The organism is Algoriphagus sp. TR-M9, assembly GCF_027594545.1.
In the GTDB taxonomy this organism is placed as follows: Bacteria; Bacteroidota; Bacteroidia; order Cytophagales; family Cyclobacteriaceae; genus Algoriphagus; species Algoriphagus halophytocola.
Genome location: NZ_CP115160.1, coordinates 1,622,402 through 1,737,744, shown reverse-complemented (window position 1 = coordinate 1,737,744; position 115,343 = coordinate 1,622,402). Strand labels below are relative to the sequence as shown.

Genomic DNA, 115,343 nt, shown 5'->3' with positions numbered 1-115,343 from the left:
TGGCTTCAACGCCTAGTGCATTGGCCAATCTTTCCACCACTCCAGCTTGGTTCTCCTCAGCAGTCCTTCTCAGCAGGGAGTTATAAATATTTCCTTTGATAGTAGGCACTGCATCTGGTTTGAGAAATAGGGCTTGAACCGGTGGGACATCTTCAAATTGCTGGAGCAAATCCAACTCAGCCGTAGGTTCTTTGTACAGCATAAACTGCATATTCTTACCAAACCTGCTATCCTGGTCTTCCACATCATCTATGATGCCAAAATAACTTTCAGGGGCTTCCTGACTTTCAGCCACAGCTCGAAGGGAAATCCTTATATGTCTACCGCTTGGCAGCACCAAACCTTCCATGCCGTTGATATCATCAATCAATAAGTCATCCCTCAAAAAAGGATTGGCCGGCTCGCCTAAATTCAACACAGGAACATCAATAAACTCCATAGGGATAGTCAGTGTTCCCTCAAATTGCTCTGGAAATGCCCGCGCTGTTTCGTATAAAGTTATATAACTATCATCTCCTTTTTGGCTGAGCTGGGTATCCATACGGAGAGACTTCACTTCGACACGCACCTTAACCTTGGTCACATCTGGATCCGGAAGTGCCGGCTTTAGCCCATCTGGCTGAAAATCTAAGGCCTTCAACATTGCGATAGGATCCTGACCCAGTGCCTGATACTTATTGGTGAAAACTACCGCAGGGTATTCCAATAGGGGTCTTTGGATCACGAAACTAGGATTTGAATCAAATTCAGTTTCATCATTATCCACAGCATTGAAATAGGTTCTTTGGTTACTTCTGATCTCCTCTGGCTTCTCCACCCTCAGCATGGCTGGGTTGACAAATCTCTTGAATGAAACGCTGGTTTCCGGGCTTGGAGCGTCATTGAGTGGATTATCCGTAAGGCTGGGCCCGCCTCCGGATATATCAGTCATTCTAATCCTAAATTCATAGGTATTTCCATAGCGAAGTTCAGTTTCCAAAGGTACCGGAATTAGCGCCTTATTTTGTACCACTTTCTTATCCTGAACCTCGTCCTGAATCCCTCCATTATCCTGATCATTTCTATAGATTTCTAAGGCATCTTTATCTTCTGTCACCAGATTTTTACCAATCCAATGTGCATAGTACATTGGCAACCAATAATGATCACTGTTAGGCCCAGAGATTTTATTGGGATAAACTTGGTAAGGCAATTCGGTGGTACTTGCTTCCAACTGTCCTTTGAACATGTTAGCAGACTCATTGATAGCAATATTATTGAGGCTTTCCCAGACAGCCCCTGGTTTTGCTGCACGCACATCGATATGATACCCCATCACTCCCAAAGGTGCATCAATGCGTTCCTTAGATCCTGGGTTAGATGGATTTTCTATCATCTGGCGGAGGTACCAAACCAGTATTTGCTCATCATCCCAGCCCAGTCTAATTCCTGCGTCAGATTGAGGAGGTAATTCATCCGGAGTTTCCTCCAATAAATTTCCACTTACGGGCTGATTGGCGTGTACTATTTTGGCAAAGCCATCATTGTAAGTTTGAGCCTCTATGAATAATTCATCCCAAGGCCCAAGTGGTAGAGGTTCGCTGGGGTCAGTGGCTTTTTTATAAAGTACAGGGAATAGTACCGGGGCGAAAACCGGTCTACTCTCTCCCTCCACTAACTCGGGGATTTTGGCAGCATATCGCTTAATCAGAGGACCATCTGCATGCTCTAAGAGCCCTGTCTGCGCTGTAGCATAAGGATCATTGACTATATCGGCATACAAATACCAACCATTTTCAAACCATTCTGCTTTCACCTCAAGCTTCACTTCATAGATCATCCCACATGCTTTTGCCAGCAATGGCTGACGCAATATATTTGCAAACACCTTACCCCAGCTCAGTTTGGTTCTAGGCTTATAGTTTACCGTTGGCACCTTATCTCTCACAGCACAAGAATACCCATCATCAGTAATGGCATTGGGGTGTCTAGGCTGCGTGAAGTTAAAGCTGTTGCGGTAGGTTTTAGGTAGATATTTCTTGATACTTTTTTCCACCGGAACTGGGTCTGGCAGCTTATCTGAATTATCGGTAATCGGCAGAGGCATGGCATCTGCTACCTTCTTGATGATCTCTGCCTTGTTCGTAGCAGCTGTGATTTTAACTGGTTCTACTATCGGTATCCTACTTGGAGCCGTAGCATTACTCAGCGGAAAATCATCTGTACCACGCACTATGGACAAAGTAAATTCCGGCTGAAAATCGGCAAAGCCCGGGACATTTGCGGGGTTTGGCAAACCCGTTGCCCAGTTCGAAAATGGATTAGTATTCCGTGGGACCACCACAATATTTACAGTCAGCGTATTTCCATCATAACGCTGCGGAAAAGTCATTAAGGACAATAATCTTTTAGGTTCCATAACTTGAGTTTTTGTGTTAAAAAATTAGGCGATTTGACGGCTTTCCTGCCAGGTCTCTTCGAAACTTATATTGATAATAAAGCATATGCTGATGTCCAGCCCGAAGGTGACAGAGGCAGTACAATCGGTTCGCTCAGGACTAGAGATTCGCTTCACGGTGCCACTGGCTTCTATGTAAATTGTCACACTTACTATTCCGCCGAGGATATTTGCATGCCCTTTGAAAAGCATAAATGCGGTCACCTCTATAACATTGGCATCGGCATACATTTCACAACCTACCATGTAGGTCACACTCACATTTCCGACCACTGGAAGACCCACCGAAATATTGGCTCCAAAGCCAAATTTCATCATCAGACTTGGCCCTATTTTAGTGTCGCATGCAATCTTCACTTCTACCGAACCCACTGCGTAAATGGTGGCTGCCCCCACTGTGACGCACATGACCTCCAATCCTCCATTGAACTGCACAAAACCTCCAGCTGTAGGTAGTAGTTGTTTTGGATCATTGGTGACTTTAAGTGCGGCATTAAAATATACTCCCAAAGCTAGCCCAGCTTCTAACCTAAGCGGACATTGTGGGGAATTATAAACCGAATCCTCCGGCGGGAATCGAATCAGGGGTATCTCTTTGGTTGCCTCAAACTTATATTCCCAGATTTCTCCGGCATTACTCATTGCAATCTGTAGACCTTTGCGCATGACCGCTCCATAATCTCCGGTACTGAGTGCAGCGAGCATCTGTAAAAGCTCAATTACAGGCTCTAGCGCAGGGCTAAATTCCACCTCAGGTAATGGTATTCCATCCAGTGGCCCCGGATTATCTTTATCGCCTGCATAGCCGGATTCTTTGCCCTTAGCCGCATCAAAATTTCCCTTGATGGTCATCAAGCGCTCAAATGACCCCAGGTCAACTACCATCCCTACATTGTTAACCTTACTCTTCCAAGTATCAGCGAGATCATTGGCAAATGAATCCACATCAAAATTCAACTTAGAGTCCACATATTGTTTATTTCCGGGAGCTCCTTGAGTTGCTTTGTATTCAATGTAAATTTTCAGCGCATCCATGTCCACCAGGTACAATGGATCGAAGTTTGGCACATCAAACGCCAAGGCTTTATTCAGTGTAGCGTTTGCCTCACCTGAGAGCAGCTTAAAGCCCTTGTCCACCACTTTTCCCGCTTCTTCCTTCGCAGTAATCTCCATGAGTTCAAGTACTTTTCTACCTCCATCCTGTGCAGCATTTTCGATAAAAGCTTTCACTTTATTTCCCTGCTCATCCACCCCATCCAAGAGCGCCATAGCCTTTCCATAATTGGAATAGGCATCTCCTACATTCGGGAAAATACTGCTTCCATTCATCAACTTGTAAGCATCCGAAAAAATAGGAGGCGTTTTACTCATCAATTTGGAAATGCCTTTTTTATAGCTAGGAGTCAGGAAAAGTGCCTTTTGCGTGGCTGTACTCTGAAGAAAACCATAATTTATAGTGGCCTCCACAGGATTTCTGAGAATCTCAGTTGGGTGAGCCAAGCGTAATAATTTATTGGCAACGTCTGTATTTTTCACTACAGTCTGCTTATCCCACTCTCCAACCCGTATGAGTGGAATAGGAATATGCGGTGGCAGGGGCGTCACCTCTCCAGAACCGGTCTCATGCTGCACCATACTCCAGCTGCCGTCTTTTGGCAATAAAACTGATCCGCGGGTAGCCGCCACAAAAATCGGTTGGTCACTAGGATTCCCAGGTTTTTCAGAATGAGAAATATCAAATCTATTGATTTGCATCAATTGCCCGGAGTTATTGACATCCATTACGCAGTTGATATCTCCGCCCATTTGACCACCCTGAAGGGTAAGCAATCCCCTAAGTTGATTTGGTGTTAAAGGAATACCAGGAGGAGACAACTGTACATAACCTAAAATCTTTTTGGCTGGGGTGCGTCCATTCTTATGGCCTTTCACCAGATTTTCTACAGCTATATCTGCATCAAAATACACTGCCACACATTTCACTTCCTGATCAAATGCAGGCCCGTTATTATTGACCTTCTCGCCAAAGACATTGATGTAGTTCTGGTTTTGGACAATGTTGTTTTTTGCTACATAATCCGCTACTGTCCCGTCTTCTTGAATGTTTGAAATATTAAACAACCCTCTCAAAGTGCCGGGGTGTAGCTCATAAGGTGCCTCTTCCACTTCCGGATTTCCGGCAACTGTTTTGTCAATGTATTTATATCTAAAATCAAATACTCCATCGGATTCTGGCTGCCATCCGCTGTCCGTCCGGTAAACAAATCCTGAGCTTGTCCTGAATAATGTAATGGTTCGGACCACTCGTATACCCCAGGGGTAAACTATACTCTTCACCTGGATCACCTCATGGCCTGTCCTGCCCATCATTATATCAAATCTCGCCTGACTGGTCTGGGCGATCGCAGCAGATGGACTCAGCCAGTTACTGAAAGCAGAAGCTCCATAGCCTGAAAAGTCTATTTTGCTTACAGGAACTCCCCTTCCGGTCACTTGCGAAGGATTTGCCTGATCCACAAAAAACTCTCCGTTGAATATTTCAGTGACACTTTGACCTAATGTACTGGCACCGGTAGCATTGCCCCCCAGTCCAAGTACATTTGCAAGCTGCACGGTAAACCCTGCAAACATGGGGAGATCATTTTTCTTCGGCTCATTATTGAATTTCTTACCATAATCCCCAGCTGTGGCCCGAATCTGTATCCCTCCCTGCATATCGTTCGGGAAATTTGGCCTGACATTGTCAAGTGTAGGTTTGATGCTTTCCCGTTCATTGGTGTGCGAGAGCTCAGCCATTGCTTTCAGCCCAAATGGTAAAGTAAACAAGGTGTTTACCGGAGTTTCCTGCTTCTGATATTTATCTAAAATAAAATCCACCAAGGGTTTAGGAGAAACTGCTATCCTCTCGGCATGGCTGTTTATAAATCGAGTTGGTCCACCGTCATTTGGATAATAGTTAAAAAGCATTGGAGGATCCCCCGGCTTTCCTGGGGCTGGTGGAGTCAGGTTGAAAACCGGTTCCCAAGCCACTTGAGGCATCATGAAAAGTCTGGTCATCGCACCTGGTGCGATCACCTGCATCCCTTCCACGGAAATCATTTGACTATTCGTCTGTGAGATGCTCGCCTGTCCATCACCCACTGAATGAGCCACACCGGTCACTACTCGTTGGCGATTGGGCAGCCCCATACTCACGCCTATCTGGTTTGCATTGGAGCTGACATCCAGTAGGGCGAAATAATCCTGCTCAAAAATTCTAGTAAATGCCCCTAATTGCTCCTCATAGGGTGGAAGCGAATTGTCACTAGCGGCAGATTTGGGAGCAGAACTGGACTTCAAAGTTCCCACCACAGGCTGCGGTTGGGTCACACTTTTCACTAAATCACTATTAACCTCTCCTGCCACGCCTGTTGGTTTTGACGCAGAAGTATTGTTCGGACCAAAATGGAACTTGGTCTCCACCTTATCTACTTTTTCATCTAAGGGTTCTTGGCTGATTTGACATACCAGCCAACTCCTAATACCATCTATTACTTTTCTTTTGTCTCCAAACTGTCTGGCGAAAACACCAAGATTGGCAGCATAGGGATCAGGAAGGGTAGGCAAATAGCTGAGCATTCCAAAAACCAAGAAAGTCTGGCTTTTAACTATCCTGGTCCAATCCTCTGTACACTCCCCAAAAACCAAGGCTCCATTTACGGGAGAAATGGTAAATAGAGCATTTTCCAGCGCTATGGCTATACTTTTAAAATCGGGGACTTTATCAAATGGCAACTTGTTGTCCCACAAAATATTGTCATCAAACAGGTAAATCAATTTCTTGGCATCTGTCCCAGCCAATACCAATGCTGAATTTTTGGTTTTAACAGCCACAGGTAGCCCGCTTACCTGCAAAGGTCTGTCCACCTTGATCTGGGCATTGGCGAGCCCTACCAGCATCTCGGCACCTTCAGCTAAAGAATTATAGAGAAAGGTGGCACTTTTGTTTAAAGCAAGTGAAATGGAGGTCCCATGATCATTTTGTTCGTCTTTCCAGTGGTCGATAGTCTGGAAAGCTCCCTCTCCATCTGAAACCAAATCCGTGATTGCGATCCTTCCGTTTTCAACGAGAAGCTGCGGTTTCACCAGTTTAAGACTCTTGCCTTCCAGTCCTTTCCATTTAAACTTCAACCCTGACTTTAACACTTGTAAAATGCCTCCACAACCTGCCACTTCCAAGGGTGCTGCTAGATCTAGTTCTGCCGCAGGGATAGCCCAAAAGGAATTGCTCACTGGAGCCGACTCCTGAAGCTTCACCATTGGACTACTTTGTTTTTTGGGTTCAAAAAGATTTTCTGAACAAGAATAAGGGATCAATAGCCTGGAAAGCTGTGCATCGTAGGTAGGCGCTTTTTTGATTTTGGCAAAGGAGGCTACCTGCCCATAGACAGCCCATTGGGCATTTGCGCTATCATGAATTTGTGCTTTGGAAGCGCCTGAAAAGGAAATAGCAATGGTAGCCGGTGTCTGAACTTTTGCCTCAAAAGCATCTCTTCCATGCTTGGATTTTGCTTTGGAAGCTGCCGTTGTCTGTTCTAATTCCAAGGAGACTTGCACAGTGGTATTAGCTGCCAAAACTAGTTTTTCACCTTGAAGGACTGGATTTGCACTGAGCTGTATTTTTCCGTCACTTACCTTCAAGCCTACATACCTGGTATTCGGAGCATTGCTAGCTAACATGTCAGCTCGTATGTAAAAACTACCAGGAGCTACATCATAAGTCTTGCTGACTTGTATGGCCGGGGCATTGATAGGTTTGGCGATTGCCTCTTGGAAAGTAGCTTTAAACAAAATCACCGGCAGATTACTGTTTTGCTGATAAATGCCGATCAACTTGGTGACCTTATAAAAATCTATGGTGATCACCCTTCCGTCCAGACGCGTGAGTGGCCCTATGGACTTTTCTACCTTGGCCCCAGCAGCCCATTTAGGAACACTGGTTTTGATCTGTGTGGTACGAATAGGTACGTCGCGTACAAAAGCCTTGAGCCTTGGTTCCTTTTCCGAAACTTTGGCTTTCTGAACCTCCTTTTGGATCAATTCAATTTTTTTCTTCGGTACCCTATCCTGAAAGAACAACTCTGTATTTTCAAAACTAAAGGACTCCGGCTTGACCTCTTCACTGTTTTGGATCAATAAGGACTTTGCCAATAAGGGAACACCTTCCTCCCACTGTTTTTTCTCAGAACCTTTTTCTGCATTCAAATGCCCAAACACATTGGACAAAAGCATTTCCAGCTGGTCTTTTTCCATGATAAAAAGGATTAAAAGTAAGACTTCATGTATTATTCACAGGAGGAAAATTAACTATTTTAAAAAAACGAAAAATAGCGTTAACACCCTGAAAAATAGAACATTAATGTAATGATTTACTTTAGCAATATCCAGTAAACCAACCACAAAAACCGTAATATTTTTATTGCATATCAATAAAAGTAAATTTCGCTTAAGTGATAAATATCACAATTTCCTTTGGGCAGATGCTATACATTGGGTTAAATAACACTTCTAGCCATGAGTCACTTTCAAGTAGTAATCATAGGAGGTGGTACAGCAGGTATCACTGTGGCCGCCCAACTTAAAAGACAAGATGCCAAACTACCCATTGCCATCATAGAACCTTCAGAAAAGCATTTTTATCAACCTGCCTGGACTTTGGTGGGGGCCGGTACCTATCACTTCAAAGACACCATACGAGAGGAGGCAGATTATATTCCAAAGGGCGTGAAATGGATCAAAGACTACGCGACTCAAGTACTTCCAAAGAAGAACACCGTTGCAACCAAAAACTCTGGGCACATCACCTATGATTTTTTGATCGTCGCTCCTGGTCTGGTAATGGCGCCAGAGCTTTTGGAGGGACTACCCGAAGCGATGGAAAAAGGGATAGCTTGCAGTAACTATACAAACCCAGAACATACCTGGGAGATGCTACAAAAATTTAAAGGTGGAAATGCAGTTTTCACCCAGCCTTCAACTCCTATCAAGTGCGGGGGCGCTCCGCAAAAAATCATGTACATGGCTGAGGAATATTTCCGAAAATCCGGAGTTAGGGAGAAAACCAATGTGATTTTTGCAACGCCGGGTACGGTTATTTTTGGAGTGCCGGATTTTGCTAAAACCCTGAATCAAATCATCGAAGATCGAGCTATTGTTTTTAAGCCCTTCTATTCCCCTGTACGAATAGATCCTGACAAGAAAGAAATCACATTTCGATACATCAAACCCGGTATAAAAACCACAGACATAGAATTGAACGAAAAACTGGGAGAGCAGACAGATGGTGAATCAGAAATACGCATGCCCTTTGATTTTTTGCACCTTGCTCCACCTCAGATGGCACCAAAATTCATCCAGGACTCTGAGGTTTCCATGCAAGATGGACCTAATAAAGGCTGGGTAGATGTGGATAAGCATACACTACAACACCTGCGTTTTCCGAATATATTCTCCCTAGGAGATGTAGCAGCACTGCCAACAGCCAAAACCGGTGCTGCCATCCGTAAGCAAGCACCGGTATTAGTGGAAAACCTCATGGGAATGATCCAAACCAACAGCTTGGGTGCTGCCTCTTACAATGGCTATTCATCCTGCCCTCTGGTCACTGGCTATTCCAAAATGGTACTAGCTGAATTCAAGTATGACAATGTGCGGGATTCAGATCCTTTGATTTCCAAATTTGTGGACACCACGAAAGAACAGTACTCCATGTGGCTGCTCAAAAAATACGGATTGCCTTTTATGTATTGGAATCTGATGCTAAGAGGAAAAGCTTAGCCAAAAAAACTAGAATATTGACATACGAAACTGGCTTTTCGGTAAAGGAAGAGGCAGAAGGACTGGATTTTCTAATAAAAGATGAAAACATGACAAAAATCTTATCTATTTTTCTTTAGATTCATTCCAAATAATTCTATTTTTGCATTCGGTCAAAAGACCTATGCAACTATATGTTTATTACTGCTGATACAATCCCCATTTTCTCTTCTGCCATTATACGTGAGGTCACCAATTCCCCACTGAAAATCAACCTGATGGAACTGGGTTTTCTGCCGGGTAAAGTGATCACCTTACAGCATTCGGCGCCCATGGGAGGTCCTATGGCCTTCAAATTGGAGGAGACCATTCTTGCCCTTCGTAAAACAGAAGCCTCACTCATTCAAGTCGAAATACTCTAATTCATGTCAGAGTCCACTACTATCCCACACCCTACCAAGTATCCCAAAATCGCGATCATTGGAAACCCAAACGTAGGGAAGTCTACAATTTTCAATCAGCTCACAGGCTTGAAGCAAAAAATAGGAAACTATCCAGGTGTCACTGTGGACAAGAAAGTCGGTTGGATGGATTTCTCTGGTCATAAATATGAGATTATTGACCTGCCGGGGACTTACAGCCTATATCCAAACTCTGAGGATGAAATCATAGCCCATAGAGTGTTGAATAATCTGAGCCAACACGGACAGCCGGATTTTGTACTGATGGTAATAGATTCCTGCCAGCTGTCAAGAGGTTTGTTTTTGGCTACACAGCTGATCGATATGGGTTTAAATCTGGCGCTAGTTCTGAACATGGCGGATATTGCGAAGCGCAAAAACCTCTCGATCAAAACCTTTGAGATCTTCAAAACCCTGAACGTCCCCATTCTGAGTACAGATGCACGTGGAGAAAAGGGAATAGATCAGATTCGCGACCTGATCCATCAGCAGAATTTCAGCAAGCAAAATACTTTCCTGGACATTGAAGAAGTGGTGCCAGCTGACATTCTAAATCAAGTCAAGGAGAAATTCAACTTGAAAAGCACCTATCAGGCCTATCAGCTTTTGCGCTTTGGCACCAAGGATAAAGCTATCCCAGCAGCTGACAGTGCTTGGCTGAGCCAACTTGTAGCCAGCCATAATTTCGACATGGAGGCCGCCCAACTGGAAGAGACCTCCCTTCGATACCAAAAGATCAATGAGATCGTAGAAAAGACTGTAGTCAAATCCCCCACCCAAAAGCAGGAAGCCGGTATAGATAAGATTTTGCTCCATCCCGTTTTTGGGTATTTCATATTTGGAGCAATCCTGCTACTCATTTTTCAAGCCATTTTTGCATGGGCATCAGTTCCTATGGACTTAATCGACGGCTTCTTTGCAGACCTTGCCGGATGGGTATCCAATGCTTTGCTAGAGGGCCCTCTAAGCAGCTTAATTACAGAAGGAATTATTCCCGGAATAGGCGGGGTGGTGATATTTATCCCTCAAATAGCCATGTTATTTGGCTTTCTGGCTATTCTGGAAGACACCGGTTACATGTCCAGGGTAGTATTTCTGATGGACAGATGGATGCGTCCTTTTGGTCTGCATGGCAAAAGTATAGTTCCTTTGGTTTCTGGTGTGGCATGCGCCATCCCGGGTGTGATGGCTGCTAGGAATATTGGCAACTGGAAGGAAAAAATCATCACTATAATGGTAACTCCGCTGATGAGTTGCTCTGCTCGCTTACCGGTATACGTGATCTTGATAGGGCTAGTAGTACCCAGCGAAACCGTACTTGGTTTTATCAATTTGCAGGCGGTAGCATTATTAGGCCTATACATATTGGGAGTAGTGGGAGTTTTGTTTACTGCCATTATATTGAAGAAGATCCTGAAGTCAGATGAAAAAAGCTTCCTCATGGTGGAGCTCCCTACTTACCGAGCTCCGAGATGGCTGGATGTTCTGCTGACCATGTATAACAAGTCCAAGACCTTTGTATTGGAAGCAGGGAAGGTAATCTTGGCGATTTCAGTTATCCTGTGGGTATTGGCTTCCTACGGACCACCAGAGCGGATGGACCAAATCCGTGCAGAAAGCGTAGTGAAATTAGAACAAGCTAGTCCTGAGCAAATAGCTGAGGTGGAAAATGAAACCGCATCTCTCCTATTGGAAAACTCCTTTATAGGAATCATGGGAAGAGCGATAGAGCCAGTGATCAAACCTCTCGGATATGACTGGAAAATAGGAATTGCCTTAATCACCTCCTTTGCTGCCAGAGAAGTTTTCGTATCCACCATTGCTACTATTTACAGTATAGGTTCGGACACTGAAGACGAGCTGACCATTAGGGAAAAGCTGAATCAGCAAGTTAACCCAGAAACAGGTGAAAAAGTCTATACCACTGCCACAGCATTTTCGCTGATGGTGTTTTATGCCTTTGCCATGCAATGTATGAGCACTTTGGCCGTAGTATATAGAGAGACAAAAGGCTGGAAATGGCCTTTGATACAAACCGCCTACATGACCGTACTGGCCTATGTATCCGCATTTATAGTTTATCAAATTCTTTCTTAAACATGTGGCAAGAAATTCTAGTTGGAGTAATTGTTTTAGTAGCCTTAGGTTTTTTGGTGAAGAAGTATTTCTTCAAATCCAAATCCAATGCTGGATGTGACAAGTGCGCCAAACCTTGAATGCAGCCCAATTTGATTTCTTATTCCTGATTTTTTGATACTTTTAAGCTCATGGGTAAAGTAGCCAAGCAAAGTATTCAAACTACCATTTTTTCTTATTTGGGTGTAGTGATAGGCTACGTGAATGTGCTTTGGCTGTATCCTTATGCCCTGGATGCTTCCGAACTGGGAACCTTCAGGACCATACAGGACTTAGGCTTACTTTTCGTTCCATTTGCACAGCTGGGAGTAGGACATGGGATCACACGCTTTTTCCCCCAGCTCAAAACCAATCAATCTGCTTTTCTAAGCTATGGACTGCTTTTTTCCATGCTGGGTTTTGCCCTAGTCAGTACCATTTTCTTAGGTTTCAAAGCGCAAATCATTTCCTTATTTGCCGTCAACTCACCCGCTGTTATTGACTTTTTGGGAGTGGTTTTGCTGATTACGCTATTTGCGCTACTAAGCAGTATTTTAGATGCCTATAGCCGCTCCTATGTCAAGGTAGCTGTTCCCACCTTGGTGAGGGAAGTATTCCTGAGATTACTCACGGGAATACTGGTTGGGTTATACCTGTTGAAGTGGCTCAGCTTTCCTCAGGTCATGCAGGCACTAGTGCTGGTGTATGGTTTGGCATTCCTAGCTATGCTGGTGTATTTACTTTGGCTGGGAGTTTTGAAGCTGGATTTCAGCTGGAATACCTTCCCAAAAGGATTTCGCAGTTCCTTTGTGCAATTCAGCCTCATCACATTCTTAGCCACCGCGGCCTCTACCTTGATCATGAAAATAGACAGCATCATGGTAAGTTCCATGATTAGCCTGGAAGCCAACGCTATCTACACCATAGCTTTTAGTATGGCACTGGTCATTGAACTTCCGCGAAGGGCGATTTCCCAAGTGGTCATGCCGGTCATTTCTGATCATTTCTCCACTGGCAACCTAAGGGAAATAAATAAACTTTATCAGCAGGTGTCTAATAGGCAACTCTACATTTGCCTGCTCCTTTTCATTGGAATATGTGCAAACCTTGATGCTTTGTATTACTTTATCCCCAATCGGGCGATCTATGAGCAAGGCAAATATGTGGTCATATTGATAGGCTTGGGAAAGCTATGTGATGTAGTATTTTCGGTCAATAGTGAAATCCTGGTTTTCTCCAAACATTATCACTTCAACCTATTTGCCACCATAATCATGAGCATGATGATAATAGCACTGAATTATCTTCTTATTCCGGAATTTGGGATAGAAGGAGCTGCTTTGGCATCTGTAGTAGTCATGTTTCTGTTTAATCTGGTGAAATATCTGTTTCTTAAAATCAAGCTAGGTTTTGATCCTTTTTCCAGCGAAACATTAAAAATCTCCCTTGTGGGAATAATTGCCTTAATCCCTGCGGTTTTTGATATTTTTTCCGGTCATCCTATTTTGAGTATAATCCTTACGAGCAGTCTGGTCCTGGGCTTGTATTTGATCAGCTCTAGATTAATAGGAGTAGGATCAGCTGAATGGGAATGGGTAAAAAGTAGAATAAAAAAGTCCGGATCTTAGAGTGTTACAAACCTCCTATAAGACAAGATTTGAGCTGCCTGAAAACCGCAAACTTCCACTGTTATCCTGACTCTTTCGAGCCGAGGTCCCGCAGGTGCAGGATGAGGCCTGTTTTTGGGAAGGGCTTCACTCGGTAATTTTGATAATTGTGAAGTTTGAACATGTCAGCGACCCGGACAGTGCAAATATACGATTTATTACATGGCAGGTTGGCAAATCATCCAGATGATTACGATAATGTATGCTATTGGGACTGATTCATAAGTGTTTATTGCTGAAATTTCAGAATTAAATTTCACTCAAATCATTTTCACCTAGCTAGGAATCTGAAAATGACTGAACCAACTCTTAATCTCGAAACAATATTTTCTGCTTTCTTCATACATTTTCTTATTTTAAACTTAAATTTGTAATTCTAAATCTCCTGACACTTTATGTATTTGATTAAAAAACTGATTGTTTGTCTGGATCAGACCTCTTTGGACCAGACCTTATTACAGCACGCTGCCTTCATCGCTAAAGTCAATCAAACAAAAAAAATCTACTTCGTAAATGTGATTAAAAACTTAAGTATCCCCAAGGAGGTACTTCAGGAGTTTCCCAATCTGGTGGAGAACATGGTAAACGAAAGGCAAGAAGCCATGGAGTCAGCCGTGAAGCAATTTTTCCCAGACCCCAAAGGAGTTTCTCTAAACTACATAGTCAAAGAAGGCTCACTTTCGAAAAAAATCCTCAAACTAGCCGAGGAAAAGTCAGCAGACATGATCCTGATCGGAAGAAAAATCAAACTACCAGGGTCAGGTGTAGCCTCACTTCGACTGGCCAGACGGGCTAGTTGCTCGCTTTTGATTGTTCCGGAATTTGCTCCAGTTATTTTAAATAAACTATTGGTTCCCAGTGATTTTTCAGAATATTCTAAAGATGCACTTGAAGAGGGCATCATGATCGCCTCAAAGCATGGCGGTGTAGAAATCATCTGCCAAAATGTATTTTCTGTACCTTCCGGGTATCACTTCACCGGCAAAAGTTATGAGGAGTTTACGGAGATCATGCGCATGCATGCGGAAATCAATTACAAGAAATTCATTCGGAAAATAGATACCAAAGGAATATCAATCACTCCTATCTATACCCAGGACAGTAACGATGATGTGGCCAAGGAAATAGTATCCAAAGCAAAAGAAGTGGGCGCAAACGGAATCATTATTGGAGCTAAAGGACGTACTGCAGCCACAGCTTTATTTATAGGTAGCATAGCCGAACGCTTGATCCGATCCAATGATGAAATCCCCCTACTAGTCACGCGACCAAAAGGAAAAAATGCTGGGATTCTAGATTATATTCTAGAAATCTAAAGAAGTGACTTTATACTACCCCATGTGGATAGGCCGGGCAATTGTAGATTTTTCTTCTTGAAAATCAAGGGTATAAGCAAAAACCCCCATACCAGTCTAAACCCTTTTCTCTAACTTGGGTCTAAAACAAGAATGAAGCACGATGGTGACCAAGAAATTATCCAACTCATACATAATCCCCAATCCCGGGATCTGGGTTTTAGGAAGTTAATCCTGGCTTACCAAAAACGTGTCTACCATGTGGTGCGCCGCATGGTGCTGATTCATGAAGATGCAGATGATGTCACCCAAAATGTCTTCATCAAAGCACACAAGCATATTGGTAATTTCCAGGGACAGTCCAGTTTATTTACTTGGTTATACAGAATTGCCACCAACGAATCCCTGAATTTTCTGGAGAAAAAAAAGAAGCGTAACTTCTTCTCCATAGAAGATCATCAGGAAAAACTCCTTAACTACCTGGACCATTCCGACAGCATGGACGGAGACAGTATTCAATTGCTACTTCAGAAAATACTTCTCACACTTCCAGACAAGCAGAGATTGGTCTTTCATCTGAAATACCAGGAAGAGCTCACTTACGAGCAAATAGCTGAAATAACGGGTACATCTGTAGGTGCACTGAAGGCCAGTTACCACCATGCAGTAAAAAAAATTGAACAATCCTTAAGAGATGAATAAACTATTGGACAAAATCAAGGTCTAAATATTACTATGAAACGATCCATTCCAAAAATCAAAGATTTCAAGGCACCAGCAGGTTACTTTGATCAGCTTCCAGATCAGATCTTGGAGAAGACCAAACCTACCCGGTCAATACAATGGATGAATTATGCAGCAGCGGTTGCTATTTTCCTAGTGAGCTTTGCTGTATGGCAGCTCAATGACTCCAATCCAAGACTCGAAGAAGTATCCATGGATGAGGAGGTAAGCCTCTACATAGAAAGCCAATATTGGTCGGCAGAGGATGTACTCGGTATGGTAGACAATCCTGAGCAGATATTGGACGAAATCATCGCTGAAGAAATGGTATTTGAAGTGGATGCAGAATTAGAAGAGGAAATGATCTGGTACTAAAATCTATAAAGTCTTGAAAAAACAACCTCTACACCCGGGTATGTTTACCCTTCACCATGCAGGAGCGAGACTTTAGAAAAACAATTATAATCACATGAAATCGAGCATGTCGAAAACGACACACATAGGGATGATTATCAACCATGCGAGATTCCATCTGACCTTTAAATATCAAATTTTAAACAGATGAAAAAACACCTATTACTACTCGGCTTTTTCTTGATACTTGCTGGATCTAGCCAAGCCCAAAGAGATGATGACAGATATGATAGAGAAAAGCTGGAATCCGCCAGAGTAGCCTTCATCACCACCCGGCTGGATCTCACGCCTGAGCAAGCGGAAAAGTTCTGGCCCATCTACAATGCTTTCAATGAATCAAGGGGCAAACAACTACACGAAATGTCCAAACTGGGTAGAACAAAGGACCTTAACTTAAGTGAAGCTGAAGCTAAATCTAGGATTTCTAAAAAATTTGGGATACAAAGACAGTTGATTCTGGATGAAGAAAAATTGGTCAAGGATTTATCAGATATACTAAGTTACAATCAAATCATACAACTCAATGAAGTCTCCAGAGACTTTGCAAGGCACATTTGGAAAAGACGAAGAGAAGATAATAAGGAATAAAAAAAGCGGCTTGAGGCCGCTTTTTTTATGCTTGGTCTTTTTTCAAAAGATCCCTGATTTCTTCTAGCAAGACTTCCGATTTTGGTGGTGCCGGTGGAGGAGCAGGTTTGGCTTCCTCCTTTTTCTTCATACTGTTTACCCCTTTGATCGCAATAAAAATCACGAAAGCAACAATAATAAAATCCACTACATTCTGAATAAAAATACCGTAGGTCAGGAGCACGGGACCTTGTTCCTCTCCTGCAGGTCCTACACTACTCTCTTTTAGCACAATGGCCAGATCTGTAAAACTCATCCCTCCCAGCATCACTCCTATAGGTGGCATGACAATGTCCTTAACAAAGGAAGCCACAATTTTGCCAAAGGCACCACCTATAATTACCGCGACTGCCAGGTCGATTACATTGCCTTTTACAGCAAATTCCTTAAACTCTTTTAAGAATCCCATAAGTATCCAGTTAAATGATTGAATTATTTATGGAAAATCCAGAAAAAAATCTTTTCTCGCAAGCACCCTATTAATTTAACCTAAGAATATTCACAATAAAATGTCATCCTTAACCATTTTTACAGGATTTAGAAGAACTCTAAGCCCATATTTTTGATTAACATTGCAGCGAAAAAAAATAAAACATGAATATACGGAATGATGCCAGCAACCCATATTTCTCTGCTCATCCGGCCAGAATACCGATACTACGCCTTCGCTCAGTACAAGTGACCGAAGATTCCCGCAGGAGCGGGACAGGCTGAAGTGGCCTCAATTCTTAAGTTTAACATACCCTATACTGCTTTTGCCTCTTTACTGGCAGAAAAGCAGATATACATAAAATAAAAATATATGCAGGCACCCAAAGCCAAAAAAATACCCCAACTTTTAGAAACCCATGGACATCAGCGCATAGACAATTATTACTGGATGCGTGAAAGAGAAAATCCGGATGTAATAGCATACCTAAATGCAGAAAACAGCTATCTCAAAGAGACACTCAAATCCACGGAAGAATTTCAGGAGCAGCTTTTTCAGGAAATAAAAGGAAGAATCAAAGAAGACGACCAAAGTGTACCTTATCTAAAATCCGGCTATTACTGGTATGTCAAATATGAAACAGGCGCTGAATACCCATTGTATTGCAGAAAAAAAGGTAGTCTAGACGCTCCGGAAGAAGTATTTCTGAATGTAAACCAACTGGCAGAAGGAAAGGCTTTTTACCAAGTGGGCGGTACTGCGGGTACTTCTGACCTCAGCACACTGGCATTTGCCGCAGATGAAGTGGGAAGAAGAATCTTCACCATACACTTCAAAAATCTTATAACCGGAGAAATCCTGGAAGATCAAATACCTGAAATCACAGGAAACTTTGCCTGGGCGGCAGATCATCAAACACTTTTTTATTCCAAGCAACATCCTGAGACCCTCCGCTCCTATCAGATTTATGCCCACAGATTGGGCACCGATGTAGCCGAGGACCTTTTGGTTTATGAGGAAAAAGATGAGGAGTTTAGCTGTATCATTCACAAAACAAAATCAGAGAGATTCCTGCTTATTCACTCTGAAAGCTCCATTTCTTCGGAAATCAGGTTTCTGGAAGCTGACCAGCCCAAAGGTGATTTTCAATTACTTCAAGAGCGAATCCCCCACCTAGAATATGCTGTGGATCATTTTGAGGATCATTTCTGGATCAGAACCAACCATCTGGCTCAGAATTTCAAACTGGTGAAAGCTCCAGTCCACTCGCCCAACCTAGATAACTGGGAAGATGTGATCCCTCATCGCGAGCATGTGTTGCTGGAGGATTTTGATATTTTCGCTAATTTTCTGGTGACTCAAGAGAGAAGCAATGGATTGTGCAAGATCAACGTCACCCCATGGGATGGTACGGCTGCTCATACCATCGAATTTGATGACGAGACCTATACCGCCTGGATCAGCACTAACCCTGAATTTGATACCGACTTCCTCAGATTTGGCTATAATTCCCTGGTAACTCCATCTAGCACCTATGATTACCATATGGTCACGCAGGAGAAGGTATTGCTGAAGCAGCAGGAAATCATTGGGGGGTACGACTCTGGTGCTTATACTTCTGCCAGAATCTGGGCTAAAGCAAGCGACGGAACCATGGTTCCTATTTCTCTGGTTTACAAAATCGACCTTTTCAAAGCCGATGGACAAAATCCCCTATTGCTCTATTCATACGGCTCTTATGGTTTTAGCACAGAAGCATACTTCTCTAGTAGCAGGTTGAGCTTACTGGACCGTGGATTTGTCTTTGCGATCGCTCATATTCGAGGTGGAGAGGATCTGGGGAGGAATTGGTATGAGAGTGGCAAGATGCTCAACAAAAGAAACACCTTCACAGACTACATCAGCTGCGCGGAGCATTTAATAGCCGAAAAGTACACCTCAGCTCCGCACCTCTATGGCATGGGAGGCAGTGCAGGTGGCCTGCTGATGGGAGCTGTCATGAACATGCGTCCTGAGATCTTTAATGGGTTGATTGCTGCGGTACCTTTTGTAGATGTGGTGACTACTATGCTTGATGAAAGCATTCCTTTGACTACAGGAGAATTTCAGGAATGGGGGAACCCTAAAGACAAAGTGTACTACGAATACATGCTGTCCTACTCTCCTTATGACAATGTAGAGCCCAAAGATTACCCGCATTTGCTCATCACTTCCGGACTTCACGATAGCCAGGTGCAATACTGGGAACCCACTAAATGGGTCGCCAAACTCCGGGAAATGAAAACCGATGCCAACCTGCTTTTCCTGCACACCAACATGGAAGCTGGCCATGGTGGAGCCTCCGGTAGATTTAACTCCCTGAAGGAGCTCGCTTTGGAATACACCTTCCTGCTGTATTTGGAAAAAATGATTTAACGGAAAATTAAGAAGTCTTTAAATGTACCCTTTAAGAGTTATCAGGGAAAGATTTTTTCCTAACTTTGACTCAAACCTATTAGACCTCAATCAATGAAAATAGCACTGATCGCCCATGATGGTAAAAAAGCCGACATGGTCCATTTTTTAAGTGGATTCAAAGAAAGACTCCATCAGGCAGATGTACAACTAGTAGCCACAGGCACTACGGGTTCGCATATAGAAAAGTCAGGATTTAATGTCCAGAAACTTTTATCCGGCCCCTATGGCGGTGATGCACAGATAGCCGCACTGGCTGCTGAGAAAGAATTGGCCATGGTGGTGTTTTTCAGAGACCCGCTAGATAAGCACCCTCACGAGCCGGATGTGCAAATGCTAATGAGAATATGTGATGTTCACAATATTCCTTTGGCCACTAACCCAGCCTCAGCTGATCTCATGTTTAAAGCCCTAACTCAAACCTTATAATGGAACCTAAAACCATCAAAAAAATAGGTGTACTTACCTCTGGGGGAGACTCCCCAGGAATGAATGCAGCAATTCGTGCCGTCATACGAACTGGAATATACTATGACCTGGAAATGTACGGGATCTACAGAGGATATGAAGGTATGATCCAGAATGACATCAAAAGACTGGATTCCAAGCATATCACTCATGTGCTCGAAAGAGGAGGTACTTTTCTAAAATCTGCCCGAAGTGCTGAGTTCCGTACTCCGGAAGGTCGAAAAACTGCTTATGAAAACTTAAAAAGTCATGGCATAGATGCACTTGTGGTAATCGGTGGTGACGGTTCACTCACGGGAGCACATCTTTTTTACAAGGAATTTGGGATTCCGGCCATAGGACTCCCCGGCACTATAGATAATGATCTTTCGGGTACAGATTCTACGATTGGATTTGATACGGCCTGTAATACAGCGATAGAAGCCATAGACAAAATCCGTGATACAGCTACCTCCCATGATAGACTATTCTTTGTAGAAGTAATGGGTAGAGATGCTGGTTTTATCGCGATTAATGCTGGAATTGGAAGTGCCGCAGCAGCCATTTTGATACCGGAAAAGAAAATGCCTATAGAGCACCTGGTAGACAAATTAAGAATCAGAACCAAGGCCAAAAAAGCCTCCAACATTGTGATCGTAGCCGAAGGCGGAAAAAGTGGTGGAGCTACAGAAATAGCCTCTTTGGTAGAAAAACACCTCCCATACTACGACATAAAGGTCACCATCCTGGGGCATTTACAGCGAGGCGGATCTCCGAGCTCCTATGACCGATTGCTGGCTTCTAAACTGGGTGTAGCAGCGGTAGAAGGCTTGCTTCAAGGGAAATACGACGTTATGGCCGGATTGATTAATAATAAAGTGGTCTATACTCCTATCAAAAAAGCCATTGTGGATGATAAATCAGTGGATGAGGACGACTTCCGAGTAGCGAAGATCTTGTCCACCTGATATACACTACGGAAGAAAAACAATACTCTCCAACAAAAAAAGTCACCTTTTCAGGTGACTTTTTTTAATGTCTAGTGAACGGAGACTAGTTTCTGTTTACTGCATTTAGCATATCAAATGCAAGCTCTAGACGCTTCACAAAGTTCTCTTCACCCTTACGCAACCAGTTTCTTGGATCGTAATACTTCTTGTTCGGGTTTTCAGGACCGTCAGGATTCCCCAACTGCGTCTGAAGGTATCCTTCATGCTGCTTATAGTTATTCAATACTCCTTCCCAGAATGCCCACTGCATATCGGTATCAATATTCATTTTGATGGAGCCATAGCTATTTGCTTCTCTGATTTCCTCCACTGAGGATCCTGAGCCACCATGGAACACAAAGTTCAAAGGCTTACCAGTCGTGCCATATTTCTCATTGATATAATCTTGAGAATTTTTCAGAATAATTGGCTTCAAACTTACGTTTCCAGGCTTGTAAACTCCGTGAACATTACCGAAAGCCGCAGCTATAGTGAACAAATCATCAATTTTCTTCAAATGCTCATAAGCATAAGCCACTTCTTCTGGCTGCGTGTAAAGCTTGGATGAATCAATATCGGTGTTATCCACTCCGTCTTCTTCACCCCCGGTTACCCCAAGTTCGATTTCGATAGCCATATCCAGCTTCGCAAATTCCTTGAAGTAATTGCAAGAGATTTCCACGTTTTCCTCCAAAGGCTCCTCTGATAGATCCAGCATATGAGAGCTATACAAAGGTCTCTTATGCGTGGCATAATATGCCTTGCCTGCATCTAAAAGACCATCTATCCAAGGCAACAATTTCTTTGCAGCGTGATCGGTATGCAAAATAACCGGTACACCATAAGCTTCCGCCATCAGGTGCACGTGATGTGCTCCAGAGATTCCACCTGCGATACTTGCCTGTTGTTTATCATTAGGAAGAGACTTTCCTGCGAAAAATTGAGCCCCACCATTGGAAAACTGAATAATCACAGGAGAATTCAATTTCTTGGCAGTTTCCATTACCGCATTTACCGAATTGGTATTGATCACATTTACTGCTGGCATTGCAAACTCATTCTCTTTAGCATAAGCATAAAGATCCTTAAGCTCTTCACCGTATTTTACTCCAGGTTTAAATTTCATGTTTATAAGGTTTGTTTATTTCTGGTTTCATGACCGCTAATCGGCCTTGTTTCACTCCTTTGTTCCAAAGATATAAATCCCTAAGATAAAATAGCCCACTTCCATTTCTAAAATCTCATCTCCAAGGGCAAATATCTGCATGCAATCGATTTCAACTTTAGACTCTTCCTTATTTTCTGAAGAATCTTCTAAATCCTTAATCAATCTATGCGGAATAATCTAAATTTGAGGTCTACATAGCCTCTAGACATGAAGACATTAAGAATAACCGGAGTTCCTGAGCATTTTAATTTTCCTTGGAAAAAAGTAATAGCAGAACAGCCTTTCGAAAAGGAAGGCATTCACCTGGAATGGAGGGATGAATCCCGTGGGTCAGGTCAGATGAACAAGGATTTGAGGGAAGACCGGACCGATTTGGCGATAGTGCTTACGGAAAGTTTTCTTAAAGATTTTGAATCAGGAAATCCATCCAAAATGATCGGGCTGCATGTGAAGTCTCCACTGACTTGGGGCATTCACCTTCATGGAGGTTCTGCGGTAGAATCACTACATGAAATCAAAAGCCCATCATTTCTGATCAGCAGAATGGGTTCAGGCTCTCAACTCATGGCCTTTGTTCTTGCCAAAAGAGAAGGCTGGGATGCTGAGCAATTGGATTTTAAAATAGTCAACAATCTGCCCGGAGCTTTGGAAGCCATGCGCGCAGCACATCCAGAGATGTTTCTCTGGGAAAAATTCACCACCAACCCCTGGGTAGATTCAAAAGAGATGAAACGAATCGGGGAGATACCTAGCCCTTGGCCTTGCTTTGCAATGGTTGCTTCGGAAAAGGCCCTGGAAGAATTCGGCCAGCTCATCTTTAAACTCCGAAACAAAGTTTACCAAGCAGCAAGCAGGATTCAGGATAGCGGCGCATCGGTGCTGGAAATTGCCGAAAAGTACAAGCTGGAGCCGGAAGATGTCAATGAGTGGATCGCCCAGACCTCCTGGGAAACACAATCTCAAGTGTCCAGAAAACAACTAAATGACGCTATGGAAGTAATGGTGGAACTTGGCATAATCCAACAAATTATCCCGCTAGAGAACTTCCTAACTTCAGACTATCTGTCAATTATTGACTAAAAAAGCAGCTGGAAGCTTAATGCATATCTTGGTTCCCTTGCCCAGTTCACTGTCTATGCTCAATTCTCCCCCATTCAAGCGGGTGAACTCCTTGCATACCTGCAGTCCCAGACCAGAGCCTTTTTCTTGCTTGGTTCCCAGTTGAGAGCCTGAAAACACATACTCGTCTGACAATAGCTTATCCAGTTGCTCCTTGCTCATGCCCACGCCCTGATCATTGATGCACAGCACACATGAGTCTGAATCATAGTCAGCACTCAGCAGTATTTCATCACCCAAGTTAGAATATTTGATAGCGTTGCTTAAAATATTTCTAATTACCACCTCTATCAAATCCCTGTCAGCAAAAATCTCCTCATCCCCTTGAAGCTGGTTGTTCACATGAATTCCTTTTTCCTTAATCATGGAATCCAGCAGTTTAATAGAAGACTTTACCACAGCATTCAACTTTACTATAGTTCTATTGATTTTGAAGCCTTCCATCTGAGCCATAGACCACTTCAGCGTATTATCCAACGTAAAGTACACCGAATCTACGTCCTTATTCAGGTTTTTCAATAACTCTTCAAACTCCTCTTGATCCAGCTCCCCTTTGATCAACAAATCCACAATAGTTTTCACCTGCCCCACAGGGCCTCTTAGGTCATGACCTATCACTGAAAACAACTTATTCTTGGTTTGATTGATCTCTTCCAGTTCCATGGATTTGGAAGCGAGATCTGCATTTTGATCCTGGATTTTATTCTGATGGTCCAAAAGCTTGGTATTCGTTCTTTTCACATTTCTATGCAGAAAATACAGCCAGATCATCAAAGCCAATACTACAATGGCAGCCACACTGATGATAATGATAATCCTTCGATTGAATGCCAGCTTTGCTGCTTGATTTTCATTTTGAGCCAACAGTAAATCTAACTCACTTTGATTCAAATCATCCTGAAACATCCCCTGCATCAGTGCAAGTCTGTCTCTTGTGGACTGGTCTGTCAACGAATCATAAAGCTGTAGGTAGAGCTTTTGATGCCTGAATGCCTCATTGATATCCCCCACTTTTTCATGGTAAATGGCCAGATACTTATGGCTTTTAGACTGCTCATCCAAGTACTGATTTTCAACTGAAATCTCTAACCCCCTATCTAAAGCAGCTTTAGCTTTGTCAATTTTCCCATTTGTAAGATATACATTCCCCAGTCGGTGCAAAATACTGGCCTGAAAAGAGGTAATCCCTTGTTCTACTGCCATTTCCCACGCCAATTCAAAAACGTATTCAGCAGAATCTAACTGGGCTTTTTTCAGGTAAATATCACCGATGACACGATGTGAAAAAGCTGTCAAATAGGGTGATCCCGCTGCTTCATTTGCTTCAATAGCTTTAATGGCATAGAAGCGAGCAGAGTCCAATTCATCAATTAACGTGAAATTGTAAGCCACATTATTCAGACTGCGGATAGTGGTGTACAAATCCTCCGCCTCCTCACTGAGCCGATAAGCATTTTTGAATTGTGCTATGGCCTGAGGGTAATTTTTTTGCTCATAATAGAGCGCACCCATGTTATTGAGTACCCGTGCAGCTTCTTGGAGGTCTTCGACTTCCATAGCCAGCTCATAGGATTCTTTAGAGTAGTCGAATGATTTTTGCCACTGTCCTTGACGGTAATATATCCAACCGATATTTTCCTTGGCTTTGGCCTCTTCGGATTTATCTCCTTGAGCTTTGGCTAGTTTTTCAGCTTCCAGAGCATAGTCTAAAGCTTGTTCTTGCTTGGTTTCCCGGAGAAAAGTGGCCAATTCATTCAGCAAAACCAATCGGGTATTGCCTTCAGTATTGGGTAGTACTCTTTCCAAACTGTCGGTATCAGGGACTTGGCCAGAAACTTCTAAAATGCCAAGCAAGGGCAAGAGAAATCCGAAAAAGAATATCCGTTTCAAAAAGGAAGTTGGGTTATGAGGGTGTAAATTAACCAAATTCAATCAATTGAAACAGGAAATACGAAAGGAATCGCGTTCTGGATTACTTTAACTCATCCCAATTCCAATTTTTATTCATCTGACTAATAGCATGATGGGCAGTGAGGTCATATTGGCAAGGAACGATAGCAATGTAATTATTGGCAATGGCCCATTCGTCATTATCCTCACCCTTATCGAAATTCACAAAGTTTCCCGCAAGCCAAAAATACCTTCTGCCATTTGGGTCCACTCGCTCATCAAATTCTTCCTGCCATTTTGCTTCGGCTTGACGGCAGACTTTGATTCCTTTAATATTCTCTTTTTGCTTAGGAGGAAAATTCACATTGAGCGCTATGCCTTTGGGAATGCCATTTTGCAATACTTGGTTGGCTATTTTCTCTACCCATTCCTCCACATGTGAAAACTCAGCATCAGAGGAATAATCACACAAGCTGAATCCAATGGATGGATATCCCTCCAATGCCCCTTCTATCGCAGCAGACATGGTACCGGAATAGAGAACCGAAATAGAAGTATTTGACCCATGGTTAATCCCGCTTACAATCAGGTCCGGGCTGCGGTCTTTAAGTATATAATGTTTCGCCAGTTTTACACAATCTGCCGGAGTTCCGCTGGATTTATAGGCTTTGATGCCTTGAAAAGTTTCTTCTTCTGTAAGTCTGAGCGTTTCGCCTATGGTAATCGCATGTCCCATGCCTGATTGAGGACTGTCTGGTGCTACGACTACCACCTCTCCTAGTTTTTGCATGGCAGATACCAATACGCGAATGCCTTTAGAGGTTATTCCATCGTCATTGGAGACGAGAATTAAAGGTTTTGACATTAGATTTAATTCAGTTCATTGTAATAAGCGGTGATCCTGAGTAGATCGCCGCGCTTGTCATGCTCTAGTCTGTTTTTTCGCATGAAAATATCAAGCTCATCATCGTGACCCGGAAGCATTTCAAAAAGGTCTTTTTTCTTCAAACTGTATTTTTCTATTCTTCCTTCAGTCACAAAATAATAGTTAAAAGCCAGTTTATAACCTACCATATTTTGCGGACCATAGAATGGATTCATCCCATAAGCCCCCATCATACCGTACCCTCCCATATTTCTGGAGTCACTGGCTATGTATTCTCTGCAAAGCAAAGCGATCTCATCCCCTTCTGTCAATACTTCGAAGAAAACCGGAACTTCGTAATCATTATTCAAAGAATAGGGAAGGCTGAAAAACTTCCTAATTCCCCCGTACACTTCGTCAAACAGTTCAAAGTAGGTGACATTCGAGGCAGTAAATGTGGAAATGGTCTGTCCTTTCAGTTGAACGAGGTTATTCTCCAGGTCATATTTTATTTCCCCACCATATACCGCTCCGTCTGTTCCGTAGATATTTCCTTTGTGCCAAAGATGGGAAGGAAATTTATCCTGGGCTAGTAAGAACCCTATACCTATCATGAGAAAGCTAAGGGTGAATATTGCCTTTTTCATAGTTATAGTCATGCTTTAATTAACGAGGATTGGGAATTTGGGTTGAAGTTCAGATGCAAATCCACTGCTATATTACAGCATGTTAACAGATTTTCACTTCAAAATATTGTGTCCCATCTTGTCACGTTTGGTCGTGAGGTAGCGTTCGTTATGTTTATTGGGCGCTATTTCTATAGGCACCTGCTCCACGATCTCCAAACCATACCCCAAAAGACCAACTCGCTTTTGCGGATTATTTGAAATCAACCTGATTTTGCTGACCCCAAGATCCCTGAGAATCTGAGCCCCAACGCCATAATCTCTGCTATCCATGGGTAGGCCAAGTGCCAAATTGGCCTGTACAGTATCCATTCCTTCTTCCTGGAGTTTGTAAGCCTTCAGCTTATTGATCAATCCTATACCTCTACCCTCCTGATTCATGTAAATGACCATTCCCTTGCCTTCCTTCTCCACCATCTGCATGGCAGCGTGCAGCTGAGGTCCACAGTCACATCTACATGACCCGAAAATGTCACCCGTAATACAAGATGAATGAACCCTTACCAAAACCGGCTCATCTTCTTCCCAACTTCCCTTGATCAGCGCCAAGTGTAATTCCTGAGTGTTGGTCTGACGAAATGCTATCATTTCAAAATCCCCAAATTCGGTAGGAAGATCCACTCCAATCTCTCTTTTGATCAAAGACTCATGTTTTAATCTATAAGCGATCAAATCTTTGATGGAAATCAACTTCAAATTGAATTTCTTGGCTACCTCCACCAGATCAGGAAGACGGGCCATGGTGCCATCCTCATTCATGATTTCTACCAAAACTCCCGCGGGCGAAAGCCCTGCCAATCTAGATAGATCAATGGCTGCTTCGGTGTGCCCCGCTCTCCTCAGTACTCCACCTCGTTTAGCCTTTAAAGGGAAAATATGTCCTGGTTTTCCAAGTTCATTGGGGTCAATGGCATCATCCACCAAGGCCTTGATGGTCTTCGCCCTATCAGAAGCAGAAATACCGGTAGTGCAGCCATGCCCGATCAGATCCACAGATACGGTAAATGGAGTTTCAAAAGCAGCCGTGTTGTGTCCCACCATCAGTTCCAATCCCAACTTTTCACACCTATCTTCAATAAGTGGGGCACAGATCAGTCCGCGTCCATGAGTGGCCATGAAATTGATGATCTCTGGTGTGACAGTATCTGCCGCACAGACAAAATCCCCCTCATTTTCTCTATCCTCGTCATCTACCACTATGATTACTTCGCCGTTTTTAATGGCTTCTATTGCATCCTCTATCGGATCTAGAATATATTTTTCCACAAAATTTGGGTTTGAATACACATATAGGAAAAGCAAATTTACAAGCTTTCCCATCTTTAACAGGGTGTTGCCAAATAAAGTTTGGTTTTATCCTATCACTATTCCAAGTTCCTTGTCGATTTCCAGCTGTACTTTTTTCAGTTCAAAATAAAGCACCTGATATTCATTTACCTTCTCTTCGTTATCCTGCTCGCCCTCAGCATCTCTGAGTTTGACTTTGGCTTCCTCCATGAGCTTCTGCACCATTTTGCGTTTTAGTCGCAAGATAGATTTATACCCTGTGAGCGTGAGGTCATCGTTTTCTTTATTGATGATGATTTGATGCGTGCCTTCCCAGTGACTAGAAACTTCATGACGCATGGTAATTAAATCGATCACCTCCATCTGTACTTCCCGATCTCCCAAACCAATAAAATAGGCTGAAGTAGGTAACTCCCCTTTCACCAACGCCTCTCTGTACAGTTGCAGAATTTTAGCATAAATAGGAGTAGTAAATTCCAGCTCTTCGGTTTCAGAAAGCAGGTATTGGCAAAGGTGCATTTCTTCATCTGCCAGTTTCTGAGTACCATAATTCACCAGAATCCGGACCATTTCCCGTTCCTGAATCTTCAGTAACTCCCCAAATGAGGTAGCTGAAGACTGCTCAGTAGCCATCAAATCCTCAAAAGCTGTTTCAGACTCCGCTTCTTTTACCTGTTTGTTGTATTGCTCTTTTTGGGTTTTGAGCAGGGATTTGTTCAGCTCAGCATGGATGATTTCCTCTTCTATCTCCAGTAATCCAGAGGCCTCCTTGACGTACACAGAGCGGATAATCGGGTCTGGAATCTTGCCTATGCTTTGGACTACTTCACGGATCACCTCTGCTTTTCGAATAGGATCACGCTTGAACTCATCCTTGAACAGATTAATCTTAAACCCTATGAAATCCCGACTATTAGAGTCCAGGTATTCCTGAAAAGCCTGAGATCCGACCTTCCTAGAGTAACTATCTGGGTCTTCTCCTTCCGGGAAAACTACTGCTTTCACATTCAGCCCTCCCTCCAGCAGTAAGTCTATGCCGCGCAAGGATGCTTTGATCCCTGCTGCGTCTCCATCATACAAGACCGTCACCTGATTCGTGAACCGCTTGATCAGCTTGATCTGCCCGTCAGTCAGGGAAGTACCTGAGGAGGCTACCACATTTTCAATTCCGGAGAGGTGCAGACTGATCACATCGGTATACCCTTCTACCAGAAAGCAATTATCCTTTTCCCGAATAGATTTTTTGGCTTGATACATCCCATAGAGCACATCACTTTTGTGATATACAGGTGTTTCTGGGGAATTGATGTATTTGGGTTGATTTTTATCCTTAGTGAGAATCCTAGCCCCAAAACCAAGGGGTTTGCCACTGATATTGTGAATGGTAAATATGACCCGGTTTCTGAATCGGTCATATACACGGCTAGCATCGCCTTCTTTTTGGAGTATCAGTCCCGCTTTGAGTAGCACTTCCTCCTGAAAGCCGGCAGATTTGGCTGACTTAAGTAAATTATCCCATCCATCAAGCGCATACCCTAAATCGAATTTTTCAATAATGCCTGGAGAAAATCCTCTTTCTTTGAAATAGCTCAGGCCTATTGACTTGCCTTCCTCAGTCTGTAAATTTTTGACAAAAAAGTCACGGGCATAGCCCAAAGCTATCAGTAGACTTTCCCGTTCATTCTGAGCTTGGTTTTGCTCTGGAGTTCTGGCTTCATCTTCCTCCACCTCGATCCCATATCGACCGGCGATATGCTTCACCGCTTCTTGAAACCCCACTCCCTCTATGTCCATGATGAATTGAATGGGATCTCCGGCCTTGCCACATCCAAAGCACTTGTAGATTTGCTTGGCAGGAGAAATAGAAAATGAGGGTGTCTTCTCCCCGTGAAAAGGACAATTGGCCCAGAGGTTCTGCCCTTTCCGCTTTAGAGGAAGATAGTCACCTATCACCTCCTCGATATCCATTCTTTCCTTAACTTTATCTGTGGTGTCTTTGCTGATACTCATGGTCCGGTCAAAGGAACAAAGTTAATCGCTCGGTTGATAAAAACTTTAGATCTTTAAATGATTATGCGAAACTTAGTCTTGCCTCTATTTCTTTGCTCAGTAGGCAGGAAATCCGGATTACCTATTTGATTTGCAGATTCCTTTTGCGTTTTGGCAGTTACCACGGCACAAAAGCATAAAATCGCAGAACTTAAAATTCTTAATCAAAGTTAAGCTGGCAAAGACATTTGCTCAGTCATTTTATTTAGAAGCGCAGAAGGTCTAAATTGCGCAAAATTTCAAAAAACACCCCATGCAGTTATCGAAGGAGAATATCCTCAAATCCCTATCCAAAGTACAAGACCCCGACCTTAAAAAGGATTTGGTGACTTTGGGAATGATACAGAAAATCGAAATCAACGGAAATAAGGTAAGCTTCCATGTAGTATTGACAACCCCGGCCTGCCCATTGAAAGAGGTGATCAAAAATAATTGTCTTGAAGAATTGGAAAGTGACTTTGGAACAGAGGTGGAATGGGACATTTTTATGACCTCTCAGGTCACGACAGTTCGGGAGGCAGCACCAGTTTTACCGCAGGTGAAAAATATCATTGCAGTGGCATCCGGCAAAGGTGGTGTAGGCAAATCCACCACAGCTGTCAATCTAGCCGTGGCTCTTTCTAAACTTGGGGCCAAAGTAGGTCTGATCGATGCAGATATCTCAGGCCCTTCTATCCCTACCATGTTCAACGTTGAGGGGGAACAACCTGCCGTCAAGAAAGTAGGCGACAAAAATATCATTATCCCGGTAGAACAATATGGAGTAAAAATGATGTCTATAGGATTTCTTACTCCTACAGACAGTGCTGTGGTCTGGCGCGGGCCTATGGCCAGTTCTGCACTGAAACAGTTTATTTCGGATGTGGATTGGGGAGAACTTGATTACTTACTGATAGATTTACCTCCAGGGACTTCAGATATCCACCTGACCATGGTTCAGACAGTGCCTGTGACCGGAGCTGTGATCGTCACTACTCCTCAGAAAGTAGCGCTCGCAGACGCAAACAAGGGGATTTCCATGTTTCTACAGCCACAAATTAACGTACCTGTTTTAGGTGTTATTGAAAATATGGCTTATTTTACACCCGAAGAGCTACCAGACAATAAATATTACCTGTTTGGGAAAGAAGGCGGTAGAAAGCTCGCCGCAAAATATGAAATCCCGTTTTTAGGAGAAATACCAATCGTACAAAGCATCAGAGAAAGCGGGGACACTGGATATCCAGCAGTGATGAAGGAAGGATTGACTGAGGAAGCCTACATGAATCTGGCCGAGGAAGTAGCCAGGCAAATTGCCATAAGAAATGCATCACAGGATAAGACTTCGGTGGTAGAAATTAAAGCTTAAAAAAAATGAAACCTGAACTGAAAGATCAAATAGAGACTGCCCTTGACACCATAAGACCTTATCTGGAAGCAGACGGAGGCAATGTAAGGATAGTGGAATTAACAGAAGATAATGTCTTGAAAATAGAAATGCTTGGCTCCTGTGGATCTTGCCCTATGTCCTCCATGACATTAAAGGCAGGAGTAGAAGAAGCCATTAAGAAAGCTATTCCAGAGATCACCCGGGTAGAGGCAGTGAATCTAACAGTTGCATAAGCGGAATCTTAATGAAAAAAAGTTTACGCTTTTTTGGAAAGGTTAATATGCTCCTCCTGGGAGCTATTTTTACTTTTTCCCAATCCTTTGCCCAGCAGTTTCAATTCAGCACAAGTGCCAATCAAGCGCAGCACAATCATGATGAAAAGTGTGCCCATGTGATTTTGGAGAAAAAGCTGGAGCAGGAAATGGGCTATTTTGGTTCCAAACCATTTTTTGAAAGCTGGATAGACGATAAAATAGAAGCTAGAAAAAGCAAACCTGCCATACTAGCCCGAACCAACGAAGACCCCATGCTCATTCCCGTTGTAGTGCATGTCATACACTCCGGGGAAGCTGAAGGACAGGGGACCAACATTCCTACCGCGCAGATTTTGGAGCAAATCCGGATTTTAAATGAGGACTTTCAGCGCTTGAATGCCGATGCTGCCAATACACCTTCCGAATTTCTGCCTGTGGCCGGTAGCACAAACATAGAATTTATATTAGCCAAGCAGGATCCTTCTGGACTTCCTACTAACGGGATTACCAGAACACAGGGGCCAAAAGCTTCTTACAATCCCAATACGGACGTGACAGTCATCGCTCAGGTAGAGCATTGGAATTCAGAGGAGTATATGAATATGTACGTCGTGCCACTGACTACCCCATTTATAGGCTACTCCTCTTTTCCCATTTCAGATTTACCGGGTTTAAATTTCCCGGCAAGTTCTGCACTTACAGACGGGGTGGTTATAGATTACCGGTATTTTGGTACCGGAGGCAATGCCACTTCTGCTTCCCTAGGTAGAACTGCCACTCATGAAGTAGGGCACTTTTTTGGTTTACGCCATATCTGGGGAGATGGTGGTTGTGAAGCTGATGATTTTGTGGAGGACACTCCGCTTCAGGACAACTCAAACAACAGTTGCTCCCCTACAGTAACTAGGTTTAGCTGTGATTCTAATGATATGATCCAAAACTTTATGGATTATACCCCAGATGCCTGCATGAACCTATTCACAGCTGGACAAGTCGAGCGATTTGAGGTAGTACTGGCCAATAGCCCAAGAAGGGTTACACTTATCAATAATCGGGCAACCCAGGACCCAATCCTTTCTGATAATGATCTGGCGATCTCAAAAATCCTGGAACCTGGGGATTATACCTGTGATCCCTTGATCCAGCCTTCCATAGTATTACTAAATGCCGGTAACAACCGATTGACATCCGGAAGAGTGGAAATGCGGAGAAATGGAACCTTGCTAGAGAGCAAAAGATTTTCTTTCAATCTACTCACCGGACAAACAGCGACCGTAGGATTCAACAGCTTCAGCATCTCTGGAGACACCAATGAAATCGAATTCCGAATCACTGAAACCAATGATGGTGCTGATGCTAATCCATTGAATAACTCCCTTACAGCAAGTCCGGAACTGCAGCGACCTATAGCATTGCCTTATGAGGCAGACCTATCCAGCTTCCCAGAACCCTGGACCATAGAAAATCCAGATGGTGCGATCACTTGGGAAATCGTCAATCAAACCGTTTCAGGAACTGCACAGCAGCTGATTTATATTAACAATTATGAGTATGAAGCCCCAGGTCAACTGGATTATTTCATATCACCTATTATCGATTTAGGAGTATATCCAAATGCCCAACTGGTGTTTGAAGTAGCGCATGCTCCTTATGACCAGAGTGGCTTCCAGGATGAATTAACAGTTGCTATTTCAGCAGATTGCGGCAATACATTTGACCTGGCCAATGCACCTTACGACAAAAGTGGACAAAGCCTACAGACCTCAGCGTCTACCCTGGATGAGTTCTTTCCTACGCAGGATAGCCAGTTCAGAACAGAGCTCGTGAACTTAAGTGACTTTGCAGATTTGGGAAGCGTCAGAGTAGCCTTGATCGCAGGAAACAATTATGGCAACAATGTCTTTATTCGGAATATCAGAATTCTTCCTAATGAAGAATTTAACTACAACCTTCAACTCAATAGCTTACTCAGTCCCAGCCCGATTTCAGATGGAACACATGAATCTGAGAACGTGCAAATCACCAACACAGGCAATTTGCCGATCTCTACTTTCCTATTTTCGAAAAGCACCAATGATTCCAATCCACTAACCCTGGTAGCCAGTGGAGCTAATTTTGAACCAAATGAGTCATTCACCCTGCAAAGTGAGGTTTCTACAGAAAATGGAAAAAATGAGATTTTTGTAAAAATCAGCAGGCCGAATTTTGACCAAAATGGAAATAATGCCGACAGTCTGAACCGATATGCTCTTGTGGATTCTTCGGTAGTAACTGTTCCCTGGAGAGAAAACTTTGAAGGCGAAAACGGCATCTCCCCTTGGCTTGCTATCAATCCAGAATCAGACGCTGAAGGTTGGGAGATGATTTCAAACACAGGCACGGCCATAAACTCCAGCTATACTCTCCCCTCTGGAGCTGCAGGACAAAGTTACTGGCTTGGCACGCCTATTTTCGACCTTTCCAGCAGTCCTCAGGCCAGTATTTTCTTTGATGCAGGCACTTTGGGAGCTAATGAAAATGCACGATTGAGACTATTAGCCAGTGTAGATGGGGGACTGACTTATTCGGAAGTTTGGTCAGCGAGAGGTGCCGAATTGGTAAATCAAAACCTTGATCCTACCAATCCAAACTCCCTGGGTACTGGAACTCGAAAATATGTAGACCTCTCTGAGTTTGCTGGAACAGGAAGCACTAAAGTGAGGTTAGCTTTTGTGGCAGATGGAATTTCTCCAACAGATAACCCGCTCTATCTGGACAATATAGAACTGTTTCTCAGAGCGAATCCTAATCCGGTAATTCCTGCGGAAGGCCGAATGGTTTTGTTCCCTAACCCTGCAACAGAGGTATTCAACCTAGCCTTTAATCTACCAGCGTACGAAGAAGTGAATATTCAGGTGATTTCTGTCACCGGGGCAGTGCTTCAGGACATCAACTACCCGAACACCTTGAACCAAACGTATACTTTCAGTACAGACTTATTTTCCAAAGGCGTATATATCGTGAAAGTCACCAGCAATTCGATCAGGGAAACCCGGCGACTGCTGATAAATTGATAAAAATAAGCCGAAGCTATACTCTTCGGCTTATTTTTTGCCATGAGAAATCAGCGAATCAGATTCCTTGCTACTTTGTGAGGATTGATTTTCCAGCTTATCTTTAGCGTATTATATTTTCCTAGTACCCATTAATTCACACTCTTGAAAAAGATATTCATTCACCTCGTCATCATTATTGGACTTTCTTTCTTACTGGGTTTTCTGTTTCTGAAAATGTACCTGCCTATGTACACCAATCATGGTGAAACTGTCTCAGTTCCGGATCTCTCTGGCTACACATATGATGAGGCGGCGAATATTTTGGACCGGGCAGATTTACAGTACGAAGTATCTATAGACTCGGGATTCAATGCTGATATGAAGCCCATGGCGATCCTCAAGCAGATCCCAGATCCCAATGCTCAGGTAAAAAGCGGAAAGACCATTTACCTGACTCTAAATGCCAGAAATGCTCCCATGCTAAAAATGCCTAACTTGGTCAATTCTCAGCTGAAAAACGTGCAGGAGATTTTATCAAATATGGGTCTGGAAAGAGGAGATATCGTGTATGTTCCGGACATTGGGATCAATGTGGTGCTGGAGCAAAAATACCGTGGAGTAAATGTACCTGAAGGTTTTGAAGTGCCGAAGGGCGCTAGAATTGACCTGGTGGTAGGCGATGGACTGGGAAATCAGATCCTATCTGTTCCCGATCTTACGGGAATGGACGAAGTGGAAGCAGAGTTTTTAATCCTAGGATCCAGCCTAAGAGTAGGCGAAAAATACTACGTTGACACAGACTCCGTAGAAGTAGGCCAGGTATTGCGTCAGTCTCCAGAAGCAGCACTTCAGGTAAAAACCGGTGAGCTGATTGATCTGTGGATTGCCAAAGAAAATTTTTGAGTTGAATGATCACTAAATGTTCCATATTTAAAACCGCTGTTTTTACAGCAGCCTTTTTAAGCGCTTTTTGGGCTCAGGCCCAGCTAGTGGAACTTGGAGCAGTTCAACATCAAAAAATTGCAAGTTCAAGCATACCTAAGGCAGGCTTGCGCCTCCATACCACCAACAGTCTACCCTTTTGGGATGATTTTTCTCAAGGTCTGGATACATTGAAATGGACTATAGCAGGAGCATCCTACACAGAAACTATTGGGCTATCTGCTCCTTCTGTAGGCATGGTGCTCTTAGACGGTGTAGATCAAAATGGAACGCCCTATTCCCTTACACAGATAGACCAGGGAGAGACGGACTCGCTGACCTCAGCTCCTTTTGACCTTTCGGGACTCTCAGACCAAGAAAGTGAGACCCTTTACCTTAGTTTCTTTTGGCAGGCAGGAGGAAGAGCAGAACTTCCGGATGAAAATGATCAGCTGACCTTGCAGGTCAAAGACCCGGAAGGCAATTGGATCAGTATCTGGACACAATTTGGAGGAGTAGCATTAGATCGGGAAAATTTCAAACAGGAGATCGTACGGATTTTACCGATTTGGCAAAGCGAGGATTTTCAGTTTCGGTTTTTTGCCAATGGAAGACAAAGCGGCCCCTTTGACTCTTGGTTGATAGACTATGTGTACCTGAACTCCAACCGATCTGAAGCTGACCTGTTTTATTTGGACAGGTCACTTACGCAGCCAAATCGCTTACGGTTAGGCGATTTCGCTGCCTATCCCCTGGCTCTATTGGAAAACAATCAAGAGGAAATGTGGGGCAGCATATCCAATGAATTCAACAATCTGGAGAACAGATTTCGGTCTATGGAATATTCTATGTCCATCACAGATCCTTCCAGCCAGACCTTCACTCCTATCAATTCCAATACTCCATTTAACCCGGTGCCAAATGCGCTAGAAAGGAGATCCTTTGAAAGTCTGGAGTTCACCGAAATCCCAGTTCCAGCCAAAGCAACCAGCCTGCAGATCCGTACATTTTTGACTTCGGGTGATGGTCCGCTTTTTAGCGTTGAGGAGCAGGATACCAGCTTTTACGCAGGTGTTAATTTCGCACAAAACGACACCGTGGTCAGTGAGTTTAAACTGATGGATTTCTTTGCCTATGACCGGGGACAGGCGGATTACGCCGCTGGGATTAATCAAAGATCTGGGCAGCTAGCTATAAAATACGAGACGCCAGAAGAAGTGTATATCAAAGGGATTTCTATAGAATTTACAAATCCTAGACAAGCCAATCAAGCTGTAGATATTCAGGTCTGGAAAGAACTGGATCAGGATCCGATTTTTATAAGAGAAGAACTGATCCCTGAATTTGATCCGGATCAGTCTTATGCCTATTATTCACTTGACACCAATCTTAGCGTAAATGGTGCTTTTTATATTGGTTTCACACAGTATTCTAACGACTTTATACACGTAGGGCTGGACAAAACCAATGAGCAAGGAGACAAGCTCTATTACAACGTGGTGGGTGAATGGGTGCAAAACGAGGAAGTCAATGGAGCCTTGATGATACGTCCTCATGTCTCCCTACAGCCTGAATTTGAAGAAACAGAGAACCCTGAGGAGCCCCTATCCATCTATCCAAACCCAGTGGAATCATACTTGAATATAGAAGGTGTTTTCAGTGAGATCAGAGTATTTGATTCTTTCGGAAGGGAGATATTTCTGGAGCATCAACTTTCTGACAAAGGAGAAATTGTTAATTTTAACGGTCAGCGCCCAGGGATCTATGTCTTGAACCTGACCACAGAGAAGGGCATGAAATCATACAGAATATTAGTTCAATAAATATATGGAAGATATCACAGTAGAACAGTTAAAGTCCAGACTGGACAACAATGAGAAATTCGTTTTTATAGACGTAAGAGAAGAGTGGGAATACGAAGATGACAATCTCGGTGCAAAGAATATCCCACTAGCTGATTTGCCTACCCGTTTGGACGAACTGGAGGAATACAAAGACGCTGAAATCATCGTACACTGCAGATCAGGTGCAAGAAGCGGAAATGCCAAAAAATTCCTTGAATCCAAAGGATTTACCAGCGTACGAAATACGCTAGGAGGCATCTTAGCTTACAGAAACCTTTAATTACTGACTCCCTTCGGGGAGTTTTTTTATGTGATGATAAAAGGCCTGGGAGAAAAACAAAGTGCAAAAATCAAAATTGCAATCCACCCAACTAGTTTACGTCCTTTATCCAATTGATAACTGCCCGTCACCTCAGGGTGCTTCACTCCCATCACTCTTCCCAGTAAAAAGGCATAAAAAAGCCAACCCTGATAGCCTTGAACTTCTGGCTTGAAGAAAACAAAAGCATATTGAAAGGCAGCCAAACAAAGAGCAAGGGTAATTCGATTTTGAAGATTTAGACCGGTTTTGCTCAAGCAAATAAAAAGAAACCCTAAATACAGAGGAATCCATAACATCAGATCTTCAACGGCTGCATAAGGGCTTAAAACCCCTATCCCTGCATAAGCAATAAACATAACATAAGCACCAAGGGATATCCAGCGATGGTGGTTGGGACTAAGGCCAAAAACCACATGTCCTCCATCGAGCTGACCTATGGGCAGTAAATTTAAAGCCGTAAAAAACAAAGCCAGATAACCTGCAAATAAATAGGGATAGTGAATCACTTCTGACATTTCGGGAACTCTTTCCGAGGCAGCAAAGGCTTCAGACAATGCCCAAAAGAGCAGGTTATTTCCCAGCTCAATATTTAGCACACCATCTTCATAGCCTTGAAAATCAGGATCCTGATATTCAGGATGAAATGTGTAAATATAATCTGCCTCAGGAAGTGTACTAAAACCATAGATCAACACAACCAGCGCCAAAACAAATCCCGCCAAAGGTCCAGCCACTCCAATGTCGAAGAATTTCTTACGGCTATTCACAAATCCTTTCATTTGGATCACAGCCCCAAAAGTCCCTATGGAAGGCATCCCGATAAACCCAAGCCAGCCTGGAATAAAGTAAGGCATGCTACACTTTACCTGATGATAGATCGATGCAAAGAAATGCCCCAACTCATGTATCAGCAGAATCCCTATAAATGGAACCGAAAAGGCCGTAGACTTCCAAAAATACTCCCAGGTAAGTAGGCTTTCCCCTTCTCCGAGCACCGACTTACTGTAAATCCACTCTGCACCAGCTAAAGTAGTGGTGACCAAAGTGAGCAAAAACAAAAGACCGTGGCGAAGGTATTCTTTATAGCTATACATGCTGGAAGTAATCGAAAATCACCTGAGGTCCGGTAACCTGGACAGCCTGTATCCCTATGGCATTAGCCCCGGCCACATTGGCTTCCAAATCATCAAAAAATATAACGCGATCGGCTGAGGTCCCTAAGTCAAGTAGCATTTTCTCATAAATTTCCGGAGAGGGTTTTGCCAGGCCCATTTCATGACTGAGGAACACCCAGTCAAAAATAAGGTCGAAATTGTCCAGACCATGGTCTTGCTTCAAAATCTTATGCACTGCCTGAATATGGATGTCATTGGTGTTGCTGAGAAGCCCTACCTGATATTTTTTTCTAAGTTTTGAAATTAATTTCAATCTTTCTGCAGGAATTTTTAGCAGTAATTTATTCCAAAGTTCGTCCACTTTTTCGTCGTTCCAGTCTTGATGAAAGTATGCTCTAACCTCATCTCTGAAAGCGGCTGAATTAATCAAACCCTTTTCATAATCCTTGTGGAAATCAGTGAGATAAAAGCCATCTACTTTAGGATGGTCATCAGTAGAAATTTCATTTTTGATATGCTGAAGGGCTAGTTGATAATCTATATCAATGATCACATTGCCTAAATCAAAAATCAAAAAGTCTGCATCATGTGCATTTTTCATGCGAAATATGGGTTGTGTATTTGCATTCAAATATGTAACATTGCACTCCCAAAACCAAGGTTTACGGCCTTATAGAAGCCAAAAACCAGCGTTTTTCCCTTTAGGGCCTATAGCTCAGTTGGTTAGAGCACCTGACTCATAATCAGGTGGTCCCTGGTTCGAGCCCAGGTGGGCCCACATTCATTAAGGCTGGATATATTTCCAGCCTTTTTGTTGTTCAGGGGCATAGGTGTGGATTTGATGGATCAGTCCTTCACTCTGGTCTCTATGCATTTTTACAGCCATATGGGATTTCCATAGCCAGCTTCCTTCTTTCATTCCCCAGTTCCTGATTAGAAAGGTAAAAGACAAGCACCATCTTAAGCTATTTTATTGGTGGTGGTATTGGAGGACCGGAGTTCTTATTAGGTTTCCTTGGCGGCAAATTAGACACATCATTTTCCTCAAACATGGATAGGGGTCTTGCTCTCTTTTCTATTATTTCCCCCTCTTTGGCAAAAAGGAAATAGTGGGGGAATTCCCCTTCCCAGTCAAACAACAAAGTGAATTGCTTCCGTAATATGTTGCCGGATTCACCCACCACCAAAAAGCAGTTTTCCTTTTTTAAATTGTATCTCTCTACAACATTGAGCCATTTTGTTTTATCATTTTCGAAAAACAGCCAAATAGGTCGTACTTTTTTCGAGTTGTCCAAATGTCTTGTTTCTGCATAGACAGACATCTCTTCCAGGCAGGGCTTGCACCAGGATCCTGAAAAATCAAGTAATAGATAAGGTTGGTCCGTAGTCTTAAACAGCTCATCAAAAGCAAGCTCTTTGTCATTCACATCAAACAACCTGGCGCCTCTAATTTCATTGTTTATATAGCCCGATTTTAGAATTGCCCGATTGGGATCCTGATCCAGCTGAAGTGCATATTCCTTATAAGGAGGATAGGTTAGTTTGTCAATAAGCCTTAGTTTTTGTTCTTCATTTAGCATTCCGTCATTAAAAAGACTGAGCTGTACATACTGCTTAAGAGTATCATTACTGCTATTGAATCTTTCAAGTATAGCTTGCGCATCGAGCCCCATTTCTTTGAAAAAGTAATAGACAGATCCGTAGGAGCCCAAAGTAACGGGGTCATCATAATGCCCTTCTTGTAAACTGGCATATTCAAGCATATTTCTCTCACTAGTTTCAATGGCACTTTTTATTGATTCGTCTCTGGTGTTGGCATAAAGAAGTGCAAACCTGTACGCTAATCGTCCGAGAACTTCGTGAACACTATGTTTTTTTACCGTTTCAAAAGTAGAACTGTCATGTTTCAGAATGGGGTGATCTTTGTAAATCAGTGCCGTACAACTGTCAGCCATGCTCTTGAGGCTTTCTCTAGAGGTGAGTTCAGCTATTTGGTCGGCCGTTTCCAGATCTTTGAGAGAATAGGTAATACTGTTTAAATATTTATGGAACAAAAGACTAGAGCCTCCCTTCCATATAAAAAAGACATTTCCATGATTAATTGTGATGGTATCCTTAAGTGCAGTCTTTGTTTTCAGTAGAATTTCAAAGTCCATGTTTAAGCTGTCTCCCGGCTCAATATGAAATATATCATACTTTAAGGTCAAATAAGTCGGCTTTGCGATAGTGGTTTTTATTACGGTTTTTAGATTTGTTGAAGTATCAATAGAATATGGAGGAGGTGGGAGATGAAGCGGATCAAAAGCTAACGGGTTACGCAGGCCAAGAGATGAATAATACTTCCTGTCCGCATTATTTTTGAAATTTAGTACAATTGTGGTGTTATAGTTTTCCGGCTTTTCATCCGAAAGCACTGTTCCATTCTGAGAGTAACATGAAACACACCAAATAAACAGGTATGAAAGAAGGGGAATCGTCTTATAAAAATCAGGTAGCATATTTTTTGGGTTAAAGTGATTGAATATTGAATTGAACATTTCGCTATTCAGAGTTTTCAACTAACTCCAATAAGAAATACCGACAGTATCATAACAGAAGTTATTACACGATGGACCGCCATTTCAGGTGGGCACGGGCCGGTTTCTGATCTGGACAGGGATTACCATTGTCACCTCCTACTGAGCCACTTCCCCCATGACTCTTTTCAACTGCTATCTGGTTAGCACATGATACCAGCATTATTCCTGATAGCGGAAATTCATCCTACCGATCCGAACCAAAGCTGAATGCTATTACATTCCGCTCCATACTCCTGTAAGTTGTCTGACATCCCTAGTAAGATGGGAGAATGAGGATTGGAAATGATTTTTTTAAGGTATGTGCCAGTGTAAGACACTTTAAGTATTGATAGTATTCTCTTACAAATGACAAAACAGATTCCCATTGAATAGAAATAATAACCTCAACTAAATTTCTGATATTTAATACTATTCAATAATGTAAATATTAAGTACATAAAATACAACATCGTACTTCCGTATTTTAGCAATATTTAACTAAAAAAATCAATCTTACAGCCAATGAAAATATGTCATAGACTTAAAAAACCATATAATATAAAAGATTAACCTAGCATGAGGGAATCGTGCTGTCAGGCAATTCTCATAAAACACTTTCTAGGATAGAAAGCAACTAATCTCAGCATACTATTGCCCAACTTACCTTGATGGGAGAGATTTATGAATTGGATATCCTGAAAGTATTATCCGAGAATGGGATACATTTATCTCCCCCCCTCTGGAAAACTCTCTGAAACTACGGAAATTGAAGAATGAACTTGGTAGAATTATGAGAAAATAGATTCTGAGGAGTTTAAAAAGTTTTATATAGCTCAGGTAAATTTACTTCCCCCCAAATTTAATCTCTTATTGGATTTTGAAATGCTTACCCACACACACCAATTTTTTTTGCAAAAGGGTTCGAACATTAAGAAGAGATTATTTTCCAGCCTTTTCTATTTAGATGCCAGACTAAAGCTTTATTGCTAAAGGATGGTAAGGTAGAAGGCCTGAGTGCTTATTCCTCAGAAATATTCCCCTGAATAAAATTCGTTGCTATCCCCAGCTCTCTAAATACCAGCCGGCTTTTTAGCTTTAGGCTTCGGCTCCTTTTAGCTATCTCCCTAAGGGTTTTCAAAACTTTTAGTGTATGATCTCCTTTATTAATCATAATACATTCAGCCATGGATGCCCGTCCTGCATCTGTAATTTCTGCCCTGGAAGCTATACCTGATTTATGGAGGTTCTCCAAAACTTGCGTAGCCCAGATCACAGGAGTATGGGCAGCTTCGCAAAGCCAGGAAATTTCCTCCTGAATTTCCACCAATCTTTCGAAACCAATCTCCACAGCCAAATCACCCCTAGCGATCATCACCCCAAAATGGGGATGTTTCATTCCCTCTAAAAGCAATTGTGGCAGATTATCCACAGCTTCTTTAGTTTCAATTTTTAAAATGACCGGGGGAATCTCATTTGAAAAAACTTCAAGTTCTTCACGTAATTTATGTAAGTCAGATGCCTTTCGAACAAATGAAAAACCTACCGTATCCGCGTGACTCATTACAAAGGGCAGACAGGCGATGTCGAAGGATGTCAGTGATGAAATGGGAAGATCAGAGTCAGGGAAATTAATTCCTTTCTCAGCTTTTATTTTGGACTTTTTGGAAGAGTTTCGTTCTATTTTCAAACGTGCTCTTTTATCCTGTAACTTTTCTACTTTGGCCATAATTAAGCCATCGTCTATAAACACCCGCTCACCAATCTTTAGCGCCGAAATCACTCCCTTTTCACCTGGGCTGATCACTACATCGTCCTCTGTAAAACCAGCTTTCGATTCCGCCAACCAAATAGTCTGTCCTTCCTTGATTTTTACTTTCCCGGCTTCTTTTCCTTTTTGGAGAAGCTCCACACGTAGCTTGGGTCCCGCTAGGTCAAGGTGGATTTTGCATTCAATCTTTTCCTTGGCACTCTCCTCACGGATTTTTGAAATCATTTTCTCCCACACGGCTTCATCGTCACGGGCACAATTGATTCTGGCCACCGCCATACCGTTTCTAAGCAGATTACGGATTAGGTTTTTCTTTTCTAAAAAGGAAGAATCCATGGTAACCATTATAGAAGAAGGCCACTCTTGATGTGTATGACCAAAAAGAACCTCACTTGTGTGACAAATTCTATCACTGCCATATTTGGATGTGCTTTGGTCCTTTTCTTCAAATTCCTGACCCAGGCGCTCCAGTGTAGATTGTAGTTGAAAATGTGTATGACTTTCACAACTTGCCAAGGAAGAAAGTCCCATGTGATGCAAGTCATTTTGTAATTCTTGAATATCAGTCTTCCTTAGTACCAAGTATTTGATCAGATTTTGAGCTGACACTATTCTATCCGGGTGAATTTGTGATAAGGCCGTCGCAAACTCACTTGGAACCCTTGCCATTTCTGTTTCCAGCTTAGTGAGCTTCGAGGTGATTTCTATTAAAATATTTTCCATAAAAGTCAATTTCAGCCTTTTAATTAGCCACAATGATGCCATTACTGGAATTAACCCGACCACCTTTCATCCAACACAAGACTGAAGGTAAGCCTCAGGTTTTTCCATTTTTGGGTATAAAAGCTCTATCTGTACCCTATGTCAATCATAAAAAAGCTTTAGGCCTCTATCAACTGTATGCTTTCGCCTGCCTCCATTCTCTGATTAGCTTAAGGGAAATCCGGATTGATCTTTCCTTTTAAGCTAAAGCATTGAGAAAAGTGCTCAGGTAAAAAGCGGCAGTAGATCCTGAGAATGAAATGTTAAATTGATCGGCCTCATTAATTTATAATTAACTAAATATCAATGGGCTAAACTCACCTACCTAATGAATAAACCGGAGATAGCCCCAAAGGAGCTCTATCGAAATCCATAGAAGTTAGTACTTATTTGGACTAAAAACTGGGGTTCTTGTTACATTTATTTGGCATTACAGCTTAGTCAGTCCTCACTTCCTTTTGCGGTGAATTTCAGGGCTTTTGAATAATCAACCAGACGATTATCCTCATCCCATATCCGTACTTTCCAATAATAGGTTTTTCCTTCCTCCAATGGATTTCCGGCATAATTCACCTGAGTAGAAGCTGCTGACCTTACCTGTCCACTATTCCATAAATCGCCGGTATTAGTAGCGCTCAGTTCCTCGCTGGAGCTGACTACTATCTGATAGGCAGACTGCTTTTTGGTAAACTCGGATAGCTGCCAGCTAAATTCCAGTTGAGTTTCTAAGACCTCTGCTTCATTTTTTGGCATATTTATTAAATCAACGCTCAGTTGGGACGGTGCATCTCGGTACTTATTACTGTATCTGGCGATCAGCTCATCGGTTTTATCTCGAAGCACGCTTGCTGTCCTTTGGTACTCGGGGTTATTGATCAGGTTATGGGTTTCCTTTGGATCCTCCTTGAGGTGATAAAGCTCCTCCACTCTTTTGTCATTGACATAACGGAAGTATTTCCAGTCTGCTGTTCGCACGCCTTCGCTCGGAGCTATGTGGTCAAATTCCCAAATATGCTCGATCAATACCGTATCCCTGTCAAAATGCCTATTCTTCCCCGCTATGAACGGCACCAGACTTTTGCCATGCCAGGAGTTTGGCAATTCCAGCCCCGCCAGATCTAAGATGGTGGATGGCACGTCCACATTCAGCACCATATCTTTCACATCGCTGTGCTGCTGCACTCGTGGATCATATATAATCAGCGGAACCCGGATACTGTTATCATACATCAGCCATTTCCCTGCTAGCTGCCGTTCACCTAGAAAATAACCATTATCCCCCATCACGATGATCACCGTATTTTTATCCAGTCCTTTTTCCTCCAGCTTCGCACGCAGCTTTGCGATTTCCATGTCAATACCGGAAATCATGCGATAATACCCTTTTAAGCTGTGCTGGTATTTCTCCTCGGTATCATATCTCCAAGTCCATCGCAGACGATTGAAACCGTCACGTACAAATTGGGGTTGTGCTTGAAAATAGGCTTCTTCTCCAAGCTCAGGACCTGGAATGGTGGTATTCTGCAGCAATTGATCTGTGCTGCTTTGCCAAAAATATTGCTCAGGAGCACCATCGTGGGCATGCGGTGCACAAAAACTAAGAGACAAACAAAACGGTTGATCGGAAGGAGTGCTTTCGATAAAATCCAGTCCCTGTTGCCCCGTATATCGAGTCAGATGTACCGTATCTCCTTGGATGGTTTTGTAGAAGTACCCCCTTCTATCAGGATATTGATTGTTTCTATCGTAGGATTCGTACACATCAAACTGCTTTTCCAGCTCATCATATTTGACTCCATATTTCCCAAAAAAACCGGTGTAATATCCATTTTTCTTCAGGAGTGTCGGATATGATTCTTCCATGTACTCAGCGCGTATATTACCTGTTTGAAAATTGAAATTATGCGAACGCTCATATAAACCTGTGAATAAACTAGCTCTACTGGCTGCGCAAATAGGGGTGGTCACCATAGCCGTTTCAAAATAGGTCCCAGTCTGGGCAAGTCTATCCATCTCGGGTGTGTGTGCATAAGGATTTCCGGCATATCCTAGCGCATCAAATCGCTGATCATCAGTGAGTATAAAAATGATATTTGGCCTTTCGGACGAAGGATCAGGTTCCTGCGCCCTGGCAACAAAAGAAAGTAAAATGTAAAAAAGGCACCATGGAAAACTACATTTGTTCATATTTTTTGATGGAATAAGAAGTGGATATGCATTTTATGAAAACCTGAAAACCAAAGCCCTCAAGACAAATTAAGAACTTCATAAAATACAACTATCCTGTACTGATTTTTGATGGATTAAGCCCAGTACACATGGCAATGGGTAACTTAAGTTTTTTCTAAGTACTTAGGTTTATCTTAGTATTTGCAGCCATTGGTTCATTATTCGATAATCAAAGGTCGGACTCGCTTTCGGCAACTACCCCTCTGTAAATTCTAGCCACGTTCAAGTTCTATTAGCCTACAATTTCAAAGCATTGTCTTCACGGTGACTATGGATCTGGCAGGTATGCTGAGACTTCCCGAGTCCAGTGTAGACTCCGGCTCTAAACTCCTATCCTCCGATGTATAGTAGAGTGCCTGGATGGAAACACCAGCTCCACTCGCATTCAAATCCACAGAAATATCATCAAGCCCTGAGTTAACCAACACAAACACCAGCTCATTTGCAGCCGGGGACTCATACGCAGAAACTAAAAACCCCTTGTTCTGTCCTATAACGCCATTAATTTCCACCCCTACCCTTTGGTAGCCAGGACGTATAAATCTGCTGAAATTACCCAATGCCCATAGCATTTTGCTTTCGTAAAAATCCCCATCATTTTTCTGCTTATCGATGTAAATGAGGCCATCCTTGTAATCATATGGAGAAATGGCAAGCCACCAGTGCCAGGCGCTGGCATTGGAAATGGTCAGGTCATTATGGATCACACGCGCCAGGTAAAGCGCGGACTCCATCCCCAGGTCTCTGCCGTAGCCATTGATTTCCCCAGCATTATCTCCCAGGATACAGTACTCACTCATCCAGAACCGTAAGCCTGGAACGCTAGTTAGGGCAGAGTCCAGCTGCCTTCGCTGCTGCGCAGACAGCTCAAAAGGAGATGTGGTAAAATAACTATGCCCAGAAATACTGGAACTGACATGGGTAAGGTCCCCTAGGTAATTTTTGGATTCTGGATGGAAAAATTCTTTGATCTGCGCTCCTCTTCCTTCCCTATCGGCCTGCTCATAGAGGTAGTTAATTTTGCCGGCTTCAGCCACATCAATTTTGGTCTTCAGGTTTCTCCTGCTAAGGGCTGCATCCAAAGCCCTTACTATACCAGCGATCTCATGATTCCAAAAAGGCGTACCCTCTTGGCCGCTTTCTGACCAGTCCCACTGGGGCTCATTCACTGGACTTACATAGTCCACATCTAGCCCTTTCCGCTGCAAGCCTTCAATCACTTCTGCCAGGTATTCCGCAAATTCTGGAAAATCATCCTCGGCCAAATTTGACTTACCGTCACTTGCATGAGCTTTACCGTTTTTAGTCATAGATACCGGAGGACTATTGGGGAATACCAACAGCCTTTCCACACCCAATTCCTGTGCAGCTTTTGCAAACCAAAGCTGCCCTGCCTGCTTATCCCAATTATAGGTTCCATCAGCTTCCAAAAAGGTCTCTGCCCGTCTCCATTCGTCTCTGATACCACTGAACCCGCCCTGCTGAGCACTTCCTGCACCTATATTGAATCGCCAAAGTGACAATCCTATACCCTTTGGAATTCCTTCGGTATCATTTTCCTGACTAAAAAGCAGCTCAGCTATGGCATTTTTCTTCTCCTCAGGCCAGCCACCCACAAACTGTGCTGACCAGGCATCCGAAGCCCCAAAGTGCTCTATTACCTGAAACTTTTCTGTTCTGATGGCATCGATCTTCAGGGGTACCGATGTAGTGTACAGCCCCTGTCTTTCCTGACCTGAACTATGGCCCGCCATGAGCAGCGCTAGTAGAGAAAGCAAAATAAACCTGGGAAAACTCGAATGACTCATCGCATTTTTTTATGATTTGCTGGAAATTACCTCAAAGGAAACCTAAAGAATTTTTCCTTACTGCACTGCTAAAATCTGATAAAAGGCATGCAAAACAACCTTGGAAATCCAGATCACAATGGATGATTGATAATGCCTTTATCAAAGTCTTAGCTTCAAACTTAACCCGGATTACACACCCGTTTGATTAGGAGGACAATAATTGCAATAAAATCAGGTTGCCTGAGGAAAAACCAATGCTTTGAGCATTAGAAATTGTACCGAGCTGTCAGTAAAATAATACGTGTTTCACGCTTTGCCCTGAAATCCTGGGAGAATGTGCTGGTTCGGGTTTCCCCAGCAAACCGGTCTGTGTTGAAGATATCTCTCACGCTGAGTAGAATGCTAGCTTTTTCACCTAAGAAGGATTTCTGGATACTCCCGTCCATGGAGTATCTGGCCAGATCTTTACCCTGGGCTTCTATTTCAGGAGACTCATAATTGCCCACCAGCTGGAAGTTAAATCCATAAGGAAGCTTAAAATCCTGGGTAAGCTTGGCATTCCACGAAAATCCGGAGTTCGTAAAGTCCTCTCCAATATTAGACCCATCCACGGAAATCCCAAATAACGTAACACCACCATTTAAGGAATACCAATCGTTTATCTCGGAAACTCCTATAAACTCAACCCCATAAGACTGGGAGGAAAGCAAGTTGGCCGGCTGGGAATAGGAAATGCCATCCTCCACTATGGTGATAAAATCCAGCTGCCCATTCACTTGCCTATAGAAAAAATTGGTGGTAAAGCTCGATTTATCAAAGTTTGCGAGGTGCCCTACCTCAAAGGAATTGATCATCTCTGGTTCCAGATCTGGATTTCCTCTTCGAATATTCAGTGAATCTGTGATGTCCGGAAAGGGATTCAATCTCCATGCCGTGGGCCGATCAATTCTTCTGGAATAGGTGAATTTCAAGGAATGATTATCATCCAGATTATACATTCCTTGCACACTTGGGAAAAGATTGAAATAACGTTGCTCATTCTCTTCATCGGTGTTTTTCAGGTAAGTGTCCACTCTGGTGTACTCCCCGCGAAGCCCAAGTCCATACTCAAACTTCTCCTTTTTTGAGGCAAAAATTGCATACCCCGCATGAATCTGATCCTGATAGATAAACTGGTTACTCACGGCCGGGTCTTCTACAAAAGTACCTGAGGTTTCCTCGAATCTGAGATACTGGTAATCATTGTCAAATTTCCTAATGTTGGATTTCAGCCCAGCTTCGAATTGTCCGGACTCCAATGGCTTGATATAATCTGCCTGAAGTACAGTGATGTTTCTTACCTCATCCGTAAAGGCTTTTTCTTGTCCGGTAAGGTTGTCAGGATTGGGATCCAACGTGTTGCCGAAAATATCTATTCTCTGGGTTTTGTACTGATTTCTATAGGAATGGCTAGCCGTGATCCGGAGCAAATTCCCTTCATCATCAAAGCTGTGTTCAAAGATCAGCGCATTGTCCAAACCTTCATCTATTTCATCCTCATTGTTTCTTCGCACGTAATCATAATCATCCTCGGGATCACTGGAATCTAAAGTACTCAGCTCGGAATAAAGCGTATTGGTCTGGAAATTATGTCCATGCTGATACACTCCTTCATAGCTCAAAACATTATCCCCAAAGTAATAATCTGCTCCCAGGTTAAGGTTATGCCCCTTGTCCCGATCCGAACCAATGGTAGTTTGCTCGAGTCTTTCATTGTCCTCAAAAATCTCTCTAACCGAACTTCGCTCGCTCACACCTTTCCAGTTTCGGAAGTTATATCCTGCAAACACATTGATGGCTCCTGTGCGATGATTAATTCTACCTCCTACATTTGACCTTCCCCGGGTGCCATAGGTGGCCTCTACCCCTCCGTGCGTTCCCAGGTCTTGACCTTTTTTCAATATTATATCTATCACTCCTCCTTCTGCAGCCGCGTCATATCGGGCATTGGGATTATTAATAACTTTGATTTCTTCCACTGCACTGGCAGGCAGCTGATCCAGGTTTTGGGTCAAAGAGGAATTACGCCCGTTGATCAGAATATTGGTTCCGCTACTTCCTCTCAGCGATATAGATCCATCCTCAGACACAGAAATCGAGGGGGTATTTCTCAGTACATCCAAAAGTGTACCTCCGGCATTTGCCAGGTTATTTTCCGGAGTAATGGTGATTCCTTCCAAACTGGCCCGTACTGGCATTTTGCTGGTCTGCACCACTACTTCCTCCAGATTTTCTGCTTCGTTCACCATCTCCATTTCTCCCAGCGAGACCTTCCCTTCTACTTTAACTCCCTCTACTACCAAATCCTCATAACCTAGAAAAAAGGCTTTGAGCACATAAGTGCCCCTATCAGCCTGCAGTGAAAACCGTCCTTGATCATCAGTGTCTGTAAAGGCTATGGGATCTACAGATTCTGGGGATTCAAACAAAGCCACCTGCACAAATGCCAGTGCCTCGTTTCTTTCCCCGTCTTTCAGACTACCTGTCACCTGATAAGACTGAGCCAGCCCCATCAGCGGAAGGCATAAAAATAGGATCAAAAAGAAAACTTTAAATTGTGGATTCATGGGATTAATAGTTGGTTTTGATATAAGAATAGGCAAACATTCTATACCAATTTTGAAGTGCTTACCTAAATTGCACCTGAATGCTGTGAAAAGGCTTGTCAAATGTATAGCGCAAAGTGAACCCGTAATTCTTACAAATCTGATTCACTATGGCCAGACCAAGCCCTACGGAATCCTGGTGCTCCCCATCCTTTTTGAAGCGCCCTAGCATTTCCTTAGGGTCAAAAGACGGAGATTTACCGGAGTTTCTGATCTGCAGCATACTCTCATCCATGAGAATATCTATTTCCCCGCCATCCACATTGTGCTTGATGGCATTGGTCAGCAGATTATGGATGAGAATCTCTGCCACATATGGGTGGATTTGCAAAATCACACCTGGTTGGATGTCCTTTTTGAGATGAAGGTCATGCATGTGAATGACCTCTTCCAATCGACTGAGCATTTGCTGCATCCCCTCGCTGAAATCCATGGGTTCTGGTGATTCAAACTCTTCATTCTCGAGCTTGGCTAAAATCGCCAATGACTTAACGATCCTCCGAATACGCTCATTGCTATCAAATGCAGCTTGGATCAAAGCAGCCTGCTGCTCATTGATGGATTCGTTCATCAGCAGTTCCAGCTTACCCCTTACTACCGCAGAAGGTGTCTGGATTTCATGAGAAAGATTCTCAGAAAACTCCTTGATCTTACGGTAGTCCTTGAGCAGTTTGGTGGACATTTTTTCCAAAAAGGTATTCAGTAAGTCAAACTCGTAAACCCCGCTTTTTGTTAATTTCAAAGGTGTATTTTTCTGAAAGGAAAACTGCTGCAGCTGTTCCAAACTGGTATGAAAAGGGCGAAAAATCTTTTTGGAAATGGCCCAAAGAAAAAAACCAATAAATAACAACTGAGCCAAAAATACGGTAAGCATGGTCAGTACTATAGTTTCCGTGATATCGTCTGCTTCTACTACCAGATTGTAATAGGAAATCCGGTAATGTTTCCCGTCTATTTTGAAAGAACGACTGGCTTTCAGCTGGGTCTCGTTCCGGTTCATCGGGTCATGGTAAGCCAGTGTGTCCCTAAGCCAAAGCTCCTCTGTAGGCCAATCCATGGGTAACTCCTGAATTTGAAGTTTATCATATTGTAATTTCTCCACAGGAGCTCCCTGCTCTATTCGCTGGGCATAAGATTCAATCTGCCTGTCCAGCTCCATACCCAGTTCAAAATCAATCTCGGAACCCAGTTTTTCATAGATCACTATAGTTCCGATGAGCAGCGCGGCCAGGGTAATCCCTAGAAACCAAAGACTGATGATATTTATAAGTTTCATAATGCTGCAGAATCAAATTTGTAGCCCAGACCATAGACTGTACGGATGTAGTCTCTGCCCCCGGCGGCGGAGATTTTTTTTCTTAGATTTTTCACATGCTGGTACACAAAATCAAAGTTTGACAGGTCGTCGGTATAATCTCCCCAGAGATGATGTGCTATGGCGTTTTTGCCAACCACCCTGTCCTTATTGGTGAGAAAAAAAAGCAGCAGATCATATTCTTTCTTGGTCAGATCCAGGATTTGCTCATTCACCAAAACCTGTAACTGCGAGTTCACCACGGTGATTTCATTGAAAACCAACTCATCAAATCCCTGCATTTTGGTTCGCCTGTAAATCGCCTTTAACCTCGCCAACAATTCAGCTAAATGAAAAGGCTTGGCCAAATAATCATCAGCCCCAAGATCCAGTCCTGACAGCTTATCGTCCAAAGAACCCTTGGCAGAAATAATCAAAACATTCACCTCCATTTTCTTCGACTTAATCAGTTCCAGCAAGGTAAGCCCGTTTCCATCTGGCAGCATGAGGTCCAAAATGATACAGTCATAGCTATAGCTGAGGAGTTTATCCTGCGCATCAAATAAATTAACCGCACTTTCACATCGCATACCCTGGTCCTGCAGGTAATTGCTGATGTTTTGGGTGAGCTCCGGGTTGTCTTCTACTAATAGTATTTTCATGAATTGACGCTTCTTACATACCGCATTAAACCACTCTACTACAACACTTTAAGACAGCACAAGTATCTGTACTAGCTTAAAGCACAAGCAATACCATGCAATATATCATGAAAAAGATAGGGCTCCCTCTTGAAGCAAATCTGAAGTTGGGTTTGGAAACTGGGAATTTCAGCTTGCTATCAGCAAAAACTAAATACAACTGAACTTGTGCAGCAGCAGTATAATAATTAAAAATACGTGCATTAGACTAAAGTTTATTACCATAATCATCGTCAACACCCCAAACCTTCTTATTGGGGACAGTGGTCACTGCCATGAAAGAGTTTTTTTAAGAATCCCCAGGTTGCAAAAACCACAAAAAAAACTGCCCAGATTACCAGGCAGCCTTTGTCATTTAACCATCAACCAAATTATAATTTCATTAGTAGCGAATCTTCATCTGATCTACTTTAGAAGTATTTTTCATTCCAGTTTCATTCGCATTTTTCATGCTTTGCATTGAAGTCATGCCAAAAACTAAGTAACTGAACGGAAGGGCTTTAATACTAATACACATATTTATCAGCGCGGATCACCTATCCTCATGAAAGCCCACTCTTATGATAGTTCCTACAGGACTATCTAGTGGCATAGTATGAACCAAATTCAAATCTTCTAAATCGTACACTTTGATGTTAGTTCTTGAGCCTTCTAGCGCATATAGATAGTTTTGGGAAGCTGTCAAAACAGGAGATGGCTCATCAAGAAGCCTATATTTTTCATATTCATCACGGACTACTCTTGCTGTAGGGTTTAGATTTGTGGCAACAGACATGGATTTAGAAAGCAATTCACTTCCTGATTTAGCATCCAATACCATTATATGATCACTCTCATTTTGGATGATAAATTTTGAACCATCTTCATTGAAAAAGTAGCTCACTACATCATCGCCACTATATACATTAGTAATACTTTTAGCGACTGGGTCAATTTTGAAAACTCCTTTATTCCCAGAGCTTCCATAGAACACCTCTGATTTATCATGTGCCTTGAGGCTACCTAGCCAGTTACCTGATTCCGGATTCAATCCATCGCTGTTCGGGATCAAAAAGAGCTCCTTCTCTTTCGATGCTACCAAAACCCCTTCCATACCTCCGAATAGCGCATATTTTCCATTGGATGCATCGCCGTGAATTCCACTTACCACAGCCGTTTCAGACTCCGCGACTAGAGCACCTTGCTCATCGATTAATTTTATGGTTTCCGGCAAAGGACCCGGAATAGCTGGATTCTTGAAAGTAACCGCAAAGTAATCGCCTGCTAACCAGGTCGCAGCTCCATGGTGCACCCCATTCCCCATGTCCTTGATGATCTTAGGTTCAAAAGATGGAAGTCCGATTTCCTGCTCGTGTGCCCAAGTAATAGATCCATCGCCGTCGTTAAATATGACAATATTTTCATGTGAGGTAGAAAAGTGTGTGGGAAGCGGTGCCATGGCTGCAGTTGCTACCCACTTTGGCTCATATTCATGTCCATGATCAATATGGAACTCGATACCAGAATCGAAAAACCGAACTTCTCCTTCATTTCTCATGACGGAGGTAATATATCTTCCAGAAGAACTTAAATAAGGACGACTTCCTGCTGCGAATGGTGCAACGCTAAGAGCCCGAGCCGAACCAGCCACTGGATTCATTAATCCGATGTTTCCGGATTCATTAATTGTGACTAGCCTGACCCACTCGCTTTCTGTGGCGTCAAAAGTTTCCTCCTGGTCAATAATTGGATCTTCATTTTCCTGACAGGCAAATGCTGCCAATAGCACTAGGCCATAAAATTTTGTAAATCTGTTCATGCTGTGTTTTTATTAGGTGCAGCAAAGTAAAATCAAAGCGCTATTAAATGCAACATAATTGCATTTAATTTGCAACAGTATTGCACATACTTCCTTCTATAAAAACAATGAACGCTAGTAGCTGGCAAAACTATAGACTTAAAGGATTTTAATACTAATCCCCTGTAGCGTCTGCCAGCCTTCTTTGTCTGTCACCCGGATCAAAAAATGATAATCTCCCGGATCTATATCAGAGGGGATATCGATTTCTGCCTCCGCTTCGTATTCATTCAGACCAGTAGGTATGGTGTATGTCTGAATAAACAGCATAGGATTAACTGCCGCCTTGACAGGATCCGACTCGCAGTCATTGACCTCTGTGCTATGGGTGTGGTGGTCAAAATTGTGGTGGATGTCGAGACTGTAGCTTCCCAGTTCCACATTATCGGAAAACAACGCTTTAAATTCCAGCGTACTTCCCCTTTCTACTACACTGCATTGTATAGGAAAAGAATCCGCTGTAGCGATAATCTCAGGATATTCCAGGTCTATCGCCGGCTTTTCATCTTCACCACAGGCAAAGAGTATCATACTTAAAACCAAACCCAATGCGTACTTTTTCATTTTCAATTCGTTTATTTCGATTTCTTTAAAGATTAGTCTTTGATTGAAGGCTTATGCTAAAATTGGTAACTCAAGGATAGCGTGATATTCCGCCCTGCCTCCGGCAAATTGATGAGCCTATAGAAGCTGGTATGGTTCAGGTACCGGGTATTGAAGAGATTCTGCACCTGGGCATCTACCTGGATTTCTTGACCCAAGAGAGAAATGCCAGAACCTGCGCGCAGATTGACCAACTGATAGCCTGGGGTAACTTTCTCCGGAGGAACGATATTGGCCTGTTCAGCGGTCATGCGAAAGTCCACTGCGAAGTAGGGATTGCTAAAAAGCCCTTTGCTTAGAGGCTTGTAGGTAGCGTTGATAATCCCAGATGGTGGCGGGGAAAAAGGAAGGGTGAATCCTTGCTTGTCACCAGACATTTGCTCGCTATAAACGAACTCGCCTAGGAATTCAAAACTTAGCTGCTTTGTCAATTGATGCAGCACGCTTAGTTCTGCTCCATATCGCAGGACTTCAGCTTCAGTATAATTAAACACCTGGTTTCCGGCACCATACAGCACATCCATTTCGGCAGTGGGATTTAAGTAGATGTAATTCGAGAAATAATTGATAAAAGGACTGAAGGACAGCAACCATTTCTCCTTTTTCAGCTCAGCACCCAGATCCAGTTGTAGGGATTGCTCCGGATTTAGGTCAGCATTGCCCCGCTCGTAGCGGAAATAGTGATAATTGACCCCATTGGCCGCCAGCTCCTTTGCAATAGGCATGCGGAAACTGGTTCCCAAGTTTCCCTTTAAGATCAGATCTCCCGGTGTATAATTCACCCCTACCGACCAGACCAGGCTGTTGAACTCTCTCTGAAAATCCACTGCTCTATACAGGTAGTCTTCTTCAGTAGCCTGGGAAGCATCATCTACACTGGGGAACCAATCTTGGTATTCCTCTACGTGAATCTGGCTGTGATCATAGCGCAGGGCAGCACTAAGCTGCCAAAGTGGAGTCAGCTTAAATTTATCAAGGACGTAGAGACCATAACTGTATTGCTGAAAAGCCGGGATCAAAAATCCCCAGCCTCCTATATCATTGTGCTGGTATTCCCCACTGGCACCAAACGCCAATTCGTGTCTATCCAAAAAGAGTTCATCTTTCAGGTTTAGCGAAAATACTTCTTTATCAAATGCACGCTCCAGATCCGAGGGATAAAGCATCTCGGAAGGATAGATTGCCGGCATATAGCCATGATTGACATATTGGCTCCATTCCTTACGGTCATTCCGCTGATAGCCCAGGTCCAATTGAAGAAAGTTATTTCCGGCAGCATAGCTGGATTTATTGATCACTTTGGTATGCCTCACCTCCTGAAAAGGCAGGAGAATATCCCGGCTAGAGCGATCATGAAGTTCCGAGTCCACCTGTCTTGGCTCCAACCCATGGGCATTGGCAAAAAAACCGGCTTTGGTGCTGACTCTACTCACTCCAAGTGTATTTCGGAAATTCTTACCCAGGTACCCTACCCTACTCGAGAAATCAAGTTCATTCCCGGCAGAATTTCTGACTTGGCCCTCGTGAAGTGCCACACCAAAATCATAGACAAACACGGAGTCTGTAGGGACTTTAAAATCCCCATAATCAGCCACGGTCAGTCTTCCTACGGCAAACCAGTTATTTCTCTTGTAAAACAGATTAGCGGAACCCCCAAACCAGGCATTGTTTGACCGGGTTCCCAGCTCTATCGAACCGCCGAAGCCATCTTCTGCAGGAGGGAGCCTTTCCCGGATATCAATCACTCCGCCTATTGCATCGGAGCCATACTTAAATGAGGCAGGACCTTTGATGATCATGATCTGATCTGCCGCAAACTGATCCACCTCAAGCCCATGATCAGCCCCCCATTGCTGTCCTTCGTGCTTGATACCATTCTCTACGACCATCACCTGGTTAAATCCAAGGCCCCGGATCAGAGGTTTGGAAGCTCCCGAGCCGATCCCAATCATGCTGATGCCGGGAATTCTCTCCAGGGATTTCATCAGGCTACCGCTCCTGTTTTCGCGGATAAAATCCTGCCTGATCAGTTGAATAGCGTTGGCTTCTTCTCGGCGGATCATCTCAGCCTGATCCATAACCACCACCTCTTCCAGTTCCTGGATTTCAGGAGTAGTGTCCGATACATATTGTCCAAGGGAGTCAAAACTCGAAAATTGGAAAGTTGTAGAAATTCGGTTTGCAGAAGCTCCCATTAGGGAAATAGCTTCACTTGCTCCCGGCAAAAACAAGACAGAAATAAAGAGGGTAAGACGGATCACTGACATTTAAATGCAATTATATTGCAAATATAGGAAGAGAGTTTCCTGAAACAATGTTGCAGATAAGAAAGTGTAGAAAATTACAGAATACTCCTAATTCCTCATTTAAACGGCTTTTTAAAGTTTCTGCTCAGGAAAGAATTTCATAAACTCAAGTGCAACATATTTGCATTAGTAATCTTTTATCAGATATTTGCAATAAAGTTGCAAACCATTGAGACATGGGAAACACAATTGCCAGAACAAAAATCCTAAGAATAATAAGCCAGGCTACACATCCAATCAATTACACTGAAATCAAAAACCAAGTGGACAAATCCTGTAGCAGGGTGACGATTTACCGCATGCTGCTCAGGCTGGAAAAAGAAAATTTAATCTATAGATTTCCTGATTTCAATGGGGATTTCAGATACTCATTATGTACGGAAAAGGATCATTCCTCTACCCACAATTATTTTCAATGCCTAGCGTGCGACACAGTTTATAGCCTAGAGGCAGAACACATAGAAACTCCAATTCCTGAGGACTACTTAGTCCAGACAGTACATATTATGACAGCAGGTATATGTCCTCATTGTCAAATTTTTAAAGAAAACTAAATCAAATCTATAACCCACAAAAAGTAAAAAACAATGAACAAACTTAGACACGCATTGCTTATCCCGATTTTGGGACTTGCACTTTTCTCCTGCCAGGATGACGAGGATGTAAACTTTGATGCCCCTGTAATCTCCGGGTTCGAATTTGGTGAAGGAGGCACACATGCTACCGACGGTACCGCATATAGAGGTTCGGATCTTCATCTGGAAGCTGAAATTTTGGCGGAAGCCACAGTAGCTTCTATCACCCTCACCATTCATGGACATGACTTGGTGGTAGGTGAAGGCGAAGAGGAATGGGACTTTTCAGAAACTTATACAGATGAGAAGTATATGGTCAAAAACCCTACTTTCCATGAGCATGTAGATATCCCTGCTACTGCTCCTGCCGGAGAATACCACATCACACTGGAAGTTACCGACCTAGCTGGAAACACCTCAGAGGTAGAAGGACACCTAGAAGTATTATCAGCAGTGACGATCAGTGAATTTGCTATGGACGAAACAGTGGCTAGAGGTACTGATTTTCATGTGGAATTTATGATCAATGCTGTACATGGAATCCATTAGATTTCAGTTGATATCCATGCCCATGGAGTTACTCCTGGGGCAGGTGAAGTGGAATGGGATTTTGAAGAAATCTATGAAGAAGGATATCATGGTTTGACCGAGGCTGAATTCCATGAGCACATCGATGTACCTGCAAACGCACCTGCTGGTGAGTATCATATCACCTTCTCCATTGAGGATGAGGAAGGAAATATCCAGGAATTTGAATCACACATTGATGTAACTGCCTAAGGTATTCAAACTACAAAGAAGCTGTCTCAAAAGCATGGGGTATTCTATTAGGCGAAGTCGAAACCTAGCCTAATTTACAGGAAGCGCTCTTCAGTCCCGCCACCAATGGGGAGTTGGGTAAAAGCCAAAGAATTAAGTTCAGTGCGAGGACTTGAAAGACGGAGTTTCGAAATTGAGAACCTTCGGACTCCGCTCAAGGTGACCAAGATCCTTGTTTAAACCCTAATTTAAGTCATTTCACTTCTGTCTGATTGAAGAATTCTTAAAACTCAGGCAGACGCCGATAAGCCTTTTGAGACAGCCTCTTTTTATATTTTTTACAATACTGCCGCCAGTTTAACCTGAATTTTGCACTAGATTTCATACTGAGCGCAGTAATAGCATTTCTATAGCCAATTATTGAGAGGTTAATAGACATGACGGCTAGCTGCGTGAGCCTATAACTTACAATCTTATCTGGCTTCGCCCTGAACCATAATGCCCGTTTTTCAAATCTCCATCGCAGGCTTCCAAAAGTTTGCTTTTCAGCTCCTCGAGTTTCTCCGGGAATTTGGCTGACAAATCATTTTCCTCTCTGAAATCATCAGGCAAGTAGAACAACTCGAATACGCCTTTAGGCAAATGAGTTCGGATTTTCCAGCCCTCATTGGTAATCAGTGAAGGGCCGATAAATGAGGAATAAACCACAAACTCATGGGCATTCTCCTCAGATTTTCCTAGCAACTCAGGATAGAAAGAAATCCCGTCAGTCTTAAAATCCTTGGAATAGCCCACCAAGGCTGCGATTGTAGGTAAGATATCGTAATTGGCCACCAGACGCTCACTGATCCGGCCTGCTTGAATCTTTCCAGGCCACCTGATCAGAAGCGGCACATTGATTCCTCCTTGTAGGTTACTTCTTTTTAAGCCAGCTCTGCCCCCATTGCCATCGAATACATCGCCTGCCAACTCACTATAATATTTCCTTTCATAGTCATCAAAGCGCTCCCCCGTTTCCATATTGGTATAGGGCTTCAGGGTTCGTCCTGCTTGACTGTAATAGATTTCATGTCCATTATCGGAGGTGAAAATGACTAGGGTATTTTCATCAATTCCCAATTCCTCCAGTTTTTGCAGAATCTTCCCCACATTATCGTCCAGAAGTTTGACCATGGATGCATATTCCTTCTCAATTTGAGTTAGGCGTTCATCATTTTCAAAATCCGGATGAACAGCCGGGATCGAGACAGGTCCATGCGGCAATTGCGTAGGAAAATACAGAAAGAAAGGTTGATCTTTAGTTGTGGTGATAAAACTCAGAACCTTGTCCATAAAAAGGGTTTGGGAATACTGCTTCTTGCCTTCCATATCCCAGCGTTCCTTATAAGTCTCGGCTGTCTCCGGCTCTCCTGATTTCCCGCTATTTAGCAGGGTATTACCGTCTATTTCTACCAAAGCTCCATTTTCAAACAAATACGGAGGATAAAACCCATGAGCCCGCTGGTGATCTAAGTAGCCAAAGTAATAATCCCATCCATGTCGCTTCATCTGCTGATCCGTGGCAGAAAAGCCCCATTCCAATTTACCCACCTGCGCAGTCACATATCCAGTACTTTTCGCCACTTCGCCTAAAAAGACCTGATCATAAGTAATCGGAGATAGCTTATCGTTTACAGTCTTCTGAACTTCCGCTGAGCTCATCTGTTCACTTCCGATTTTATTATAAATCCCACCATTGGTGATTTCAAAGCTATTCGCATGGGTATCTGTAAGACCTGTAAGTAATGAGGCTCTTGCAGGTGCGCAAAGCATATTGGAATAAGCCCGCTGGAATCTCAAACCTTCAGCCGCTAATCGATCAATATTTGGAGTTTTAATGATTTCTTGTCCCTCATGCCCCAGTAAACCAATCCCCAGATCATCCGCGTAAATCAAAATGATATTGGGTTTGGGGGCAGATTTACCCGTTTGGCCAAACGCGGAAAAAAAAATCAAAAAGAAAAGTGGTACTAGCAGAAAGGTGCTTTTCATAATTCTCATTTATCGTCTAGGGTCTTGCGAAAATAAGGAATCTGCGGGGACTTGGAGAAGGGATTAGAGATTTTAGGTTTTTAGGGCTGACAACTAGATATGGTATGTGCAAAAATCAAAGCCTGAGATTCAATGAACCGCCGTATACAGCCTTTCCCGAGAATCGGGAAGACCCGTATCCCACACGTGCGGGAGTGGTGTGAGAGGCGCACCGTGGGCTTATAGCTCACGGCCGTCTACTCGATTGGGGTTAGTTTTCTTTCTTTTTATTCAATTCATCAAGCCAATTAGGGCCATTCTTTGCTCCGATTTTAGAAGACATAATCTAGTAATATTGATTCATTCCTTTCGAATAGAATAAGTCACAATCCACGTGTCTTACTTTAAATCCCATTTCTTTTGATCGAGAATTCAGCTCTTTTAGTTTCTCGCCCTTAAATTCACATTGTGTGTATACTAAACCAGTTGTGTAAATGTCGAAATAGGCAGTAACAAAATTGTGTCGAGAAAATAGGTCAAAGAATATCAACAGGATTATCATCCCTATAGATAATACGATAACGCTCAGTTTCTTCAATTTTCTCCTTTTAATTAACCCCAACGCCCGCTGTAAGGTGCGTATCCCGAAGGGTATGCACTTTACAGAATGTTGTACACCGTCTTTATTCTTTTTTTTTCATTACATGAGCCACGTAGTTCCTATGATTCTCATATCCGTTATTCTCTGGTTTTTCCAAATCAATCATACTTCCTAGTCCAGTATCGAAAATTTGCCAACCATGTTGCTTTGCTAGTTCGATTAATTCGAATAATCCGTTTTCTCCGTACAAACTCAACATTTTATTACTTACCATTTCATCATCAGTAAAGAAGTCAATCGAAAAGTCTTTTCCTTTTATTTCTCGGTGATTGTCGTCCTCATTAACTTCATTAAATGAATTTTCCAGGATTCCAGTGAAGTCTATTGGTTCGAGCTTGTCTTCGTCCAATTCTTCAATTGATTTAATTGTCTGCTTCGAATTAAAAAGCACTATGTCCCAGCTCATATTTTTAAGAGTTTTCTGTGTTTGATATTCAGGCGATCAGAATAATCGGAGTCTATTTCACCGATAAGTTCTTCTTGAATTTTAAACAGTTGAATTCTGAAATCTTCATTTTCATTTCTGTTCTGTAATTCTAACCGAGTTGCCATCTCAAAAGTCACTGCGTCAAATACCCAAAAAAGAAACTCTTTTTCATCAGTCGTTTGGCGTCTTGCTAACTCTTGCCCTCTTTCAATAATTACCCAATGCAGTTTTTTGCCATTAACTTCAATATGTGGTCCGGCAAAATCTTCAGTAAATCCATAGGTTGGTAAATACTCTTTGGGAGCATTGATTCTATTAGCAAGTTTCTCGATTTTTGATTTTATCTGTTCCATTTAATGGTGTACAACATTTGTATTTACTCAACTCCCACTACTCTATTGCGTCTATATCGACATTGTCCACAAGTAGTAGGAGTTCTATTGTCACCAAATTAAGAATTTCGTAGATACTACCAATTAGCGATTGACAGTTTTAAAAGAAATTGAAACATAAATACAAGATTTCTCCTTACTCCACGTCGAAATGATCCCGAGCAATTAATCTTCTACTCAGAATCCCCTATTTTTGCAGCCCATGCTCGAAAATTTTGATCCTTCTTCCTTTGACCTCCCAGTAGCGGAGATTATACCTCAAGTCAAGTCACAGCTTTTCAAGGCTAATTCCCTGATCATCCAAGCTCCCCCAGGTGCGGGAAAGAGTACACTCCTACCCTTGACTTTACTGGATGAACCTTGGCTTGCCGGCAAGAAGATCATGATGCTGGAGCCTAGGCGCTTGGCTACTAAGACCATTGCGCAGCGAATGGCATCCATGACGGATACTAAGTTGGGTGATCTGATCGGATATAGAATTCGTTTTGAATCTGCGATCTCAGCCAATACCAGACTGGAAGTGATCACAGAGGGAATATTGACCCGTATGCTTCATGCTGATAATGCGCTGGAAGATGTTGGCTTGGTGATCTTTGATGAGTTTCACGAGCGGAATCTTCACTCAGAAGTAGCTTTGGCACTGATTCGGGAAGTACAGCAGGTGTTGAGACCTGATCTGCGGATTTTGCTGATGTCTGCGACCATTGATGCAAAGGTGCTTTCGGGGATGCTCAAGTCCACGGTCATCGAGAGCAAAGGCCGGCAGTATCCGGTGGAAGTGAATTACATGAATGAGTTGGACGAGTATGCGATCGGAGAAGATGCTGCGAGACAGATTATTCCACTGACAAAAGTTCACGAGGGAGATTTCTTGGTTTTTCTACCTGGACAGGGGGAAATCCGGAAGGCACAGGAAATCTTACGAAAAGCACTTCCAGACGATCTGGTATTACCGCTTTATGGTCAGCTTTCACCGGGAGATCAGAACCGGGCCATTTTGCCTCATCCTTCCGGGAAGCGAAAGATTGTGCTTTCCACAGATATCGCAGAGACATCCCTTACCATTGAAGGAGTCAAAGTCGTGGTGGATTCTGGCTTTGCCAAATCATCCAGATTTGATCCAAGGTCCGGGTTGTCTCGTTTGGTATTGCATAGAATCAGTAAGGATTCTGCAGATCAACGCTCTGGTCGGGCTGGTAGATTGACCGCGGGTCATAGCTATAGACTTTGGACGAAAGCAATTCAAAACCAACTGAATGAATACCGAACTCCAGAATTGATGGAAGCTGACTTGACTGGTTTGGTGCTGGATATGAAGGCCTGGGGGAAACAGGATATTCGCTCCATGACTTGGCTGACACCTCCTCCCGCTGGCACCTTGGCTTTAGCAGAAAAGACACTGGAATCCATAGAAGCTATTGTGGATGGAGAACTCACACCGCATGGCAAGGAAGTTCACAAACTGCCAACTCACCCAAGAATTGCCCACATGCTGATCAATGCAGCCGAGATCGACCAATTGGGTTTAGCGACTGACATCGCTGCGATTTTGGATGAACGTGATCCGCTGGGACCAGATGCAGGTGTAGATTTGAATCTGAGAATTGAAGCCCTGAGAAGATTCAGACAGCATAATGTGAGTATTCCCCGAATCAAAAAAATAGAAAAAATGGCTGCCTCTTACCGCAGGATGTTTTCTATTCAGCCGGATAATGGACCAGTTGACCCATGGCAAACGGGTTTGCTTCTCGCCTACGCTTATCCTGAGCGAATCGCCGCTGCACGTCCGGGAAACAATGCCCAGTTCCAGTTGGCGAATGGAAAAATAGCCCAGATAGGCCATAAAGACGACCTGGCGCATGAATCCTGGCTTGCCGTAGCGCACGTGGATGCGCGGGATGGAATGGGCAAAATCTGGATGGCCGCCCCTATCAATCCTAAGGATTTGGCTCCCATGCTGAAAACCAAGGAAGTGCTAAAATGGGATAGAAAGAAAGGCGGTTTGCAAGCACATGCTGAGATTCGGATCGGATCAATTATCCTAGGCACAAGACCATTGGCAAAGTATTCCGATGGAGACGTAACTGAAGCAATACTGGAAGCAATCAGAGAGGAAGGCGAGTATTTGCTGGACTTCAATGAAGAAGTGGAGCAATTGATTTTCCGGGTGCAAAGTTTGAAAAGCTGGAATCCTGATCACAACTGGCCCAATTGGTCAGTGGCCGAATTATGCGAGAAACCCGAAATTTGGCTAGCCCCTTACCTTCAGGGAATTCAAAAGAACGATGATTTCAAAAAGTTAAACCTAAGTCAGATTCTCTTGCATTCCCTTGATTTTGAGCAACAAAAGGAATTGGACAAGTTTGCTCCGGCAACAATAGAAGTTCCTTCTGGAAGTAAAATCAGGTTGGAATATAGAAAAGACGAAATCCCACTTTTGGCTGTAAGACTTCAGGAATTGTTTGGTTTGCTGGAAACTCCAAAGGTGAACAATGGAAAAGTAAATGTACTAATTCAGTTGCTTTCCCCAGGTTACAAACCGGTGCAGCTCACGCAGGATCTGAAAAGCTTTTGGCAGAATGGATATTTTGAGGTGAAGAAAGAACTGAAAAGACGGTATCCCAAGCACGAATGGCCTGAGGATCCCATTAGTGCAGAGGCAGTTAGGGGTGTGAAAAGGAAGTTTTGAAAGGATTTTTTTACTTTAGTAGATCCATACCATTTACTTATTACAAAATTCATTTCCTGATGCATTTCCTAGAAAAATTCGCTGCTCTCCTTCTCCTCGCTGCAATCCTGAGCGCATCATATAGTTGCTCGCTTTTTGAAGAAGAAGATCCTGATTTCGAAGAGCTTCTAGAATGCCAGGTTCAAGATCCTATCGCGGAATTAGTTTGGCTACAAGAAATCATTGCCAAAGAAGAGGCTTATGAGCGAAGATCTTCTATGCGGATTTGGGTCGGGGATTATGAAGGTACCGGTGTGATTATTTATGAAAATCTAGTGTTCTCCTGCTACCTCTGTTATGTGTATGATTGTGCCGGAAATGTAGCTTTTGAAACCAACCTGGAAGGGGTAGATAAATTGGATTTTAGCGCTAAGGTGCGGGAAGTAAAAGTACTTTACGAATATAACTGGGTAGAATAGCAAATTACGAAACTGAACTAGGCTACTTCCAGATGGTCTAAATAATCGATAAACTGAAGAAAAGCGGCGATAGTAAAGGGAGTCATTTGCTGGGAATTCATCTGGGCCAAAAAGCCTTGACGAAGCAGGGAATAGTCATTTGGACTATACAATTTACTCAGCGCTGTAGAACGAAAAGCAGTGTAAACCAAATTTTCATAAGCTAGGGCATTTGATTTTTCCATCAAAAACTCCTTCTCTAGTTCTTCGGGTTTGATCATTCGTTCTAGCCAGGCAAACCCTTCCTCTTCAAAATATTTTTCAACTTTAGCAATCGTAGTATTTAGATCTTCATCTTTCTGTATCCTGAATTTTTCTGGGCAATTATTCCACAATTTGTGTAACTGTTGAACCAGCGTAAGGGAGTCCGTTGCGTAATTTCTGGGAGTTGGCAGATAAGTATGTATCATTTCCTCCACCTCATTGATCCGAATTCCTAGAGCATATTGCAAAAAATCAGCTTCTTCAGCTTCCGAAAAATGGATAAAGATTACCTGTTTCCCATGGGGAAAAACCTTTTCAAACAGTGATTTAGAGGCATTAAATACAAATCCTTGTTTTAAAAAGAACTCCTTATGCAGAGTGACAACATCCAGAATTTTCATGACTATCTACGTTTTGCTATATATATAACAAACACAATAATCAGACGAATGTTATCTACTCCTCAGAAAATAATTCGCGGATTTCTTCCAGAAGCGCAGTCGCATAGTCCTTTTTCACCTGAACCGTACCTTCATCTTCTGGATTGTGCAGGTAGTGTTTCCAATGTTTCTCGGCTTTTCTTAAGGTGCGAGGAGTTAGTTCAAACTCCACCGAATCCAAATAAACTTCTGCGAGTGTGGATGACTTATAATTACCAAAAAGGTACACCTTGAAAATATCCACAAAGCGCTCACTCAAATCAAACTCCTCTAGAATCTGCACAAAAGCACCCTGATGGGCTTTGTTCTTTTTGTCATGAATAGCTGCAAAAATCGCATCCAGTGACTCCTCGTTGTACGGAGATTTGGAAAGCGCCCGGCAAGCCAGGTAAGCATGCTCCCAATTATCATCTCCCACTAGCCTAATCACCAGGTCTTTATTGGAATCATCCAGTTTGGATCCCAGTTTATCAGCAAAAAAATAGGCCTCCTTTTCTTCAGGATTGCACATTTTATTCAGTAGGCTTTGAATTTCCTCCTCCATGATTTTTCGGTTTATTTGCACAAATATAACTGAATTGCCTGCCCAAAGATGATTTCTGCCAACCCAAAGCCAATCTCTATTGAAAAGTATGAAATGCTGCTACAGCAAGCGGGGGATTCTGGGTACGAAATCGAGTTTCAGAAATCCAATCATCGGCTACTGATCAAGTCTGGAGAAGACTGGCTGGCTCAGGTTTTCCTGCCTTGGGACTGCAAACCGGATGCATCCGGTCTCCTATCGAAAATTGATGATTTTCACCTGGGACTGGTGATGATCCGAGCTGGAATAGCCTGCACCGGGCATTTTCATGAGGGGCTAATGCAGGACCACAAAGTATTCAGAGCTTATATGGTACGCCAAAAACAAGGAAAAAGTCAGCTCAAATATCTAAAAACCAAGGGGAAATCACGTGCAGGATCCCGTCTTCGACTGGGGGAATCTGAGCGGTTTTTCGAGGAAATCAATCAGAGACTCCAACAATACGAAGAAAATTATGCGATTACGACTTGGGGTATCAGTTGTGGTAAAACGCTCTGGCCATACTTTTTTGGTGGAGAAACCCCTCCACCTTTCGACAAAAAGGATCCAAGAATTTTGAGCGTTCCTTTTCATGTGCAGCAACCTGATTTTCAAACATTGCAGGAAATCCACCAGAAGGTAAGTGGGGTACATTTGATTTTTTCCGGAAAAGGAGAAAAAGTTTTTGACCTCAACATCATTAAGCCTTCAATAGACCAGACAGAGGATGATTGGTAAGCTCACAGTTTTTACAATTTCTTATGATAACCGGATGAGCAAGTTACCAGTTTTTTGACCTGTCAGGGCAAATTCATAAGCTTTGGCAATATCCTCAAGCTGATATTCTGTATCAATGATAGGCTTAAAGATCCCTTTTTCCAGCAATTCTGAAATATAAGGAACTGTGGTTTTTATAGGATAGGGAACAGGAAATATAACCTTATTTTTGCCGATAAATGGGGTAAATAGTGCATAAAAAATATTTTGGGAATAAGGCCCCAATTCGGATGAGATGTAAGTTCCATTTCCTTTCAAAATAGCTTTGCACTTGCCCAAAGTGCTTTTCCCTACTGCGTCAAAAACATAATCGTATTGCACTTGGTCCTGGGTGAAATCTGTCTGGGTATAGTCCACGACTTTATCAGCGCCTAAGGAGCGGATCAGACCTAGATTTTTGGTGTTACAAGTAGCGGTGATTTTCACCTCAAAGGGCTTCAGCATTTGCAAGAGTGCTGACCCAATGGCTCCAGAAGCTCCGTTGATCAAAACGTGTTGCCCTGGCGTAAATTTCACCTTATGGATAAAAGTATAAGCATAGTGAGCCCCTTCCAGACCGGCTGCTGCTGTGGTATAGGAGATATTTTCTGGTATTGGAAAAACATTCCCATCCTCCGGCACAGTCAAAAATTCGCTTTGGGATTCATATCCCATGTCATTGAATCCGAACACGCGATCTCCTGTAGTAAAAGAGCTCACTTTCTCACCCACAGAAACCACCTCCCCTGCAAAATCAGTCCCTATTCTAATCTTTTTAGGAGAAAACAACCCCAATAGAAACCTCATAATAAATGGTTTGGCGGTAAGATTGGCACAATCAGTTCTGTTGACGGTGGTGGCATGTACTTTTATAAGTAACTGGTTTGCTTTAGGTGTAGGGACTGGCATCTCCCTGATCTCAATTACATCTGGGGTTCCGTATTGGGTTCGTATAGCTGCTTTCATGTATTGATTTTAACCTCAAAACTGCGCTTCAAAATAGTGAAAGTAAGCCTATTTTCGGTGCTTGAGCTGAATTTCCAGGGAAGTCTCTCTCCTTTTGTGGCTGGAGATACTTGTACCCACTTGCTTTCTGACTTAACTTTAGCCTTTCATAATCACCTTTTTCTATAGATATATTTATTCAAAAACATGTTCAATAAATTTTCTTGGCTAGTGGCAGTTGCACTTTCGGTTTCCCTGTCATCCCAAGCCCAAAACACCCTTCATCCCACATCCGCATCATACGAGTACCCTACAGATCCCAAAGTCGCCGAAAAGTTAGAACATTGGAGAGATCAGAAATTTGGAATCTTGATCCACTGGGGAATTTATGCTGTACCGGGAATAGTGGAATCCTGGAGTATTGTGAATGAGGATTGGATCAACAGGAAAGATACCACTCAAAGCTATGAGGAGTATAAAAAGTGGTATTGGGGACTAAAGGATGAGTTTAATCCCAAAAATTTTGACCCTGGTCAGTGGGCAGATGCAGCTGAAAAAGCCGGTATGAAATACCTGGTCTTCACCACCAAACATCATGATGGCTTTAACATGTTTGACACCCAATATACAGATTACAAAATCACAGATGGCCCCTTCAAGGACCATCCAAAAGCAAATGTAGCCAAGCACGTTTTCGAGGCCTTCCGGGAGAAAAACATGATGATAGGTGCTTATTATTCTAAACCCGATTGGCATTCCCAGTATTATTGGTGGGATTACAGAGCTACACCTGACCGAAATGTAAATTACGATATCAGGAAGCATCCTTGGAGATGGAATCAGTACGTGCAGTTCACCCACAACCAGCTCGATGAAATCACTTCAAACTATGGAGAAATAGACATACTTTGGCTTGATGGAGGCTGGGTGCGGCCGCTTTCCACAGTGAATGAGGAAGTCTTAAGCTGGGGGGCTCCTATTCCAGAATTCAGTCAGGAAATCAACATGCCCAAGGTGGCTGAAATGGTTCGCAACAATCAAGAAGGGATGCTAATAGTAGATAGAACGGTTCACGGGCCATTTGAAAACTACCGTACCCCGGAGCAGGGCATTCCTGCTGAGATGTCATCTGACCCTTGGGAAAGCTGTATCACGCTGGGCGGAGCTTGGGGCTACGTGCCCAATGATAAATTCAAACCTTCGCGGAAGGTCATTCATCTGCTAATTGAAATTGTTGCTAAAGGTGGGAATTTGTTATTAGGAGTTGGACCTACGGCAGATGGACTGTTCCTACCTGAGCAGGTATCCCGACTGGAGGAGATCGGAGCTTGGTTGGAGAAAAATGGAGCTGGGATCTATAATACCCGTGCAGTAGAATCTTTTCAGGATGGGAACATCTATTTCACCAAAGGAAAAAACCAAGAAATGTATGCACTCTTGCCCTTGGAAGAAGGAGAAGAACTAGAAGAATCTATCTCCTGGACACTAAATCCTCCGAAAAATGGCAGCAAAATCACCCTTTTGGGTGAGAAAAAGTCTCTGAAGTGGACGTCCGAAAATGGAAAAATCCATGTGAGTATTCCTAAGTCTCTCAGAGATAAGCTATCGAATGCTCCTGCTATTGTATTTAGCTACGAAGCAGAATAACTAGGTCTTATAATAAAGTAAAAGCCAGTCAATCTGAGATTGACTGGCTTTCTTTTTGGTGATCACGACTTAGAATTAAACTGTGGTAGTAGAAGGATTGTCATTCTCACCAGGGTAGCTTGCATTTAGCATATTGATGGTTTCGTGAGCCACTTTGATGTTATATTCATAAGCTAGGCTCTTATAATTGACCAAATCGACTATTGTTCCTATGAAACAAAGTCCCAAAGTCAAGATATACAAGATCCCCAAGCCTACTTGGCCTAGAATAAATCGATGCAATCCTGCAAATCCAAAAAAGCCAAGCAAAGTTAAAATCAAAATCATCTGCGCGTCCTTTCTCCTTGCTCTATATACCTGAGCAAAAAGTGAAGCCTGATCTTCATCCATTCCTTTCATCAATCCCTGGATGTAGCCCAGTTCCATTCCTTCCAGTTCAGGAAGGTGTCTTAATACATTAGCCATAATTGTGTGTTGTTTTTAGGTTTTTAATAAGTTGTACTATCCGAGCGATAATCACTACATAAGCCAGTCCAGCCAGCGGGTGCAAGGCCCAGGAAGCCTGAAATTCTCCTTTCGCCAGGAGACTCATAGCCCTTCCCAGTCCACATCCTGGACACCAATCGAATCCCAATTGACTCAGAGGACACAAACTGAAATGTGTACTCGAATGCGGATCCAAAAGGAAGATTGCCAGCAGGCTTCCGATCCAAAAGATCAGCTCCAAAGGCATTCTGGAAACCCAGTTGGTGATTAACTTCATGCTTGGTAGATGTACGAAAAAGATGCCATTACCCAAACATAGCCCAAATGCCCGATAAACGCACATACCCCTTGCAGATTGCAAGATAAACGAACAAAATACTGTTCGAAAACGAACAATATCTTCGGTTTTAGACAAAAATCTGGCCTAAAACAAATATCCATTTAAGGCATTTCCATTCATTTAGGCAATTTCTAAATCCTCACAATAGTATCCCCGGTACCCCCTTTATCACCAGAAAAAGCCAAAATTGATTATTGCTAGGAAAAAGGCTCCTTGAGTCTTGGGCTTTGGTTCTTCTGACTCAGTGAGCATAAGAATTTAGGTGACTGGCAAGATTGCGGATAATCAGATTTTTGTATTTTGCCGATTCAATCAAAAGCCCACAATGAAGATTAAAATTGCAATTCTTTATTTTTTCACCCTCTTAGCTTCCCAAAACATCAGTGCCCAGTCCGGAACAGATCTATGGATCATTCAGACCACCGGTAAGGGAAATAACTTTAAGCTTCTCCCCGAAACTGCAAAAGCACTGACCGATAGGCCAGCATACGATAATCAACCAGATTTCATCAATGAATATCAATTAGTCTTTTCCGCTGCTGATGAAGAAGGCAATCATGATATTATCGTGTACAATTTCGACTCCGATAAATTCACCAATCTTTCCAAAACATCCGATAGAAGTGAGTTTTCTCCCCGGATAACTGACTGCGGCATGTATATCTCTGCTGTGGTGATGGAGGAAGATAAAAAGCAGCGCATTTGGCTGTACCCAACCAACTTTGAACCAGCGGAGTTGCTTTATGATGACATAAATCCCGTAGGCTACTATGATTGGTATGACAATAAGGCTGCGATGTTTGTACTCGGGGAGCCTAACAAATTGATTTATGCAAATGGTAGAGATGACTTAATCGACATTGATTCCCAAATCGGGAGGTCTATTCAAAGAAGACCCAAGACTTCTGAAATCACTTATTTAAGTACTGAACCTGCAGGAAATCAAGCCATCATCAAAAGCTATGATATCGAATCCGGAGAGCGTGAGGCATACTTCGAAGGTCTAGAAGGGGCTCAGGACTTTATCTGGATAGGCAAAAAGCACTTGCTCATGGCCTCTGCCAATGAGATTTTTATCAGAAAATACAATACCCCAGACTGGAAATCCCTGGGAAAAATAGAACTTACTACTCATCAAAATATCACCAGAATGGCCTATAGCGAAGACCTGGATGTCTTGGTAGTCGCTATGGACAGAAACTAATCAAACACTATGAACCCTATCAAATCAAACGTTTTAATGGCCGCTCTCCTGTGCAGCACTAGTCTTTTTGCCCAGGAAATAGAGGACAAAAAAGGCATAGTTGCCAAAAATGCAGAACTGGTCAAAGTTCAGGATGGATTTTCCTTTACAGAAGGCCCTGCTGTAAACCGCTTTGGCGATGTGTACTTCACAGATCAACCTAATAATAGAATCCACAAGTGGAATGCAATTTCCAATGAAGTCAGCGTTTGGAGAGAGGATGCAGGCCGGTCTAACGGCATGTACTTTAAATTAGATGGAACCCTAGTGGCCGCAGCTGACAATAAAAACGAGCTTTGGGCTTTTGACACAGATGGAAATCATGAAGTCTGGATCACAGCATTCAAAGGCAAAAAACTTAATGGCCCCAATGACCTCTGGGTACGACCGCGAGGGGGATTGTACTTTACAGATCCGCTCTACCCACGTCCATACTGGGAGAGAAGTAAGGAATCTGAGCAGGATGGGCAGAATGTATATTACCTCTCCGACGACAAAACACAACTATTTACCGTAGCAGAAGACTTGGTTCAACCCAATGGAATAGTGGGCACACCAGACAGTAAATACCTCTATGTATCAGATATAGGTGCAAAAAAAACTTACAAATACGAAATCCGAGAGGATGGCTACCTGATCAACAAAGAGCTTTTCTGCGAAATGGGATCGGATGGAATGACCATAGATGATCGCGGAAATCTATACCTAACCGGAGATGGGGTGACAGTTTTTGACAAAAAAGGGAACCAAATCGCTCATATCCCAGTGCCTGCCGGATGGACAGCAAACGTGGTTTTTGCCGCCCTGGATAGAAAAACACTTTTTATTACTGCTTCTGATGCAGTTTACACCTTACAAATGAAGACCAGAGGAGTTTGGTAAGCCCTCAGCGAATAAAAAATCCCTGTAGAAAATCTGGTCTACAGGGATTTTTTATTTGCTCAGCTAGTGGCTGAAAATATTCAATCAGATATGCTTAGAATACCCCTATAAAGTGGCTTCCATCCACGTTTACTAGCTCGGCACCTTTAGTCACCTCAGCTGTTTCGGTATCTACCACGTAAATGTTTCCATTTTTACCTACCGGCGCTTGAGTAAGATAAATATCATTTCCATCTACCACAAAGCCTTGGTACTGGAACAAGTAAAAGTCTGCTTCATAAGGAATTTCGGTGATTTTTTGAGCGGTTCTTGTATTCAGGTCCACCAAAGCAAAGAATCCTTGAGCTCCGGCCACACCTTCTTCAGAACTGGCGTCTCGGTAAGCAACCACCGCTTTACCATTGGCAGCAGGTCTCCATGCCAAAATGTAAGCATCATCTACACCCAATGCAGCATCTAAGCTAAACACGTAAGAATCGTCATATTGATTGTTCGCATCAATTTTAAGGATGTGCGAACCGTTAGGGTCACCTTGGTTGGCTTGATAAACACTTCCGTTGTATTCGAAAGAATTGATACTTCTGTATCCATTGGTGTTTCCGTGCCCTACAGCAGACGAAATCACAGTTGGGTTCAACAAAGAAGGATAATCCAATACAATGGTTTTAGAACCTAAGATTTCACCCTCTCTATCAGTTTCCCCAGTTGCAGGATCTACTTTGCTCAGACGAGCTCCTATGTATAATTTATCTCCAGCTGCATTCAAAGTAGGCATGTCTATTCTAGAGATATAATAACCGTTTGCTTCTTCCTCTTCACTGAGAGCGAGCGCGCTTTCTTGAAACTCAATGATGGAAGAGTTTACCAAATCCAAAGTCACCACTCCCATGGTAGCTTCGTGACGCAAATAGATATCATCAGTAACATCTTCCGGAGTACCATTGTCGTCAAACTGAGCTTCAGTGTCCACATAAACAGCGGCACCAGTTTGGTCTCCATCAAAAAGTTTAATCCATCTTGGAGCAGAACCTACATAAGGCGCAATACTTACTCCGGTACCATTTTGGGTGAACGTTTGCCCTCCTTCTACGGTGTATTTGGTGTACTGTCCACCCGTATCACCAGCATAGCTAATGTTAAACATGGTATTGCCATCTTCCGAAGATTGTAGTCTGGCAGTCCTGTTAGATGGCACGATAAATCCATTGTCAAAAGGCGCTATGGATACTGTAGGATCCTTGGCTTCCTCACTGCTTAAGGAGTAAATTAACGTTCCTCCGTTGCCATCGCCAGGATTATCCCCCATTCTAGCTGCTGCTACGGTGATCCATCTACTTTCTCCCACTGGATCTGGATCCGGAGTTGGATTCGGAGTTGGATCTTCTGTACAGGCTGCCAATAATCCTCCTGTGAGAATGACAGCAGTTAGTTTTTGGAAATTTCTAAAAGTGTGTTTCATTAGGTAGTTGGTTTTAACTGGTTAATAATTATTGATTCTATAGTTTAATTTCAGGTAAAATGCTCTTCCTGGCTTTTGCACAGAGAGGTTGTCATATACCGCTTGATCAAAGATGTTTTTGATGTCAAAACTCATGACCAACTTGTTACTGGGGAAAACATAGCTAAGTCCAAGATCTTGCGCTAGCTGTTGCGGAACTTCAAAAAACTCATCCCCTACCGTATTGGATCCCTGAGGTACCAGGTAAGAAAATTCATCCGTGAAGTACATGGTGTAAAAGAGATTTAATCGAGAGTCTTTTTGGATCAAATCTTTGAATGAATAGCGCAAACTCCCATTCATGGTGAAAAACGGGGTGTTTGGCACGTCTATTTCCACGCCTCTGTTTACTATTTTCAGTTCAAATCTTGAGACATTGAAATTGAATCCAAAATTGTCATTGAAAGTGTAATCCAATTGAGCATCAAACCCTTTGGAAGTTCCATTACCCTGATTTTCATAGAGTATGGTTTCATCATTGACATTCAGGGATGTTTCTATTGGCAAGCCTATTCTGTCTTTGATATTACGGGTGAATAGGTTGGTAGAAACAGTGAAATCGTGCTGGTTTACATGGAAAGTACCTAGTCGGAATCCTAGGTTGAAGTTATTGCTAAGCTCTGGTCTGATACTTGGATTGGCGACCACATTATCACCGTCATTACCAAAGACTTCACTTTCATTGGGTAATCTGACAGCTTTCTCGGCGGAAGTTAACAGGGTGATGTTGGGAACTACTGCATAGGACAGCGTAAATCCATAGCCCTCATCTATTTTATTGGCACTGGTAATATCATCTACGATTTCATTGGTTTCCTCATTGATTTCAGGGTCAATATTTATGGTTTTTTGCTGGTAGTATTTGCCAAAAACATTCGCCTTCAGCTTTTCATCCAGGGCATTGAGTTCGTAAGTCAGAGAAACGATGTTTTTTTCTAGATCTCTTGTACCTCTGAAGGTGTTTTCCAAAACCGACCTCAATTGATCAGTATCCACTCGATCTATGCCGCTATACACATGGTTAAGTAAGAACCTGTGATTCTTGCCAATGGCATAGGAAACCCCAGTGCGAATGGAGGACACATTCCTGTTGATTCTAGCCAGGGTAGGCCCGCCTTCCTGCTGGGAATTCCATGAATACTTATATTCATTTCCTCTGAAATCAATTGCCTTTTCCCCACTCCAGCTATATGCCCAAGCCAGCGTATCGCTTACCATACGGTTTCGTTTACCGTATAATCCATTGATCGTGACATCCAGTCCGGGCGTGAACAAGTCTTTCTTTTGATAAGTCAGGTTCATCAGAGCCGCGTCCGATTCCATAAATCTATCCTTGTAGGGCATAATGGTCATAAAAGCCCCGTGTTGGATTTCTTTATAATCACTGGACCCTGTGAAGCCAATTAAAAATTGATCCGCCCACTTCACATCTGTAAAGCCCAACTGCAACATTCCCCCTGAGGACCTGTAGGCATCGTTGAATCTTCGGGCCGTAATCGGCGTTTGCACTCCTCCCAACCCCGTGACTACTACACTTCTCCCAGAGACCTTGTAGTCATTATCCGAATAGTTGTAAAAGAGAGAACCTTTGACGGTAAAGCCTGACTCCTTGAACCTATGCAGTCCATTGATACTTGCCTGAAGAGTATTAAATGAACCATAAGAAACGGAAGCACTTAGATTTGACTGTACAGAATTTTGAAGTACTATATTGATGGCACCTCCCAAAGCATCATCAGCCAGGTGCCCCGGAACCACGCCTTTGTACACTTCAATTTCCTTAATCATCGCAGGCGGTATGCTATTCAGGTTAAATGAATTTCCATAGGCTGAGATGGGGATTCCGTCGATAAAAATCCGTACAGCACTTCCTGACAAGCCATTTAAACTGTAATTGACCTCGGAACCTAATCCACCGTTTTGACGGATTTTAACCCCCACAGTGGTATTTAACAATTCATTTGTCTGAATATTTCGCAGGCTAGCTTCCTTGGTGTCCACTATGTTGACTGCAAAACCGGATTTTTCGACCTGGGTCTTGTAAGACTCACCGATGACCTGCACCTCATCCAAATGGGTGTGTCCGGATCTTTTTAAAACAGTGGTGAGTGGTTTGGAAGCCGCATGAAACTCAATCTCAAATTCATTTTGCTCGATTTCAAGACTGGAAACCTGAACCAGATGCTTTCCATAGGGTACATCTTTGATAGTATAATTTCCAGATTCATCCGAAAGGCCATACTTCTTGACAGATTGAATAAAAACGGTGGCAAAAGTGACCGGCTGCCCGTCGTCAAAGGTCAATTTTCCACTTACATTTCCTGATTGCGCGTAGGAAAGCAAGGAGGTAAAAAGGCCTAAGCCAAAAAATATCGTAGTAAAAGCTTGTTTCATCATGCTCCTGCGTGTTTGACAGGGGCAAAACTACTCTTTAATTGAAATTAATCTAAATAAGGAAAGTAGATTTTCACACCAAAATCTCTAACCGATTGAAAATCAGCTAATTTTTATTTGTAAAAGATCTAAATAAAATTAGGATGGCAAACAGCCTTAGCAATTATTCCCATCCACCTCGCAGGATTCACCATTTCCTGCTGATAGTTCAAGCACGGGATTAGTCTTTGCGTATTCAGCCCAAGCTTTCTCCAGCGTCTGATCAAAAACCTCATCCGGCTGAGCTCCAGAAACACCAAACTTCCTATCCAACACAAAGAACGGCACTCCTCTCACGCCCAGTTGCCGAGATTCATAGATATCCTGGTCAACTTCACTTTCATACTTATCCGTGGTGAGCACTTCCTGAACGGCAGCTTCATCAAGTCCTACCTTTTTACCCAATTCAAGCAAGACAGCATCGTCATCAATATTGACAGCGTCCGTGAAATAGGCTTTCAGCAAGCTTTCTTTCATTTCGTCACCTTTTCCAACAGTCTTAGCCAAATGCAATAGCCTGTGAGCCTTTTTGGTATTTGCCACCACCGTTTTGTCCAAGTGATACTCTAGCCCTTCCTGAGCAGCCATATTCGCCACATTTGCTGTGATCTCTTTGGTTTGCTCCAGTGACCAGCCTTTTACTTCAGCTAGGTATTCCTCAGAACTTTTATTTGGCTGTGTGACCTGATCTGGATTAAGCAAAAAGCTCTTCCACTCGATCTCTATTTTATCTTTTTGAGGGAATCTCTCGATTGCCTTTTCTATTTTTCTTTTGCCGATGTAGCAGAAAGGACATGCTACATCTGACCATATTTCTATTTTCATAGCTAAATTCTTTAATTAACTTATGATGAAATAGAAATTAAGCCAAAAGAGTTCATCCGATTTGAAAACCAAAGAATGCCCTTCCTGTGCGATGGAGATAGATTCCAATGCCAAAATTTGCCCCATTTGTCAATTTGAATTTCCACAGCGATCCCCATGGATCACCTGGGTAGCTATACTTTTATTGATCGTCTGGATCATCAGCTATATACTTTAATGTCGGGAGAAAGCGCTGCAGTGCCTAAACCTCCAAATTATATTTCGATCAAGATCAGATTCGCAAGCCAGACAGGTGAAAATTGCGAATCTGAAAAAAATCTTCATTCATCATTATATTTTTCACCAAATCCCTTGCATTTTCTTTTCTAAGGAATGAATTTTGCCACCCTAATTCGCATGACACAAGTAAATCACATAGCACCAACCTACTCTCCTGCTACACCGGTAGTCGTGAAAGCTGATGCTATTGCTTTTTTCACTCCTATAAGGACGTGTAGATTTTTCTATAGGGTTTAACCCTATATTGAATTTTTGTATTCCTACGTGGAGTACGTGCCCGCCCTTTTACACTTTGATTTATTTACCATTCTTCCGATGAACTCGGAGTTAACACATGCAATCCCTAATGGATAACATTTCATTCCAGATTATAGTAGCCAATCCCTCCCACAAGGTTTACTCCTCTCAGATCACAGATGAGATGGAAAATTCCGCCAAAGCCCGGGGCACCGGTATCGCCAAGCGGAGCCCGGAATACGTGGAAACCAAAATGGAAGAAGGAAAAGCCGTTATTGCTTTGACCAACGATGGCAAGTGGGCAGGTTTCTGCTACATTGAAGCTTGGGGACATGGCAAATATGTGGCAAATTCTGGACTGATCGTGGCGCCAGAATACCGTAAGTATGGCTTGGCCAGAAAAATCAAAAATGAGGTATTCAAACTCAGCCGAAAGAAATACCCAGATTCCAAAATCTTCGGATTAACTACGGGAGCTGCAGTGATGAAAATCAACTCAGAACTGGGCTATATTCCTGTATCCTATTCTGACCTTACGGATGACAATGAATTCTGGAAAGGCTGCCAAAGCTGTGTCAATTACGAGATCCTGATGAGTAAAAACAGATCGAACTGTCTTTGCACCGCGATGCTCTATGACCCAAATGCTAAGCGAAATCACACCCAAGAGAAAGCGCTCAGGGAAGATTTCAAAAAGGAATTGAAATTATTTGACCGCTGGGTAAGATTAAAGAAATACGTGATGCTTAAATTGAACAAGTCAAAGGACATCCTGACCAGCATCATATAAATTAATTCTTCCCTGAAGGAAGTAAAAGCATATTTCCACAAATTCGAGTCTGCCTCCCCTTCTCAGCCGGCAGGTATGGCCATAAAAAGTAATTACAGAATTATGAAAAAAATAGTTTTAGCCTACAGTGGTGGATTGGATACCACATTTTGCGCCTTACATCTCTCCAAAGAACTAGGCTATGAAGTACACGCGGTACTGGTGAATACTGGTGGATTTTCAGACGAAGAATTGAGTGAGGTAGAGCAAAGGGCGAAAACCCTGGGCATTGCCTCCTTCAAAATCCTTCATGTGATGGACACCTATTATAATGAAGTGATCAAATACCTGGTATATGGCAATGTACTGAAAAACCAAACCTACCCCCTTTCGGTATCTGCCGAGCGTATTCTTCAAGCAAAATCTCTGGCCGAGTATGCCAAATCCATAGGTGCTAAAGCTGTGGCTCATGGCTCTACCGGTGCTGGAAATGATCAGGTAAGATTTGATATGATTTTCCAGACCATAGTTCCGGATATAGAAATCATCACTCCCATCCGTGATCTTAAGCTTTCCCGACAAGAGGAGATTGAATACCTGAAAAAGCACGGCGTAGCTATGAATTTCGAAAAAGCCGCCTACTCTATCAATAAAGGAATCTGGGGAACTTCGGTAGGAGGAAAAGAAACATTGACTTCTTCAGACTTTCTACCGGAAAACGCCTGGCCTACCCAGGTGACCGAAACTGAGCCAAAGGAGGTAAAGTTGACCTTTGAAGCTGGCGAACTCAAAGGAATAGACCAAGAGAACTATGACAACCCAGTGGATGCCATCCAGGCACTTCAGGCACTGGCAGCACCATTTGGCATCGGACGGGATATCCATGTGGGAGACACCATCATCGGGATCAAAGGACGTGTAGGCTTTGAAGCCGCAGCTCCACTGATCATCATCAAAGGACATCAATTGCTGGAGAAGCATACATTGACCAAGTGGCAGCTTTTCTGGAAAAATCAGCTAGCAGAATTCTACGGTAACCACCTCCACGAAGGACATTACCTGGATCCCGTGATGAGAAACCTGGAAGAGTTTATGGCTAGCACCCAGACTTATGTGAGTGGAGAAGTTCGTGTCTTGCTACAGCCCTACCGGTTTACCTTACTTGGAATCACTTCAGATCATGATTTGATGTCCAACAAATTCGGAAGCTATGGAGAAATGAACAAAGGCTACACCGCAGATGACGTTAAAGGATTCACCCGCATTTTGGGTAACCAGACAGCTATTTTTCACAAGGTAAACTCAGACAATGACTAAAATCAAAACAGCGATCATAGGTGCAGCAGGATATACTGGAGGCGAATTACTTCGTCTGCTGGTTCATCATCCGGCCTGCGAACTTGTCTATGTACATAGCAATAGCCAGAAGGGCAAAAAAGTGTCCGAAGTCCATCCAGATCTGATTGGGGATTGTGATTTGATTTTTACGGATGAAGTGCAGACCGAAGGAATAGACGCAGTATTCTTGGGTTTACCGCATGGACAGACCAAGGGTTTCCTGGAGCAACATAGCTTTTCCCCAGAGACCGTTCTCATTGATTTGTCCACTGATTTCCGTGACGAATCCAATGGCTTTACTTATGGTCTTCCAGAGGTGAATGCTGAAAAAATAAAGTCTGCCAAAAAAATCGCAAATCCTGGCTGTTTTGCCACGGGGATTCAACTGGCTTTGCTTCCGGCTATCGCAAAAGGCTGGGTAAAAGATACTATCCAGATTTCTGGTATTACGGGAAGTACCGGTGCCGGCAAGAAACTGGCTGAGACCTCCCACTTTAGCTACAGATCTTCCAATATGTCTGTTTATAAACTGTTTACCCATCAGCACATAAAGGAAATTACTCAGACTTTTAAGCAAACAAATTCAGATTTTTCCTCAGAAATTCTCTTCGTTCCTTATCGAGGGAATTTCCCAAGAGGTATTTGGATTACTGCCTATTTTCCTTTCGAAGGAACTCAGGAAGAAGCTACAGCAGCTTACCAGGATTATTATAAGGATGCTGCTTTTACGCATGTGTCTGATGCAGATATAGATTTGAAGCAAGCTGTAAACACGAACAAGTGTATAGTTCATGTGAAAAAAGAAGCCGGTCAATTGGTGATCTATTCTGCCATTGACAATCTACTTAAAGGAGCTTCAGGACAGGCGGTTCAGAATTACAATTTAGCATTTGGACTAGAGGAAAGGACAGGCTTGAATCTGAAAAGTATAGCGTTCTGATTAGATATTAGACGTTAGACACAAGATTCAAGATTTGATAAGTGATACTTCGGTGTTCAGTATTCATCATTTCTCATTCATTATTCTCCAACTTTAGAAATTGACTTACGAAGTTCAGATTGGCCTCGTAAACCGTACCCCGATAGCGGGGCGCAAATCCTCAATCCTCATGAAATTATTTGATGTTTACCCGCTGATCCCGGTGACTATCGCTAAAGCCGATGGAGCTAAACTTTGGGATGAAAAGGGTCAGGAATATATAGACCTTTACGGAGGTCACGCGGTGATTTCCATTGGTCACACGCACCCGCATTATGTCAAGCGTATCAAAGCTCAATTGGACCAGATCGCTTTTTACTCCAATTCTGTTCAGATTCCTATACAAAAGGAATATGCGGAGAAACTCGGGGAGCTTTCCGGCTATCCGGATTACGAACTTTTCCTTTGCAATTCCGGCGCAGAAGCCAATGAGAACGCAATTAAGCTTGCATCTTTTGCTACGGGAAAGTCAGGTTTCATCGCTTTCTCAGGTAGTTTTCACGGGAGAACTTCCGCTGCAGTCGCTTTGACTGATAATCCAAAAATCATTGCTCCGTGCAATGCGCGTGAAGACTTCCATATTCTCCCCTGGGAAGACCTAGACACAGTGGAAGAAGCATTGAAATCCAATGGAATCGCAGGAATAGTCATCGAAGGAATTCAGGGCGTAAATGGTATTCAGGTTCCAAGCCCAGAGTTTATACAAGGCTTAGCGTCACTGGCCAGGAAATATGAAGCAAAGCTGATTTTGGACGAAGTTCAGTCAGGCTTTGGCCGAACTGGAAAATTCTTTGCCCACCAATTGATGGAAGACATAAAGCCGGATATCATAAGCATGGCCAAGGGAATGGGAAATGGATTTCCTATGGGTGGAATCTTGATTTCTCCCGAGTTCAAAGCCACCTACGGATTGCTGGGAACTACCTTCGGCGGCAACCAGCTAGCCTGTGCAGCAGGCTTGGCGGTACTTGAAGTGATAGAACAAGAAAAGCTTCTGGAACACACCCAGCAATTCGGAGAAAAACTTTTGGCAGAATTGAAATCCATTCCTGGAATCACCGCTATACGCGGTACCGGACTGATGATTGGTATAGATCTAGACCGGGAAGCAGGACCTGTACGATCAGAACTGGTCCAGAAATATCGCATTTTCACGGGAAGCGCAGCAGGAAAGAATACGATAAGACTTCTTCCACCTTTAAATATCGAGTGGAATCAGTTAAATTCGTTTTTAACCGCATTGAAAGAAATCTTAAGTTAATCACCTATTTAAACCTAATGGCAAATATCATCCAGCCGCTCAAGCATTTTACAAAATTTGAATCCATAACTCAGGGCCAAAAGCTGATAGAGCAGGCACTGATTTACAAGGAGAACCCCAATCTCGACAAGGCAAAAGGAGCAGGAAAGCGTATAGGATGTATTTTCCTAAACCCCTCGCTACGAACCCGGGTTTCTACTCAATTAGCAGCCTTGAATCTGGGGATGGATCCCATCGTGCTGAATATGGACAAGGAAGGCTGGGCTTTGGAAATGCGAGACGGGGCTGTCATGAACCTAGGCACCGTGGAGCACATCAAAGACGCTGCTGCGGTTTTGGGTTCATATTTCGATATTTTGGCGATTCGTGCCTTTCCTTCCTTGACCAATAAGGAGGAAGACCGTTCTGACTTTATATTTTCGCAGTTTGTTAAGTATTCCGGAATCCCTGTGGTCAGCTTAGAATCAGCGACACGCCATCCGCTCCAAAGTCTGGCGGATCAGATTACCATACAGGAAAATTGGTCTGGAAAAAGCAAGCCCAAAGTGGTGTTAACTTGGGGGCCGCATATCAAGGCCATTCCTCATGCAGTAGCCAATTCCTTTTCGGAGTGGACTTTAGGAATGGATCATGACCTCACCATTACCCACCCAGCCGGCTATGAACTGGATGAGGAATTCACCAGGGGAGCGACTATAGAATATGATCAAAGCAAAGCACTAGAAGATGCTGATTTTGTGTATGTTAAAAACTGGTCAGCATTTAATGAATATGGAAAAATCCTTTCCACAGATTCATCCTGGATGCTTACAGAGTCCCACTTTCAAAAGGCCTCGACTGCCAAAGTCATGCATTGCCTTCCGGTAAGGAGAAACTTGGAACTATCGGATGAAATTTTGGATGGAAGTCGCTCTTTGGTTCAGCAGCAGGCAAAAAACCGGATTTTCGCAGCGCAGGCTGTTATCAGTGATCTTTTAGAACAGCTTTAATTTTAACCTTGATTTATGAAAATCAGCATAATCAAAATCGGCGGCAATGTCATCGATTTTCCTGAAAAACTAGATGAATTTTTAGCCCTATTTGCCAAGTTTCCAGGACACAAAATTTTGGTTCATGGCGGAGGGGTAATGGCTTCAAGATTTGGTGAATCCCTAGGCGTGATGCCCGAAATGGTTGACGGAAGGAGAATCACAGACCAGGAGACCCTAGACGTAGTGACCATGGTCTATGCAGGTTTGATCAATAAGAATATAGTAGCCAAGCTGCAGGCCCTGAAGGTAAATGCGATAGGAATGACAGGAGCAGACGGCAATATTATTCGCTCTATCAAAAGGCCTGTAAAGGACATTGACTACGGTTTTGTAGGTGATATACAAGAAGTTAACACCAAACTTATCGACCATTTATTGAGCGGAAATTTACTACCTGTGGTCAACGCCATCACCCATGATGCCAAAGGTCAATTGCTGAACACCAATGCCGACAGCATAGCTTCTGCTCTAGCCACTAGTCTGGCCAAAGAACACCAGGTAAACCTGTATTTCTGCTTCAATAAAAGTGGCGTGCTGATAGACGAAAAAAACGAAAACTCTATCATCCCGCTGATCAATGATGACATTTATCAGGAGTTGAAGAAAGAAAATGTAATCCACTCCGGAATGATCCCCAAACTGGACAATGCTTTCGAAGCCTTACAAAAAGGTGTGAATCATGTCTGGATAGGGAAAGCTGAAAACCTTCATTTGGCAGCAAAAGGCAAACTTTCCGGAACGACCATTGAAAGAAATCGCTACGACCTATATTGATACGCCAAGTGAAAGATACCCAGGAATTATTTGAAGATGCGGTTGAACTCCTGAAGCAACTCATAGAAACCCCTTCACTTTCTAGAGCAGAAAATGCCACGGCAGACATTCTCGAAGAGTATTTTTCCAGCCGAGCCATTCCTTTCACTAAATCAGGCAATAATATCTGGGCATTTGCCAGCTCATTTGACAGGAATAAACCTACGCTTTGGTTAAATTCTCATCACGATACCGTAAAACCAAATGCCGGCTACACCAAAGATCCTTTCTTGCCAACTATTGAAGATGGTAAACTTTACGGTTTGGGCAGCAATGATGCTGGCGGGCCACTCGTCAGCTTAATCGCTGCATTTACCTATTTTTATGGGCAAGACCTCCCCTTCAATCTGATCATGATAGCCTCAGCAGAGGAGGAGATTTCTGGCAAAAACGGGATCGCTGCTGTCATCGATCAGCTACCTGCCTGCGATCTGGCGATAGTCGGTGAACCCACTCTGATGGATATGGCCGTGGCGGAAAAAGGCCTGATGGTGATCGATGCGAAAGTGTACGGAAAAGCTGGCCATGCTGCGCGGGAAGAAGGCATCAATGCGATTTACCTGGCTTTGGAAGACCTACAGAAAATCAAGGATTTCCAGTTCAAAAAAGTATCCCAGTTTCTAGGCAAAACAAAGGTTTCCGCTACAGTGATCCATGCCGGACAGCAGCACAATGTGGTCCCAGACATCTGCGAATTTGTTTTGGATGTAAGGGTGACTGATGCTTATACCCTGCAAGAAGCGCTGGACGAACTGAAAAGCGAGTTAAACGCAGAACTGACACCTCGTTCTTTGAGATTGCAATCATCCCATGTACCTGAAGGACATTTGATTTTGAAAGTAGGCGAAAAACTGGGTAAGAACACCTACGGAAGCCCTACCCTGTCTGATCAGGCTTTAATCCCTTATCCCTCTGTAAAAATCGGTCCTGGGGACTCTGCCAGATCACATTCCGCGGATGAATTTATTTATTTGAAAGAAATCGAAAATGGCATCTTAGGCTATATCCAAATCCTGGAGACCTACGCTGCTATGCTTCTAAAAAACTAATTAGAAATGAAACTTTGGCAAAAAGAAACCGGCAGCAAAAAGGAAGTCGAATCATTCACCATAGGTCGAGATCCTGAGTTTGACATACTACTTGCACCTTTTGATGTGCTGGGGTCTATGGCACATGCACAGATGCTCAGCACCATTGGACTATTGACTACTGAAGAGAATGAGATCCTGCAGCGCGGATTGAAAGCTATTTACCTGGAAATAGAGAAAGGCGAATTTGAGATAGCACCCGGAGTAGAAGATGTACACTCCCAGGTAGAGTTCCTTTTGACAGAACGATTTGGTGATGTAGGAAAAAAGCTGCACAGTGGCCGGAGCCGAAATGATCAGGTTCTGGTTGATTTAAAATTATACTATCGAGCAGCAATCCGGGAAATAGTAGAAGAAACCACTGCGCTTTCCCAGTTACTGATTGAGCTGGCAGAAAAACATAAAAATGACCTCATGCCAGGCTACACACATACCCAATTGGCCATGCCTTCTTCCTTTGGGCTTTGGTTTAGTTCCTTTGCCGAAGGGCTATCAGAAGATCTGGGACTCTTGAAGGCCTCTTTTGATCTTGCCAATAAGAATCCGCTGGGTTCCGCTGCCGGCTACGGTTCCAGTTTTCCACTGAACAGAACTATGACCACTGAGCTTTTGGGCTTTGCTGACCTCCACCACAATGTAATCAATGCGCAGAACAGCCGAGGCAAGACGGAACGAACCTTGGCATTTGGACTTTCAGGGCTAGCCGGCACGCTAAACAGACTCGCCTCAGATGTGTGCCTTTATATGAACCAGCATTTTGCTTTTATCAGCTTTCCTGATGATCTGACCACAGGGAGCAGCATCATGCCTCACAAAAAAAACCCTGATGTTTTTGAATTAATCCGGGCTAAAACCAATCAAGTACAAGGTATTCCAAATGCCATCAACCTGATCTTGGCCAATACAACCACCGGCTATCACAGAGATCTACAATTGCTGAAGGAAGAAATCTTTCCGGGCATAGAAACATTAAAAAGCTGCCTGCGTATGACCACTTTCATGCTGAGTGCGATTCAGGTAAAGCCAAATATCCTAGCTGATTCATTTTATAAACATTTATTTTCAGTAGAAGTAGTCAACGAGCTAGTAGTGAAAGGAATCCCGTTTAGAGATGCATATAAGCAAGTAGGGCTAAATATAGAATCGGGAAATTTTGATCCAAATCAGGAAAAATTAAACCACACACATGAAGGAAGTATCGGCAATTTAAATTTGGATCTTATTGATCAAAAAATGAAAAAAGCCATATTAGAATTTAACTTTGACCAAATAGATAAAAGAATTTTAGGTCTTTTGAACTAGGATAAAATTTTCTTCTTTGTAGATTTAAATGAATTTATTATCTATAGTAACTAATATTTCTACAATTCTAATCGCTTAACCATTCAATTCATCGATGAACACTCTTCTGGGAAATAATTTAAAATATGATTTAAAATCGAGTGTCGTGGTGTTTTTGGTGGCCCTGCCGCTTTGCTTGGGAATAGCAATAGCAAGTGGTGCGCCCCCCATGTCAGGTCTGATAGCCGGAATAGTAGGCGGAATAGTGGTGGGAGCCTTGTCTGGATCCCATGTCAGTGTCAGTGGGCCTGCAGCGGGTCTTACAGTAATTGTACTTGACTCCATTAATAGCATGGGGTCATTTCCGTTATTTCTCGGTACACTAGTAGCGGCAGGTATTATCCAGTTCCTGTTGGGATTGTTCAAAGCTGGGGTAATCGGATATTATTTCCCTCACTCAGTGATCAAGGGCATGTTGACTGCCATTGGTCTAATCTTGATCTTGAAGCAAATCCCGCATGCACTAGGCTATGATGTGGATTTAATGGGCGATCAGGCATTCATACAGGCAGATAGCCACAATACTTTTTCTGAAATCTGGTATGCTATTCTGTATTATAGTCCAGGTGCCATTCCTATCGTATTGGTCGCTTTGGGTATCCTGATCCTTTTTGAACGACCTCGTATCAAGAACCATAGAATCCTAGGCGTAGTACCAGGAGCACTTTGGGCTGTGATTTCAGGTATTCTGATCAACATACTTTACGGAAAGTTTATGCCATCTTGGCAATTGACCGGTGAGCATCTAGTAGAAATCCCAGTCCTGGACAATATGGGCGAAATGGGCAATCTGCTCCAATTCCCGGATTTCTCCATGATTGGCGATAGTGCATTTTGGCTAGTAGCTTTCACCATTGCCATTATTGCGAGTTTGGAGACTTTGCTATGTATAGATGCAGCCGATAAATTGGATCCCCACAAAAGAATCACTCCTCCGAGTAAGGAACTTGTAGCCCAAGGAATTGGAAACGCATTCAGCGGATTGATAGGCGGACTTCCGGTCACAGCAGTGATTGTAAGAAGTACGGCTAATATTTCCTCGGGAGCTAAGACCAAAATGTCTGCTGTATTTCACGGAATATTGCTGATCATGCTAGTATTGGCTATCCCACATATCCTAAATTTGATCCCACTGAGCTGCTTGGCGGCTGTTCTCTTTGTAGTTGGTTATAAGCTTGCCAAACCTGCGATTTTCGTCAAAATGTATCAAAATGGATGGGATCAGTTTATTCCATTCATCATCACTGTAGTAGCAATTCTGTTTACTGATCTTCTAGTAGGCATAGGTATAGGAATGGTATTCGGTTTGTTCTTTGTCATCAAGACTAACTTCGTAAAAGCCGTAATCGTAACTGAACATAACGGCAACTACCTAGTCAAGCTGCAAAAAGACGTTTCATTCCTAAATAAAGCCCTTTTGATGAAGGAACTTTCCAAAATCCAACCGGAAAGTAAAGTCATCATCAATGCCCAAAAAGCCCAGTTTATAGATCAGGATATTCAGGAATTGCTGAATGATTTTATTGCGACTTCAGTGGATAAGAATATTAAAGTTCAAATAGAAGGATTTAAATACAACTTACAAGAAACATCATGAACCCATACGAAAAACTAATCCTGCAGAACAAAGCATGGTCAAAAGAACAAAATGAAACTGATGAGAATTTTTTCAGCAGATTAGCCAAACAGCAAAAGCCAAAATTCCTTTGGATAGGCTGCTCGGATAGTAGAGTACCTGCCAATCAGATTACAGGTACTGACCCCGGAGAAATTTTTGTACACAGAAATATCGCCAATATGGTGGTGCACACTGACCTGAACATGCTCAGCGTACTCCAATATGCCGTAGAAGTGCTAGAAGTAGAGCATGTCATTGTATGCGGACATTATGGATGTGGCGGAGTAGATGCAGCTTTAGGAAACAAAAACCTGGGCTTGATCAATAAATGGCTAAGAAACATCAAAGAAGTTTACAACAATCATAAAGATGAAGTAGATGCTCAAGACAGTCACGAAAAAAAGGTCAACAAGCTGGTAGAAATCAACGTGATGGAACAATGTCAGGATCTGATCAAAACCTCAATTATTCAAAAAGCCTGGAAGAAACGAAAAGCTCCGATCATTCACGGCTGGGCTTATGGACTTGATAATGGCTTGGTAAATGAACTACTTAACATTGAACCTGATTTCAACAACATCAATCCAATTTTCCGGTACAATGAAGATGAATTAGCATAAAAATTCAGTTTTCTGTACCAGGGAATTGAAAATCATTTTGATTTTCAATTCCCTGTTTCTTTATTTGCAGTATCCTTTCACTTTTAGTGCTCGGATTTATATAGAAGAGGCGAGAGACAGGCTCTATGACCCTCTGGCAACCTGGAAAGTCCAAGGTGCCAATTCCTGCCAAAAGAAGTATTTTCTTTTGGGTCTATAAGTTCATATGTAATGCACACAGGACCATCTTCTCTACTCATTAGTCTAAATCCAACCAAAGTTTCACACACGGTATTTACTTACCCTGAATTGCTATGCCTATTTCGGAACGCTTCGAGATGGGCTTTTTAATATCCTCATTTTTAACACTATAAATCCAAAAAAATCATGTCTAACAAGCTACACTTCGAAACCCTACAGCTTCACGCAGGTCAACAACCAGACCCAACCACAAACTCTAGAGCTGTTCCTATTTATCAGACTACTTCTTATGTTTTTGATTCTGCCGAGCATGGCGCCAATCTATTTGGGCTGAAGGAATTTGGAAACATTTATACCAGGATAATGAATCCTACCACAGATGTATTCGAAAACAGAATAGCAGCTCTTGAAGGCGGAGTGGCTGCTGTAGCCACAGCTTCCGGTCAAGCTGCGCAATTCTTGGCTTTGAACAATATCATGGAGGCCGGAGACAACTTTGTCTCTACCAGTTTCTTGTACGGAGGTACGTACAACCAATTTAAGGTGGCTTTTAAGAGAATAGGAATCGAAGCTAGATTTGCCAAAGGCAATGCAGCTGAGGAATTTGAAAGCAAAATAAATGAGCGCACCAAAGCCATCTATCTGGAAACCATCGGTAACCCAGAGTTCAACATTCCGGATTTCGAAGCAATCGCAGCAGTAGCCCAAAAACATGACATCCCATTAGTCGTGGACAACACCTTTGGTGCAGGAGGTTATTTATGCCAGCCAATCAAGCATGGTGCAAACATAGTCACTTCCTCTGCCACCAAGTGGATAGGTGGTCACGGAACCTCCATAGGCGGAGTCATCGTGGATGCCGGAAATTTCAATTGGGGAAATGGGAAATTCAAGCAGTTTTCAGAACCTTCTGAAGGATACCACGGCCTGAACTTCTGGGAGGTTTTTGGGGAAAACAACCCACTAGGCCTTCCTAATGTTGCTTTTGCTATCCGTGCCCGCGTGGAAGGGTTAAGAGATTTCGGCCCAGCTCAGAGTCCATTCAACAGTTTTCTATTACTCCAAGGCATAGAAACTCTTTCACTCCGGGTACAAAGAACCACAGAAAACGCACTGGAACTAGCCAAATGGCTGGAAGCCCATCCTTTGGTACAAAAAGTGAATTACCCGGGATTACCCTCTTCACCCTACCATGACTTAGCTAAAAAATACCTGAGAAATGGTTTTGGAGGCGTTTTAAGTTTTGAGCTTAAAGGTGAAAAAGAACAGGCTTCTGCCCTGATCAACAATCTGGAACTGATCTCCCACCTGGCAAATGTAGGCGACGCTAAGACACTGATCATTCAGCCGGCAGCCACCACCCATCAACAATTATCCGACGAAGAACAACTTGCAGCAGGAGTCACTCCTACCCAGCTGAGATTATCCTGTGGCATTGAGCACATCGAGGATATCAAGGCAGACCTGCAGCAGGCATTTGATAAAATCTAATTCAACTAATGAACCTTAAAAGTCAGTACGCTTCGATTACCATGTCCCAAAATTCTTTCCATTCAAGTAGCCCACTAACCTTGGAGTCCGGAGAAATCCTCCAGGAATTCGACTTGGCCTATACTACATACGGCCAGTTAAATGCTGAGAAATCCAATGTGATCTGGGTGATACATGCCCTCACCGGGGATGCTAATGCTTCTGAATGGTGGAGTGGACTGATCGGAGAAGATAAGTTTTACGATCCTGCTGATCATTTTATTATTTGCGCCAACCTTCTGGGCTCTTGCTATGGCTCCACGCAGCCTTTCAGTGAAAACCCAGAGACTGGGGAGCCCTATTACTATGATTTCCCTCAGATGACCAGTAGGGACTTGGCAGCAGGACTGGAGCGACTTCGGGTTCATTTAGGACTAGAACACATCCATACGTTAATTGGGGGATCTCTAGGCGGGCAAGTGGCACTGGAGTGGGCGTATATTTTGGGAAAGAGCCTTCAAAATGCGATCATCCTAGCGTCCACGGCCAAAACTTCCCCTTGGGTCATAGGTTTCAACGAAACGCAACGAATGGCGATTGAGTCGGACTGTTCTTGGGGTGAGTGTCATGAGCTAGCAGGGCAAAAAGGTCTGGAAACGGCCAGAGCCATCGCCATGCTGACTTATAGGCATCCTACAGACCTAGATCGCAAACAAGCTGATGGCACGGGCAAACTGGATGATTTCAGAGCTTCCTCCTACTTGAGGTACCAAGGACAAAAACTTGCCAAGCGATTTAATGCCTTGTCGTATTGGACCTTGAGTAAAACCATGGATTCCCATGATCTAGGTAGAAATAGAGAAAGTGTGGAAGCAGCATTGCAGCAGATCGAAGCTCGGGTGCTGTCCATCGGTGTGGATAAAGACCTGCTATTTTTGCCGGAAGAAGCCCAGCATATCAGCCAATTTGCAAAAAAAGGTATCTACAAAGAGATCAGCTCCACTGCGGGACATGATGCGTTTTTGATAGAGTTTGAGCAGCTGGCTTACATACTCAAGTCATTTTATCTAAACAGTGGGGATTAAAACCTAGTCTCTATCAAACCATCAAGGCCGGTTTAAACCGGCCTTAATTTTTTTTATGATAACTGACTAATTATCAAGATCTAAACATTAGCTATATTAAAACAAGCTTTAGCATTTATGTAACTATCCATGCCATGGGCCTGTGATAGCCAAGGTGAGTCCAGCATGCTGGATGTTCACGAAAAGGGTCTTTCCACTTGGAGAAAAACAAGCTCCGGTCAATTCGGATTTATACCCCACATTTAATCCTAAGTGATAAATTTTGCCCTCTGGGGTTATCCCGATCAATCTAGGACGACTATTATCTTCGCAAAGGATCAAATCTCCCCATGGGGCCACTGTCAGATTATCACATGCTCTCAGAATTTCCTTGTCATTCGGCTCAGCAAATAGCTCTAAATATCCTCCTGCATCTTCATTTCCCTTTTTTTCTTCCTGCGAGGCGATGTACCTAAAGACCTGACCTTGCTTGGCTTTCCCTCCATTTGTGCAGGCAAAATACACTTCGTTGTTTCCATACCACATGCCTTCACCTCTCGCAAAACGAGCAGCGCCCAGATTAAACCCTCTTATTCTCAAATCATCTTCCTCGGGATCTGTGTCTTCTAAATCTATCCATTGAACTTCATGACGGTCTCCTAACTGGATTTTCTGAGAATCCCAATTTCGTGTATCAAATCGTGGTGCCTCCTTTAAACTGAGTGCTTGAAGCTTGCCCCCTGCCGTAAGATTGCCTGGCTCCTTTGGAATAAATCTATAAATAAGACCATCTCCACGATCTTCTGAAAGGTAAATAAAACCACTGTCCGGATCTACCGCTACCGCCTCATGGTTAAACCTACCCATGGCTTTTAGTGCCACTGGTTTAGCGAGACTTGCAGTTTCGGTGGCCGGCACCTCGAAGACATATCCATGATTATGTTCATTCACTCCATCGAGTTTACTTTCAAAAGTTTCTTCACAAGTGAGCCAGGAGTTCCAGGGGGTAGGTCCTCCGGCACAATTCCGTATAGTTCCGGCCAGCGAAAGGTATTGATACTCTATTTCCTGCGTGTCCTCATTGAACAAGAAGGTAGTCGTCCCCCCTAAACTTGGGTTTTTACTATAACCTCTATCGTAAATATCTGAACTAGCAAGTTGTTGAAGTTTGGAATTATCTTTACCAAAAGGACCATTTTCTAAATCATCAGAAGAAATCTCGTGGTTTCTGATCACGATCACTTTCCCATCTTCCCCTTTAAAAGCAGCCATAGCATCATTTCTACCTGGGGACAAAAAACCATCATCCATCGCTTCTCCAGCCTGGGATATGATTTTATAACTAAAACCTTTTGGAAGGTTGAAAATCCCTTTTGGATCATCAAGTAATGGCCCGTATTTTTCATACAATTCAGGGAGACTTCCAGCAAACACAGGGGCACCGCTAAAGTATTTTAACCCCATAAAACCTAAACTCACCATCAATGAGTTTTTAAGAAATGACCTTCTGCCCTCAGGCTCTTGTATTAGTTCCTTTTTCATCTATATGACTGATATTTTGAACAATATTAGCTTCCCTGCTTATTCTAAGCATGAATACAATGTTACCCTTATATGAAAAGGGATAGGCGGTTAATCAGAATTACCAATCTACAATCAACATGATGGCTAAGACAGTAGATAGACAGGTTACCCCAAACCAAAATGTACGGGAAGAAATGCGGGTTTAATCCTTCACCTTATGCCATTCCACGGTTTTTTTAACCCAACTATCTCCTAAAAAACCTCTGACCTCCAAGAGATCTTTTTTCATCAGCTGCAGCTCACAGCTATAAGTCAGGCCAGACTCCGGATCGTAGATCTTGCCACCTTTCCAAACTCCTTTGTGATAGCTCAGCCCTTCTAAAATAGTCAACCCCATCAGCGGGCGATCTCTCAAGCTGGAATCCCGGTTGACTACGTCCAAAAAGACTTCCTGCTCAGGATCTTCATTCTTCAGCCATACTATTTTGCCCAGTAATGTTCCTTTACTTTCCATGATTTCTATCTGGGCGGTCTCTTCGGTATTATACCAAGCTCCATAGATTTTTGACTTCGACTGCGCGGTAGCCAACTGGGTGTGAAAAAGCAAAACCAAAAGGTAAATGGAAGCAAATTGACAAGTTTTCATAAAAATTTAGGTTAGTAAAACTTAGAAATGGGCTAGATTTGAATTTATAAATAATGGGGTTAAAATCATACCAAACTCAATGCAAAGTTCGATTTCATTCGCCGGTCTGCAGCTTACTTTTTTAGCCGAAAAAGCCCTTTGGTGTGCAGAATTAGGCGCTATGTTCATTGCAGACGTGCATTTCGGGAAAGCCGCGCATTTCAGAAAGTCGGGAATCCCCATCCCGGAGCCCATCCATGACCAGGATCTTTTACAGCTAGAAAAACTGATCACTACTTTTCAACCCGTGGATTTCTACATTTTGGGGGATTTATTTCACAGTGACTGGAACGATCAATGGCAGAAGTTAAATGACTTCCTGGAGCGGTTTCCCCAGACCACCTTTCATCTGATCAAAGGAAATCATGATATTTTGCCTCACTCATTTTACCGGCAATCTATTTTTCAGATTCATGACAAGCCCCTGTTGATTCATGAGCTACTGCTTTCCCATGAACCTTTGGAGCAAGTCCCTGAAGAAAAGCTCAACATCTGCGGCCATATTCATCCGGGCTTTAGGATCCGAGGAAAAGCCAAGCAAAACCTGTTTTTAGCCTGCTTTTACTACAAAAAACGCCAGCTGATTTTACCGGCATTTGGGCATTTTACCGGATTGGCCATGGTCAAAGCCAGCGGAGATGATAGAATTTTCGGGATCAGTGGAAAAAAAGTCATTCAAATCCTTTAGCAGGAATAGATTGGCAAAATCATTGGGGAAGCTTACTTTTGACAAGAATTCATAATCTATGGCGAACTATCCACGCAAGAAAAAAATACTAGGCCATTTCAAATTTGGAAGTGTTTTATTCTCCACCACCCTATCACTTTTTATTGTTGGCTTGTTTGGAGTCATTCTGATCCAAGCAAAAACACTGACCAGCATGATCAGAGAGAACATTGAAGTGCAGGTGTTTTTGGAGAAAAACCTTGAAGAAGCTGACCTCAATAGCATTCAGGATAATCTGACTCAGCGCTCCTTTATCTTGCGAAAAGAAGACAGTCTGGGGGTGAAATTTATATCCGATGAGGAGGCTGCGGCCACTTTTATAGAAAGTACCGGAGAGGATTTCACTGAATTTCTGGAAGACAATCCCCTGCGTGATAGCTTCGTGATCAGCATTGCTGAAGAATTTCAGACCACTGAGCAGCTGGAGGCTATTGCCGCAGAGCTAGAGGCTATTCCCGGTGTATTTGAAGTTTCCTATATGACTGACCTCGTGGACTCCATCAACAAAAACCTATTGAAAGTCAGTATAGTCTTGGGTGGATTTATCCTCATACTCATCATTACGGTGGTCATGCTGATCAATAATACCATACGTCTGGCACTCTTTTCCCAAAGATTCCTGATCCGGTCAATGCAGCTAGTCGGAGCCACCCGCGGATTCATCCGTAAGCCATTTCTCAGCAGGGCATTTCTTTTTGGCTTGATGGCCGGTGCATTTGCCTCTGTGATTCTCTTTGTGCTGGTCAACTACACTCAGGCAAATATCGAAGGCTTTGCTATGCTTCAAAACTCCCAGTTACTTTACCTGCTTTTCGCAGTGTTGATGGTTTTTGGGGGAATTCTATCAGTATTGAGTACCTTGCGTGCCGTTAACAAGTACCTTAACATGTCTCTGGACGAACTTTATTAATTATGAGCAAATCATCATTCCCCTTTTCCCGAAAAAACTACAAGCTGATGTTCATCGGTATTGCCCTGATCATCATCGGGTTTGTGATCATAGGTTTGGACAGTGCGCCGCATGGCAATGGAGTATTGGGATTGACCGTGGGGCCGCTAGTGACTTTGGCAGGGTTTATTTTTGAATTTTACGCCATTTTTGCCAAAACAGAAAGTAACTAAGAGTGGAAATAATAGATGCTATTTTCCTTGGAATCATTCAGGGATTAACAGAGTTTTTGCCCGTATCTTCCAGTGGACATCTAGAGCTGGGGAAAGCCATTTTGGGAGAAAGTAAAATGCCTGCCGAAGGGCTCATGTTCACCGTGGTGGTTCATTTTGCCACCGCCTTAAGTACCATCATCGTATTCAGAAAAGACATTGGGGAAATCCTAGCAGGACTGTTCAAATTCCAGTGGAATGAGGAGACCAAATTTGTCACTAAAATCGCCTTATCGATGATTCCGGCTGCCATAGTGGGACTAGTATTTGAGGAAGAACTGGAAACCTTATTTGGCGGCCAGATTATATTTGTAGGCTGCATGCTTATCCTTACGGCAGTGCTACTTTACATGGCAGACAAAGCCAAATTCACCAATCAACCTGTGTCTTTTGGTCAGGCATTGATTATAGGAATAGCACAGGCTATCGCTATTTTACCGGGTATTTCCCGGTCAGGGGCCACTATTTCCACTTCTGTACTGCTGGGCATTGATAAAGGCAAAGCCGCTAGGTTTTCCTTCTTGATGGTAGTTCCTTTGATCCTAGGCAAAATAGCCAAAGACATTCTGGGAGGTGAACTTTCCATGCAAACAGAGGGATTTGGCTATCTGGGGGCAGGGTTTTTGGCTGCTTTTGTGTCAGGAATCGTGGCCTGTACCTGGATGATTAAACTCGTGAAAAAAAGTAAACTCAGCTATTTTTCGATTTACTGCCTGATCGTAGGTGTGATAGCAATCATAGCTGGACTATATTTATAACATGCAAGCACCATACGGAGAAGTATTTCTGATCAATAAACCGCTGGAGTGGACCTCCTTTGACGTGGTGAAAAAGGTCAGGAATGCTTTAAAAATCAAAAAGGTGGGTCATGCTGGCACATTGGATCCTTTGGCCACCGGCCTCTTGATTGTCTGCGCAGGTAAAATGACCAAGCAGATAGATTCCTTTATGGGCCAGGAAAAGGAATACACTGGTACTTTCGTCATCGGCCACACCACAGATTCTTTTGACCTGGAACAGCCCATAGTACCCGTAGCAGATCCATCTGCTGTGACTTTGGAGCAGGTAAAATCCGCTGTAGCTGAACTCACCGGGGATATACTGCAGATCCCTCCCATGCACTCAGCGATCAAGGTAGATGGTAAAAGGGTCTACGAATCAGCTAGAAAGGGAAAGGAAGTAAAAATGGATCCTCGCCCGGTACAGGTGAGTGTTTTCGAAATCACTAGATTTGAAAACCCGGAAATTGAATTCAGAATCGTTTGCTCCAAGGGTACCTACATCAGAAGCCTGGCAAGAGATTTGGGTGAAAAACTAGGCGTGGGTGCTTATATGAGTTCACTTTGCAGAACGAGAATAGGAGATTTCAAACTCTCAGATGCAAAAGAATTAGCTCCTTTAGTAGAAGAAATCAAAGCCAGATCCCATGAAAATCTATGAAGGACTAAGTGATTTTCCCAAAATCTCCAACCCGGTAGTCACCAGTGGCACTTTTGATGGAGTTCATTTGGGACACCAAAAAATCCTTCACCGCATCCGTGAGATTGCGCGTACGATTAAAGGCGAAACCGTTTTACTTACTTTTTGGCCACACCCCAGGCTGGTACTTTATCCTGATGAGCACAACCTGCGCCTGCTCAGCACTTTTGAAGAAAAAGCCAAATTACTCAGACAGTTTGGGATTGATCACCTGGTGACCATTCCTTTTACGAAGGAATTTTCCCAGCTCAGTTCCAAGGAATTCATCCAGACCATACTCGTAGATCAGATCCAAACCAAAAAATTGGTCATAGGCTATGATCATAGATTTGGTAAAAACAGGGAAGGAAGTTTCGAATACCTACAGGCAAACCATCAGGAATTTGGCTTTGAACTGGAAGAAATTTCCAGACAGGATGTACAGGATATTGGAGTTTCCAGCACCAAAATCAGGCAGTCACTTGAGTCTGGGGATATCTCAACTGCCATTGATTACCTGGGACGATCCTATGAGCTGAACGGGATCGTGATCAAAGGCCAGCAGATCGGGAGGTCCATCGGCTTTCCTACGGCTAATGTCCACATCCCCAATGATTACAAACTTATCCCAAAAGATGGCGTTTATGCTGTAGAGGCTTTAGTCAATGGCTCCTTATATAAGGCCATGCTGAATATAGGCAATCGCCCCACGGTAGATGGCACCAAAAAGACTGTAGAAGCACATCTATTTGATTTTCAGGGAGATCTTTATGACAAGCAAATCACCGTTTACCTAAAGGCTTTTCTTCGTGACGAGCAAAAGTTTGACGGGCTGGAGGCATTGAAGAAGCAACTTTTTAAAGACCAGAGGAATGCAAAGAACTTACTATAAACCCAAAATATATGATCAACAAAACTGTAAAAAATGCCCGAGAGGCTGTAGCTGACATTCCCAGCAAATGCCTGCTGCTGATGGGAGGATTTGGCCTCACGGGTATACCGGAAAACTGCATTTCAGCACTTTTAGAAAAAGAAATCAGTGGCTTGACCATAGTTTCAAACAATGCCGGAGTAGATGATTTTGGCATAGGGCTGCTGCTGAAAAAACACATGGTCAAAAAAATGATCTCCAGTTATGTAGGAGAAAATGCAGAGTTTGAAAGGCAGTTGCTCAGTGGAGAATTAGAAGTGGATCTGATCCCTCAAGGCACACTAGCCGAGCGGGTAAGAGCGGGTGGCGCTGGCATTCCTGCCTTTTTCACCCCTGCCGGAGTAGGTACAGAAGTAGCTGAAGGCAAGGAGCACCGGGATTTTGACGGAAAAACATATTTGCTGGAAAAAGCCATAGTTGGAGATTTCTCCATCATTAAAGCCTGGAAAGGAGATACTGCCGGGAATTTGATTTTCAAAGGAACAGCCAGAAATTTCAATCCTATGATGGCCGCTGCGGGCAAAATATGCATTGCTGAGGTGGAAGAACTGGTCCCCGCGGGTGAGTTAGATCCCAACGAAATCCATACACCGGGAATCTATGTGCAAAGAATTTTCCAAGGCGAAAATTACGAAAAAAGAATCGAGCAGCGTACAGTCTCGAAATAGCCCTGCCCAGACCCTGACTTTTTCTTACACCTAAATCGAACCCAAAATGCTTACGAAAGATCAAATAGCCCAGCGAATCGCCCAGGAAGTGGAAAACGGGCAATACATCAATCTTGGAATAGGAATACCAACATTGGTAGCTAACTATATCCCAGACGAACTGGAAGTAGTTTTACAATCAGAAAATGGACTCTTGGGGATCGGCCCCTTCCCCACCGAGGAGCAAATCGATCCTGACTTAATCAATGCCGGAAAGCAAACCGTCACCATGCTCAAAGGCTCCGCGCTTTTCAATTCGGCAGAATCTTTTGCCATGATCAGAGGTGGACATGTGCACCTGACGATTTTAGGCGCCATGGAGGTCTCAGAAAACGGGGACATCGCCAACTGGAAAATTCCCGGTAAAATGGTCAAGGGTATGGGAGGAGCTATGGATCTCGTCGCTTCTGCTGATAATATTATCGTGGCTATGCAGCACTGCTCCAGATCCGGTGATGCTAAGCTTTTGCCTAAATGCACCTTGCCCATTACCGGTGTAAACTGCGTCAAAAAGATAGTGACGGACCTGGCAGTTTTAGAAATCCATCCCGAGGGCGGATTTGTACTGCTCGAGCGTGCACCGGGAGTTTCTGTGGAGGAGATCAAGGAAAAAACCGCCGGCAAATTGATAATTTCTTCACACGTACCAGAAATGCGACTTGATTGAGGAAAAAAGGAACTCAGAATTATCCTTTCAAGTTAACCTGATTAATTTTGCAAAAATTATTGAATGGATCCCCCAGGGGTCAAACTATAACACATGAAAAATTCTGAGATTAAATTCCTTGTAGACTTAGATGAAAAAAGTCTCCCAAAAAACATCCAATGGGATGCTTCTGACAAAGAAGGCGAAGGACTGGAAAGCACCAAAAGCATCAGCCTGAATATTTGGGACAATTTGAACCATAGCACATTGAGAATTGATCTCTGGACTGAAGAAATGTCGGTGGTGGAAATGAAGCGCTTCTACATTGATATTTTGGGAGGTATGGCCCAAACCATCCTAAATAGCACCGGAGATGAGTACATGGCAGAAGAAATGAAAGACCTCTGCGACCGTTTGGTAAAGCATGTGAATGAAGAAAACAAGAAAGGTTGAAAAACCAGAAACATCCACAAAGAGGCTTTCTCAAAAGTATAGCTTGTCACCATGTACGAAGTCGAAATGTATCCTGATTTGCAGGAAATAGCCTTCAACTCCGCTCAAACAGACATCAAGACGCCTAGTGAGACAGCCTCTTTTTCATTTTTTGATTATCGGCTTTTTTGACGAGCAGTAAGGCTAAAGTACCCTAGGATTTATTTACTACAAGATCCCACTTCTACCGATCTAGCAGGATCGCTTCGGTTTTCTAACCAAGTGATCAGGAATTAGTGCTTACTGACATCATTCCGTACGGTCATATTGCTAATTATGGATATCCGCTTTCTTACCAGTAGCGAGAGAAATTATGGGTTAAGGTTTCTTTCTACGTGCTGTGGGCAGTGGACTGTTGTCGGTTGACGATTATCCGCTACTATCCAGTCCCATTCTTTAACTACTGGCATCATTGCGGATAATCAGATTTCTAATTATAGTTTTATTGGAAAGTATTTGGTCTTAAGGATTTTTTAATAAAAAAGGCGGGTTTATTCCTTATCGCTAATAAACAGGTGAATTCGTTTTAATTTTTTAATCAAACCCCCTCAGTTTCCAGCGCAATCGATTTTTCTATAATTTTTGATCCATGACAAATAAATAGGCAAATCTGCTATTTGTTTAAATTTTAGGCTATTTTTCGTTCCTAATCATCTCTTAATACACCCAAAGTATCATAGACCCAAAGTCAAAAAATAGCCTATGAAAAAAATTACCCTAAAAATCGGAACAGCAGTATTCATGGTTCTACTGCTGGTTTCCTTACAGGCATCCAGAGTTTACGCTCAAACCCTCATCTCTGGGACCGTAACTGATGCCGACACCAAAGAAACCCTAGTCGGGGTTAACATTTTGGTCAAAGGAAAAGTAATAGGGACCATTTCAGATCTTTCTGGAAATTACTCTCTAAGTGTAAACCAGGAACCTCCTTTCACCTTGGTATTTTCCATGGTAGGATACAATGCTCAGGAGATAGAAATCACAGGAGGGCAATCCAATCTGGATGTACAACTGATGGAGACAGCCATAATGGGCCAAGAAGTAGTAGTTTCTGCCTCTAGAATGGAAGAAAGCGTTTTGCAGTCCCCGGTGTCGGTGGAGAAAATGGATATCATAGCCATACGGGATGCTCCTCAGGCGAGCTTCTACGATGCGATCAACAACATGAAGGGAGTCGAAATGAGTACACAGTCCCTCCTCTTCAAGTCCTTTAACACCCGAGGATTTAACGCCAATGGAAATGTACGTACCGTACAGCTCATAGACGGTATGGACAATCAGGCTCCTGGATTAAACTTCTCCGTAGGCAATATTGTCGGGATCTCAGAACTGGACCTGGAAAGTGTAGAATTGCTTCCAGGGGCTTCATCTGCTCTGTATGGACCCAATGCCATCAACGGAATTTTGTTGATGAACTCGAAAAGCCCATTTCAATACCAAGGGCTTTCTGCCAGTGTGAAAACCGGGATCATGTCTGAAGAAAACAGAACCTCCCCTACCACTGGATTCTATAATTTCAGTGCCAGGTATGCAAAAGCCATTAGCGATAAAGTAGCTTTCAAAGTCAATATGGAATACCTGACAGCGGACGACTGGCAGGCCAATGATTTCCGAGATCAATCACTTCTAAATGGAAGCAGCATAGAAACAGGAACACCAGAAAATAACCCCGCATATAACGGAGTAAATATTTACGGTGACGAAACTAATGTCAACATGCTTTCTGTAGCCCAATCTATGGTTCAGGCAGGAGCACTACCTTCAGCAGCTTTGGGTCTGATTCCAAACACTGCAGTTTCCCGTACAGGTTACAGGGAAAGCGACCTGGCTGACTACAACACCAAATCCATCAAGTTGAATGCAGCATTGCATTGGAAACTCAATGATAATATTGAAGCTATACTTCAAGGGAATCTAGGCTTTGGCACCACAGTCTATACCGGCGCAGATCGCTACTCACTGAAGGATTTCCAAATGGGGCAATATAAAGCCGAACTCCGTGCCTCAAACTGGTACCTGAGGGCTTATACCACCCAGGAAAGATCCGGGGACGCTTTTGCTGTAGGGACAGCAGCACAAGGCATCAATGAAGCATGGAAGGCCAGTACGCAGTGGTTCCCGGAATATGTGGGAGCCTATGCAACTGCCGTAGGCCAAGGCGCCGACAGCAACACTGCACATGGTTTGGCAAGACAATTTGCAGATCAAGGCAGATTTATGCCGGGCACCAGCGAGTTCAACAATGCCCTGAAAGATGTCACTTCCCGCCCTATTCCAGGCAATGAAAATGGTGTAGGCGCCAGATTTGTAGATAGAAGTAATCTTTACCACTTCGAAGGATCCTACAATCTGTCAGAGCAGATTAAGTTTGCGGAGTTTGTAGTAGGAGCTAATTATAGAATCTATCAATTGAATTCGAATGGAACCATTTTCGCCTTGGATGATGATGGGGATGAATTCAATATCAACGAATACGGCGGATACATTCAGGGTTCGAAAAAGCTCTTCAATGACAAATTCAAGTTGACTGCCTCGGCCAGATACGATAAAAATGAAAACTTCGCTGGGCAATGGTCCCCACGAATTTCCGGAGTTTTTACCGAAGGAAATCACAACTTCAGAGCCTCTTACCAGACAGGTTTCCGTATCCCTACCAACCAAGACCAATACATTGATCTGAATACACCGCAGGCGAGATTAATCGGTGGTTTGCCTTTTTTCAGAAACCGATACAATCTAAATGCAAACCCGGGGTACACCTTAGCTGGCGTGACAAATTATGGGGGCGCTGTTTCGGCAGATACTCAGCCGGATTCTCCCGTGTATCAGCAAAGCATCCAAGAAGCTACCAATATTGCCATTGCACAGGCCACACAGTATGTAACTGAACAAGTTCAGGCGGGGAATATCCCTCCAAGTGAAGCTCCTGCGGCTATTGCTGAATTGGCTCCCACTCTAGTGCCGGAAATCGCAGCTCAGCTTGTACCCGTGAATGCAGCAGCAGCAAACCTAGACCAGCTTCAACCTTATGAAATGAGAGAGTTCAAACCTGAGCGAGTGAAGTCTTTTGAAGTTGGGTATAAAGGGATCTGGGGTGATAAATTACTGGTGGACGCTTATGCTTACTTCAATCGCTTCGAAAATTTCAATGGTAGCCAGGTATTGATCCAGGATGCATCTGACGCGGGACTACAAGGGCCAAATCCGCTCACGGGACTAAATTTGATCGGCGTTGGACCCGGTGGAAGAAATGTATTCTCCATGCCGGTGAACAGAACTGAAACCATCAAATCCTGGGGATGGGCAGCTAGTTTAGATTACAAACTGCCTAAAGGCTACACCATAGGGGGAAATGTCTCCTATAACACCCTTTCAAATTTGGATGAATTAGCAGAGACCGGCTTCCAGCCAAGCTTCAACACACCGGAATACCGCTATGTCTTGAACTTTGCAAACAGAGAGGTAATCGATAACCTAGGGTTTGCGCTAGCCTACAGATGGCAAGGTGAATTTGCATGGCAATCCTCCTTCGTAGCACCGGCCGTTTCGAGTCAGCAACTTTCTGTAATTCCAGCTTTTGGAACACTGGATGCGCAGGTAAGTTACAAGCTTAAAAGCATCAAGTCTATCTTAAAAGTGGGTGCTTCGAACCTCTTTGGAAGCGGATATACTCAAGCTTGGGGTAATCCTACAGTAGGGACTATGTACTTCGTCAGTTTGACTTTTGACGAATTCTTGAATTAAAATTAACGTAAACCCAAATTTACCTAAAAGCCACCTGCACAGGTGGCTTTTTTGTTGGAACCTCATAGAAATATTCCCTGTCAAATATCCTAGAATAAATAAATCCCGGCACCACATCATGGTAAGGTAAAAGGTCCTGTAAGGTTTCTGCCTGGCTTGCATGCCCACTCACTACTTCCATCACCCGATCAAAATAAGCTGTAGTTTTGATGTAAAAGCTAGGATTGGGTAGTCCTTGAGTCGGATCAATGGGATAGTTTTCCTGAAAGCCTTTGGACATTTTCATTGCCAAATCTATTTGCTTAGGCGAAAGTGTCACCTGAAATAAAGCTCTAGGAGAAAAACCGCTTTTTCCTACCATGTCCTGAAATAGCTGCTCCAAAGCTAAGCCAGTAAGTTTATGATCAGGATGCCCATATAATCCCACTTTGGAATCATAGCTTATGAGCGCGTCTGGCTTAAATTTCTGGATGGCTTGAAGCGCTATACTTTTAATAGAATCAACCCCCATGTTGGCTAAACCTCCATCTGGATAACTCAGCAGTTCCAAATACTCAGCACCTATTACCTCAGCAGCGTGATTCATTTCCAGGGTTCTGATCTCTGCAAGTTCCTCCGGAGTATATGCTCCATTCGTATCGGCGGCCTCGCCTTGGGTCAGGCAGACCAAAATCACCCGGTGACCCACATTGTTCATTTTCATCAATGTGCCAGCCACAGTCACCTCATCATCCGGATGTGGAAAAAAAGCCAGGATTGTTTTGGCACTATCTGCCCGAAAAAGCAATTCTTGCTGAGGAATAGAAGAATCATGCAGAAGCCTTCTTCCCAGCCCTATTAAAACCAAAGGGACCAGCACAACTATGCTGATCCCAATAATTAATGTGATTTTTATCCCCTTTCTTATTCCCATTCTTTATTCATGGTAGAAAGGAAACTTACGAGATCCCTGATTTCTCTTTTGCTCAGCATCTGCTTCATATCCGGCATACTAGACGGAGAATTAGTGCGCTCCTCGATGCTGCTATTCATAATTAAGGTATCAGGCTTAGCTCCTACTTTCATTAGGAGGCCGTCTGCCTGTTCTTCCATGAGCGTACCATTCACTTCTTTGCCATCCTTTAACTTCAACTGTACAAAACCATAGCCTGGCGCAAGCCTTTTACTAGGGTCAATCAAAGCCTCTAATAGCTGAGTTCGAGTGATTCTATTTGCGACTCCATTCAGATGAGGCCCAGCAGTCCCTCCCATGTCATCATAGCCATGACAGCGAATACACTGAGCGGCTTGATTTTGGAAGAAAATAGCCCTTCCAGCCCGCACGCTTCCGCCTTCAAGTGCTCCAGCGTACAGCGCTACCAAATCCCCGTCCGTACGCTCTTCCTGGACAGCATCATATTTCTGCTGCAACTCTTCACTCCCTGTAGCTGCAATAGCTTCTTCCAGCTCAATCAACACCTCATTTGGCAGTTTATCATTCTTCAGGTCTTCCAATAAGGTATCCCAAAGCGGTAATTCAGCGGAATTGGATAGATTTCCAAGACTCAACAGAGCCGCTTGCTTCTCTGCTACTGTCTTATTCTGAATGACATCCTGTAAGAGATCTACCATCAAATCCTGAGAAATATCTGTCTTGGTCAATAAATCCAGTCCCACCACTCGTACAGCTCTGGATTGATCATCCATGGCTATTTTGATTGGCTCTGAAATCTGGTCTGGATTAGCATCTGCAAGGGCACGAAGTGCAGCCACCCGAACATTTTCAGAGCGGTCGTTTTTCAACAAACTCACCAACTCAGACTCTGCTCCATCAATCTTAAGTTTACCTATAGCCTTAGCTCCTGCTACTCGGACTTCCTCTTCAGAATCAGGAAGTATAGCGATCAAATCAGAAGAAACAGAGGCCTGAATAGGTCCCAGCTCACGCTCTATCGCACCTCTGTTTCTACCGTCTACACGATCCAGAACAGAGGGTTTGGCCCATGAGCCAATAGTCGCTATCGCCTCAGCTTTCAATACAGGGTTTACATTTCGCTTAGCGATATAAGCTTTCAAATTGTCCAAAGCCGCCGCAGTGCCTACTCGTAGATTTGCATTGATAGCGCGCCGAATCAAGGGTTCATTTTCGAAGTCAGTTCCTACCAAAAGATCTCCCAAAGCAGGAAGGGCTGCCTCTATAGAAAAATCATCATTGATCGCTCTAGCTGCCTCGGTTACGATATACTCATCTTCATCATCCAAAAAATCCACTATTGCAGGATCTGCCATTCGCCTTAAAGCTAATACGGCACCTAACCGAACCGCTGCTGAAGAATGGGTGGACAATGCTTTTATGGGTTCTACGCGATCTATCCTAGCTAAAGCAAGGCTAGCAGCATGTCTCAAATATGCATCCTCGTCGTTATTTTCTTCCAGGACCCTGATCAGCCCATCTATAGCTGGAGCGTAGGCGATTCGCCCCAATGCCTCTGATGCAAAAAACCGTACTCTGATTTCTGGATCAGCTAGCATAGGAAGTAAGGCCTCTCCTGCTTTGGCATTTTTGATGTCGCCTAGCCACTTAGCTGCCTGGGCCCGGATCTCCGGATCCTGATCCTGCAGCAGGCTAATCAAAGGATCTGCATAATCCATATTTTCCATTCTAGCCAATTGGCTGAGCCCGACTATGGCATGAATGCGTGCGTATTGGTTACCCGTCTGTGAGATTGCTTCTTCGAAGACTTTGGCTCCTGCATCACCTCGCTTTGCCAATTCAAATTGGGCTTTTCTACGAATTCTCATATCCGCATCGCTGAGATACGCTCCCAAAGCTTGATCAGTGAGAGTTTTGAAGTCAGTTTTCATGACTTGCTCCGTGATTTTTCTAGCTTCCCAATCCGCTCCTGCCTCGTCATCTAATTTCCAAACACGGCCCGAGTTTTTAGTCCCCCAGCCTTCTATCCAATCTGCAAAGTAAAGCGATCCATCCGGGCCGAAATCCAAGCCAGTAGCCAAAACACCTCCCATGACTTTCTCGGTCTGGGACATTTTGAAGGTCGCTCCGTCTGGTTCCAATTTGAAAGCATGAATCCCAGAAGTCGTTGGATTCCCTACAAAGGAGGCTACGAAGAAGGTCTCTTTCCACTTTTCTGCCAGGGCAGTGCCAGGGTTGTAAACCATCCCTGTGGGGCCATTGATGTAGTTTTGGATAGGCGGAGTGATGTAAGCAGCCTGTCCTTCGTGTCTAGGAAGATACAGTTTCTCGTCCATCCAGACTTTATAGGTATTGTTTTCAGGGTCACGGTATTTCCCAAATTGCCAGTTTGTTCTCCAACCCGTATCTGAGCCATTCACTAGGTAAACCAAACGCTCGCTCTCACCGCCATGATCACCATCATTATCCACAGAGATCAGGTTATTGTAAGCATCAAATGTAAATTCATGGGTATTTCTTACTCCCATGGCAAAAATCTCAAAATCACTTCCATCAGGATTTGCCCTGGCGATCACCCCTCTATTGGGGTACTTCCATTCTGTACCATCTGGACCTACTCCATTGAAACCTATATCTCCTATTCCCCAGTAAATTCTACCATCTGGTCCCTGTTCTAATCCAGACATCCCATGTCCACCGAATCCGATGTGAATTCCATAACCGTGAGAAATGGACTCTTTTTCGTCCATGATTCCATCCCCGTTGTTATCGCTCAGCCTCCATACGTCCGGCCCTACTCCTACAAAGAGGTTATCTTCCAGCTTCAGCAGCGCGCCTGCCACATCTGTGGTGACATCATTGAAGTCCTGAACCATCATTTGGGAGTATTCGGCCAGTCCATCACCGTCCTTGTCTTCCAGTCGATATAATTCTTCCCGCTCCACAGTCATATCCCTCCAGTCATGCGATCCATCACCGTTCACATCGCTCAGCCAGGTGTTTTTATCAGACATTTCGGGAGAAAGCACCTTCTGTAGAAAAGCTCTCTTATCGTCAATGGTCTGAAGACTGATGGATTCTATTTCCCAATCTTGATGACCACGGATATCAAACTCTGAATTCTTTTGACGATTAGTTCGAGTATAGTACAAGCTCCCATCGTCTGTCACCTGAATAGAAATAGGATCATACACCATGGAATCCACTGCCCAGAGTGACAATTTCAAGCCTGGACTCAAAACAGGATTGACCTGACTTTCGGCTGCTTCCACCATGGGCGCGATTTCTTCCTTGGTCAGCGTACGTTCTCGTAAATCCACCTTTTCCTGATTACAGGAGATAATTAGCGGTAATGCGGCTGCCAAAATGATTTTGGCATAGTTTAATTTTATTTTGGGTTGAGGCATTTTTCAAAAATTTATTTTCGAGCCTCCAAATTAAATAATTTAAACGTGGGGAAAAGTCCATTGATGTAAACTTGGCCTAAAAAACAAAAATCCCGGCCACAGACCGGGATTTTGTTCACTTTAACCACTAACAACCATAAAACAAAAATAAAATAAGACCAAGCGATGATTGAGCTTTGAGTCTTAGTAGTCCGTACGGGAATCGAACCCGTGTTTCATCCGTGAAAGGGATGCGTCCTAACCCCTAGACGAACGGACCATTAGGGGGCAAATAGCTTTAAACAAGCTACAGGATCATACTGTATTTCAAGCACTTATGTAGTCCGTACGGGAATCGAACCCGTGTTTCATCCGTGAAAGGGATGCGTCCTAACCCCTAGACGAACGGACCATTAAAGACCTCGGAAAACGTCCTTTTCCGTAAGGTTGTGCAAATATAGAGGGTTCAATTTTTAAAACCAATCTGAGCTCGAAAATTTCTTTTGATTTATGCTAAAATACTGAGTCAAAAGGAATAAAATTTTCTGGGGGAAGATTGAGTAGAGTTTTTATATTTTTGAATTCTAATGACCAACACCAACATGACTCCACAGAAAAACATTCGAATTGCCATCAACGGATTCGGACGTATCGGAAGATATACTGCCAAACTACTCTTGGAAAAAGAAGGCGTAAACCTAGTAGCTATCAACGACTTGGCTGATCAAGAAGCTATAGCCCACCTTCTGAAATACGATTCCATTCATAGAAAATCATCCTTCAAAGTCAGCCTTACAGACAATTTCCTTCAAGTGAACCAGCATAAAATCGGACTTTATGGGATTTCAGACCCTTCGGAATTGCCTTGGAAAGCGCTGGATATAGATGTGGTCATAGAATGTACAGGTAGATTTACCGAACGAAAAAATGCTGAAAAACATATTCAAGCGGGAGCGAAAAAAGTAATCATTTCGGCACCTTCTCATGATCCCAGTGTGAAAATGATTGTACTTGGGGTAAATGAACAGCTCCTGAACGGGACGGAACAAATCGTTTCCAATGCATCCTGCACCACCAACTGCCTCGCTCCCATGGTCAAGGTGCTGCACGAAAACTTCCACGTGGTCAAAGGCTATGCATCTACGGTGCACTCTTATACCAACGACCAAAATCTCCATGATGCCCCTCACCGGGATTTAAGAAGAGCTAGGGCTGCTGCTTATTCGATTATTCCTACCACTACCAATGCCGGGAAAGCTTTGGACGAAGTCCTGCCAGAAATCGCCGGGAAAATAGAAGCTTCAGCCATGCGGGTACCCGTACCAGATGGCTCACTGACGGACCTCATCGTTGAGCTGGAACAGGAAGCCAGTGCAGAAGAGATCAATGAGGCATTCCGAAAAGCGGCAAATGAAGGCTTAAAAGGGTACCTAGAAGTAGAAGATGCCCCCATTGTGTCCATGGATATCATAGGCAATCCGCACTCCTGCATTATAGATGCAGCGCTTACTTCCTCTAAGGGTAAAATGATAAAATTGGTGGGCTGGTATGACAACGAAGCCGGCTATGCAAACCGGCTCGTTGACCTGGTGAAATATATTTCTAAGGGCAATGGCTAGGCTTTTACCCGATTAAGTGAAAGTAGCTTCACCACAAAATTTGGCAAATTACTTTGCTTCTTGCGGTCGCTGAGATTCAGGTACCACCCCAACTTCTCCATGATCGGCACTTTGAAAGTTTCCACCATTTCAATCAAGGTGCCGTCTGGGTCTTCCAGATAGGAAAATCTCCCGGCAGCCTTTCCCATATCAAATTCATTTTCGCTATCAACTGTAAGTTCAATGCCCTCATTGGCCAGTTTTTCTTTAATAGCTGTCATGCCATTCACATCAAAACAAACGTGAATAAAGCCCAAATCTCCCCAATTTCGGTTTTCAAAAGCTCTGTTTCTGGGTTGATTGGTAGTTTCTATAAGTTCTACCTGGGTCTGGCAAAATAATTTCCCGAAAGCTCCGGTAAAATCGGATGAGCCCTGCAGGATTACTCTTCTGAACTTAGCATCCTTTCCTCCTACTTGCTTGAAATCTTCCCAAACCGCAGTTTCATCGCAGCGCATTTCACGTTGCTGCAAATGCTCTTGATACACAGGCAGCGCTTCATCTACTGAGGTCACCCCCACTACCACACCTGCTACTCCTCCGGTCAAATCCTTGTTTTTGCTAAACCAAGAACCGTTTTCTATCAGTTCAAAAGTATTGCCATAGGGATCCTTAACATAGAAATGCCAATCTCCCACTGGGTTTTTGGCAGGTTCACCGAGCATAGTAGCTCCCACAGCTTTCAAGTGCTCGTAGGTTTTATGAATATCACGACACCGTATTTTCACCGCCAATATCCCTAAATCAAACCAGGCTAATTCCTCCTTGGATGCCTCGGGTACTTTAGAAGTGTACTGCCAGATCTCAAAACCGCCTCCGCCCTGCATGTTTAATGCCAATATAGCATGTCTGCTTTCTACTTTACCAGAGGTGTATCGGGTCATCAATTTGGCTTCAGCACTGTCCTGAAAAATCGGCACATCCATCTTGAATGCCTTTCTATACCAGGCCCAAGCCTGATTTGCATCTTTTACACCTATCCCTACCTGTTGGATGCCATTAATTGTCGCTTTATTCATTCAGATACTTTTATGAAGTCTTCAATTTTACTTTAAAAGTTTTAAATATAAACTTTTGATCGAAGCTGGTTTAATTTTTAACAAAAAAAGAGAAAAAGCAATCAGATTTGCAACCTGCACCCTTAACCACCCAGCATGGACATATTTTCTCGCAGAGACTGTGAGCTTATGGGGAAGCACATGAAAATCAGTTTTTTGACGAATTCTACGCACCAGATCAAAGTCTTCCATCACGCAAAATTTCTCATCATACCCACCCAATAAAAAAAATAATTCTTTCTCGATGAAAAGCGATTGATCTCCACCACCTGCAAAAACCCCATTAAACTGAGTAAACCAACTGTTCAGCTGAAGCATTTGGCTAGATGAGTCAAATTGGTAGCTGAAGCATCCCGGAGATTTTCCTTTTTGAATGGATTCTGAAATCACTTCTGCGAACTTCCTGAAAGGGCGTACATCTGCATGTAAAAAATAAAGTACCTGACCACTCGCATTTTGTGCCCCTAGGTTTAACTGATAGGCACGTGAAAGCCTGGGGCTAGCTATGACCTTGGCACCAAATTCAGTAGCTACCCTAGCAGTATGATCTGTAGAGTGAGCGTCTACGACTAGGATTTCCAGCACTAATCCACTGGGATCCTTGGTCAAAACCGGCAACAATTCCCGGATATTTTCCTGCTCATTGTGCGTAGGAATGATCACCGATATGGTGACTTGCTCACTCACTGACTCTGCGGATAGAGTAATTCTTGATGGAATTTTCTAAAACTACTTTTTGCAAAACGCCATTTTCATAGTGAAAACGGTTCATATTTCCATTTACCTCAATTTCGTATACCCCTTTTTCTAATTCCACTATCTTAGTAGGCATTCCGAAGTTTTCAGAGATCAACACCTCTCCGGCTTTGGGTTCTTTGAAGTAAAGCATGGCCGTGCTCAAAAACAAAGGCTGGTTGATGGGCTCCTCATTATGAAATTTATACGAGTTGGCATCTACATCGTAGTGATCTTCATTCCAATGTACAGTGGTTAAAAAATTACCGCGGTTTGAGTCAGAATTGGTGGTGGCACGTATTAGCTGTCCATTTTCATAGAAGGCTTTCTGTAGAAACTCCACGTGGATTTTACCAAAAAACCAGAATTCCACTTTACTGTGGATTTTATAATTCGCCCCATTTGCAGTTTGCTGTTCGGTAGCCTGCATCTTTCCTATGGTAAATCCTGCTAAAACAATATCATAGTCATGGGTTTTCTCTTGGGCAACAGCACTGGAAGGCAGCCCTGCGCAGCTCAGCAGAATAATGAAAAGTATGGCGGCTATTTTTCGGTTGATTTGCATGCTAAATATGAGATAAGGAGGCTTTGTGTATTTGAAATCAGAAGTTGAAAATCCAGTTTTTTTCCTTCACTTTCCTAGTACATGGTCTTAAATTTTCTCAATTTCTGTTCAAATCGCCTCCAGTCCTCCTCGTAATCCACATCTGACAATACCGGTAGAAGTGCAAATGGGTGCTCGTTATTTTGGAGAAAATCAGTGGTCAGTTTGGTCACCTGCTCGGTACTCCAGGGAATCCCTTCGAATACACCTGGTAGATATCGGCTCATACCCAAAAGATAATACCCCCCATCTTTAGCAGGCCCGATCACCGCATCGTTATGGCGCAGCTCCGCAAAAGCCTGATTGATAACCTGTGGAGATAGCTCAGGACAATCGGTCCCAATGATCACCACTCGCTCAAAACCTTGTGCAAATGTCTCCCGGAAAGCATTGCTCATTTTTTCACCTAGGTCTTGGCCAGTCTGAACTTCAAACTGGTATTCATCACCATAACCTGCGGAATCTCCATCTACATAGTTTGAAAAATACAATTTCTTGCTCATCTCACATTGCTGCGCTATGGAATGCGTAAAACCACAGAGTTGAAAGTATACTTGCAATGCTTCCTCCTCTCCTATGCCCGCTGCGAGCCTGGTTTTGACTTTGCCCAATTCTGCATTTTTCTGAAAAATCAACAGCGCTTCAGTATTCATAGGGTAGTCCCTCCGCAACTTGATCCTGCTCCAGCTGTACAGCCAAAGCAATGATTATTCAAAACTATCTCTCGGTCTGCCAGAGATTTCTGGTTCCATTCACTGATATGCCTGGAATCCTGACAAGCCACTTCCAGCTCCAGCATTTGATTAAAATCACAATCATATAATTTCCCGTCCCAGCCTACAGAAATGGTATTTCTGCACATAACACCTTGAGCAGCCTGCACATTGAAGCTTGAGACCAACTTCTCCATGTAGTCCTGGTAGTTTCCACTGCGAAGTAGGTATTCCAAAAACCTACTGACGGGTAAATTGGTGATCGCAAACAGGGAATTAAAGTGAATCCCGTATTTGGCCCCTAATCTTTTCTTAAATTCCAGCTCCAACCCTTCCTGAGAGGCGGGCATAAATGCCCCTGAGGGGTTATAAACTAAATTCAAAATCAACCCTGTGCCCGCCATGCCATAGCCATGTTTGTTCAGGAGCTGAAGTGCTTGAATTGATTTTTCAAAAACTCCATCTCCTCGTTGGGAATCGGTTTTAGAAGCTGTAAAGTAAGGCAGAGAAGAAACTACTTCTAGCTTATGTTTCTTATAAAACTCAGGTAAATCGTGAAATTTTGGATTGGCCAATATGATCGTCAGATTACAACGGACTATAATCTTGATTTGCTGACTGATCTTCCTTATTTCTGCTACAAACCAACGGAAGTCTGGATTCATTTCAGGAGCTCCTCCAGTCAGGTCAACCGTTTTGATTTCATTCTTCCTGATTACTTGCAGGCATTCTTTCATGGTCTCACGGTCCATGATTTCCTTGCGGTCAGGCCCAGCATCCACATGGCAGTGCTTGCATACCTGATTACACATCTTGCCCATGTTTATTTGCAGAATCTCTACTTGAGTTGGTTTCAGCGGAAAAAGTCCAGACTCATTCATTTTAGAAACAAAGCTATTCCCTTTGTCGAAAGGAGCCATTTCCAAAACTGCGATTTCTTCTTGAGGGCTGGATAATCTATGATGCTGCGCTTTAAGGGATTTCATGTGTTTATAAGTTGTATTTCAATGGCCATAACCTGTCCCGTGACGAAGGATACGGGATGGAATCTCGCATACATTGTAATCATCCCAGTGTGTGACGATCTTCGACATGCTCGATTTCATGTGTTTATAATTTTTTTTTAAGGTCACATGGAATCTTCGCATGAATTATAATCATCCCTCTGCGTGTCGCTTCGGGTCATGCTTGATTTCATAGGAATATAATTGATTATTTCTGGTCAAAAAGAACCTCCGTGTTGCCTTGGTATTCACCCTGATCGGAGACTTTTTCATGCTGACTCCTACTCCAGCGGGCTGGATTTGATCACATGGAAATTTCTTTGACTTTGTTCATCATCTGGGTAGCATGCACCAGTGAAGCCCCTCCTCTTATGGCAGAAGCGACATGTACTGCCTCCATCATTTGCTCTTCATCACAGCCTTTTTCCATGGTATCAGTGGTGTAGGCGTCTATGCAGTAAGGACACTGGATAGCATGGGCTACTGCTAGCGCAATGAGTGATTTCTCTCTTGCTGTAAGGGCTCCTTCTGCAAATACTTCACCGTAATAGTCAAAAAACTTATCAGCTAAAGGCTTTTGGAAATCTCCTATTTTGTTGAATTTTTTAAGATCTTCTGGATTGTAGTAGGTTTTCATACGAATCGATTTTTATATATTAACGAAATAATTCAAGGGATTGGATTGGTTAACTATCAAATAAGGAAATGAGTTTAACTTTTAGCAGATATTCTCAGATTATAGTAACGAAAGTATTTTGATCCCGTAGTATAACCTACAATTTCTATAGACTTTAAACCAAAAAAACACATGGCACTAAGACTTGGCGATGTAGCTCCAAATTTTGAAGCTGAAACATCTGAAGGAAAAATCAATTTTCATGAATACCTAGGCGATGGATGGGGTATTTTGTTTTCCCACCCGGCAGATTATACGCCTGTGTGTACCACAGAGCTAGGAACCGTAGCCAAATTGAAAGATGAATTTGCAAAGCGAAACACGAAGGTAATGGCACTGAGTGTAGATGGTCTTGAAAGCCACAAAGGCTGGATCAAAGACATCAATGAGACGCAAAGCACGGAGGTCAATTTCCCCATTATAGCGGATGAAGACAGAAAAGTCTCCGAGCTTTACGACATGATACACCCTAATTCCAACGAGAATTTCACGGTACGTTCTGTTTTTGTGATTGGCAATGATAAAAAAATCAAATTGATCATCACATACCCGGCGAGCACAGGTAGGAATTTTGATGAACTGCTGCGAGTAATTGATTCCTTGCAGCTCACCGCAAACTACTCCGTGGCTACTCCAGCGAACTGGAAACATGGTGAAGATGTGGTGATCGCTCCGGCCATCAAAGACGAGGACATCCCGGCTAAATTTCCCAAAGGTCACAAGGTGGTAAAACCTTATCTGCGAACTACCCCTCAGCCAGACCTGTAAAATCTTGTATTATATTGATTATCAAACAACAAAGGCTTCTCTCAAGAAGCCTTTGTTGTTTATGTCCAAGTTTGAAATGCAGAACTATCTTTCTGATTTTATTTGGTCGATGATTGCAATCAC

At 43.1% G+C, this 115,343-nt stretch carries 96 protein-coding genes, 3 tRNA genes and 1 riboswitch (2 of these 100 running past the window's edge); of the genes, 52 read left to right on the top strand and 47 right to left on the bottom strand.

Going from position 1 to position 115,343, the window contains the following annotated elements:
• On the bottom strand, window positions 1–2,398 hold the 5' portion of the coding sequence (locus PBT90_RS07600; RefSeq protein ID WP_270132507.1) for a hypothetical protein. It extends 1,727 nt beyond the left edge of the window; the window shows 2,398 of its 4,125 coding nt (coding positions 1–2,398); the start codon lies at window positions 2,396–2,398; the stop codon falls past the left edge of the window.
• Between the two features lie 24 nt (window positions 2,399–2,422).
• Window positions 2,423–7,729 (bottom strand): hypothetical protein, encoded by a 5,307-nt coding sequence (locus PBT90_RS07595; protein WP_270132505.1) that lies wholly within the window; start codon window positions 7,727–7,729, stop codon window positions 2,423–2,425.
• Between the two features lie 261 nt (window positions 7,730–7,990).
• Here PBT90_RS07595 and PBT90_RS07590 point away from each other — a divergent pair, with 261 nt between their 5' ends.
• The 8 genes from PBT90_RS07590 (at window position 7,991) to PBT90_RS07555 (ending at window position 16,495) form a co-directional block, all read left to right on the top strand.
• Window positions 7,991–9,253: an NAD(P)/FAD-dependent oxidoreductase gene (locus PBT90_RS07590; RefSeq protein ID WP_270132501.1), complete on the top strand. Its 1,263-nt coding sequence runs from the start codon at window positions 7,991–7,993 to the stop codon at window positions 9,251–9,253.
• A gap of 173 nt (window positions 9,254–9,426) precedes the next feature.
• On the top strand, window positions 9,427–9,654 hold the full coding sequence (locus PBT90_RS07585; protein WP_264809787.1) for a FeoA family protein: 228 nt from the start codon (window positions 9,427–9,429) through the stop codon (window positions 9,652–9,654).
• A 3-nt stretch (window positions 9,655–9,657) separates the two neighbouring features.
• The gene (feoB, locus tag PBT90_RS07580) at window positions 9,658–11,790 is read left to right on the top strand and encodes a ferrous iron transport protein B (RefSeq protein ID WP_264809786.1); all 2,133 of its coding nucleotides are present in this window, start codon (window positions 9,658–9,660) and stop codon (window positions 11,788–11,790) included.
• Between the two features lie 170 nt (window positions 11,791–11,960).
• A complete protein-coding gene (locus PBT90_RS07575) occupies window positions 11,961–13,436 on the top strand; it encodes a lipopolysaccharide biosynthesis protein (RefSeq protein WP_264809785.1) in 1,476 nt (491 codons plus the stop codon).
• Between the two features lie 434 nt (window positions 13,437–13,870).
• Window positions 13,871–14,791 carry a universal stress protein gene (locus PBT90_RS07570; RefSeq protein ID WP_264809784.1) on the top strand — a complete coding sequence of 307 codons (921 nt, stop codon included), beginning with the start codon at window positions 13,871–13,873 and terminating at the stop codon, window positions 14,789–14,791.
• A gap of 132 nt (window positions 14,792–14,923) precedes the next feature.
• Window positions 14,924–15,472: an RNA polymerase sigma factor gene (locus tag PBT90_RS07565; protein WP_264809783.1), complete on the top strand. Its 549-nt coding sequence runs from the start codon at window positions 14,924–14,926 to the stop codon at window positions 15,470–15,472.
• A 33-nt stretch (window positions 15,473–15,505) separates the two neighbouring features.
• Window positions 15,506–15,868, top strand: a complete 363-nt coding sequence (locus PBT90_RS07560; protein ID WP_264809782.1) for a hypothetical protein — start codon at window positions 15,506–15,508, stop codon at window positions 15,866–15,868.
• A 186-nt stretch (window positions 15,869–16,054) separates the two neighbouring features.
• A complete protein-coding gene (locus PBT90_RS07555) occupies window positions 16,055–16,495 on the top strand; it encodes a hypothetical protein (RefSeq protein ID WP_264809781.1) in 441 nt (146 codons plus the stop codon).
• Between the two features lie 25 nt (window positions 16,496–16,520).
• Here the strand turns inward: PBT90_RS07555 and mscL are convergent, their stop codons facing one another.
• Window positions 16,521–16,943: a large-conductance mechanosensitive channel protein MscL gene (gene mscL / locus PBT90_RS07550; protein ID WP_264809780.1), complete on the bottom strand. Its 423-nt coding sequence runs from the start codon at window positions 16,941–16,943 to the stop codon at window positions 16,521–16,523.
• A gap of 393 nt (window positions 16,944–17,336) precedes the next feature.
• Between mscL and PBT90_RS07545 the strand changes: the two genes are divergently transcribed.
• The 3 genes from PBT90_RS07545 (at window position 17,337) to pfkA (ending at window position 20,833) form a co-directional block, all read left to right on the top strand.
• Entirely contained in the window at window positions 17,337–19,379 is a 2,043-nt protein-coding gene (locus PBT90_RS07545; RefSeq protein WP_270132494.1) for a S9 family peptidase, read from the top strand.
• Between the two features lie 93 nt (window positions 19,380–19,472).
• A complete protein-coding gene (locus PBT90_RS07540) occupies window positions 19,473–19,847 on the top strand; it encodes a methylglyoxal synthase (protein ID WP_264809778.1) in 375 nt (124 codons plus the stop codon).
• Window positions 19,847–20,833: a 6-phosphofructokinase gene (pfkA, locus tag PBT90_RS07535; RefSeq protein ID WP_264809777.1), complete on the top strand. Its 987-nt coding sequence runs from the start codon at window positions 19,847–19,849 to the stop codon at window positions 20,831–20,833. The genes PBT90_RS07540 and pfkA overlap by 1 nt, the downstream gene beginning before the upstream one ends.
• Before the next feature lie 85 nt (window positions 20,834–20,918).
• Here pfkA and fbaA read toward each other — a convergent pair whose 3' ends face one another.
• Entirely contained in the window at window positions 20,919–21,980 is a 1,062-nt protein-coding gene (fbaA, locus tag PBT90_RS07530; RefSeq protein WP_264809776.1) for a class II fructose-bisphosphate aldolase, read from the bottom strand.
• Window positions 21,981–22,031: 51 nt separating this feature from the next.
• Entirely contained in the window at window positions 22,032–22,184 is a 153-nt protein-coding gene (locus PBT90_RS07525) for a hypothetical protein (protein ID WP_264809775.1), read from the bottom strand.
• A gap of 45 nt (window positions 22,185–22,229) precedes the next feature.
• Here PBT90_RS07525 and PBT90_RS07520 point away from each other — a divergent pair, with 45 nt between their 5' ends.
• Window positions 22,230–23,102 (top strand): type 2 periplasmic-binding domain-containing protein, encoded by an 873-nt coding sequence (locus tag PBT90_RS07520; protein WP_264809774.1) that lies wholly within the window; start codon window positions 22,230–22,232, stop codon window positions 23,100–23,102.
• Here the strand turns inward: PBT90_RS07520 and PBT90_RS07515 are convergent.
• The 5 genes from PBT90_RS07515 to dnaG form a co-directional block, all read right to left on the bottom strand.
• Window positions 23,088–25,031 (bottom strand): ATP-binding protein, encoded by a 1,944-nt coding sequence (locus PBT90_RS07515; RefSeq protein WP_264809773.1) that lies wholly within the window; start codon window positions 25,029–25,031, stop codon window positions 23,088–23,090. The genes PBT90_RS07520 and PBT90_RS07515 overlap by 15 nt on opposite strands.
• A gap of 82 nt (window positions 25,032–25,113) precedes the next feature.
• Entirely contained in the window at window positions 25,114–25,896 is a 783-nt protein-coding gene (gene surE / locus PBT90_RS07510; protein ID WP_264809772.1) for a 5'/3'-nucleotidase SurE, read from the bottom strand.
• A 5-nt stretch (window positions 25,897–25,901) separates the two neighbouring features.
• Complete coding sequence (locus PBT90_RS07505; protein WP_264809771.1) at window positions 25,902–26,543, bottom strand: hypothetical protein; 642 nt, start codon at window positions 26,541–26,543, stop codon at window positions 25,902–25,904.
• Between the two features lie 93 nt (window positions 26,544–26,636).
• Window positions 26,637–27,848 (bottom strand): bifunctional 3,4-dihydroxy-2-butanone-4-phosphate synthase/GTP cyclohydrolase II, encoded by a 1,212-nt coding sequence (locus PBT90_RS07500; RefSeq protein ID WP_270132484.1) that lies wholly within the window; start codon window positions 27,846–27,848, stop codon window positions 26,637–26,639.
• An 87-nt stretch (window positions 27,849–27,935) separates the two neighbouring features.
• The gene (gene dnaG / locus PBT90_RS07495) at window positions 27,936–29,879 is read right to left on the bottom strand and encodes a DNA primase (RefSeq protein ID WP_264809770.1); all 1,944 of its coding nucleotides are present in this window, start codon (window positions 29,877–29,879) and stop codon (window positions 27,936–27,938) included.
• 292 nt (window positions 29,880–30,171) lie between these two features.
• Between dnaG and PBT90_RS07490 the strand changes: the two genes are divergently transcribed.
• The 6 genes from PBT90_RS07490 (at window position 30,172) to PBT90_RS07465 (ending at window position 37,621) form a co-directional block, all read left to right on the top strand.
• Window positions 30,172–31,266: an Mrp/NBP35 family ATP-binding protein gene (locus PBT90_RS07490; protein ID WP_264809769.1), complete on the top strand. Its 1,095-nt coding sequence runs from the start codon at window positions 30,172–30,174 to the stop codon at window positions 31,264–31,266.
• A gap of 5 nt (window positions 31,267–31,271) precedes the next feature.
• Window positions 31,272–31,520, top strand: coding sequence for a NifU family protein (locus PBT90_RS07485; protein WP_264809768.1), 249 nt, complete (start codon window positions 31,272–31,274; stop codon window positions 31,518–31,520).
• An 11-nt stretch (window positions 31,521–31,531) separates the two neighbouring features.
• A complete protein-coding gene (locus PBT90_RS07480; protein ID WP_264809767.1) occupies window positions 31,532–34,594 on the top strand; it encodes a M43 family zinc metalloprotease in 3,063 nt (1,020 codons plus the stop codon).
• A gap of 144 nt (window positions 34,595–34,738) precedes the next feature.
• Window positions 34,739–35,479 carry a PASTA domain-containing protein gene (locus PBT90_RS07475; protein WP_264809766.1) on the top strand — a complete coding sequence of 247 codons (741 nt, stop codon included), beginning with the start codon at window positions 34,739–34,741 and terminating at the stop codon, window positions 35,477–35,479.
• A 5-nt stretch (window positions 35,480–35,484) separates the two neighbouring features.
• Window positions 35,485–37,320, top strand: coding sequence for a T9SS type A sorting domain-containing protein (locus PBT90_RS07470; protein WP_264809765.1), 1,836 nt, complete (start codon window positions 35,485–35,487; stop codon window positions 37,318–37,320).
• 4 nt (window positions 37,321–37,324) lie between these two features.
• On the top strand, window positions 37,325–37,621 hold the full coding sequence (locus tag PBT90_RS07465) for a rhodanese-like domain-containing protein (protein ID WP_264809764.1): 297 nt from the start codon (window positions 37,325–37,327) through the stop codon (window positions 37,619–37,621).
• A gap of 26 nt (window positions 37,622–37,647) precedes the next feature.
• On the opposite strand, the gene PBT90_RS07460 is transcribed toward PBT90_RS07465, so the two are convergent.
• Together PBT90_RS07460 and PBT90_RS07455 are read right to left on the bottom strand one after the other, a co-directional pair.
• Complete coding sequence (locus PBT90_RS07460) at window positions 37,648–38,757, bottom strand: site-2 protease family protein (protein WP_264809763.1); 1,110 nt, start codon at window positions 38,755–38,757, stop codon at window positions 37,648–37,650.
• Window positions 38,750–39,379, bottom strand: coding sequence for an HAD family hydrolase (locus PBT90_RS07455; protein ID WP_264809762.1), 630 nt, complete (start codon window positions 39,377–39,379; stop codon window positions 38,750–38,752). Before PBT90_RS07455 ends, PBT90_RS07460 begins: the two co-directional genes overlap by 8 nt.
• A 103-nt stretch (window positions 39,380–39,482) precedes the next feature.
• Here PBT90_RS07455 and PBT90_RS07450 point away from each other — a divergent pair.
• Window positions 39,483–39,556, top strand: a tRNA-Ile gene (locus tag PBT90_RS07450).
• 6 nt (window positions 39,557–39,562) lie between these two features.
• On the opposite strand, the gene PBT90_RS07445 is transcribed toward PBT90_RS07450, so the two are convergent.
• From PBT90_RS07445 to PBT90_RS07395, 11 genes are all read right to left on the bottom strand, one after another.
• Window positions 39,563–39,697, bottom strand: a complete 135-nt coding sequence (locus PBT90_RS07445; protein ID WP_264809761.1) for a hypothetical protein — start codon at window positions 39,695–39,697, stop codon at window positions 39,563–39,565.
• Window positions 39,698–39,743: 46 nt separating this feature from the next.
• Entirely contained in the window at window positions 39,744–41,315 is a 1,572-nt protein-coding gene (locus PBT90_RS07440; protein ID WP_270132477.1) for a TlpA family protein disulfide reductase, read from the bottom strand.
• A 1,039-nt stretch (window positions 41,316–42,354) separates the two neighbouring features.
• Window positions 42,355–43,827 (bottom strand): pyruvate kinase, encoded by a 1,473-nt coding sequence (locus PBT90_RS07435; protein ID WP_264809759.1) that lies wholly within the window; start codon window positions 43,825–43,827, stop codon window positions 42,355–42,357.
• A gap of 480 nt (window positions 43,828–44,307) precedes the next feature.
• On the bottom strand, window positions 44,308–46,053 hold the full coding sequence (locus PBT90_RS07430) for a sulfatase family protein (RefSeq protein ID WP_264809758.1): 1,746 nt from the start codon (window positions 46,051–46,053) through the stop codon (window positions 44,308–44,310).
• A gap of 287 nt (window positions 46,054–46,340) precedes the next feature.
• Window positions 46,341–47,903: a glycoside hydrolase gene (locus PBT90_RS07425; RefSeq protein ID WP_264809757.1), complete on the bottom strand. Its 1,563-nt coding sequence runs from the start codon at window positions 47,901–47,903 to the stop codon at window positions 46,341–46,343.
• A 248-nt stretch (window positions 47,904–48,151) separates the two neighbouring features.
• Window positions 48,152–50,491 carry a TonB-dependent receptor domain-containing protein gene (locus PBT90_RS07420; protein ID WP_270132471.1) on the bottom strand — a complete coding sequence of 780 codons (2,340 nt, stop codon included), beginning with the start codon at window positions 50,489–50,491 and terminating at the stop codon, window positions 48,152–48,154.
• Window positions 50,492–50,552: 61 nt separating this feature from the next.
• Entirely contained in the window at window positions 50,553–51,806 is a 1,254-nt protein-coding gene (locus PBT90_RS07415; protein WP_264809755.1) for a sensor histidine kinase, read from the bottom strand.
• On the bottom strand, window positions 51,803–52,486 hold the full coding sequence (locus PBT90_RS07410; RefSeq protein ID WP_264809754.1) for a response regulator transcription factor: 684 nt from the start codon (window positions 52,484–52,486) through the stop codon (window positions 51,803–51,805). Before PBT90_RS07410 ends, PBT90_RS07415 begins: the two co-directional genes overlap by 4 nt.
• Before the next feature lie 571 nt (window positions 52,487–53,057).
• Complete coding sequence (locus PBT90_RS07405) at window positions 53,058–54,323, bottom strand: hypothetical protein (RefSeq protein WP_264809753.1); 1,266 nt, start codon at window positions 54,321–54,323, stop codon at window positions 53,058–53,060.
• Window positions 54,324–54,461: 138 nt separating this feature from the next.
• Entirely contained in the window at window positions 54,462–54,926 is a 465-nt protein-coding gene (locus PBT90_RS07400) for a DUF4625 domain-containing protein (protein WP_264809752.1), read from the bottom strand.
• Window positions 54,927–54,982: 56 nt separating this feature from the next.
• A complete protein-coding gene (locus PBT90_RS07395; protein WP_264809751.1) occupies window positions 54,983–57,232 on the bottom strand; it encodes a TonB-dependent receptor in 2,250 nt (749 codons plus the stop codon).
• Between the two features lie 215 nt (window positions 57,233–57,447).
• On the opposite strand from PBT90_RS07395, the gene PBT90_RS07390 reads away from it, so the two are divergent.
• Genes PBT90_RS07390 through PBT90_RS07380 form a run of 3 tightly spaced genes read left to right on the top strand, consistent with a single transcriptional unit; the run spans window position 57,448 to window position 58,626 of the window.
• The gene (locus PBT90_RS07390; RefSeq protein ID WP_264809750.1) at window positions 57,448–57,825 is read left to right on the top strand and encodes a Fur family transcriptional regulator; all 378 of its coding nucleotides are present in this window, start codon (window positions 57,448–57,450) and stop codon (window positions 57,823–57,825) included.
• Between the two features lie 33 nt (window positions 57,826–57,858).
• The gene (locus tag PBT90_RS07385) at window positions 57,859–58,395 is read left to right on the top strand and encodes a DUF4625 domain-containing protein (RefSeq protein ID WP_270132465.1); all 537 of its coding nucleotides are present in this window, start codon (window positions 57,859–57,861) and stop codon (window positions 58,393–58,395) included.
• Entirely contained in the window at window positions 58,396–58,626 is a 231-nt protein-coding gene (locus PBT90_RS07380; RefSeq protein WP_333482160.1) for a DUF4625 domain-containing protein, read from the top strand.
• A gap of 444 nt (window positions 58,627–59,070) precedes the next feature.
• Here PBT90_RS07380 and PBT90_RS07375 read toward each other — a convergent pair whose 3' ends face one another.
• From PBT90_RS07375 to PBT90_RS07365, 3 genes are all read right to left on the bottom strand, one after another.
• Window positions 59,071–60,636 carry an arylsulfatase gene (locus PBT90_RS07375; protein ID WP_264809748.1) on the bottom strand — a complete coding sequence of 522 codons (1,566 nt, stop codon included), beginning with the start codon at window positions 60,634–60,636 and terminating at the stop codon, window positions 59,071–59,073.
• Between the two features lie 662 nt (window positions 60,637–61,298).
• Window positions 61,299–61,682, bottom strand: a complete 384-nt coding sequence (locus PBT90_RS07370) for a hypothetical protein (RefSeq protein WP_264809747.1) — start codon at window positions 61,680–61,682, stop codon at window positions 61,299–61,301.
• Complete coding sequence (locus PBT90_RS07365) at window positions 61,679–62,056, bottom strand: immunity 63 family protein (RefSeq protein WP_264809746.1); 378 nt, start codon at window positions 62,054–62,056, stop codon at window positions 61,679–61,681. Before PBT90_RS07365 ends, PBT90_RS07370 begins: the two co-directional genes overlap by 4 nt.
• 241 nt (window positions 62,057–62,297) lie before the next feature.
• Here PBT90_RS07365 and hrpB point away from each other — a divergent pair, with 241 nt between their 5' ends.
• Together hrpB and PBT90_RS07355 are read left to right on the top strand one after the other, a co-directional pair.
• Complete coding sequence (gene hrpB, locus PBT90_RS07360; protein ID WP_264809745.1) at window positions 62,298–64,784, top strand: ATP-dependent helicase HrpB; 2,487 nt, start codon at window positions 62,298–62,300, stop codon at window positions 64,782–64,784.
• Window positions 64,785–64,843: 59 nt separating this feature from the next.
• On the top strand, window positions 64,844–65,242 hold the full coding sequence (locus tag PBT90_RS07355) for a hypothetical protein (protein ID WP_264809744.1): 399 nt from the start codon (window positions 64,844–64,846) through the stop codon (window positions 65,240–65,242).
• Between the two features lie 17 nt (window positions 65,243–65,259).
• On the opposite strand, the gene PBT90_RS07350 is transcribed toward PBT90_RS07355, so the two are convergent.
• Both PBT90_RS07350 and PBT90_RS07345 read right to left on the bottom strand, forming a co-directional pair.
• Window positions 65,260–65,886, bottom strand: a complete 627-nt coding sequence (locus tag PBT90_RS07350) for a hypothetical protein (RefSeq protein ID WP_270132460.1) — start codon at window positions 65,884–65,886, stop codon at window positions 65,260–65,262.
• Between the two features lie 55 nt (window positions 65,887–65,941).
• Complete coding sequence (locus PBT90_RS07345) at window positions 65,942–66,469, bottom strand: HEAT repeat domain-containing protein (RefSeq protein WP_264809742.1); 528 nt, start codon at window positions 66,467–66,469, stop codon at window positions 65,942–65,944.
• Between the two features lie 48 nt (window positions 66,470–66,517).
• Here PBT90_RS07345 and PBT90_RS07340 point away from each other — a divergent pair, with 48 nt between their 5' ends.
• The gene (locus PBT90_RS07340; protein ID WP_264809741.1) at window positions 66,518–67,225 is read left to right on the top strand and encodes a hypothetical protein; all 708 of its coding nucleotides are present in this window, start codon (window positions 66,518–66,520) and stop codon (window positions 67,223–67,225) included.
• A 21-nt stretch (window positions 67,226–67,246) separates the two neighbouring features.
• Here PBT90_RS07340 and PBT90_RS07335 read toward each other — a convergent pair whose 3' ends face one another.
• Complete coding sequence (locus PBT90_RS07335; protein WP_264809740.1) at window positions 67,247–68,209, bottom strand: NAD(P)-dependent alcohol dehydrogenase; 963 nt, start codon at window positions 68,207–68,209, stop codon at window positions 67,247–67,249.
• 186 nt (window positions 68,210–68,395) lie between these two features.
• On the opposite strand from PBT90_RS07335, the gene PBT90_RS07330 reads away from it, so the two are divergent.
• Window positions 68,396–69,835 carry an alpha-L-fucosidase gene (locus tag PBT90_RS07330; RefSeq protein ID WP_264809739.1) on the top strand — a complete coding sequence of 480 codons (1,440 nt, stop codon included), beginning with the start codon at window positions 68,396–68,398 and terminating at the stop codon, window positions 69,833–69,835.
• A gap of 75 nt (window positions 69,836–69,910) precedes the next feature.
• On the opposite strand, the gene PBT90_RS07325 is transcribed toward PBT90_RS07330, so the two are convergent.
• Together PBT90_RS07325 and PBT90_RS07320 are read right to left on the bottom strand one after the other, a co-directional pair.
• On the bottom strand, window positions 69,911–70,300 hold the full coding sequence (locus tag PBT90_RS07325; RefSeq protein WP_264809738.1) for a TM2 domain-containing protein: 390 nt from the start codon (window positions 70,298–70,300) through the stop codon (window positions 69,911–69,913).
• A complete protein-coding gene (locus tag PBT90_RS07320) occupies window positions 70,293–70,598 on the bottom strand; it encodes a DUF2752 domain-containing protein (RefSeq protein ID WP_264809737.1) in 306 nt (101 codons plus the stop codon). The genes PBT90_RS07325 and PBT90_RS07320 overlap by 8 nt, the downstream gene beginning before the upstream one ends.
• Before the next feature lie 388 nt (window positions 70,599–70,986).
• On the opposite strand from PBT90_RS07320, the gene PBT90_RS07315 reads away from it, so the two are divergent.
• Together PBT90_RS07315 and PBT90_RS07310 are read left to right on the top strand one after the other, a co-directional pair.
• Window positions 70,987–71,865: a hypothetical protein gene (locus tag PBT90_RS07315; protein WP_264809735.1), complete on the top strand. Its 879-nt coding sequence runs from the start codon at window positions 70,987–70,989 to the stop codon at window positions 71,863–71,865.
• A gap of 9 nt (window positions 71,866–71,874) precedes the next feature.
• Complete coding sequence (locus PBT90_RS07310) at window positions 71,875–72,786, top strand: SMP-30/gluconolactonase/LRE family protein (protein ID WP_264809734.1); 912 nt, start codon at window positions 71,875–71,877, stop codon at window positions 72,784–72,786.
• A 94-nt stretch (window positions 72,787–72,880) separates the two neighbouring features.
• On the opposite strand, the gene PBT90_RS07305 is transcribed toward PBT90_RS07310, so the two are convergent.
• The 3 genes from PBT90_RS07305 to PBT90_RS07295 form a co-directional block, all read right to left on the bottom strand.
• Window positions 72,881–74,245 (bottom strand): hypothetical protein, encoded by a 1,365-nt coding sequence (locus PBT90_RS07305; RefSeq protein ID WP_264809732.1) that lies wholly within the window; start codon window positions 74,243–74,245, stop codon window positions 72,881–72,883.
• Between the two features lie 21 nt (window positions 74,246–74,266).
• A complete protein-coding gene (locus PBT90_RS07300; protein ID WP_264809730.1) occupies window positions 74,267–76,681 on the bottom strand; it encodes a TonB-dependent receptor in 2,415 nt (804 codons plus the stop codon).
• A 153-nt stretch (window positions 76,682–76,834) separates the two neighbouring features.
• Entirely contained in the window at window positions 76,835–77,542 is a 708-nt protein-coding gene (locus PBT90_RS07295) for a DsbA family oxidoreductase (RefSeq protein WP_264809729.1), read from the bottom strand.
• Between the two features lie 625 nt (window positions 77,543–78,167).
• On the opposite strand from PBT90_RS07295, the gene PBT90_RS07290 reads away from it, so the two are divergent.
• The 12 genes from PBT90_RS07290 (at window position 78,168) to PBT90_RS07235 (ending at window position 91,651) form a co-directional block, all read left to right on the top strand.
• Window positions 78,168–78,848, top strand: a complete 681-nt coding sequence (locus PBT90_RS07290; RefSeq protein ID WP_264811425.1) for a GNAT family N-acetyltransferase — start codon at window positions 78,168–78,170, stop codon at window positions 78,846–78,848.
• 102 nt (window positions 78,849–78,950) lie between these two features.
• On the top strand, window positions 78,951–80,144 hold the full coding sequence (locus PBT90_RS07285; RefSeq protein ID WP_264809728.1) for an argininosuccinate synthase: 1,194 nt from the start codon (window positions 78,951–78,953) through the stop codon (window positions 80,142–80,144).
• A complete protein-coding gene (gene argC / locus PBT90_RS07280) occupies window positions 80,137–81,105 on the top strand; it encodes an N-acetyl-gamma-glutamyl-phosphate reductase (protein WP_264809727.1) in 969 nt (322 codons plus the stop codon). Before PBT90_RS07285 ends, argC begins: the two co-directional genes overlap by 8 nt.
• A gap of 169 nt (window positions 81,106–81,274) precedes the next feature.
• Window positions 81,275–82,405 carry an aspartate aminotransferase family protein gene (locus PBT90_RS07275; protein WP_264809726.1) on the top strand — a complete coding sequence of 377 codons (1,131 nt, stop codon included), beginning with the start codon at window positions 81,275–81,277 and terminating at the stop codon, window positions 82,403–82,405.
• Between the two features lie 17 nt (window positions 82,406–82,422).
• Window positions 82,423–83,394, top strand: coding sequence for a Rossmann-fold NAD(P)-binding domain-containing protein (locus PBT90_RS07270; RefSeq protein WP_264809725.1), 972 nt, complete (start codon window positions 82,423–82,425; stop codon window positions 83,392–83,394).
• A gap of 15 nt (window positions 83,395–83,409) precedes the next feature.
• Window positions 83,410–84,210 carry an acetylglutamate kinase gene (gene argB / locus PBT90_RS07265; RefSeq protein ID WP_264809724.1) on the top strand — a complete coding sequence of 267 codons (801 nt, stop codon included), beginning with the start codon at window positions 83,410–83,412 and terminating at the stop codon, window positions 84,208–84,210.
• Window positions 84,211–84,218: 8 nt separating this feature from the next.
• Window positions 84,219–85,298: a M20 family metallo-hydrolase gene (locus tag PBT90_RS07260; protein WP_264809723.1), complete on the top strand. Its 1,080-nt coding sequence runs from the start codon at window positions 84,219–84,221 to the stop codon at window positions 85,296–85,298.
• A 6-nt stretch (window positions 85,299–85,304) separates the two neighbouring features.
• Entirely contained in the window at window positions 85,305–86,639 is a 1,335-nt protein-coding gene (argH, locus tag PBT90_RS07255; RefSeq protein WP_264809721.1) for an argininosuccinate lyase, read from the top strand.
• 94 nt (window positions 86,640–86,733) lie between these two features.
• Complete coding sequence (locus tag PBT90_RS07250) at window positions 86,734–88,275, top strand: SulP family inorganic anion transporter (protein ID WP_264809720.1); 1,542 nt, start codon at window positions 86,734–86,736, stop codon at window positions 88,273–88,275.
• Window positions 88,272–88,916, top strand: a complete 645-nt coding sequence (gene can / locus PBT90_RS07245) for a carbonate dehydratase (protein WP_264809719.1) — start codon at window positions 88,272–88,274, stop codon at window positions 88,914–88,916. The genes PBT90_RS07250 and can overlap by 4 nt, the downstream gene beginning before the upstream one ends.
• Before the next feature lie 93 nt (window positions 88,917–89,009).
• A riboswitch (SAM riboswitch) is annotated at window positions 89,010–89,118 on the top strand.
• Between the two features lie 164 nt (window positions 89,119–89,282).
• The gene (locus PBT90_RS07240) at window positions 89,283–90,587 is read left to right on the top strand and encodes an O-acetylhomoserine aminocarboxypropyltransferase/cysteine synthase family protein (RefSeq protein WP_270132439.1); all 1,305 of its coding nucleotides are present in this window, start codon (window positions 89,283–89,285) and stop codon (window positions 90,585–90,587) included.
• 8 nt (window positions 90,588–90,595) lie between these two features.
• Entirely contained in the window at window positions 90,596–91,651 is a 1,056-nt protein-coding gene (locus PBT90_RS07235) for a homoserine O-acetyltransferase family protein (RefSeq protein WP_270132437.1), read from the top strand.
• 123 nt (window positions 91,652–91,774) lie between these two features.
• On the opposite strand, the gene PBT90_RS07230 is transcribed toward PBT90_RS07235, so the two are convergent.
• Together PBT90_RS07230 and PBT90_RS07225 are read right to left on the bottom strand one after the other, a co-directional pair.
• Window positions 91,775–93,172, bottom strand: a complete 1,398-nt coding sequence (locus PBT90_RS07230; RefSeq protein ID WP_270132434.1) for an alkaline phosphatase PhoX — start codon at window positions 93,170–93,172, stop codon at window positions 91,775–91,777.
• Window positions 93,173–93,356: 184 nt separating this feature from the next.
• On the bottom strand, window positions 93,357–93,800 hold the full coding sequence (locus PBT90_RS07225) for a DUF2147 domain-containing protein (RefSeq protein WP_264809715.1): 444 nt from the start codon (window positions 93,798–93,800) through the stop codon (window positions 93,357–93,359).
• A gap of 79 nt (window positions 93,801–93,879) precedes the next feature.
• Here PBT90_RS07225 and pdeM point away from each other — a divergent pair, with 79 nt between their 5' ends.
• The 10 genes from pdeM to PBT90_RS07175 all read left to right on the top strand — a co-directional run bounded on the left by pdeM (window position 93,880) and on the right by PBT90_RS07175 (window position 103,705).
• The gene (pdeM, locus tag PBT90_RS07220) at window positions 93,880–94,527 is read left to right on the top strand and encodes a ligase-associated DNA damage response endonuclease PdeM (RefSeq protein ID WP_270132431.1); all 648 of its coding nucleotides are present in this window, start codon (window positions 93,880–93,882) and stop codon (window positions 94,525–94,527) included.
• Window positions 94,528–94,585: 58 nt separating this feature from the next.
• On the top strand, window positions 94,586–95,476 hold the full coding sequence (locus PBT90_RS07215) for a cell division protein FtsX (protein WP_270132429.1): 891 nt from the start codon (window positions 94,586–94,588) through the stop codon (window positions 95,474–95,476).
• A 2-nt stretch (window positions 95,477–95,478) separates the two neighbouring features.
• Window positions 95,479–95,688, top strand: coding sequence for a DUF3098 domain-containing protein (locus tag PBT90_RS07210; protein WP_264809712.1), 210 nt, complete (start codon window positions 95,479–95,481; stop codon window positions 95,686–95,688).
• A 2-nt stretch (window positions 95,689–95,690) separates the two neighbouring features.
• The gene (locus PBT90_RS07205; protein WP_270132426.1) at window positions 95,691–96,485 is read left to right on the top strand and encodes an undecaprenyl-diphosphate phosphatase; all 795 of its coding nucleotides are present in this window, start codon (window positions 95,691–95,693) and stop codon (window positions 96,483–96,485) included.
• 1 nt (window position 96,486) lies between these two features.
• A complete protein-coding gene (truB, locus tag PBT90_RS07200) occupies window positions 96,487–97,167 on the top strand; it encodes a tRNA pseudouridine(55) synthase TruB (protein ID WP_270132423.1) in 681 nt (226 codons plus the stop codon).
• A complete protein-coding gene (locus PBT90_RS07195) occupies window positions 97,154–98,077 on the top strand; it encodes a bifunctional riboflavin kinase/FAD synthetase (RefSeq protein WP_270132420.1) in 924 nt (307 codons plus the stop codon). Before truB ends, PBT90_RS07195 begins: the two co-directional genes overlap by 14 nt.
• Window positions 98,078–98,088: 11 nt before the next feature.
• A complete protein-coding gene (locus tag PBT90_RS07190; protein ID WP_270132417.1) occupies window positions 98,089–98,784 on the top strand; it encodes a CoA transferase subunit A in 696 nt (231 codons plus the stop codon).
• Between the two features lie 46 nt (window positions 98,785–98,830).
• Window positions 98,831–99,490, top strand: a complete 660-nt coding sequence (locus tag PBT90_RS07185) for a 3-oxoacid CoA-transferase subunit B (protein WP_264809707.1) — start codon at window positions 98,831–98,833, stop codon at window positions 99,488–99,490.
• Window positions 99,491–99,583: 93 nt separating this feature from the next.
• The gene (gene gldC, locus PBT90_RS07180; protein ID WP_264809706.1) at window positions 99,584–99,922 is read left to right on the top strand and encodes a gliding motility protein GldC; all 339 of its coding nucleotides are present in this window, start codon (window positions 99,584–99,586) and stop codon (window positions 99,920–99,922) included.
• Between the two features lie 741 nt (window positions 99,923–100,663).
• Entirely contained in the window at window positions 100,664–103,705 is a 3,042-nt protein-coding gene (locus PBT90_RS07175; RefSeq protein WP_270132412.1) for a TonB-dependent receptor domain-containing protein, read from the top strand.
• Window positions 103,706–103,724: 19 nt separating this feature from the next.
• Here the strand turns inward: PBT90_RS07175 and PBT90_RS07170 are convergent, their stop codons facing one another.
• The 4 genes from PBT90_RS07170 to PBT90_RS07155 all read right to left on the bottom strand — a co-directional run bounded on the left by PBT90_RS07170 (window position 103,725) and on the right by PBT90_RS07155 (window position 108,416).
• Window positions 103,725–104,618, bottom strand: coding sequence for a PIG-L deacetylase family protein (locus PBT90_RS07170; protein ID WP_264809704.1), 894 nt, complete (start codon window positions 104,616–104,618; stop codon window positions 103,725–103,727).
• Complete coding sequence (locus PBT90_RS07165; RefSeq protein ID WP_264809703.1) at window positions 104,609–108,025, bottom strand: HEAT repeat domain-containing protein; 3,417 nt, start codon at window positions 108,023–108,025, stop codon at window positions 104,609–104,611. The genes PBT90_RS07170 and PBT90_RS07165 overlap by 10 nt, the downstream gene beginning before the upstream one ends.
• A 187-nt stretch (window positions 108,026–108,212) precedes the next feature.
• A tRNA-Glu gene (locus PBT90_RS07160) sits at window positions 108,213–108,284 on the bottom strand.
• 60 nt (window positions 108,285–108,344) lie between these two features.
• Window positions 108,345–108,416: transfer RNA gene (locus PBT90_RS07155), tRNA-Glu, on the bottom strand.
• Window positions 108,417–108,591: 175 nt separating this feature from the next.
• Between PBT90_RS07155 and gap the strand changes: the two genes are divergently transcribed.
• Window positions 108,592–109,623 (top strand): type I glyceraldehyde-3-phosphate dehydrogenase, encoded by a 1,032-nt coding sequence (gene gap, locus PBT90_RS07150; RefSeq protein ID WP_264809702.1) that lies wholly within the window; start codon window positions 108,592–108,594, stop codon window positions 109,621–109,623.
• Here gap and PBT90_RS07145 read toward each other — a convergent pair.
• The 6 genes from PBT90_RS07145 to PBT90_RS07120 all read right to left on the bottom strand — a co-directional run bounded on the left by PBT90_RS07145 (window position 109,620) and on the right by PBT90_RS07120 (window position 114,413).
• Window positions 109,620–110,681: a VOC family protein gene (locus PBT90_RS07145; protein WP_270132408.1), complete on the bottom strand. Its 1,062-nt coding sequence runs from the start codon at window positions 110,679–110,681 to the stop codon at window positions 109,620–109,622. The genes gap and PBT90_RS07145 overlap by 4 nt on opposite strands.
• Before the next feature lie 27 nt (window positions 110,682–110,708).
• Window positions 110,709–111,407 carry a TIGR04283 family arsenosugar biosynthesis glycosyltransferase gene (locus PBT90_RS07140; protein WP_264809700.1) on the bottom strand — a complete coding sequence of 233 codons (699 nt, stop codon included), beginning with the start codon at window positions 111,405–111,407 and terminating at the stop codon, window positions 110,709–110,711.
• Window positions 111,400–112,020, bottom strand: a complete 621-nt coding sequence (locus PBT90_RS07135) for a DUF6134 family protein (protein WP_264809699.1) — start codon at window positions 112,018–112,020, stop codon at window positions 111,400–111,402. Before PBT90_RS07135 ends, PBT90_RS07140 begins: the two co-directional genes overlap by 8 nt.
• A 74-nt stretch (window positions 112,021–112,094) precedes the next feature.
• Window positions 112,095–112,712, bottom strand: a complete 618-nt coding sequence (locus PBT90_RS07130) for a TIGR04282 family arsenosugar biosynthesis glycosyltransferase (RefSeq protein ID WP_270132405.1) — start codon at window positions 112,710–112,712, stop codon at window positions 112,095–112,097.
• Window positions 112,709–113,758 carry an arsenosugar biosynthesis radical SAM (seleno)protein ArsS gene (gene arsS / locus PBT90_RS07125; RefSeq protein ID WP_270132403.1) on the bottom strand — a complete coding sequence of 350 codons (1,050 nt, stop codon included), beginning with the start codon at window positions 113,756–113,758 and terminating at the stop codon, window positions 112,709–112,711. The genes PBT90_RS07130 and arsS overlap by 4 nt, the downstream gene beginning before the upstream one ends.
• 322 nt (window positions 113,759–114,080) lie before the next feature.
• Entirely contained in the window at window positions 114,081–114,413 is a 333-nt protein-coding gene (locus tag PBT90_RS07120; protein WP_264809696.1) for an arsenosugar biosynthesis-associated peroxidase-like protein, read from the bottom strand.
• Window positions 114,414–114,584: 171 nt separating this feature from the next.
• Here PBT90_RS07120 and PBT90_RS07115 point away from each other — a divergent pair, with 171 nt between their 5' ends.
• Entirely contained in the window at window positions 114,585–115,220 is a 636-nt protein-coding gene (locus PBT90_RS07115; RefSeq protein ID WP_264809695.1) for a peroxiredoxin, read from the top strand.
• 84 nt (window positions 115,221–115,304) lie between these two features.
• Here PBT90_RS07115 and PBT90_RS07110 read toward each other — a convergent pair whose 3' ends face one another.
• On the bottom strand, window positions 115,305–115,343 hold the final stretch of the coding sequence (locus PBT90_RS07110; protein ID WP_264809694.1) for a beta/alpha barrel domain-containing protein. It continues 627 nt past the right edge of the window; the window shows 39 of its 666 coding nt (coding positions 628–666); its start codon lies off the right edge, out of view; it ends in the stop codon at window positions 115,305–115,307.

Excerpts from the sequence above, each read along its gene's own strand:
- PBT90_RS07595 (WP_270132505.1), bottom strand. The coding sequence starts at position 7,729 with ATGGAAAAAGACCAGCTGGAAATGCTTTTGTCCAATGTGTTTGGGCAT.
- PBT90_RS07590 (WP_270132501.1), top strand. The coding sequence starts at position 7,991 with ATGAGTCACTTTCAAGTAGTAATCATAGGAGGTGGTACAGCAGGTATC.
- PBT90_RS07585 (WP_264809787.1), top strand. The coding sequence starts at position 9,427 with ATGTTTATTACTGCTGATACAATCCCCATTTTCTCTTCTGCCATTATA.
- feoB (WP_264809786.1), top strand. The coding sequence starts at position 9,658 with ATGTCAGAGTCCACTACTATCCCACACCCTACCAAGTATCCCAAAATC.
- PBT90_RS07575 (WP_264809785.1), top strand. The coding sequence starts at position 11,961 with ATGGGTAAAGTAGCCAAGCAAAGTATTCAAACTACCATTTTTTCTTAT.
- PBT90_RS07570 (WP_264809784.1), top strand. The coding sequence starts at position 13,871 with ATGTATTTGATTAAAAAACTGATTGTTTGTCTGGATCAGACCTCTTTG.
- PBT90_RS07565 (WP_264809783.1), top strand. The coding sequence starts at position 14,924 with ATGAAGCACGATGGTGACCAAGAAATTATCCAACTCATACATAATCCC.
- PBT90_RS07560 (WP_264809782.1), top strand. The coding sequence starts at position 15,506 with ATGAAACGATCCATTCCAAAAATCAAAGATTTCAAGGCACCAGCAGGT.
- PBT90_RS07555 (WP_264809781.1), top strand. The coding sequence starts at position 16,055 with ATGAAAAAACACCTATTACTACTCGGCTTTTTCTTGATACTTGCTGGA.
- mscL (WP_264809780.1), bottom strand. The coding sequence starts at position 16,943 with ATGGGATTCTTAAAAGAGTTTAAGGAATTTGCTGTAAAAGGCAATGTA.
- PBT90_RS07545 (WP_270132494.1), top strand. The coding sequence starts at position 17,337 with ATGCAGGCACCCAAAGCCAAAAAAATACCCCAACTTTTAGAAACCCAT.
- PBT90_RS07540 (WP_264809778.1), top strand. The coding sequence starts at position 19,473 with ATGAAAATAGCACTGATCGCCCATGATGGTAAAAAAGCCGACATGGTC.
- pfkA (WP_264809777.1), top strand. The coding sequence starts at position 19,847 with ATGGAACCTAAAACCATCAAAAAAATAGGTGTACTTACCTCTGGGGGA.
- fbaA (WP_264809776.1), bottom strand. The coding sequence starts at position 21,980 with ATGAAATTTAAACCTGGAGTAAAATACGGTGAAGAGCTTAAGGATCTT.
- PBT90_RS07520 (WP_264809774.1), top strand. The coding sequence starts at position 22,230 with ATGAAGACATTAAGAATAACCGGAGTTCCTGAGCATTTTAATTTTCCT.
- surE (WP_264809772.1), bottom strand. The coding sequence starts at position 25,896 with ATGTCAAAACCTTTAATTCTCGTCTCCAATGACGATGGAATAACCTCT.
- PBT90_RS07505 (WP_264809771.1), bottom strand. The coding sequence starts at position 26,543 with ATGAAAAAGGCAATATTCACCCTTAGCTTTCTCATGATAGGTATAGGG.
- dnaG (WP_264809770.1), bottom strand. The coding sequence starts at position 29,879 with ATGAGTATCAGCAAAGACACCACAGATAAAGTTAAGGAAAGAATGGAT.
- PBT90_RS07490 (WP_264809769.1), top strand. The coding sequence starts at position 30,172 with ATGCAGTTATCGAAGGAGAATATCCTCAAATCCCTATCCAAAGTACAA.
- PBT90_RS07485 (WP_264809768.1), top strand. The coding sequence starts at position 31,272 with ATGAAACCTGAACTGAAAGATCAAATAGAGACTGCCCTTGACACCATA.
- PBT90_RS07480 (WP_264809767.1), top strand. The coding sequence starts at position 31,532 with ATGAAAAAAAGTTTACGCTTTTTTGGAAAGGTTAATATGCTCCTCCTG.
- PBT90_RS07470 (WP_264809765.1), top strand. The coding sequence starts at position 35,485 with ATGATCACTAAATGTTCCATATTTAAAACCGCTGTTTTTACAGCAGCC.
- PBT90_RS07465 (WP_264809764.1), top strand. The coding sequence starts at position 37,325 with ATGGAAGATATCACAGTAGAACAGTTAAAGTCCAGACTGGACAACAAT.
- PBT90_RS07460 (WP_264809763.1), bottom strand. The coding sequence starts at position 38,757 with ATGTATAGCTATAAAGAATACCTTCGCCACGGTCTTTTGTTTTTGCTC.
- PBT90_RS07455 (WP_264809762.1), bottom strand. The coding sequence starts at position 39,379 with ATGAAAAATGCACATGATGCAGACTTTTTGATTTTTGATTTAGGCAAT.
- PBT90_RS07445 (WP_264809761.1), bottom strand. The coding sequence starts at position 39,697 with ATGAAAGAAGGAAGCTGGCTATGGAAATCCCATATGGCTGTAAAAATG.
- PBT90_RS07440 (WP_270132477.1), bottom strand. The coding sequence starts at position 41,315 with ATGTTCAATTCAATATTCAATCACTTTAACCCAAAAAATATGCTACCT.
- PBT90_RS07435 (WP_264809759.1), bottom strand. The coding sequence starts at position 43,827 with ATGGAAAATATTTTAATAGAAATCACCTCGAAGCTCACTAAGCTGGAA.
- PBT90_RS07430 (WP_264809758.1), bottom strand. The coding sequence starts at position 46,053 with ATGAACAAATGTAGTTTTCCATGGTGCCTTTTTTACATTTTACTTTCT.
- PBT90_RS07425 (WP_264809757.1), bottom strand. The coding sequence starts at position 47,903 with ATGAGTCATTCGAGTTTTCCCAGGTTTATTTTGCTTTCTCTACTAGCG.
- PBT90_RS07420 (WP_270132471.1), bottom strand. The coding sequence starts at position 50,491 with ATGAATCCACAATTTAAAGTTTTCTTTTTGATCCTATTTTTATGCCTT.
- PBT90_RS07415 (WP_264809755.1), bottom strand. The coding sequence starts at position 51,806 with ATGAAACTTATAAATATCATCAGTCTTTGGTTTCTAGGGATTACCCTG.
- PBT90_RS07410 (WP_264809754.1), bottom strand. The coding sequence starts at position 52,486 with ATGAAAATACTATTAGTAGAAGACAACCCGGAGCTCACCCAAAACATC.
- PBT90_RS07405 (WP_264809753.1), bottom strand. The coding sequence starts at position 54,323 with ATGAACAGATTTACAAAATTTTATGGCCTAGTGCTATTGGCAGCATTT.
- PBT90_RS07400 (WP_264809752.1), bottom strand. The coding sequence starts at position 54,926 with ATGAAAAAGTACGCATTGGGTTTGGTTTTAAGTATGATACTCTTTGCC.
- PBT90_RS07395 (WP_264809751.1), bottom strand. The coding sequence starts at position 57,232 with ATGTCAGTGATCCGTCTTACCCTCTTTATTTCTGTCTTGTTTTTGCCG.
- PBT90_RS07390 (WP_264809750.1), top strand. The coding sequence starts at position 57,448 with ATGGGAAACACAATTGCCAGAACAAAAATCCTAAGAATAATAAGCCAG.
- PBT90_RS07385 (WP_270132465.1), top strand. The coding sequence starts at position 57,859 with ATGAACAAACTTAGACACGCATTGCTTATCCCGATTTTGGGACTTGCA.
- PBT90_RS07375 (WP_264809748.1), bottom strand. The coding sequence starts at position 60,636 with ATGAAAAGCACCTTTCTGCTAGTACCACTTTTCTTTTTGATTTTTTTT.
- PBT90_RS07370 (WP_264809747.1), bottom strand. The coding sequence starts at position 61,682 with ATGAGCTGGGACATAGTGCTTTTTAATTCGAAGCAGACAATTAAATCA.
- PBT90_RS07365 (WP_264809746.1), bottom strand. The coding sequence starts at position 62,056 with ATGGAACAGATAAAATCAAAAATCGAGAAACTTGCTAATAGAATCAAT.
- hrpB (WP_264809745.1), top strand. The coding sequence starts at position 62,298 with ATGCTCGAAAATTTTGATCCTTCTTCCTTTGACCTCCCAGTAGCGGAG.
- PBT90_RS07355 (WP_264809744.1), top strand. The coding sequence starts at position 64,844 with ATGCATTTCCTAGAAAAATTCGCTGCTCTCCTTCTCCTCGCTGCAATC.
- PBT90_RS07350 (WP_270132460.1), bottom strand. The coding sequence starts at position 65,886 with ATGAAAATTCTGGATGTTGTCACTCTGCATAAGGAGTTCTTTTTAAAA.
- PBT90_RS07345 (WP_264809742.1), bottom strand. The coding sequence starts at position 66,469 with ATGGAGGAGGAAATTCAAAGCCTACTGAATAAAATGTGCAATCCTGAA.
- PBT90_RS07340 (WP_264809741.1), top strand. The coding sequence starts at position 66,518 with ATGATTTCTGCCAACCCAAAGCCAATCTCTATTGAAAAGTATGAAATG.
- PBT90_RS07335 (WP_264809740.1), bottom strand. The coding sequence starts at position 68,209 with ATGAAAGCAGCTATACGAACCCAATACGGAACCCCAGATGTAATTGAG.
- PBT90_RS07330 (WP_264809739.1), top strand. The coding sequence starts at position 68,396 with ATGTTCAATAAATTTTCTTGGCTAGTGGCAGTTGCACTTTCGGTTTCC.
- PBT90_RS07325 (WP_264809738.1), bottom strand. The coding sequence starts at position 70,300 with ATGGCTAATGTATTAAGACACCTTCCTGAACTGGAAGGAATGGAACTG.
- PBT90_RS07320 (WP_264809737.1), bottom strand. The coding sequence starts at position 70,598 with ATGAAGTTAATCACCAACTGGGTTTCCAGAATGCCTTTGGAGCTGATC.
- PBT90_RS07315 (WP_264809735.1), top strand. The coding sequence starts at position 70,987 with ATGAAGATTAAAATTGCAATTCTTTATTTTTTCACCCTCTTAGCTTCC.
- PBT90_RS07310 (WP_264809734.1), top strand. The coding sequence starts at position 71,875 with ATGAACCCTATCAAATCAAACGTTTTAATGGCCGCTCTCCTGTGCAGC.
- PBT90_RS07305 (WP_264809732.1), bottom strand. The coding sequence starts at position 74,245 with ATGAAACACACTTTTAGAAATTTCCAAAAACTAACTGCTGTCATTCTC.
- PBT90_RS07300 (WP_264809730.1), bottom strand. The coding sequence starts at position 76,681 with ATGATGAAACAAGCTTTTACTACGATATTTTTTGGCTTAGGCCTTTTT.
- PBT90_RS07295 (WP_264809729.1), bottom strand. The coding sequence starts at position 77,542 with ATGAAAATAGAAATATGGTCAGATGTAGCATGTCCTTTCTGCTACATC.
- PBT90_RS07290 (WP_264811425.1), top strand. The coding sequence starts at position 78,168 with ATGGATAACATTTCATTCCAGATTATAGTAGCCAATCCCTCCCACAAG.
- PBT90_RS07285 (WP_264809728.1), top strand. The coding sequence starts at position 78,951 with ATGAAAAAAATAGTTTTAGCCTACAGTGGTGGATTGGATACCACATTT.
- argC (WP_264809727.1), top strand. The coding sequence starts at position 80,137 with ATGACTAAAATCAAAACAGCGATCATAGGTGCAGCAGGATATACTGGA.
- PBT90_RS07275 (WP_264809726.1), top strand. The coding sequence starts at position 81,275 with ATGAAATTATTTGATGTTTACCCGCTGATCCCGGTGACTATCGCTAAA.
- PBT90_RS07270 (WP_264809725.1), top strand. The coding sequence starts at position 82,423 with ATGGCAAATATCATCCAGCCGCTCAAGCATTTTACAAAATTTGAATCC.
- argB (WP_264809724.1), top strand. The coding sequence starts at position 83,410 with ATGAAAATCAGCATAATCAAAATCGGCGGCAATGTCATCGATTTTCCT.
- argH (WP_264809721.1), top strand. The coding sequence starts at position 85,305 with ATGAAACTTTGGCAAAAAGAAACCGGCAGCAAAAAGGAAGTCGAATCA.
- PBT90_RS07250 (WP_264809720.1), top strand. The coding sequence starts at position 86,734 with ATGAACACTCTTCTGGGAAATAATTTAAAATATGATTTAAAATCGAGT.
- can (WP_264809719.1), top strand. The coding sequence starts at position 88,272 with ATGAACCCATACGAAAAACTAATCCTGCAGAACAAAGCATGGTCAAAA.
- PBT90_RS07240 (WP_270132439.1), top strand. The coding sequence starts at position 89,283 with ATGTCTAACAAGCTACACTTCGAAACCCTACAGCTTCACGCAGGTCAA.
- PBT90_RS07235 (WP_270132437.1), top strand. The coding sequence starts at position 90,596 with ATGAACCTTAAAAGTCAGTACGCTTCGATTACCATGTCCCAAAATTCT.
- PBT90_RS07230 (WP_270132434.1), bottom strand. The coding sequence starts at position 93,172 with ATGAAAAAGGAACTAATACAAGAGCCTGAGGGCAGAAGGTCATTTCTT.
- PBT90_RS07225 (WP_264809715.1), bottom strand. The coding sequence starts at position 93,800 with ATGAAAACTTGTCAATTTGCTTCCATTTACCTTTTGGTTTTGCTTTTT.
- pdeM (WP_270132431.1), top strand. The coding sequence starts at position 93,880 with ATGCAAAGTTCGATTTCATTCGCCGGTCTGCAGCTTACTTTTTTAGCC.
- PBT90_RS07215 (WP_270132429.1), top strand. The coding sequence starts at position 94,586 with ATGGCGAACTATCCACGCAAGAAAAAAATACTAGGCCATTTCAAATTT.
- PBT90_RS07210 (WP_264809712.1), top strand. The coding sequence starts at position 95,479 with ATGAGCAAATCATCATTCCCCTTTTCCCGAAAAAACTACAAGCTGATG.
- truB (WP_270132423.1), top strand. The coding sequence starts at position 96,487 with ATGCAAGCACCATACGGAGAAGTATTTCTGATCAATAAACCGCTGGAG.
- PBT90_RS07195 (WP_270132420.1), top strand. The coding sequence starts at position 97,154 with ATGAAAATCTATGAAGGACTAAGTGATTTTCCCAAAATCTCCAACCCG.
- PBT90_RS07190 (WP_270132417.1), top strand. The coding sequence starts at position 98,089 with ATGATCAACAAAACTGTAAAAAATGCCCGAGAGGCTGTAGCTGACATT.
- PBT90_RS07185 (WP_264809707.1), top strand. The coding sequence starts at position 98,831 with ATGCTTACGAAAGATCAAATAGCCCAGCGAATCGCCCAGGAAGTGGAA.
- gldC (WP_264809706.1), top strand. The coding sequence starts at position 99,584 with ATGAAAAATTCTGAGATTAAATTCCTTGTAGACTTAGATGAAAAAAGT.
- PBT90_RS07175 (WP_270132412.1), top strand. The coding sequence starts at position 100,664 with ATGAAAAAAATTACCCTAAAAATCGGAACAGCAGTATTCATGGTTCTA.
- PBT90_RS07170 (WP_264809704.1), bottom strand. The coding sequence starts at position 104,618 with ATGGGAATAAGAAAGGGGATAAAAATCACATTAATTATTGGGATCAGC.
- PBT90_RS07165 (WP_264809703.1), bottom strand. The coding sequence starts at position 108,025 with ATGCCTCAACCCAAAATAAAATTAAACTATGCCAAAATCATTTTGGCA.
- gap (WP_264809702.1), top strand. The coding sequence starts at position 108,592 with ATGACCAACACCAACATGACTCCACAGAAAAACATTCGAATTGCCATC.
- PBT90_RS07145 (WP_270132408.1), bottom strand. The coding sequence starts at position 110,681 with ATGAATAAAGCGACAATTAATGGCATCCAACAGGTAGGGATAGGTGTA.
- PBT90_RS07135 (WP_264809699.1), bottom strand. The coding sequence starts at position 112,020 with ATGCAAATCAACCGAAAAATAGCCGCCATACTTTTCATTATTCTGCTG.
- PBT90_RS07130 (WP_270132405.1), bottom strand. The coding sequence starts at position 112,712 with ATGAATACTGAAGCGCTGTTGATTTTTCAGAAAAATGCAGAATTGGGC.
- arsS (WP_270132403.1), bottom strand. The coding sequence starts at position 113,758 with ATGAAATCCCTTAAAGCGCAGCATCATAGATTATCCAGCCCTCAAGAA.
- PBT90_RS07120 (WP_264809696.1), bottom strand. The coding sequence starts at position 114,413 with ATGAAAACCTACTACAATCCAGAAGATCTTAAAAAATTCAACAAAATA.
- PBT90_RS07115 (WP_264809695.1), top strand. The coding sequence starts at position 114,585 with ATGGCACTAAGACTTGGCGATGTAGCTCCAAATTTTGAAGCTGAAACA.